109 protein-coding genes (2 of these 109 cut by a window edge) are annotated in these 114891 nt (G+C 49.0%); 65 read left to right on the forward strand and 44 right to left on the reverse strand.

Annotated features, from left to right (window positions below; all coding sequences use genetic code 11):
• Both pepN and E1H14_RS03290 read left to right on the forward strand, forming a co-directional pair.
• Positions 1 to 627, forward strand: partial view of an aminopeptidase N gene (gene pepN / locus E1H14_RS03285; protein WP_149390030.1) — the end only. Its footprint begins 1983 nt before the window's first position; the window shows 627 of its 2610 coding nt (coding positions 1984–2610); its start codon lies off the left edge, out of view; its stop codon occupies positions 625 to 627.
• Between the two features lie 114 nt (positions 628 to 741).
• On the forward strand, positions 742 to 1128 hold the full coding sequence (locus tag E1H14_RS03290) for a hypothetical protein (protein WP_149390031.1): 387 nt from the start codon (positions 742 to 744) through the stop codon (positions 1126 to 1128).
• 59 nt (positions 1129 to 1187) lie between these two features.
• Here the strand turns inward: E1H14_RS03290 and E1H14_RS03295 are convergent, their stop codons facing one another.
• Positions 1188 to 2309, reverse strand: a complete 1122-nt coding sequence (locus E1H14_RS03295; protein WP_149390032.1) for a sensor domain-containing diguanylate cyclase — start codon at positions 2307 to 2309, stop codon at positions 1188 to 1190.
• 123 nt (positions 2310 to 2432) lie between these two features.
• Between E1H14_RS03295 and E1H14_RS03300 the strand changes: the two genes are divergently transcribed.
• On the forward strand, positions 2433 to 3323 hold the full coding sequence (locus E1H14_RS03300; RefSeq protein WP_149390033.1) for a TIGR01777 family oxidoreductase: 891 nt from the start codon (positions 2433 to 2435) through the stop codon (positions 3321 to 3323).
• Here the strand turns inward: E1H14_RS03300 and E1H14_RS03305 are convergent.
• Entirely contained in the window at positions 3313 to 5070 is a 1758-nt protein-coding gene (locus E1H14_RS03305) for a BatD family protein (protein ID WP_149390034.1), read from the reverse strand. The two genes, E1H14_RS03300 and E1H14_RS03305, sit on opposite strands and share 11 nt — an antisense overlap.
• A 90-nt stretch (positions 5071 to 5160) precedes the next feature.
• Here E1H14_RS03305 and E1H14_RS03310 point away from each other — a divergent pair, with 90 nt between their 5' ends.
• The 28 genes from E1H14_RS03310 to E1H14_RS03445 all read left to right on the forward strand — a co-directional run bounded on the left by E1H14_RS03310 (position 5161) and on the right by E1H14_RS03445 (position 30794).
• Positions 5161 to 5877 carry a hypothetical protein gene (locus E1H14_RS03310; protein WP_149390035.1) on the forward strand — a complete coding sequence of 239 codons (717 nt, stop codon included), beginning with the start codon at positions 5161 to 5163 and terminating at the stop codon, positions 5875 to 5877.
• 448 nt (positions 5878 to 6325) lie between these two features.
• Positions 6326 to 7507, forward strand: coding sequence for a nucleotide sugar dehydrogenase (locus E1H14_RS03315; RefSeq protein ID WP_149390036.1), 1182 nt, complete (start codon positions 6326 to 6328; stop codon positions 7505 to 7507).
• A 9-nt stretch (positions 7508 to 7516) separates the two neighbouring features.
• Positions 7517 to 7639: a hypothetical protein gene (locus E1H14_RS13330; RefSeq protein ID WP_268814350.1), complete on the forward strand. Its 123-nt coding sequence runs from the start codon at positions 7517 to 7519 to the stop codon at positions 7637 to 7639.
• 24 nt (positions 7640 to 7663) lie between these two features.
• Positions 7664 to 7909: a DUF4160 domain-containing protein gene (locus E1H14_RS03320; RefSeq protein ID WP_149390242.1), complete on the forward strand. Its 246-nt coding sequence runs from the start codon at positions 7664 to 7666 to the stop codon at positions 7907 to 7909.
• A gap of 5 nt (positions 7910 to 7914) precedes the next feature.
• A complete protein-coding gene (locus E1H14_RS03325) occupies positions 7915 to 8169 on the forward strand; it encodes a DUF2442 domain-containing protein (protein WP_149390037.1) in 255 nt (84 codons plus the stop codon).
• Between the two features lie 62 nt (positions 8170 to 8231).
• Positions 8232 to 8531 carry a nucleotidyltransferase domain-containing protein gene (locus tag E1H14_RS03330; protein WP_149390038.1) on the forward strand — a complete coding sequence of 100 codons (300 nt, stop codon included), beginning with the start codon at positions 8232 to 8234 and terminating at the stop codon, positions 8529 to 8531.
• Positions 8528 to 8935: a nucleotidyltransferase substrate binding protein gene (locus E1H14_RS03335; protein ID WP_149390039.1), complete on the forward strand. Its 408-nt coding sequence runs from the start codon at positions 8528 to 8530 to the stop codon at positions 8933 to 8935. Before E1H14_RS03330 ends, E1H14_RS03335 begins: the two co-directional genes overlap by 4 nt.
• Before the next feature lie 172 nt (positions 8936 to 9107).
• Positions 9108 to 10172, forward strand: coding sequence for an NAD-dependent epimerase (locus E1H14_RS03340; protein ID WP_149390040.1), 1065 nt, complete (start codon positions 9108 to 9110; stop codon positions 10170 to 10172).
• Entirely contained in the window at positions 10165 to 10605 is a 441-nt protein-coding gene (locus E1H14_RS03345; protein ID WP_149390041.1) for a 6TM ABC transporter family protein, read from the forward strand. Before E1H14_RS03340 ends, E1H14_RS03345 begins: the two co-directional genes overlap by 8 nt.
• Positions 10606 to 10813: 208 nt before the next feature.
• Positions 10814 to 12061 carry an oligosaccharide flippase family protein gene (locus E1H14_RS03350; protein ID WP_149390042.1) on the forward strand — a complete coding sequence of 416 codons (1248 nt, stop codon included), beginning with the start codon at positions 10814 to 10816 and terminating at the stop codon, positions 12059 to 12061.
• 5 nt (positions 12062 to 12066) lie between these two features.
• The gene (locus tag E1H14_RS03355) at positions 12067 to 13551 is read left to right on the forward strand and encodes an asparagine synthetase B family protein (protein WP_149390043.1); all 1485 of its coding nucleotides are present in this window, start codon (positions 12067 to 12069) and stop codon (positions 13549 to 13551) included.
• 16 nt (positions 13552 to 13567) lie between these two features.
• Positions 13568 to 14668 (forward strand): glycosyltransferase, encoded by a 1101-nt coding sequence (locus E1H14_RS03360; protein ID WP_160142010.1) that lies wholly within the window; start codon positions 13568 to 13570, stop codon positions 14666 to 14668.
• Positions 14658 to 15518 carry a glycosyltransferase family 2 protein gene (locus tag E1H14_RS03365; RefSeq protein WP_149390045.1) on the forward strand — a complete coding sequence of 287 codons (861 nt, stop codon included), beginning with the start codon at positions 14658 to 14660 and terminating at the stop codon, positions 15516 to 15518. Before E1H14_RS03360 ends, E1H14_RS03365 begins: the two co-directional genes overlap by 11 nt.
• Positions 15515 to 16612: a hypothetical protein gene (locus E1H14_RS03370; RefSeq protein WP_149390046.1), complete on the forward strand. Its 1098-nt coding sequence runs from the start codon at positions 15515 to 15517 to the stop codon at positions 16610 to 16612. The genes E1H14_RS03365 and E1H14_RS03370 overlap by 4 nt, the downstream gene beginning before the upstream one ends.
• 934 nt (positions 16613 to 17546) lie before the next feature.
• The gene (locus E1H14_RS03375) at positions 17547 to 18674 is read left to right on the forward strand and encodes a glycosyltransferase family 4 protein (protein WP_149390047.1); all 1128 of its coding nucleotides are present in this window, start codon (positions 17547 to 17549) and stop codon (positions 18672 to 18674) included.
• A 42-nt stretch (positions 18675 to 18716) separates the two neighbouring features.
• Entirely contained in the window at positions 18717 to 19724 is a 1008-nt protein-coding gene (gene galE / locus E1H14_RS03380) for a UDP-glucose 4-epimerase GalE (protein WP_149390048.1), read from the forward strand.
• Between the two features lie 70 nt (positions 19725 to 19794).
• Positions 19795 to 20394, forward strand: coding sequence for a sugar transferase (locus E1H14_RS03385; protein WP_149390049.1), 600 nt, complete (start codon positions 19795 to 19797; stop codon positions 20392 to 20394).
• Positions 20391 to 21008, forward strand: coding sequence for an acetyltransferase (locus E1H14_RS03390; RefSeq protein WP_149390050.1), 618 nt, complete (start codon positions 20391 to 20393; stop codon positions 21006 to 21008). The genes E1H14_RS03385 and E1H14_RS03390 overlap by 4 nt, the downstream gene beginning before the upstream one ends.
• 516 nt (positions 21009 to 21524) lie before the next feature.
• Positions 21525 to 22076 (forward strand): type II toxin-antitoxin system MqsA family antitoxin, encoded by a 552-nt coding sequence (locus E1H14_RS03400; protein WP_149390052.1) that lies wholly within the window; start codon positions 21525 to 21527, stop codon positions 22074 to 22076.
• Positions 22073 to 22573, forward strand: coding sequence for a preprotein translocase subunit SecB (locus E1H14_RS03405; RefSeq protein ID WP_149390053.1), 501 nt, complete (start codon positions 22073 to 22075; stop codon positions 22571 to 22573). Before E1H14_RS03400 ends, E1H14_RS03405 begins: the two co-directional genes overlap by 4 nt.
• Positions 22574 to 22598: 25 nt before the next feature.
• Positions 22599 to 23759, forward strand: coding sequence for a DegT/DnrJ/EryC1/StrS family aminotransferase (locus E1H14_RS03410; RefSeq protein WP_149390054.1), 1161 nt, complete (start codon positions 22599 to 22601; stop codon positions 23757 to 23759).
• Between the two features lie 224 nt (positions 23760 to 23983).
• Positions 23984 to 25255: an AAA family ATPase gene (locus E1H14_RS03415; protein ID WP_149390055.1), complete on the forward strand. Its 1272-nt coding sequence runs from the start codon at positions 23984 to 23986 to the stop codon at positions 25253 to 25255.
• 184 nt (positions 25256 to 25439) lie between these two features.
• Entirely contained in the window at positions 25440 to 25823 is a 384-nt protein-coding gene (locus tag E1H14_RS13430) for an RloB family protein (protein WP_407670231.1), read from the forward strand.
• 42 nt (positions 25824 to 25865) lie between these two features.
• Positions 25866 to 27287 carry an MBL fold metallo-hydrolase RNA specificity domain-containing protein gene (locus E1H14_RS03425; protein WP_149390056.1) on the forward strand — a complete coding sequence of 474 codons (1422 nt, stop codon included), beginning with the start codon at positions 25866 to 25868 and terminating at the stop codon, positions 27285 to 27287.
• Positions 27288 to 27376: 89 nt separating this feature from the next.
• Positions 27377 to 27793, forward strand: a complete 417-nt coding sequence (locus tag E1H14_RS03430) for a hypothetical protein (RefSeq protein ID WP_200834019.1) — start codon at positions 27377 to 27379, stop codon at positions 27791 to 27793.
• A complete protein-coding gene (locus tag E1H14_RS03435; RefSeq protein ID WP_160142011.1) occupies positions 27783 to 28214 on the forward strand; it encodes a helix-turn-helix domain-containing protein in 432 nt (143 codons plus the stop codon). Before E1H14_RS03430 ends, E1H14_RS03435 begins: the two co-directional genes overlap by 11 nt.
• Positions 28214 to 28663, forward strand: a complete 450-nt coding sequence (locus E1H14_RS03440; RefSeq protein ID WP_149390058.1) for a hypothetical protein — start codon at positions 28214 to 28216, stop codon at positions 28661 to 28663. The genes E1H14_RS03435 and E1H14_RS03440 overlap by 1 nt, the downstream gene beginning before the upstream one ends.
• Before the next feature lie 190 nt (positions 28664 to 28853).
• The gene (locus tag E1H14_RS03445; protein WP_149390059.1) at positions 28854 to 30794 is read left to right on the forward strand and encodes a polysaccharide biosynthesis protein; all 1941 of its coding nucleotides are present in this window, start codon (positions 28854 to 28856) and stop codon (positions 30792 to 30794) included.
• Here the strand turns inward: E1H14_RS03445 and E1H14_RS03450 are convergent.
• From E1H14_RS03450 to E1H14_RS03475, 6 genes are all read right to left on the reverse strand, one after another.
• On the reverse strand, positions 30786 to 31502 hold the full coding sequence (locus E1H14_RS03450) for a tyrosine-protein phosphatase (protein WP_149390060.1): 717 nt from the start codon (positions 31500 to 31502) through the stop codon (positions 30786 to 30788). The genes E1H14_RS03445 and E1H14_RS03450 overlap by 9 nt on opposite strands.
• A gap of 127 nt (positions 31503 to 31629) precedes the next feature.
• Positions 31630 to 33891: a GumC family protein gene (locus tag E1H14_RS03455; protein ID WP_200834020.1), complete on the reverse strand. Its 2262-nt coding sequence runs from the start codon at positions 33889 to 33891 to the stop codon at positions 31630 to 31632.
• The gene (locus tag E1H14_RS03460; RefSeq protein WP_149390061.1) at positions 33892 to 34455 is read right to left on the reverse strand and encodes a polysaccharide biosynthesis/export family protein; all 564 of its coding nucleotides are present in this window, start codon (positions 34453 to 34455) and stop codon (positions 33892 to 33894) included. It lies immediately after the preceding gene.
• A gap of 126 nt (positions 34456 to 34581) precedes the next feature.
• Positions 34582 to 35730 (reverse strand): outer membrane beta-barrel protein, encoded by a 1149-nt coding sequence (locus E1H14_RS03465; RefSeq protein WP_235017372.1) that lies wholly within the window; start codon positions 35728 to 35730, stop codon positions 34582 to 34584.
• A 68-nt stretch (positions 35731 to 35798) separates the two neighbouring features.
• On the reverse strand, positions 35799 to 36266 hold the full coding sequence (locus E1H14_RS03470; protein WP_149390063.1) for a hypothetical protein: 468 nt from the start codon (positions 36264 to 36266) through the stop codon (positions 35799 to 35801).
• A gap of 163 nt (positions 36267 to 36429) precedes the next feature.
• On the reverse strand, positions 36430 to 37830 hold the full coding sequence (locus tag E1H14_RS03475; protein WP_149390064.1) for an O-antigen ligase family protein: 1401 nt from the start codon (positions 37828 to 37830) through the stop codon (positions 36430 to 36432).
• 155 nt (positions 37831 to 37985) lie between these two features.
• Here E1H14_RS03475 and E1H14_RS03480 point away from each other — a divergent pair, with 155 nt between their 5' ends.
• From E1H14_RS03480 to E1H14_RS03490, 3 genes are read left to right on the forward strand one after another with little or no spacing between them, the layout of a single operon-like run.
• On the forward strand, positions 37986 to 42788 hold the full coding sequence (locus E1H14_RS03480; RefSeq protein WP_149390065.1) for an NAD-glutamate dehydrogenase: 4803 nt from the start codon (positions 37986 to 37988) through the stop codon (positions 42786 to 42788).
• Positions 42789 to 42829: 41 nt separating this feature from the next.
• Positions 42830 to 43072: a DUF2835 domain-containing protein gene (locus E1H14_RS03485; RefSeq protein ID WP_149390066.1), complete on the forward strand. Its 243-nt coding sequence runs from the start codon at positions 42830 to 42832 to the stop codon at positions 43070 to 43072.
• 51 nt (positions 43073 to 43123) lie between these two features.
• Positions 43124 to 44155, forward strand: coding sequence for a quinone-dependent dihydroorotate dehydrogenase (locus E1H14_RS03490; protein ID WP_149390067.1), 1032 nt, complete (start codon positions 43124 to 43126; stop codon positions 44153 to 44155).
• A gap of 102 nt (positions 44156 to 44257) precedes the next feature.
• Here the strand turns inward: E1H14_RS03490 and rmf are convergent, their stop codons facing one another.
• A complete protein-coding gene (rmf, locus tag E1H14_RS03495) occupies positions 44258 to 44464 on the reverse strand; it encodes a ribosome modulation factor (protein ID WP_149390068.1) in 207 nt (68 codons plus the stop codon).
• A gap of 291 nt (positions 44465 to 44755) precedes the next feature.
• Here rmf and rlmKL point away from each other — a divergent pair, with 291 nt between their 5' ends.
• Positions 44756 to 46936: a bifunctional 23S rRNA (guanine(2069)-N(7))-methyltransferase RlmK/23S rRNA (guanine(2445)-N(2))-methyltransferase RlmL gene (rlmKL, locus tag E1H14_RS03500; RefSeq protein WP_149390069.1), complete on the forward strand. Its 2181-nt coding sequence runs from the start codon at positions 44756 to 44758 to the stop codon at positions 46934 to 46936.
• Positions 46937 to 47032: 96 nt separating this feature from the next.
• Here rlmKL and gltA read toward each other — a convergent pair whose 3' ends face one another.
• On the reverse strand, positions 47033 to 48316 hold the full coding sequence (gene gltA, locus E1H14_RS03505; protein ID WP_149390070.1) for a citrate synthase: 1284 nt from the start codon (positions 48314 to 48316) through the stop codon (positions 47033 to 47035).
• A gap of 445 nt (positions 48317 to 48761) precedes the next feature.
• Between gltA and sdhC the strand changes: the two genes are divergently transcribed.
• The 10 genes from sdhC (at position 48762) to alkB (ending at position 60793) form a co-directional block, all read left to right on the forward strand.
• A complete protein-coding gene (gene sdhC / locus E1H14_RS03510) occupies positions 48762 to 49139 on the forward strand; it encodes a succinate dehydrogenase, cytochrome b556 subunit (RefSeq protein WP_149390071.1) in 378 nt (125 codons plus the stop codon).
• On the forward strand, positions 49133 to 49480 hold the full coding sequence (gene sdhD, locus E1H14_RS03515; RefSeq protein WP_149390072.1) for a succinate dehydrogenase, hydrophobic membrane anchor protein: 348 nt from the start codon (positions 49133 to 49135) through the stop codon (positions 49478 to 49480). The genes sdhC and sdhD overlap by 7 nt, the downstream gene beginning before the upstream one ends.
• 3 nt (positions 49481 to 49483) lie before the next feature.
• Positions 49484 to 51256, forward strand: coding sequence for a succinate dehydrogenase flavoprotein subunit (gene sdhA / locus E1H14_RS03520; protein WP_149390073.1), 1773 nt, complete (start codon positions 49484 to 49486; stop codon positions 51254 to 51256).
• A 12-nt stretch (positions 51257 to 51268) separates the two neighbouring features.
• Entirely contained in the window at positions 51269 to 51973 is a 705-nt protein-coding gene (locus tag E1H14_RS03525) for a succinate dehydrogenase iron-sulfur subunit (RefSeq protein WP_149390074.1), read from the forward strand.
• Between the two features lie 356 nt (positions 51974 to 52329).
• Positions 52330 to 55161: a 2-oxoglutarate dehydrogenase E1 component gene (locus E1H14_RS03530; protein ID WP_149390075.1), complete on the forward strand. Its 2832-nt coding sequence runs from the start codon at positions 52330 to 52332 to the stop codon at positions 55159 to 55161.
• A gap of 49 nt (positions 55162 to 55210) precedes the next feature.
• The gene (odhB, locus tag E1H14_RS03535) at positions 55211 to 56425 is read left to right on the forward strand and encodes a 2-oxoglutarate dehydrogenase complex dihydrolipoyllysine-residue succinyltransferase (RefSeq protein ID WP_149390076.1); all 1215 of its coding nucleotides are present in this window, start codon (positions 55211 to 55213) and stop codon (positions 56423 to 56425) included.
• 38 nt (positions 56426 to 56463) lie between these two features.
• Positions 56464 to 57900, forward strand: coding sequence for a dihydrolipoyl dehydrogenase (gene lpdA / locus E1H14_RS03540; RefSeq protein ID WP_149390077.1), 1437 nt, complete (start codon positions 56464 to 56466; stop codon positions 57898 to 57900).
• A 127-nt stretch (positions 57901 to 58027) separates the two neighbouring features.
• Positions 58028 to 59194: an ADP-forming succinate--CoA ligase subunit beta gene (sucC, locus tag E1H14_RS03545; RefSeq protein WP_149390078.1), complete on the forward strand. Its 1167-nt coding sequence runs from the start codon at positions 58028 to 58030 to the stop codon at positions 59192 to 59194.
• Positions 59195 to 59196: 2 nt separating this feature from the next.
• The gene (gene sucD, locus E1H14_RS03550) at positions 59197 to 60078 is read left to right on the forward strand and encodes a succinate--CoA ligase subunit alpha (RefSeq protein ID WP_149390079.1); all 882 of its coding nucleotides are present in this window, start codon (positions 59197 to 59199) and stop codon (positions 60076 to 60078) included.
• A gap of 49 nt (positions 60079 to 60127) precedes the next feature.
• Positions 60128 to 60793 (forward strand): DNA oxidative demethylase AlkB, encoded by a 666-nt coding sequence (gene alkB, locus E1H14_RS03555; protein ID WP_149390080.1) that lies wholly within the window; start codon positions 60128 to 60130, stop codon positions 60791 to 60793.
• Between the two features lie 34 nt (positions 60794 to 60827).
• Here the strand turns inward: alkB and E1H14_RS03560 are convergent, their stop codons facing one another.
• Positions 60828 to 61100, reverse strand: coding sequence for a hypothetical protein (locus E1H14_RS03560; protein WP_149390081.1), 273 nt, complete (start codon positions 61098 to 61100; stop codon positions 60828 to 60830).
• 161 nt (positions 61101 to 61261) lie between these two features.
• Positions 61262 to 63073: a flagellar brake protein gene (locus E1H14_RS03565; RefSeq protein ID WP_149390082.1), complete on the reverse strand. Its 1812-nt coding sequence runs from the start codon at positions 63071 to 63073 to the stop codon at positions 61262 to 61264.
• Positions 63074 to 63356: 283 nt separating this feature from the next.
• Here E1H14_RS03565 and E1H14_RS03570 point away from each other — a divergent pair, with 283 nt between their 5' ends.
• On the forward strand, positions 63357 to 65135 hold the full coding sequence (locus E1H14_RS03570) for a putative bifunctional diguanylate cyclase/phosphodiesterase (RefSeq protein WP_149390083.1): 1779 nt from the start codon (positions 63357 to 63359) through the stop codon (positions 65133 to 65135).
• 63 nt (positions 65136 to 65198) lie between these two features.
• On the opposite strand, the gene E1H14_RS03575 is transcribed toward E1H14_RS03570, so the two are convergent.
• Entirely contained in the window at positions 65199 to 66476 is a 1278-nt protein-coding gene (locus E1H14_RS03575; protein ID WP_149390084.1) for a nucleotide sugar dehydrogenase, read from the reverse strand.
• Positions 66477 to 66520: 44 nt separating this feature from the next.
• Positions 66521 to 68152, reverse strand: a complete 1632-nt coding sequence (gene pgi / locus E1H14_RS03580; RefSeq protein ID WP_149390085.1) for a glucose-6-phosphate isomerase — start codon at positions 68150 to 68152, stop codon at positions 66521 to 66523.
• 262 nt (positions 68153 to 68414) lie between these two features.
• On the opposite strand from pgi, the gene E1H14_RS03585 reads away from it, so the two are divergent.
• Together E1H14_RS03585 and E1H14_RS03590 are read left to right on the forward strand one after the other, a co-directional pair.
• Complete coding sequence (locus E1H14_RS03585; protein ID WP_149390086.1) at positions 68415 to 69227, forward strand: undecaprenyl-diphosphate phosphatase; 813 nt, start codon at positions 68415 to 68417, stop codon at positions 69225 to 69227.
• A 60-nt stretch (positions 69228 to 69287) separates the two neighbouring features.
• Positions 69288 to 69842 (forward strand): methylated-DNA--[protein]-cysteine S-methyltransferase, encoded by a 555-nt coding sequence (locus E1H14_RS03590; protein WP_235017373.1) that lies wholly within the window; start codon positions 69288 to 69290, stop codon positions 69840 to 69842.
• Here E1H14_RS03590 and E1H14_RS03595 read toward each other — a convergent pair.
• Positions 69817 to 70305 carry a YaiI/YqxD family protein gene (locus tag E1H14_RS03595; protein WP_149390088.1) on the reverse strand — a complete coding sequence of 163 codons (489 nt, stop codon included), beginning with the start codon at positions 70303 to 70305 and terminating at the stop codon, positions 69817 to 69819. The genes E1H14_RS03590 and E1H14_RS03595 overlap by 26 nt on opposite strands.
• 208 nt (positions 70306 to 70513) lie before the next feature.
• Between E1H14_RS03595 and E1H14_RS03600 the strand changes: the two genes are divergently transcribed.
• The 4 genes from E1H14_RS03600 to thiI all read left to right on the forward strand — a co-directional run bounded on the left by E1H14_RS03600 (position 70514) and on the right by thiI (position 74882).
• Positions 70514 to 70852 (forward strand): zinc ribbon domain-containing protein YjdM, encoded by a 339-nt coding sequence (locus E1H14_RS03600; RefSeq protein WP_149390089.1) that lies wholly within the window; start codon positions 70514 to 70516, stop codon positions 70850 to 70852.
• A 158-nt stretch (positions 70853 to 71010) separates the two neighbouring features.
• Entirely contained in the window at positions 71011 to 72279 is a 1269-nt protein-coding gene (locus E1H14_RS03605; RefSeq protein ID WP_149390090.1) for a DEAD/DEAH box helicase, read from the forward strand.
• A 65-nt stretch (positions 72280 to 72344) separates the two neighbouring features.
• On the forward strand, positions 72345 to 73289 hold the full coding sequence (locus E1H14_RS03610) for an alpha/beta hydrolase (RefSeq protein ID WP_149390091.1): 945 nt from the start codon (positions 72345 to 72347) through the stop codon (positions 73287 to 73289).
• Between the two features lie 105 nt (positions 73290 to 73394).
• On the forward strand, positions 73395 to 74882 hold the full coding sequence (thiI, locus tag E1H14_RS03615) for a tRNA uracil 4-sulfurtransferase ThiI (RefSeq protein WP_149390092.1): 1488 nt from the start codon (positions 73395 to 73397) through the stop codon (positions 74880 to 74882).
• A gap of 21 nt (positions 74883 to 74903) precedes the next feature.
• On the opposite strand, the gene E1H14_RS03620 is transcribed toward thiI, so the two are convergent.
• Positions 74904 to 75860, reverse strand: coding sequence for a YbgA family protein (locus E1H14_RS03620; protein ID WP_149390093.1), 957 nt, complete (start codon positions 75858 to 75860; stop codon positions 74904 to 74906).
• Positions 75861 to 75944: 84 nt separating this feature from the next.
• Here E1H14_RS03620 and E1H14_RS03625 point away from each other — a divergent pair, with 84 nt between their 5' ends.
• A complete protein-coding gene (locus tag E1H14_RS03625) occupies positions 75945 to 76466 on the forward strand; it encodes a DNA-deoxyinosine glycosylase (RefSeq protein ID WP_149390094.1) in 522 nt (173 codons plus the stop codon).
• The gene (locus tag E1H14_RS03630; protein WP_149390095.1) at positions 76459 to 77310 is read left to right on the forward strand and encodes an SDR family NAD(P)-dependent oxidoreductase; all 852 of its coding nucleotides are present in this window, start codon (positions 76459 to 76461) and stop codon (positions 77308 to 77310) included. Before E1H14_RS03625 ends, E1H14_RS03630 begins: the two co-directional genes overlap by 8 nt.
• Before the next feature lie 26 nt (positions 77311 to 77336).
• Here E1H14_RS03630 and E1H14_RS03635 read toward each other — a convergent pair whose 3' ends face one another.
• A complete protein-coding gene (locus E1H14_RS03635) occupies positions 77337 to 78584 on the reverse strand; it encodes an MFS transporter (RefSeq protein WP_235017374.1) in 1248 nt (415 codons plus the stop codon).
• Positions 78585 to 78674: 90 nt separating this feature from the next.
• On the opposite strand from E1H14_RS03635, the gene E1H14_RS03640 reads away from it, so the two are divergent.
• The 3 genes from E1H14_RS03640 (at position 78675) to E1H14_RS03650 (ending at position 82443) form a co-directional block, all read left to right on the forward strand.
• Positions 78675 to 79160: a low molecular weight protein-tyrosine-phosphatase gene (locus E1H14_RS03640; RefSeq protein WP_149390096.1), complete on the forward strand. Its 486-nt coding sequence runs from the start codon at positions 78675 to 78677 to the stop codon at positions 79158 to 79160.
• 108 nt (positions 79161 to 79268) lie between these two features.
• Positions 79269 to 80756 (forward strand): malate dehydrogenase (quinone), encoded by a 1488-nt coding sequence (gene mqo, locus E1H14_RS03645; protein ID WP_149390097.1) that lies wholly within the window; start codon positions 79269 to 79271, stop codon positions 80754 to 80756.
• 127 nt (positions 80757 to 80883) lie between these two features.
• The gene (locus tag E1H14_RS03650; RefSeq protein WP_149390098.1) at positions 80884 to 82443 is read left to right on the forward strand and encodes a methyl-accepting chemotaxis protein; all 1560 of its coding nucleotides are present in this window, start codon (positions 80884 to 80886) and stop codon (positions 82441 to 82443) included.
• Between the two features lie 55 nt (positions 82444 to 82498).
• Here the strand turns inward: E1H14_RS03650 and E1H14_RS03655 are convergent, their stop codons facing one another.
• Together E1H14_RS03655 and E1H14_RS13145 are read right to left on the reverse strand one after the other, a co-directional pair.
• On the reverse strand, positions 82499 to 84727 hold the full coding sequence (locus E1H14_RS03655) for a heavy metal translocating P-type ATPase (RefSeq protein WP_200834021.1): 2229 nt from the start codon (positions 84725 to 84727) through the stop codon (positions 82499 to 82501).
• Between the two features lie 38 nt (positions 84728 to 84765).
• Positions 84766 to 84963, reverse strand: coding sequence for a cation transporter (locus E1H14_RS13145; protein ID WP_200834022.1), 198 nt, complete (start codon positions 84961 to 84963; stop codon positions 84766 to 84768).
• A 102-nt stretch (positions 84964 to 85065) separates the two neighbouring features.
• On the opposite strand from E1H14_RS13145, the gene mtgA reads away from it, so the two are divergent.
• The gene (gene mtgA / locus E1H14_RS03660; protein ID WP_200834023.1) at positions 85066 to 85764 is read left to right on the forward strand and encodes a monofunctional biosynthetic peptidoglycan transglycosylase; all 699 of its coding nucleotides are present in this window, start codon (positions 85066 to 85068) and stop codon (positions 85762 to 85764) included.
• A 44-nt stretch (positions 85765 to 85808) separates the two neighbouring features.
• Here the strand turns inward: mtgA and E1H14_RS03665 are convergent, their stop codons facing one another.
• Genes E1H14_RS03665 through arsC form a run of 5 tightly spaced genes read right to left on the reverse strand, consistent with a single transcriptional unit; the run spans position 85809 to position 88535 of the window.
• Positions 85809 to 86216: a hypothetical protein gene (locus E1H14_RS03665; RefSeq protein ID WP_149390099.1), complete on the reverse strand. Its 408-nt coding sequence runs from the start codon at positions 86214 to 86216 to the stop codon at positions 85809 to 85811.
• 15 nt (positions 86217 to 86231) lie between these two features.
• A complete protein-coding gene (locus E1H14_RS03670) occupies positions 86232 to 87206 on the reverse strand; it encodes a nucleoid-associated protein (protein ID WP_149390100.1) in 975 nt (324 codons plus the stop codon).
• Positions 87206 to 87574: a DUF2069 domain-containing protein gene (locus E1H14_RS03675; RefSeq protein WP_149390101.1), complete on the reverse strand. Its 369-nt coding sequence runs from the start codon at positions 87572 to 87574 to the stop codon at positions 87206 to 87208. Before E1H14_RS03675 ends, E1H14_RS03670 begins: the two co-directional genes overlap by 1 nt.
• Positions 87571 to 88176: an NAD(P)H:quinone oxidoreductase gene (gene wrbA / locus E1H14_RS03680; protein WP_149390102.1), complete on the reverse strand. Its 606-nt coding sequence runs from the start codon at positions 88174 to 88176 to the stop codon at positions 87571 to 87573. Before wrbA ends, E1H14_RS03675 begins: the two co-directional genes overlap by 4 nt.
• Positions 88173 to 88535: an arsenate reductase (glutaredoxin) gene (gene arsC, locus E1H14_RS03685; RefSeq protein ID WP_149390103.1), complete on the reverse strand. Its 363-nt coding sequence runs from the start codon at positions 88533 to 88535 to the stop codon at positions 88173 to 88175. The genes wrbA and arsC overlap by 4 nt, the downstream gene beginning before the upstream one ends.
• A gap of 88 nt (positions 88536 to 88623) precedes the next feature.
• On the opposite strand from arsC, the gene E1H14_RS03690 reads away from it, so the two are divergent.
• A complete protein-coding gene (locus tag E1H14_RS03690) occupies positions 88624 to 89862 on the forward strand; it encodes a YihY family inner membrane protein (RefSeq protein ID WP_235017375.1) in 1239 nt (412 codons plus the stop codon).
• Positions 89859 to 90482 carry a transglycosylase SLT domain-containing protein gene (locus E1H14_RS03695; protein WP_149390104.1) on the forward strand — a complete coding sequence of 208 codons (624 nt, stop codon included), beginning with the start codon at positions 89859 to 89861 and terminating at the stop codon, positions 90480 to 90482. The genes E1H14_RS03690 and E1H14_RS03695 overlap by 4 nt, the downstream gene beginning before the upstream one ends.
• A 44-nt stretch (positions 90483 to 90526) precedes the next feature.
• Here the strand turns inward: E1H14_RS03695 and xthA are convergent, their stop codons facing one another.
• Positions 90527 to 91342, reverse strand: a complete 816-nt coding sequence (gene xthA / locus E1H14_RS03700) for an exodeoxyribonuclease III (RefSeq protein ID WP_149390105.1) — start codon at positions 91340 to 91342, stop codon at positions 90527 to 90529.
• A 180-nt stretch (positions 91343 to 91522) separates the two neighbouring features.
• On the opposite strand from xthA, the gene gorA reads away from it, so the two are divergent.
• Positions 91523 to 92887 carry a glutathione-disulfide reductase gene (gene gorA / locus E1H14_RS03705; protein ID WP_149390106.1) on the forward strand — a complete coding sequence of 455 codons (1365 nt, stop codon included), beginning with the start codon at positions 91523 to 91525 and terminating at the stop codon, positions 92885 to 92887.
• Positions 92888 to 92921: 34 nt separating this feature from the next.
• Here gorA and E1H14_RS03710 read toward each other — a convergent pair whose 3' ends face one another.
• A complete protein-coding gene (locus tag E1H14_RS03710; protein ID WP_149390107.1) occupies positions 92922 to 94109 on the reverse strand; it encodes a cation diffusion facilitator family transporter in 1188 nt (395 codons plus the stop codon).
• A gap of 491 nt (positions 94110 to 94600) precedes the next feature.
• Here E1H14_RS03710 and E1H14_RS03715 point away from each other — a divergent pair, with 491 nt between their 5' ends.
• Positions 94601 to 95488: a bile acid:sodium symporter family protein gene (locus E1H14_RS03715; RefSeq protein WP_149390108.1), complete on the forward strand. Its 888-nt coding sequence runs from the start codon at positions 94601 to 94603 to the stop codon at positions 95486 to 95488.
• Between the two features lie 52 nt (positions 95489 to 95540).
• Here E1H14_RS03715 and queE read toward each other — a convergent pair whose 3' ends face one another.
• The 14 genes from queE to ccoN all read right to left on the reverse strand — a co-directional run bounded on the left by queE (position 95541) and on the right by ccoN (position 108957).
• Positions 95541 to 96173: a 7-carboxy-7-deazaguanine synthase gene (gene queE, locus E1H14_RS03720; protein ID WP_149390109.1), complete on the reverse strand. Its 633-nt coding sequence runs from the start codon at positions 96171 to 96173 to the stop codon at positions 95541 to 95543.
• Positions 96174 to 96265: 92 nt separating this feature from the next.
• Complete coding sequence (locus E1H14_RS03725; RefSeq protein WP_149390110.1) at positions 96266 to 97177, reverse strand: recombination-associated protein RdgC; 912 nt, start codon at positions 97175 to 97177, stop codon at positions 96266 to 96268.
• A 6-nt stretch (positions 97178 to 97183) separates the two neighbouring features.
• Positions 97184 to 97726: an adenine phosphoribosyltransferase gene (locus tag E1H14_RS03730; RefSeq protein WP_149390111.1), complete on the reverse strand. Its 543-nt coding sequence runs from the start codon at positions 97724 to 97726 to the stop codon at positions 97184 to 97186.
• A 52-nt stretch (positions 97727 to 97778) separates the two neighbouring features.
• Complete coding sequence (fnr, locus tag E1H14_RS03735) at positions 97779 to 98546, reverse strand: fumarate/nitrate reduction transcriptional regulator Fnr (protein WP_149390112.1); 768 nt, start codon at positions 98544 to 98546, stop codon at positions 97779 to 97781.
• 135 nt (positions 98547 to 98681) lie between these two features.
• Positions 98682 to 100073 (reverse strand): oxygen-independent coproporphyrinogen III oxidase, encoded by a 1392-nt coding sequence (gene hemN / locus E1H14_RS03740; RefSeq protein WP_235017376.1) that lies wholly within the window; start codon positions 100071 to 100073, stop codon positions 98682 to 98684.
• A 71-nt stretch (positions 100074 to 100144) separates the two neighbouring features.
• Positions 100145 to 100819: a sulfite exporter TauE/SafE family protein gene (locus E1H14_RS03745; protein WP_149390114.1), complete on the reverse strand. Its 675-nt coding sequence runs from the start codon at positions 100817 to 100819 to the stop codon at positions 100145 to 100147.
• On the reverse strand, positions 100812 to 101057 hold the full coding sequence (gene ccoS, locus E1H14_RS03750) for a cbb3-type cytochrome oxidase assembly protein CcoS (RefSeq protein WP_149390115.1): 246 nt from the start codon (positions 101055 to 101057) through the stop codon (positions 100812 to 100814). The genes E1H14_RS03745 and ccoS overlap by 8 nt, the downstream gene beginning before the upstream one ends.
• Entirely contained in the window at positions 101057 to 103552 is a 2496-nt protein-coding gene (locus E1H14_RS03755) for a heavy metal translocating P-type ATPase (protein ID WP_149390116.1), read from the reverse strand. Before E1H14_RS03755 ends, ccoS begins: the two co-directional genes overlap by 1 nt.
• A gap of 23 nt (positions 103553 to 103575) precedes the next feature.
• Positions 103576 to 104091 (reverse strand): FixH family protein, encoded by a 516-nt coding sequence (locus tag E1H14_RS03760; protein ID WP_149390117.1) that lies wholly within the window; start codon positions 104089 to 104091, stop codon positions 103576 to 103578.
• A gap of 122 nt (positions 104092 to 104213) precedes the next feature.
• Positions 104214 to 105638, reverse strand: a complete 1425-nt coding sequence (gene ccoG, locus E1H14_RS03765; RefSeq protein WP_149390118.1) for a cytochrome c oxidase accessory protein CcoG — start codon at positions 105636 to 105638, stop codon at positions 104214 to 104216.
• 154 nt (positions 105639 to 105792) lie between these two features.
• Positions 105793 to 106683, reverse strand: coding sequence for a cytochrome-c oxidase, cbb3-type subunit III (ccoP, locus tag E1H14_RS03770; RefSeq protein WP_149390119.1), 891 nt, complete (start codon positions 106681 to 106683; stop codon positions 105793 to 105795).
• Complete coding sequence (locus E1H14_RS03775; RefSeq protein ID WP_149390120.1) at positions 106680 to 106874, reverse strand: cbb3-type cytochrome oxidase subunit 3; 195 nt, start codon at positions 106872 to 106874, stop codon at positions 106680 to 106682. The genes ccoP and E1H14_RS03775 overlap by 4 nt, the downstream gene beginning before the upstream one ends.
• A 6-nt stretch (positions 106875 to 106880) precedes the next feature.
• Entirely contained in the window at positions 106881 to 107498 is a 618-nt protein-coding gene (ccoO, locus tag E1H14_RS03780) for a cytochrome-c oxidase, cbb3-type subunit II (RefSeq protein WP_456093775.1), read from the reverse strand.
• A gap of 22 nt (positions 107499 to 107520) precedes the next feature.
• Positions 107521 to 108957 carry a cytochrome-c oxidase, cbb3-type subunit I gene (gene ccoN, locus E1H14_RS03785; RefSeq protein ID WP_149390121.1) on the reverse strand — a complete coding sequence of 479 codons (1437 nt, stop codon included), beginning with the start codon at positions 108955 to 108957 and terminating at the stop codon, positions 107521 to 107523.
• A gap of 426 nt (positions 108958 to 109383) precedes the next feature.
• Between ccoN and rlmM the strand changes: the two genes are divergently transcribed.
• The gene (gene rlmM / locus E1H14_RS03790) at positions 109384 to 110475 is read left to right on the forward strand and encodes a 23S rRNA (cytidine(2498)-2'-O)-methyltransferase RlmM (RefSeq protein ID WP_149390122.1); all 1092 of its coding nucleotides are present in this window, start codon (positions 109384 to 109386) and stop codon (positions 110473 to 110475) included.
• Positions 110476 to 110548: 73 nt separating this feature from the next.
• Here the strand turns inward: rlmM and E1H14_RS03795 are convergent, their stop codons facing one another.
• Positions 110549 to 110833, reverse strand: a complete 285-nt coding sequence (locus tag E1H14_RS03795) for an antibiotic biosynthesis monooxygenase family protein (RefSeq protein WP_149390123.1) — start codon at positions 110831 to 110833, stop codon at positions 110549 to 110551.
• Positions 110834 to 111001: 168 nt separating this feature from the next.
• On the opposite strand from E1H14_RS03795, the gene tusA reads away from it, so the two are divergent.
• Positions 111002 to 111244: a sulfurtransferase TusA gene (gene tusA, locus E1H14_RS03800; protein WP_149390124.1), complete on the forward strand. Its 243-nt coding sequence runs from the start codon at positions 111002 to 111004 to the stop codon at positions 111242 to 111244.
• The gene (locus E1H14_RS03805) at positions 111213 to 111821 is read left to right on the forward strand and encodes a ProQ/FINO family protein (RefSeq protein WP_235017377.1); all 609 of its coding nucleotides are present in this window, start codon (positions 111213 to 111215) and stop codon (positions 111819 to 111821) included. The genes tusA and E1H14_RS03805 overlap by 32 nt, the downstream gene beginning before the upstream one ends.
• A gap of 30 nt (positions 111822 to 111851) precedes the next feature.
• Here E1H14_RS03805 and E1H14_RS03810 read toward each other — a convergent pair whose 3' ends face one another.
• The 3 genes from E1H14_RS03810 to E1H14_RS03820 form a co-directional block, all read right to left on the reverse strand.
• A complete protein-coding gene (locus tag E1H14_RS03810) occupies positions 111852 to 112868 on the reverse strand; it encodes a DUF3080 family protein (protein ID WP_160142013.1) in 1017 nt (338 codons plus the stop codon).
• A gap of 58 nt (positions 112869 to 112926) precedes the next feature.
• Complete coding sequence (locus E1H14_RS03815) at positions 112927 to 114297, reverse strand: MATE family efflux transporter (protein WP_149390126.1); 1371 nt, start codon at positions 114295 to 114297, stop codon at positions 112927 to 112929.
• A gap of 122 nt (positions 114298 to 114419) precedes the next feature.
• Positions 114420 to 114891, reverse strand: partial view of a PHA/PHB synthase family protein gene (locus tag E1H14_RS03820; protein WP_149390127.1) — the 3' end only. 1265 nt of this gene lie beyond the right edge of the window; only the last 472 of its 1737 coding nucleotides appear in the window; its start codon lies beyond the right edge, outside the window — the gene reads right to left on this strand; its stop codon occupies positions 114420 to 114422.

The following is a 114891-nucleotide window of genomic DNA, read 5'->3' on the forward strand; positions in this document are numbered from 1 at the left end:
GACTCCGAAGCGGCATATCAACCTACACGTGAAGAGATTGCACGGCGCAGCCTGAAAAATACCTGCTTGGGCTATTTGATGACGCTGGATAACGCGGCCTATTTAGCCTTGGCAGAATCTCAGTTCAATGCCGCCGATAATATGACGGAGCAGCAAGCGGCTCTGATGGCCGTTGCGCACTCGAACTTTAGTGATTCGGCAGCCGCCCTGTTAGATGAGTTTTTCCATCAATGGCAGCATGAGTCGCTGGTGATGAATCAGTGGCTAGGCATCCAAGCGTCTGATCCTAAGCCGGGCGCCTTGGCGCGTGTCGAACTCTTGCGTCAGCACCCGATCTACGATGCCCGCAATCCGAACAAACTGCGTGCGGTCATCGGCACCTTCTGCCAACAGAACCCAGTCAACTTCCATGCGTTGGATGGCCAGGGCTATGCTTTTCTGGCGGATCGTATTCTGGAGTTGGATCGTCAGAACCCTCAGATCGCTTCACGTTTATTGACACCCCTAACACGCTGGCGCAAATATGATGCTCAGCGACAGCAGCTGATGCAGGCACAGTTACAGCGTATTCTTCAGGAACCCAACCTATCAGGAGATGTCTACGAGGTGGCGAGTAAGAGTGTGTAAGTGAGTACCTGGAGACTGTGAGTTAGTCAAAGGTTGTAGCTCACAGACTCGATCCCTTTCCCGGGCTTCGATATACTCCATGTATAATTAATAACGATATTTGGGATGAACAGAATGGAAAGATTTCTCCAAGCCGATGATAAGTTTGATATCCAGCAGAATTTTCGTCGTGCACTGAAATGTAATGAACAGCTGACAACAGCCAAAGATGCGGTGAAGGATGCTAAAGCCAGCCGTGTCTGGATTGTCGCTCTGGTCATCATGGTGTTTGCGATGGGTTCAGACTTCTTCCTGGGTGCCTCAGCCGCCCTTTTCGCCCACTATTTTTACCGCATTATCCGTGCCTGGTACGCCGCCAGTCGTGCGGAAGAGTTATTGGAAGACAACGAGCGCTGGTTTGCGAGCAAGGGTTTAAAGCTGGAAGGTAAAGTACTCTACGCCAGCCAAGACACACAGTTACAGCAGCCATTAGATCCCTTTAACGATCAGGACTATCGTTAAGTTTAAGTGGCTTGAATTTAAGTGTCCTAAGTTTAAGGGGCCATCAAGGTGGTAAGTGGTTAACCGATCACCTGCAACCTTGGTGGCAAAGCTTGGAAATGGGTCTGATTACGACCCTGGTGCTTGCTCACATACAATGCCTGATCGGCATTCTGCAATAAAGTTTCAATCAACTCTGATAATTCAAACTCGTCCACTCTACGAGCTTCGCAAAGCGTGAAACCAAAAGAGGCTGTAATGCGCAGAGGATGGTTCTGATGAGTATGGAAGGGCTCAGACTCAATGCGCTGGCGAAGGCCTTCGACCACTCGTAACGCTTCCTCAAAGCCACATCCCGGCAATAGGATGGCAAACTCCTCACCGCCAAAACGTGCCAGCGTATCGGTACTGCGCAATGAATCCTGTAGCAAGCGTGCAACCGCGCGTAGAATCTTATCGCCGGTCAGGTGCCCATGCTGATCATTGACCTGTTTAAAATGATCTATGTCCACCAAAACACAGATCAAGTTTTCATCTGTGCGTTGGCAACGCTTAATCTCGCGTATCAACTGGGTGTTAAATGCACGTCGATTCAACACCCGTGTCAGCGCATCGGTATTCGAGTGTTTATGCAAAATCTCGCGGCTAATACATTGCTCCAGTGCTAAGGACACCACAGCCGCTAAATGTGAAATATAGTCATAGCGTAATACCTGGGTGTAACGCTCCGGTTCACGACTCCCGAGCGCCAAACAGCCGATTAAGCACTCCTCTCGCATAAGAGGCAAGAGTGCGCAGGAGGCAATATCGGTTTGGTTGGGAAAACAAAATTGGCTGAAATAACCATCCGGCTCACCACAAAAAAGCGCTTGATTGGGAAAGAGGCGAGGCAGCCATAAGGGTTGTTTGAGCAGTTGCAAAGCACGGGTAGCTTGATAGTTTGGACAGCTGTCTAGACACTCCTGCGCCATCTCCTCAGGGTCCAGCAAAATGAGATTTACGGCACAGAGTTGAAACTGATCGCGAAACTCAGAGGTCAGGTATTCCACCAGCTTAGCTAAACTCGTGCAGGAGAGAATGCGCAGTTGCGCATTAAAGAGCGCTTGTAATAACTGCTCATTATCAGCCGCCTTGTGCTGCATAATATTGAGCAAGCGGTGAAGATGGCGGTTTTCCTCACGCAATCGCTTAATTTCACTCATTGGCAGTCCTTTCCAGCCCAGCACATAAAAAGCGGAAGAAGTTAGGCAAAGCGAATCAGAATAAATCTGCAGAATTCATCTGAACGTACTAGTGTATATAAAAAAACCTAGGGAGAGAATCCGATGCAAGTACTGATCAGTGGTGGTACAGGCTTCATAGGAAAAAGGCTACAAGCTGCACTGTTGGCGCGTGGTGATCAAGTGGTTATTTGGAGCCGAACGTCGCAGAAAAACGCCCCAGGCGTGCAGTATGTCACAGATCTGGCACAAATCGATCAAACTAATCAAAGCATCGATGCTGTGGTCAACCTGGCCGGTGCCCCCATTGTCGATAAACGCTGGTCGGATGCGCGTAAAGCTTTGCTGCGCGACAGTCGTATCCAAACCACACGGCAACTGGTGCAGTGGATGGCTGCGTCAGCAACGCGTCCGAGTGTCTTGGTCAGTGGCTCAGCGATTGGCTACTACGGTAGCCAAGGTGATGAGGTCTTAGATGAAAAAGCCAGTGTTGCACCAGGTTTCACGCATCAACTCTGTGCCGATTGGGAAAGAGAGGCTGAAGCGGCCACAGAATTAGGTATCAGGGTTTGCCAGATACGCACGGGTGTGGTGCTTGGCCCGAAAGGGGGCGCACTGGCGAAAATGTTGCCGCCTTTTCGTTTGGGTTTAGGGGGGGCGATCGGGACAGGTCAGCAATGGATGTCCTGGATACATCTGGAAGATGAAGTGGCGGCCATCCTCTGGTTAATTGATCACCCTGAGTTATCGGGTGCCTTTAACCTGACCGCACCGAACCCCGCCCGCAATGCTGAGTTTGCGAAAGCGCTTGGGCGCAGTTTAAAACTTCCTGCCTGTTTACCCATGCCGGCTTGGGTGATGAAACTCATGCTTGGAGAAGCCAGCGAACTCCTATTAGAAGGGCAGAGAGTTGTGCCGCAAAAACTGCTAGATGCTGGCTTTCGCTTTCGTTACCCCGAGCTGGATCAGGCCTTAAACGCAGCGGTTAACGGCTAAGCGCCAATTGGCGGCGTTTGCGTAGAGTTTGGATTGCTTGTAACAGTAAATCTCCCTGCCAAACGCCCTCATGCGGATGTAGTAAGTGATGCTCCAAATCGAGAATCAAAAAGTTCAAGGTTTGGTTGCGTGCCACCTCATAAATGGCATCCAGGCCTTGAATGGCATGATCGGGCCAAAAACTGCGTGACCAACTCACCAAAGCGCTACGTGCGGCCTGCATATCATTACGCTCACAACTGGCCGCCAGGATTTGAAAGGCGAGGGCTTCATCCGCAATCTGTGCTGGCGACTGTGTTGATGAGTGTGTCGATGAGTGTGGCGCTGAAGGTTTTTCGGCACTCATCGGCTTGGCATTAGGCGCCTGTTGCAGAGCCATTGCCTCTGCCCACTCCACCGCAGAGGCGTTCGGATGATCTGGTTTTTCCGGTTTCGGCACGGATCTGAAAGCCAACCTCCAACCTCTGCGTTGCAAAGCCCAGGAACCGAAGGCCAACAGTAATAAAGCTGCGCCACCCAGAAGGCTGATCCAAGCAAGAGGCCAAGGCGTGTTCGCCTCGATCGTGCTGACAGGAGCGGCCATGAGTGGCTCGGGTAGGGCGATTTCCAACTCAGAATGGGGGGTGCTTAACACCCGCCCTTGCTCTGCTTGCGTGTCCCACCAATACAGATCCACACCCGGATGCTCATACAGCCCAGAAGCCTGAGGTTCGATCAACCACAGCTCCTGTAACCAGGTCGTGACACCTTGTGCCGAAGTGTGTTCTTCAAGATCACGGCTCAGTAAGCGGTAATGCGAATAGTGCGCGGCATCCAGTAACTGCTCGGGCAAACGCTCAGAAGTCAGCCCCTGGGCGATTAAATGCAAGTGCCGGATGAGGCGTGGTTGACTCTCATCCTCTAGGCTGCGGGTTTGATCACTTAGTAGCAGATCATTTGCTGGAAGCCAAAAACCTTGGCTGGAAACGTGTGCTTCCGGCATGACTTCAAGGACTAGATTATCCGCCAACAACTCCAGCTGATCAGCATTCTGAGGGCCTGGAATCCGCACGCCAGGCGCTTCAACCCCAACAAACCCAACCTCATCAGGGAATAAAGCATAGGTCAGCTCGGTCACATAAAAAGCTTGGCGATTGATATCGATTAACGCTTGTCGCGGCTCGCCCAGCGTGCGCACCTGGCCAAATTCCAGGTAAGGTGGAATAAATTCGGTTGATTCCGGTAAAGGGTCGCGGTGATAAATGGAAAAGGTTAAAAGTGCCTGAGCATTGCGATACACCTTCATCTTATCAAGCGAAGTCATCACGAAAGAATCGGCATCCGCCAGAATGGAGCGTGGTACTTCATTATCCAACACCCGCACACTCAAACTATTCGTGGTTTGGCCTAAGTATTCAATCGGCGCGAGTGTGATTAGCCCTGCTTGGCGTGGTTGCAGTTTAAATTGCCAGCGTGTTTGTACGGAGCGGCCCTGAGTCGTGTGGCGTGTCAGCAAAGAGCGTTGCGGCGAGCTGATGAGAAAGCTGTCTTGCCAAGAAGACAAATCCGGTGGCTCCGACAAACTGCCGGGCGCTAAAAAAGAGGCGACCAATCGATCATTCACGCCTAAACGAGAGGTGTCGAGATTCAGTTGCAAGCTACTGTGTAATTCAGCTTGAGCGGGCATGAAAAAGCCCGCACTCAGGCCCGAGCCAAGGCTCAAAGCTAATGAGAAAAAGGCCCAGCGCAGCGGGTTGAACCTGGCCATCTTCAGACTCCAACAGTCATTCAGAAGAGAAAAACCGATTATCCGCAAACTCAACCTAGGCTGCAATTGACATTTCCAATGTGCAATCAAATGCGTAGAATCCAAAAACTGATTGATGCACAGGAATGCGCGGTGAAAAAAGTCTTGTCGTTCAGCCTTATCTTAATTGCCAGTTTAGTCTTGATATTAGGCGTGCGCTTTTGGATGGCCGCGATTCAAGCCTATAAAGCCGATCTTTTTTTGGAACACTGGTCTGAGCAGGGTACACCACCGGGTCCTCAGGCTTGGCAAGCTGCACGCCAGGCAGCAGAATCCGCGATAAGTTGGTATCCGGTGGTGAATGGTGTGCATCAAGCACGTTTAGCCAGAGTCCATGAATGGCGCTATTTTGATCGTCCCTTTAATGATCCCGATGCTCAAGAGAGTCGGCGCCATGCTTTAAAGTATTACCGCCTTGCAACAGAATCACGCCCGCTTTGGCCGTACTATTGGGGCCAGCTAGCCTTAATGAAGTTGCACCTTCTGGAAGCGGATGATGAGTTTGAAACCGCTTACCAACAAGCCTATAACAGCGCGCCCTGGCAGGCGCTGCACTTATTTGAACTCAGCCAAATGGGCTGGGAGTTCTGGGATCTTCTTAGTGGCACACAAAAAACACAAGTATTGCAGGTGACCAAACAAGCCTTAGAAGCCGATCCTCGCAACCAGCGACGCATTCGCAAGCTGCTAGAAGACACCGAGCGTTTATCGCTGTTTTGTCTTTACTACACCACACAGGTTGCAGATGCAGACCGCCTCTGTTCTTGACTCATATCGAGTATTTCTAACTGTTTAATACTCTTACTCTATAACCCATCTCCACTATAACGGAGTCATTATTTGCTTCGTTTTAACCCACTAAAGACGCATAGTTTTTAGTGGGTTATCTATTTAAATACCCTTAATTCACTATTGCTTTATACCCTGTCTCTCATTAAAAATGAGATTAAATTTAAAGGGTTAAATTAATTTCTTTGGCTTAATTTAAAGAAAATAATCAATACCGAATTGTATATATATAATAGTGATTACCTGTCATTCATTATTATTTATATATGCTTCATCTACCCATTTTAGGCGTTGAGGAAAGCCATGTATCTCAGGGCGGTAGCGTGTCTGAAGCCTCTCGAACCGTGATAGACAAACCCAGAAACCTAGCAAAAAGTGTCACGGTCGAATACTCTTCTCATGACATTTTTAATAGATTGGACAAAGTATGAACATAGCCGTTGCCGGTACAGGATACGTAGGCCTCTCCCTTTCGGTTTTGCTGGCTCAGCACCATAGCGTCACCGCCGTTGATATCGTGCCAGAGAAGGTGGATCTGATTAATCAGAAGCGTTCGCCGATTGTGGATGCCGAGATTGAAGCCTTTTTAGCAGAAAAACCGCTGCAGCTCAGCGCAACTCTTGACGCCACCCACGCATATCGCGGTGCTGAAATTGTGATCATCGCCACACCAACCGATTACGATACAGATACCAACACCTTCAACACCCAATCTGTTGAAGCCGTGATTCAAAGTGTTTTGAGCGTCAACCCGCAGGCGCTCATGGTGATTAAATCCACCATCCCCGTGGGCTACACGGAATCCGTAAAAGCTAAATTCAAAACCGATAATATTCTCTTCTCACCCGAATTTTTACGAGAAGGCCAAGCGCTTTACGACAACCTCTATCCATCACGCATTATCGTTGGCGAAAAATCTGCACGGGCTGAAGCCTTTGCCCAACTGCTGATCGAAGGTGCGATGAAACCCGCCGCTGAGATCCCAGTGCTCTTCACTCACGCCACGGAAGCTGAAGCGGTCAAGCTTTTCTCCAACACCTACCTAGCCTTGCGTGTCGCCTACTTCAATGAACTCGATACCTACTGCGAAAGCCATGGTCTGAGTACACAACAGGTCATCGAAGGGGTGGGTTTAGATCCGCGTATTGGCAATCACTACAACAACCCCAGCTTTGGTTATGGTGGTTACTGCCTCCCTAAAGACACCAAGCAGCTGTTGGCGAACTACCAAAATGTGCCACAAAACCTGATTCAGGCCATCGTAGACGCCAACACCACACGCAAAGATTTTATCGCCGACCAAATCATCAAGCGCAAGCCGCAAACAGTCGGTATTTATCGCCTGGTGATGAAGCAAGGCTCCGATAACTTCCGTGCCAGCGCCATTCAGGGCGTGATGAAACGCATTAAAGCTAAAGGCATAGAGGTGGTGATCTATGAACCGGTGCTGAGTGAACAGGGCACAACCGAGTTTTTCAAATCGCCGGTGATCACCGATCTTGATCAATTTAAAGCACAAGCCGATGTCATTATTGCCAATCGCTTGGTGGCCGAGATTGAGGATGTGCAAACCAAAGTCTATACTCGCGATTTATTTGGAAAAGATTAAACGCATCTCATGCGCCTAACCCCAAAACAACAACAGATCATCGTTACCACCCTGCGCCGTTACTTTGGCCAGAGCAGCCGTATTCTGCTGTTTGGCTCACGTGTGGATGACAACGCCCAAAGCACAATGTAGGAACGATCGAGCTTCTTGACCCGTATGGTCGATAAGGAAATTGTTTTTTACGATACCCAAAAGCATAATCTGCCACACATCCACGTTGAGTATACTGAACATACAGCGGTTATCGGCATCGAAGAAGGTGAACTACTCGAAGGAAGTTTGCCAAGCAAAAAAATGAAGCTGGTACAGGCATGGTTGGAAATACACAGGGAAGAGGTCATGGCGGATTGGTCGCTAGCAGTGCGCGGTTTGCCTATTGAGAAAATTGATCCATTGAGGTGATCAAGATGTTGAAAGTCACGCAAGTCAGTCCATTAGCGAATGGAAAAGTCTATGTTGTGTTCAATGATGGCCAGAAGGGTGAAGTTGACATCAGCCCCTTCATGCAGAGCCCTTTCTTCCTTCAGCTCAAAGACGAAGCATACTTCTCAAAAGTCAGCCTTTTTTTCGGCGGCATTGGCTGGCCTGATGGTCAAGATCTGGGGCCAGACACGCTGGCGGCGGCATTACGGCCAAATACCAAGATCGAAAAAGCCAGTTAGCAAAGGAGTTCTACTCTGACTCCAATTTCCTCACACGCAAAAAAGGTAGCCTAGTCTGACCCATGCGCCTAACTCCACACGCCATACACGCCATCAAATCCGCCGTTAGCGCCATCTTCGGCGCAGATGCTGAAGTCAAACTGTTCGGCTCGCGCACGGATGACAACGCCAAGGGTGGTGATATTGACTTGCTGGTAAAGGTGGCACATACCGTCGAACACCCCGCTTGGGATGTGGCTCGGTTGCAAGCTCGTATCATCAGGCAACTGGGTGAGCGCAAAATCGACGTGGTTTTTGATACGCCCGATACACCCAAAGCGGCCATTCACCGGATCGCCGAAGAAACAGGAATAACCTTGTGAACACTCAGCAAGACATTCGCTGGCATCAGCGTTACCAACAGTACTGCAACGCCTTCACACTGCTTGAACAGGCTATCCGCATCCAGCAGCCCAGCGTGGTCGAGCGTGCCGGCATCATCCAGTTTTTTGAAATGGCATTTGAACTCGCCTGGAAGCTGCTGAAGGACTACCAGCAAGCAGAAGGTTTCGAGGTAAACAGCCCGCGCTCAGCCCTCAAACAGGCATTTCAGAACGGCCTTGTCGAAGATGGCCACCGCTGGATACAAGCGCTTGAAGACCGCAACCTGACCACGCATACCTACAACGAAGCAACCGCCATCGTGGTCGAGCAGAAAATCCGCGATGAAGACTATCCACTGCTGGTTAAATTGCGTGATCGGTTCGCAGGTATGATCAACTCATGAGCCTGGCGTAAGAAACAGGCCTCAAAGCCCATATCGACCGTGTAGGGATCGAGATTTACGCAAGAACCAACAGATGAAACTCCTCATCACCGGTGCCGCCGCTTTTATTGGCATGTACGAGATAAGCATCTGCACGATATAGCCCATTTTATTTAGAAAAGATTAAATTATTATGCCGACACTGAATCTCAAAACTGACCCGTTAAAAATACTGGTCACAGGTGCTGCCGGGTTTATCGGCTTTCATCTGATCAAAGCCCTGCAAGCATTCGATCATCAGATTGTTGGGATTGATAACCTCAATGATTATTACGATCCACAGCTCAAGCTGGAGCGCTTAAAAGTCCTTGGGCTAGAACTTGGTTCAGAGGGCCAAGCCCTCAACACGCAGGCGCGGTTAGCGTGTGGAAACCTGAGTTTCATCAAACTTGATCTGGCGGATCGTGCTGGCATCGCACAGCTGTTTGAGCAAGAAAAATTTGATCTTGTCGTAAACCTCGGCGCGCAAGCCGGGGTGCGTTACTCCATCCAAAACCCACACGCCTATGTCGACTCTAACCTAGTGGGTTTTGTGAATATTCTCGAAGGCTGCCGACAAACGCAGGTGAAGCATTTGGTATATGCCAGCTCCAGCTCTGTGTATGGGATGAACTCCAAGCAGCCGTTCAGTACAGAAGATCGAGTGGATTATCCCATCAGCCTCTACGCCGCCACAAAAAAATCCAACGAGTTAATGGCCCATACCTACAGCCACCTCTATGGATTGCCAACCACCGGCTTAAGATTCTTTACCGTGTATGGCCCCTATGGGCGACCGGATATGGCCTATTTCTCCTTCACCCAAAAAATACTCAAGGGTGAATCGATCGATGTCTTTAACAACGGCATTATGCAGCGCGATTTCACCTATATCGACGATATTATCGAAGGGGTGATGCGCGTGATGGAGCGCATACCGGCAGCACAAGAAAGTGAACTGACCCAAGCCCACGCCCCCTACAAAATCTACAACATCGGCAATAACCAACCCGTCACCCTGCGCCGCTTTATCACCGCCATTGAAACCGCCTGTGGCCAAAAAGCACAAGAAAACCTACTACCGATGCAACCAGGCGATGTCCCCATCACCTATGCCGATGTAGATGATTTAATTGTGGATACGGGATTTAAACCCAGCACCTCGATTGAAGAGGGGATAGGGAAATTTATGGAGTGGTATAAGAGATATTATGTTTAAACTGATTAAAGAGCTATTTAGCCTTCTAACACCCAATCAACGATCTCGATTTTACACGCTTCAAACTCTAGTCATATTAATGGCGATTACAGAAATCGCCGGGGTGGCTTCTATTGTGCCGTTTATGGCCCTAGTAGGCGATATGAGCCTCCTGCAACAAGACACGCTAATTGCGCAAGTCTATAATGCCAGCGGCATCAGCACCGAAGCACAATTTGTGTTTTTGCTGGGTGTCGGCGTATTGGTGATGTTGTTTTTATCCGCGCTCATTTCCATGTTCACCACCTGGCGACTCGCGATGTTTGCTGCCAAGTGGGCACAGAAATCGCCGATCGCCTGTATAGCCATTACCTCAAGCAGTGCTGGTTATTCCATGCGTTCGGCAGTAGCGCTCAGCTCACCAAACAATTTGCCAATGAATCGATTCGTGTGACCAATTCAATTTTGCACCCGCTTATGCATATGAGCGCTCGCATTGACTTGGCACTACTTGTGAGCATGGCCATTTTTATCTATGACCCGATGGTCGCGATTGTCGGCTTGGAGTTGTTTGCGTTGGTGTATTTGTTGTCAGTACTTTTGAAGATGTGTGCTTCATATTTTTCGGTCTCAATTTGTAATAGACATCAGGTAGATATTTTGTGTTAAAAAAAATCAAAACACTTACCAATACAGAAAACAAAAGACGCCTGATTAGTAATTTTTTCTCTCTTTCAGTGTTGCGTGGATTTCAATTTCTAATCCCGCTGATTACGTTGCCTTATTTGATCAGAACCATTGGCATTGAAAACTTTGGTTTAGTCAACTTTGCTTTATCGCTTGGCCTATACTTTGGCGCAATTATACAATTCGGTTTTGGTGTGACAGCAACTCGTGAAATTGCTCGAAACCGTGATAAAAAAGCAAAGTTAGAACAGATTTATTCCGCAACGCTATCAGCATCTATCTTATTGGCCGGGGTAGCTGCAGTTTTGTTTACTCTTATCGTTATTTCGTTTGAAAAATTTAGCAGCAATTTAGATTTATACCTCTTTACCTTAGCGTTTGTCGTTTTTCAAAGTCTATTTCCTGTGTGGTTTTTTCAGGGAATGGAAAAAATGAAATACATCACATTTTTAACGCTGGGTAGCAGTGGTTTATTTTTAATTAGCCTATTTGTTTTTATAAAACAAGAGAGTGATTTTGTCTTAGTGCCACTGTTGCAGGCTTTTTTAGCATTGCTGATCTTTATATTAGCGATAGTGCTGGTCAAAAAAGAATTTAAAGTTAATTTTAAAATGCCTAAATTGCAAGAGGTTAAATCAATATATCAAAGTGGACACCACGCATTTGTCAGCCAGCTTGCGCCAAACCTCTACAACAATTCAACAGTATTTTTGCTGGGGCTATTTACTAATAATACCCTTGTCGGGCTTTATACCGCCGCCACAAAGGTGATTGATGCCGTGATCTCGTTTGCCTATATTATATCCAACACCTTTTTGCCTTACCTTTCTCGTAACTTACAAAAACATAAGGTATTTCAAAAAATTATGTTGGTATCAGGCCTGTTTTTGACCGTCACTACCTTTGTTGCGGCGGAGTGGATTACAACATTTTTATTTAGCGCAGATAACCTCGAAATCGCTACCTATATCCAATGGTTGGCCATTTGCATATTCCTGATATTCATTATCATGACCTACGGTACGAATTATTTAATGCTTGTCGGGAAAGAAAAAATTGTTAAAAACATTGCGCTCTATACCTCGTTGATTTTTTTTGGAGTTGCTCTGCTTATTATTCCATTTTGGGGGATTTGGGGAGGGATTTTTACCTTAGTTGGTGCACGATTTATAATGGCCATTTTCCAGTTTGGCTTTTACCACAAATACAAACATCTAGGGTAAACCGCATGATCACACACCTCACCCCCAACCAACAAGGCTTGGTGCTTGAGTCCGATTTAGCGGGCGAGTTTCCGCTGTATCTTTATTGGCCGCAAAATCAATCGACCTTGTTGTATTCCACCTCGATTACCAAGTTATTAAACGATGCGCGTGTGCCGAAGCCATTAAAGATAAGCACGGAAGGCTTGTCGTTTTTATTGCAAAGCGGGGTGGTGCCACCGCCGAAAACCGCTTATCAGGATATTTACATTCTCGGCATTGGTGATAAGGCCAAGGTGTCCACGCTCAATGGTAAAATCGACATTCAGTTTAGCCACGAATTTCCGTTTTTAAATGCTAACCGTTTGCATGCGGATGAAATGCATCCGGATGAAGACTTGATTTTACAAATGCTGGCCGAAGCCACCATCAGCCGCATTGATGAAACTAAGCCGAGTTTTCTATTCCACAGCGCAGGCAAAGACAGCAACAGTATCGCGTTGGCGTTAGCGGAAGCCGGTTGGCAGGATAAGGTCACCTTGATTACCCATAAATCCAAAGGCCAGGCGGATGAAAGTGAAATCAGCGCCAACATCGCCAAACAACTGGGTTTTAAACATCAAATATTGCACGAAGTCGATCAACTGCAATTCAAACACAAACACGCCATCAACGACTATTTTGTTAATGCGCCTTTCCCTTGCACCGACAATGTCACTTTAGCCTATCCACTCTATGCCCACCAACTGCCCGAACTCAAAGGCGCGAATATTATTGATGGGATGGGGAATGATGTTTTCATTGGTCACATTCCAAGTCGCGCAGAATACAATCGTCAGCAATTATCAAAATATTTAAAACATAGCCGAGTCTTATCAAAATATTTCCCATCAGAAAGTTTGTTTCATGTTGCAGGGCGCACACGCGCAGAATGGACAGGTTTATCTGGGTTATCCTTTTCAGATGCCATGAAAATTTTACCAGATGCTTTTGATGTGTCGGATTTTTGGTTTAAAAAAGACACCAATCAGGATTATTTGGATTTTAGACCCTCGATTCGCGGAACAATTATTGACCAAGAAATTTTTACGCGAAAAGCCAGAAATTTTGCCGATTCGATCAATGCAAATATGGTTTTACCTTGGGCGAATCAACAAGTTGCCGAATACTTCGCCAAAATGCCAGAACAACACCTATTCGACCGCAAAACCCTAAAAAACAAACTCATCCTCCGCAAAATCCTCAAAGAACGAATCTGCCTCGATTCCGATGCGCTTGGTAAATATGGGTTTACGTATGATTTAAATACAGTTGTATTAGAAAATATAGATTTTATGTGCCGTGAGATTAAATCATGTATTTTTTGGGATGGAAAAAAAATTGCGAATATGTGCCTTAATTGGGTTGTTCTTTTTAGGAAACGAGAGAGGCGCTGGCAGCATACGTTATGGTTTTTTTATAGACTATATTTGATAAGCCATTTTTTAAACAACAGTAAATATGTTAACTAAAAAAGTTTCTATTTTCATGCCTGATTTTAATCCAGGTGGTGCAGAGCACGTTATGGTGACTTTAGGTAATCATCTAGTCGTAAATAATTATTTGGTCGAATTTATCGTTACAAGGCATGAAGGGCCTTTAATTGAAAGACTTAATGATAGTATAAGGGTGGTTTCACTTGATTGTAGTCTTTCAAATTCTATCTTTCCTTTAATTAGTTATTTAAGAAAATCTAGGCGTGATGTTTTAATCAGTACTCTTAAAGAGTGTAATTTGTACTCTATAATCGGGCGTTATTTTACCAAAAATGAATTTAAGCTTGTTATAAGAGAGGCAAATACACCAAGTGCTGAATATTTTTATGAAAAGACTTTAAAAGATAAAATTAAGAACTATTTTGTGCGAAGGCTTTATAAAAAATCAGATCAAGTTATAGCACTCTCACATCTTATGAAGCAGGAATTGGTTAGCCAAATAGGTGTATCTGAAAAAAAAATTAGTGTGGTTGGGAACCCTGTTGATATTGATAATATTTATAGGTTGTCAAGTGAGCCGCTGTCAGATCGTGAAAAAGCTTTTTTTGATTTATATGACTCTAAGTTAATTCTGTCTGTCGGTAGATTTTCTAAAGTAAAGAATTTTAAGTTTGGGATAGATTTATTAAATCTTTTAAAAAAAAATGGTTTGCACTATGGATACGTTATAGTTGGTGATGGAATTGAAAAAGCAAATTTAGTAGAAAAAGTAGAGGCATCTGGATTATCGGAGCAGGTTCTATTTGTAGGTTATCAAAAAAATCCATTTAAATATCTATCCCGAGGAAATGTCTTTTTAATGCCTTCACTTTATGAAGGATTGCCAAATGTTTTACTTCAGGCAATATCTTTGAAGCTAAAGGTACTTGTTTCGGATAGCCCGGGAGCAGGTCCATTACTAACTAGAGATTCTAAAGCAGGTTTAGTTTATTCATATAATGACTTATCTGATGCGGTAACTAAATTTATTGAAATTGAAGAAGAAAGTTTTGATATGAATTTTTCTTTTGAATATATTAAGAGTAATTTCTCGCAAGAAAAAATATTAGGTGTTTATTTAGATTTGATTGAGGATTTAATTGATGAAGGTTAGCATAGGTATACCTGTATACAATGCGGCTGAGTTCTTAGAAGATGCTATTGAGTCAATTATTGCGCAAACATTCACTGATTGGGAATTAATAATCATAGATGATGGTTCTACAGACAACTCATTAGCAATAGCGAAAAAATATGAATCGGATAAAGTTCGTGTTTATTCTGATGGTTTAAATAAGAAGCTTCCAGCACGCTTAAATGAAATTATTAGATTATCGAAATATGACATTATTGCGAGAATGGATGCAGATGATTTAATTTTGCCAGATAAATTTGAAAAACAATACAACGTTCTTATTCAAAATCCTGATATTGATTTGGTTTCAACAGGCATTATTGCAATTGATTCTAATAATAATGTTATAGGTACAAGATCTACACCTAATTCATATTGTCCATCATTGTTAGATGTAGTGGCAGGTCGCGCTGGTATTATTCATGCCAGTATTATGGTAAGAAAAGAATGGTTTGAACGTAATCCATATAATGAAGCAATTATACAAGCTGAAGATTTTCAGTTATGGATTGATGCTAAATTAAAAAATGATTTAAAAGTTTACTTTATCGAAGAGCCGCTTTACTGTTATCGAGAAGATCAAAATGTCAGTCTTGCTAAGATGTTGAGAGGCTACTATCAACAACGTCAATGCATTGCAGATTTATATGAAAGAGGTTTATTGCCTTTTTTCTATTCAGTGAAAGAGCGTTTTAAATTATTTATAAAATCTCTTTTAGTTAGGATGTTTTTTTTATTTAATAAGCAAAATATTTTATTAAAGAAACGTTCACAAGAAAGTTCTGAGAATAGTTATTATCAATCTGTAGTGGATATTATAACTAAATGAAATTTATTTTATGGTTTTTAGCTATTTCTGCATCGCAATTTTATGTTTTTAAAAGCGGGGTACCGCAACCTTCACATTTATTGCTGATATTAATTTTTTCATATTTTTTATTTGCTGATCAGCGGAATATATATTCAATCTTTTCATATAAGTATGTTAAGCCCGTAATTTTGTTCTTTCTATATGCTTTATTTGTTAATATATTTTTCGCCGTAATAAATTTTCACATTTCGTTTATTTTTTCAATTTTATATTTTTTGTTTGGTTTGTTAACTTTGGTTTTTGTATTGTTTTCTTTGGCTAAGAACGAATCTAATTTTAAACCAATCATATTTTCCTTGTATGCCGGTTTGGCTTTGCTTTTTAGTTTAACTTTACTTGAGATAGGACGCTTTGATTTTTTTCCAAGATTTAATGCATTTTTTAATGATCCTAATCAGATGGCTTTTTGGGCATTATGCGTAGCGGCTTCTTTTTTTCTATTATCTAGCGTTTATAAGATTAAGATTATTTATGTTGCAAGCGCATCTATTATGCTCGTATTTATCATTTTATCTTCTGCTTCTCGATCAGCTTTAGTTGGCCTGCTTCCTATGCTGTTAGGTTTGATTATTTTAAATAAAGATTACTTTGGATCGGTGTCGACTAAACTTTTTGGAATGATTTTGGGCTTATTTTTTACATCTTATTTTATATATACAATCAGTGGGCTGGAGCAGACCCAGTACTTGATGGATCGCTTTGTAACCACAGATACTGATCAGCAACTTTCTGATAGGGGTTATGATCGTTTTGCAGATTATTATCAATATCTTTTTTTTGGTGCCGGGCAAGGTGCTGATTTTCGTTTCAATTCAACCCATGAAATCCATTCAACATGGGCTGGAATATTTTTTTATTATGGTTTGATTGGTTTTTATATTTTCTTGCATTTTATACTGAAAATTTTCTTTAAGCTTTCTTTTGCTGAAAAGTTTATTTACCTTTCACCATTAATTTATGGCTTTTCAACTTTTGGTGCTAGATCTCCTATTTTCTGGGTTTTTATTGCAATTGCCATTTTTGTTGTTTACAAGAGAGTTAAACCTTTATGATTATACATAATATTCAAATTCTTCGTGGAATTGCAGCCGTTTTTGTTGTTTTTTTCATGCAGTCGAGTTATCAATTGATAATTCACATTCGATATTTTTTTTATGATTTTTAAAGGTGTTGGTTCTTTTGGTGTTGACCTTTTCTTCGTTATTTCTAGTTTTATAATGATGTATATTCACATTAATAAACCACAAACAATAAAATCTTTTGTCTCTTCAAGGGTTGTTCGAATTATTCCACTTTATTGGTTATTGACTTTTCTTTTCTTTATTGTGTTGCTGTTAAGAAATGAATATGATTTATTTTATTTACTCACCTCACTTTTCTTTATTCCACATTTTTTTCCTATGATTATCCTGTTGTTTATCTTGGCTGGACACTAGAGTATGAGGTTTTATTTTATACAATATTTGCTTTATCACTTTTTTTCAAAATGAAAGATATAGATTTTATTTTTTAATTTTAATTTTATTATTTTTTTCTTTTTTTATTTCAGCTACATTCTTAGAGTTTATTTTTGGTATGCTCATAGCTTATATATATAAAAATTTCTCATTAAAAAATTATTTGTCCATTTTTATGTTTATAATCGGTGTTTTATTTCTATATTTATCTCACGTCATACAGTTTATTGAAGAGCTTCCAAGGTTTTTAAAGTGGGGCTTGCCATCTTTTTTAATTGTTTTGTCATGTCTTAATTTGTATCAATTTAGGAATAGATTTTTTAATTTACTTGGCAATGCATCTTATAGTATTTATCTAATTCAAGTTTTTTCTTTGCCGATTATTTTTAAATTTTATTTTATTTTTAATAATGCAGATGTTTTCATTATATCATCTGTTACTTTCACAGTAATCTTGGGGGTTCTTTTATACTTTTTTTTCGAAAGGCCCATTACTAATTTATTAAAAAACTATATAAAATAATTTATTATGAAAATCGTGATCATCGGCACTGTTGCCAGTTCAATTCTAGGTTTTCGTGGCCCTATAATTCAAAAATTGTTGTCTGATGGGCATCAGGTTTTTGCGTTTGCAATTGACTATACGTCTGACCAAAAAAAACAACTTACTGACTGGGGTGGTGTGCCGGTTGATTACCAATTGTCGCGCTCTGGTTTAAATCCGTTTGCGGATTTAAAGATGATGTTTGCGTTAAAAAAGCAGTTGATGTCTATTCAGCCCGATATTGTTTTTTCTTATTTTGTTAAGCCAGTTATTTATGGCACTCTTGCTGCTAAATGGGCGAGGGTGCCCAAGCGTATTGCCATGCTTGAAGGTTTGGGTTTTGCCTTTACTGAACAACCAGAGGGCAAAGCGTTTAAAACCAAGCTGATTCAACAGATTCAATTACTGCTTTATCGGATTGCCTTTCCCGCTTCGACAGACTTAGTTTTTTTGAACCCTGATGATCGTGATGAGTTGTTGGTTAAACACCGGCTAAAAGCCAATGATGTCGCGGTCTTAGGCGGTATTGGATTAAGTTTGGAAGATTATCCCTATCAAAAACCTATGTTAGATAAGGTACGGTTTTTGTTTATTGGTCGTTTGTTGAAAGAGAAAGGTATCTTTGATTTTTTAGCGGCGGCAGATCTTGTTAAGCAGACCTATCTTGATGCTGAGTTTGTGGTGTTGGGCAGTACCGATACCACCAGCCCGAATGCCTTGTCTGATGCGCAATTGCAGGGTTATATAAAGCGTGACGTGATTGTTTATCCTGGTCAGGTGAGTAATGTGGCTGAATGGATAGCGGCCAGTTCCGTTTTTGTTTTGCCTTCTTATCGAGAAGGTGTGCCTCGTTCTAGTCAAGAAGCGATGGCGATTGGTCGCCCCATTTTAACGACTGATGTACCAGGTTGTCGGGAAACGGTGGTTGAGGGTGATAATGGTTTTTTTGTCCCGGCGTTTGATGTTGATGCCTTAGCTAAAAAAATGATTTGGTTTATTGAAAACCCCGATCAAATTGAACCGATGGGCTTGGCTTCACGCAAAATGGCGGAAGAGAAATTTGATGTGCATAAAGTCAATGCACGGATGTTAGAGATTATGGGACTTGGGTAGTTTGTGCTTTACGATGGCAAATGAGATTGAAAAGGGCACGAAATGATTTTAGTAACCGGTGGTGCTGGCTATATTGGGTCGCATACGTGTTTGGAGTTGTTGGCGGCGGGGTTTGATTTGATGGTATTGGACAATTTGTCTAATTCATCATTGGAATCGCTTAAGCGTGCAGAGCAGATTGCTGGGAAGCCGATCAAGTTTATCGAGGGCGATATTCGTGACCGTGAGCTGTTGCGGTCGGTGTTTCCACGGTTTGATATTGAGGCGGTGATTCATTTTGCTGGGCTCAAGGCAGTGGGTGAATCGGTAGCGATACCTTTGCGCTATTACGATAACAATGTGTCGGGATCGGTGGCTTTGTTTGAGGTAATGGCGGAGTTTAATTGCAAGCGCATGGTGTTTAGCTCATCGGCGACGGTCTATGGCGATCCGGCGAGTGTGCCGATTAAAGAGGATTTTCCGTTATCAACCACCAATCCCTATGGCGCATCGAAATTGATGGTGGAAAATATTTTGCGCGATGTCTATGCCAGTGACCAGGCCTGGTCGATTGGTTTGTTGCGTTATTTTAATCCGGTGGGTGCGCATGAATCGGGTTTGATTGGTGAAGATCCGAATGGCATTCCAAATAACCTGATGCCGTTTGTATCGCAAGTGGCGGTGGGATTGCGCGAGAAGTTATCGGTATTTGGCGGCGATTACGCGACGGTCGATGGTACGGGCGTGCGCGATTATATTCATGTGGTGGATTTGGCTAAAGGGCATGTTGCGGCCTTGCGGAAGCTCATGCAATCACCAGGCCTGCTAACCCTGAATTTAGGCACGGGGCACGGCTATTCGGTGTTGGAAATGGTGCGCGCCTTTGAACAAGCTTCGGGCAAAGCTGTGCCCTATGAGATTGTGGCGCGCAGGCCGGGTGATGTGGCGCAATGTTATGCCGACCCGGATTATGCGTTTGAGGTGTTGGGCTGGAAAGCGCAATTGGGTATTGATCGGATGTGTGAAGATGCTTGGCGCTGGCAGTCTAATAACCCGCAGGGGTATCGCTAACCTGTGATTGAAACAAAAGGATTAAATAGACATATCCACCCACCTAATTCTGATGCGGATTCATCCTCTCATGTTTAAACGTTTTTTCGATATTATCGCTTCAACTATTGGCTTGTTGCTGCTTGCGCCTGTAATCGTTTGGGTCGCTTTTCAGATCCGCCGCAAGCTGGGTTCGCCAGTTCTCTTCCGCCAAGTGCGCCCCGGTAAAGATGGCAAGCCTTTTGAAATGATTAAATTCCGCACCATGCGTGACGCCATAGATAAGGACGGCAACCCGCTGCCGGATTCCGAACGCATGACCCCTTTTGGTGCTTTCTTACGCTCCTCCAGTCTGGATGAACTGCCGGAGCTTTGGAATGTACTCAAAGGCGACATGAGCCTTGTGGGCCCTCGACCTTTGCTCATGGAGTATTTACCGCTTTACTCTAATGAACAATATCGCCGCCATGATGTTCGCCCAGGGGTAACGGGTTGGGCACAGGTGAATGGCCGTAATGCCATCTCTTGGGACGAGAAGTTTAAGCTGGATGTCTGGTATGTAGATCATCGCTCTTTCTGGCTGGATCTTAAGATTATCTATCTAACGATTAAGAAAGTTCTGGTTAGAGAGGGTATTTCGGCTGAGGGTGAAGCAACCATGGCAAAATTTACGGGAAGCGAGCGTTCATGAAGCGTTTAGCTATTTTAGGGGCCAGTGGCCATGGAAAGGTGGTTGCCGATATCGCTGAGTGTTGCGGCTGGAATGAAGTCGTTTTCTTCGATGACGCCTGGCCTAATGTCTCCGCTAATGGCCATTGGGCGGTAGCGGGCAATAGCCAAACGTTGGTCGAGTGCGTGGATACTTTCACCGGAGTGATTATTGCGATCGGCAATAATGCCATTCGAGCTGAAAAGCTGTGCTGGCTGTCTGAAATAGGGGCTCCTGTGGTGACTTTAGTGCATCCTTCTGCGGTTATCAGTCAATACGCTAACCTGGGTACAGGCACAGTCGTGATGCCGGGTGTGGTAGTGAATGTTTCATCGCAGATAGGTGATGGTGTAATTCTCAACACGGGTTGTAGCATTGACCACGACTGCAGCGTGGGTGACTGTTCTCATATTAGCCCCGGTGTGCGTTTGGCCGGGGGTGTCCGGATAGGTGCGCAAAGCTGGATTGGCATTGGAACTTCCGTGAAACAGTTGGTCAAGATTGGCCAGGGGGTGACCGTGGGTGCCGGTGCTGCGGTCGTCACTGATCTGCCCGATAGCGTAACAGCGGTGGGTGTGCCAGCTAAGGTGATTTGAATCGCTCACCATTCCTTCAGATGTGGTGTGGCCGACCTGCTGTAGTGGATAAGGAACTCTACTTGCTTGGATTACCATAATGGTAAATAATCAAACAAACGTGAGCGCTTATGCTGGGGTGCCGCCATTAGAAGGAATCACCCGCACTATTGCAGGCGGTCCATTGTATGAGCCTGCCCATGTTTTGGCTCTGTTACACCAAGGTGAGTCACATACACGTGCTTGGACGCGCAAGTGTATAAATGATCTACAGAGGTATGCTTTAGACGGAGATGATGTAGCTGTACTGTTGAAAGAGGCGCTGCAGCATGGACGTTACAGAAACTCTGAATGGTGTCAGCAGCGGCCGACTGGCCCTTGGGCGGCTTGTGATGCGTACATATTAACTAAGATGGAATGGATACCTCATGCGTACAAAGAGTTACCGGTTGAGTACTATATCAAATTTGCGATCGCTAAAAGCGGTACTGTAATACTGTTGGTATCCTGTCATTTGCCGGAAGATCGAGGTTAGTCATGATCAAATCAGCTCTATGCCCAATTTGCGGTGAGGGTTTATTAGCTCCGCAGGTCGAGATGGTTCCAGTGGAATACCGTGGCGTTATCAGGCAGATCGAAAGTCATCTATCCATATGTGATTGTTGTGGGTCCGAACAAGTTGGACCTGCAGAGTTACGTGCAAACAAGCGCTTGATGGTTGCCTTCAAGAAAGAGGTAGATGGTCTGCTTACGGGGGCGCAAGTGCGCTTGCTTCGAGAGCGTCTTGGAATTAATCAGGGTGAAGCCGCAAGAGTTTTTGGCGGTGGCCCGGTTGCTTTCTCAAAGTACGAAAGTGACGATGTGAGTCAGTCTGAGGCCATGGATAAGCTGCTGCGTATAGCGGATGCCTTGCCAGAGGCTTTTGCTATTCTTGCTGCCGAAGCAGGCGTGGCACCTGCCAAGCCTGGGGTGTTGTGGCAGATGCTTTCTGTTCCAGCGAGGGGTAGCGATGTTACATGCCTCAAGCAAAGACCCAGGTTGCATGTTGTGTCGTCTTCTAACCATGAGGTGGTAAGGGAATACGCATGACCATCTCACACACCCTTCAAAAAGCTATTGATAGCCTGAGGCTGCAGGACGTATATCTTCGGGATAGCTTTGCTCATTGCCATGATGAGTTTGATCCTAAATATTTGGGTGAACAGGAAGCGTTGAATGTTCAGCAGATGCACGTAGTAAGGCAAACCGTGATTGCCGACCTTGAAGGTAATGGGAAGCTGGTGCGTGTGTTTGTGCGTTTTGGTGTGCGTTGGGTCAACCCGATTGCAGAGCGATCTATGGATGAGCAGGGCTCGCCAAGCGTAGTGGCGAATATTGAGGCGGAGTTCATCGCTGAATATGCACTTGAACAAGAGATATCCCAAACGTGTATTGATGATTTCGCCACTCAAAATGCCAGTCTTCATGTTTGGCCATACTGGCGTGAGTTTCTCGCGTCGCAATGTGAGCGTATGCGCCTGCCGCGCATCGTGCTGCCTGCCTGGCAACTGCCTCATCACCGTCGGGAAGAAAGTTCCGGGTGCTAACTCTTCATTTTTCTTTGGGTAAATCATGCTAAACAGTCCTTTCTCTCCCTGGCCCTCTTTCACCGAGGAAGAGGCTAATGCTGTGCGCGATGTTTTGCTTTCCAACAAAGTCAATTATTGGACTGGACAGGAAGGGCGACAGTTTGAACGTGAGTTTGCCGAGTATGTCGGCACTGAGTATGCCATTGCGCTTGCCAACGGCACGGTGGCGTTGGATCTAGCGTTGAATGCGCTGGGTGTGGGAGCTGGGGATGAGGTGATTGTGACCTCGCGTACCTTCTTGGCATCGGTTTCCAGTATTGTGAATGCCGGTGCCGTGCCGGTGTTTGCCGATGTGGATGCCGACAACCAGAACATTACCGCTGCTTCCATAGCGGCGGTGATTACACCGCGTACCCGAGCCGTTGTTTGCGTGCACCTTGCCGGTTGGCCCTGTGATATGGACCCGATTATGGCACTGGCACAAGCGCATGATCTGTTTGTCATTGAGGATTGTGCGCAGGCTCATGGTGCACGTTATAAAGGGCGGGCGGTGGGTTCCATCGGCCATGTTGGCTGCTGGTCATTTTGTCAGGATAAGATTATGACGACTGGCGGTGAGGGGGGGATGGTCACCACTCAGGATAAGCAGCTCTGGTCAAAGATGTGGTCTTTTAAGGATCATGGTAAAGCTTGGGAGGCCGTTTATGAACGTGAGCATCCGCCGGGGTTTCGTTGGTTACATGAATCTTTCGGTACCAATTGGCGCATAACGGAGATGCAAGCGGTGATAGGCCGGATTCAGCTGAAGCATATGCCGCAATGGCACGCAACGCGTTTAAGCTATGCGCAACAAATTTGGAACACGGCCAAGGATCTATCGGGTTTACGTGTGCCCGAGTTGCCCGCTGACATCGAACATGCGGCCTATAAGTGTTATCTGTTTGTAGAGGGCTGTGCACAAGAGCGCGACCAGATTATGCAACAGATCAACGAGCGTGGCGTACCCTGCTTCTCGGGTTCCTGCTCAGAGGTGTATCTTGAAAAGGCTTTCGATGGCACGGGTTGGCGACCTGGAAAGCCTCTGCCGGTCGCGCATGAACTGGGCGACACGAGTCTGATGTTTTTAGTCCACCCAACTTTGACACAGGCTGAAATCGATAAAACCTGTGAAGTACTGAAGCAGGTGATGTCAGCTCGGGGTTGAACCTTGGAAGTTAAATACGTGACCTACCCACTCCATGGAAGGAGTACGCATGAAAAATTCATTTGTTGAAACGTAAGAGAACTCGCGCTTTGTTTTTCAGGCTTAATAAATCTAACTTTCTGGCAAAAATTGTCAAAAACCAAGTTTAAATTAGCCATTAGCTAATTTTTCATGCTATTTTCATCTACGCACGCACAATAAACTACGTTCAAAGGTGAAAACTGATGCTAATCGAGGTGTCTGTAACTAACTATCGCTCGATCCACACTACGCAAACATTTAGTCTGATGAAGAGTAGTGGTGATGAGTTGGTCGACTCCAACAGTTTTGTGATCGATGCGCCCAGTCGGTTCGAGTTACTGCGTTCATCTGCAATTTATGGTCCGAATGCCAGTGGAAAGTCTAATTTTTTACTGGCTTTGCGAACGTTACAACGAATCGTCTTAGAGTCATCTACAGCTCGTCAGCACGGTGATCCCTTGCCGGTAGTGCCTTTTCGGTTATGTCCTAAAAGTCGCCTCCAACCCAGCGAGTTCGAAGTCACTTTTTTAGTAGAGAATGTACGTTACCAGTACGGTTTTTCTGCTACAGCGTCTCGTATTCACGATGAGTGGTTGCTGGCATACCCCAAGGGACGTGCCCAGCGTTGGTTTAACCGTTCATGGAATGATGACAAGCAGTGCCACGAGTGGGAGTTAGGCAGTAATTTACTAGGTGAAAAACAACTTTGGCAAAAATCGACGCGCGATAATGCGTTGTTTTTGTCAACCGCTGTACAACTCAATAGTAAACAGTTAAAACCTTTATTTGACTGGTTTAAATCTACTTTACGCATGGCCGGAATCGGTGGCTGGGGGCCTGAATTCAGCGCGTCTCTGTGTGAGAAGGAAGATAAGCCACGTGTGATGGGTTTTCTGCATGCTGCAGACCTGCAAATTGATGATGTCTTGGTTGAAGCTCAAGCTTTTGATGTTAACCAGCTGCCTGAGGATATTCCTGAATCTCTACGTGTAGTCATTGCCGATGAATTGAAAGATAAACATCGCTTTGAGATCAAAACAGTACACAAAGACAGTGAAGGAAAGCCTGTGATCTTCAATTTCGATGATGAATCAGAGGGTACGCAAAAGCTATTTTCCTTTGCAGGCCCTTGGTTGGATGCGCTCAAAAACGGTTATGTTCTGTTTATTGATGAACTCCACGATAATCTTCATCCGTTATTGGTACGCTATTTAGTCGAGTTATTCCATAACAGCGAAACAAATCCCAAAAATGCTCAGCTGATCTTTACCACACATGAAACGTCGATTTTGAATCAGGATGTTTTCCGTCGAGATCAAATTTGGTTTTGTGAGAAAAACGCTGCACAGTCCTCTCAAATCTACCCTCTGACAGACTTCAGTCCAAGAAAGAGCCGCGAAAATCTGGAACTTGCTTACCTATCTGGACGTTATGGCGCACTGCCGTTCATCAAGAAGATGAAAAGCAAAAGTTAAGGATATGACATGGGCACGGATAACCTGTTTCACAAACAAAGAAAACCGAAAAGTGCTAAACAGTTGCGGCGTGGCCAGCCTAAACGTGCAGCTTATGAAAAAATTCTGATTGTCTGTGAGGGTGAAAAAACAGAGCCTCACTATTTTATGGGTGCGCGAAATTATTATGGGTTGAGCACTGTGAATGTTGAGGTGCGTGGTGATAGTGGAGCAGATCCATCGAGCGTTGAGTGCATTGGCCTCGGCATCACCTCAAGACACCTTCTTTGCAATACCTTCAGTTCCCAGTTTTGAATACTGGATACTCTTACATTTCGAGTACACCACTCAACCCTTTACGGCAACACCTAAAGCTAGTGTCGGTCAACAGGTTCTCCGTAACTTGAAAGTTTACATGCCACATTATGAAAAGGGACTGAAAACAGTGTTTCAAGAGCTTATCGATCAGATTGATTTTGCGATTAATAACGCTAGGCGTGCGTTGGAGGAAAGCGAGAGAACCGGTTCGGATAATCCCAGTACCTACGTTCATGAGCTAGTGTGTTGCTTGCGTGATTTAAAAAAGTGAGTTTGATACCGCTGAAAAATTAGATAATTTAAGGAGAACAGGATGTTATCTTTAATCTCACATGGTGGAAGTGAAGGGGTGACAGGCTCATGCCATGAGTTGGTGTATGCGCCGGGTAAATCATTTTTAGTGGATTGCGGTTTATTTCAGGGTGCGGAACAGTCATCGCATGGTGATACGGCCAATGCCAAAGTATTGAACATTGATTTTGATCTCAGCCAGGTGCAAGCCTTGCTCGTCACTCATGCGCATATCGACCATATCGGGCGCATTCCTTATCTGCTAATGGCGGGTTTTACCGGGCCGATTATCTGTACAGACGCCACGGCGAAGCTTTTGCCGCTGATGCTCGAAGATGCGGTGCGTTTGGGGGTAACACAGGATCGACGCTTGATTACGCTGCTGATCGATAAGATTAAAAGCCTGATGGTGCCGCTGCCCTTTGGTGTGTGGCATCGGCTGGATGAGCAGGTCAAGCTCAAGTTTAAACGAGCCGGGCACATTCTCGGCTCAGCTTATATCGAGGTGGATCTTGCGCAGCCTCAGCCGTATCAGCAAGGTGGGCAAATCGGCCAGGTGAAGCGGGTGATCTTTTCAGGGGATCTGGGTGCGCCCTATTCACCGCTATTGCCCAACCTCAAACCTGCCTATGCCTGTGATCTTTTGGTGTTAGAGAGCACCTATGGCAATCGCTTGCATCAAGGTCGACGTTTTCGCACGCAAGCTTTAAAAGCGGTAATTGAACATTGTGTGCGGGATCGCGGTGTGGTGTTGATTCCGGCGTTCAGCCTTGGACGCACTCAGGCGCTTTTGTATGAGTTTGAGCAGATTATCCATCAGCATGGTGGTGATTGGGAAAATATCGAGGTGCTGGTGGATTCGCCGATGGCGAATGAAGTGACGCGTATTTATCGTGAACTCAAACCCCTGTGGGATGCGGAGGCGCAGCGTAAATTAGCCCAAGGCCGTCATCCTTTAGCCTTTGAGCAGTTGACGACGATTAGTGATACTCAAAGCCATCAGCAGGTGGTGGAGTATTTGCAACGTACGGCACGGCCAACGATTGTGATTGCGGCAAGCGGAATGTGTACCGGCGGCAGGATTGTCGCTTATCTTAAGGCTCTGCTGGGCGATCCGCGCACGGATATTATTTTTTGTGGTTATCAAAGCCCAGGCACCAATGGTTGGGCGATCCAGCGTTATGGCAATAAACAGCGTTATCCCCAAGGGTACGTGGAGTTAGATGGGCAGCGTTACCCGATCAATGCTCAGGTACACCATCTCAGCGGTTATTCCGCGCATGCGGATCAGCAAGATCTCATCAATTTTGTTAAGCGCATGCGTCGCCCTCCAAAGTTTGTGCGCTTGGTACATGGTGATACACAAGCGAAAAGCGTGTTAGCCAATAAACTCCGCGAAACCTTACCCGGCCTTCAGGTTGGGTATGATGGTGACTTCCTTTGAACGAATGAGATGTCTGGTCATCTGGTAACTGAATTAAAGACAGAACTTTTTGCCTTGCGTGCTAATATATATATTAACAAGGTGCTCTTGTGAATGATAACATCAAGGATGAGGTAGAAGGTAAGAGGTACCGAGTTGTTCATTGTGTCGGTGCGCTAGAAAGTTTTTTCGAAGCTTTGCGCCATGTCGAGGCTCGAAAGCTTCAGACCTTTAAGCGTGGAATGGCTCAGCAAATACAGCGTCTTGCAGACGGTCATAGAGTGAGTCGTGAGAACTTTCCAAAAGAGGGTGAGCTGCCAAAAAAACGTAACGGTAAGTCTGCAGGTTACTTTTTTGCATTTAAACGAATGCCTATAAGAGGCTACTGTTGGCAGTCAGAATGCCATCCTGATACATGGTTTATAAGTCATTATGTATTTAAGGACTATCAAAAGTTAAAAGCTAAAGATGTGGACAGAGTCGCCCACAATTGGATACGTATTGAGGTGGACGGAGATGAGCGCTAAAGATTTGTTTTTTAAGACTGGATATGAGTTTAATCGAGCTGATGCGCGAGCCTATGCACGTGAAGAGCTTATTTACAATGTCACCGAAGATTTGTTGGTACAGATGGAAGATTTGTCCGTAAGTAAAGTAGAGCTTGCGCGGCGGTTGGGTAAGTCGCGTGCCTATATCAGTCAGATGCTTAAAGGTTCCCGTAACATGACTTTGGCATCTTTATCAGACATTTGCTTTGCTTTGGGTCTTGAACCTAGGATTGAGCTGCATTCTGAGGCTTCATCTGTCGATCACATTAAGCCAGTTCACTCATTTGCTACCACGAACTGGAAAACAGATGAAAAGGAGTGTACGCCTGCACATGCGATTGTTCTCGGAAAGAATGTGATTGATCGGCGCAACCCTGCTCAATGGGAAAAGGTGGCTTGATGACTTCATTAGATCAAGCGATTAACGCGTTAGCTATCCGTGAAGTTAGATTAAGAAACAGTAGTCTGAGCCTTGCGGATGACATTGAGCTTTTGGAGTTGCAGAGCCTAAATCTTGAAGTGCAGGCATTTCATGGCGTGGGTAAAATCAAGGAGATTCGCTTACAGGAGGATGGTCAGAACTGGTGGGAGTACAATTTTTTCTATGCAGCCGGTGTGCGCTTAGTACAGCCAGAGATTGAAAGCTCACCTGTGGTTGAAATTCAAGCAACTCTAAATGCGCTTTACCGCTCCTCAGTAGAGTTGGAGCGTTTCGCTCTCGATGCATTTTCAGAAGAGCATGTCGGTTATCATGTTTGGCCTTATTGGCGTGAATATGTCCAATCCACCTGTGCACGCTTAGGAATTACACCGATTCGTGTAGGGTTATATCGTGTAAACCAGAAGTAGAGATTGTTCAGTAGTTTTTATTGATTTTTCCTTTCGCGTTATTTATCTCCATGAAAAACAAAGCCTTTTTGTTACTCTCTCTTACTGATTAATTATAAGAGTAGATTGTGAGAAGGCCCTTTAGCCTATAGGTTTATTACTGCGCCCTATAGGTGAATTTTCAACGGATGATCTCTCGGCAGTACATATTATGAGCATACCCGCCTTTCTCTTAAATTTACCACGCGTACACAAACGCTGGATTTCCGTATGTGCGGATGTGGTGATTCTTTTGGGTGCGGCAAGTTTAGCTGTCTCGATTCGGATGGGAGATTGGTTCTGGCCTTTAGGGGATTATATCTGGGCTGTGTTATTACTGCCTGTGCTCGCCATTCCTGTGTTTATCACCCAGGGTTTATATCGAGCGGTAATCCGTTATATTGGTATTAAATTTGCTAATACAGTTTTCTTTTCTGTTGCAGCGGTCTTTACGCTCTGGACCGCTGCTATTTTTATGCTCGATCTTGCCTACCCACGTTCTGCTATAGTGATTACTTGGTTGCTGGCCTTGCTGATGATTGCGGTGACGCGCTTTTTTGCACGCCGTTTATTATTTATGCATAACACGTCCCGAGCGATTAAATCGCAACGTAAAAAAGTGGTGATTTTTGGTGCAGGTTCAGCGGGTCGTCAATTGTTTCAAGCCATTATGAAGATTCCTGAAGTTTATGTTGTGGGTTTTGTCGATGATGATAAGGATCTTCAAGGGCAGATTATTTCGGCGGCACGTGTTTTCTCACGTGAGCAATTCTCAGATCTCTTAGCTAAGTATAATGTCACGGATGTTTATCTAGCGATTCCTTCGATCGGCATTAGTAAACGTCGTGAAATTGTGGATTGGTTAGAGCCTTATCCTGTGCGTGTCTCAACTATTCCGGGCGTAGATGAAATCATCTCAGGTAAGGTGTCCTTTAGTGATATTCGTGAAGTGGATATTGCGGATTTATTAGGCCGTGATCCGGTCGCTCCACGAGAAGAGCTACTCAACCGCTGTGTGTTGAATCAAGTGGTGATGGTCACGGGTGCAGGCGGATCGATTGGGTCGGAACTTTGCCGTCAAATCATCAAACACAAACCCAGTACTTTAATTTTGTTTGAGTTATCTGAGTTTGCGCTCTACAGCATAGAGTTTGAACTGCGCCAAGCGATTTTGGCCGGTGAAAGTGATGTGCAGCTTATCCCTATTTTGGGCAGTGTGCAGGATGCAGAGCATCTGCAGTCGGTGATGCAGCGCTACGGTGTAGAAACCATTTATCATGCGGCCGCTTATAAGCATGTGCCTTTGGTTGAATACAACATGGTTGCCGGTTTAAAAAACAATGTGTTTGGCACTTTGAATACAGCCGAGGCAGCGATCCGTTGTGGTGTGAAGAACTTTGTTTTGATTTCAACGGATAAAGCGGTTCGTCCTACAAATACTATGGGAGCGAGTAAACGCCTGGCAGAAATGGTTTTGCAGGCGTTAAGTGAACGTGAGTTGAAAAAGGGGAACGCTATCCGCTTTGCGATGGTGCGTTTTGGCAATGTATTAGGATCTTCCGGTTCCGTCATTCCCTTGTTTCGCAAACAGATCAAAGCGGGTGGCCCTATTACGGTCACGCATCCTGAGATTACGCGCTATTTTATGACCATCCCTGAAGCGGCTGAGTTGGTGATTCAAGCAGGCTCAATGGGATCGAGTGGTGACGTATTTGTTTTGGATATGGGTGAGCCCGTTAAAATTGTTGATTTAGCGCGCAAAATGATCCAGCTGGCGGGTTGTGAAGTGCGTGATGAAAAGAATCCTAATGGAGACATCGAGATTGTTTTTACAGGGTTGCGCCCCGGTGAGAAAACCTACGAGGAGCTGCTAATCGGCGGGGTTGTGAAGCAAACGGATCACCCTATGATTATGTGTGCCAGTGAAGAGATGTTGAGCTGGCCTATGCTCCAAGAAGTCTTATCACGTTTACAGCAAGCAATGGACAACCTAGACCATCCACAATTACGCAACTTGTTAAATGAAGTGGTGAGTGGATACAGAGCAGAGTCTGCAATCGTCGATCTGCTGAAGCCTGCTAGCGTTAACCTCTCTCGATTAAAATTAGCCTGAGATCATTTTTCGTGGGTTCTCTTCAACCAGGCGTTGGAAATAGGCGGCAGAGGTGAGGGCCTCTGTCGTTTCACGTGCCACGCTGAGTTTAGGCGGACGATGCTCTAGGTTATGTGCGTCACTGGCCAAGATATGAATTCTCTCCTCTTGAAGTAGCTTTATCGCGAGCGCTTCAACCTTCTCGCCAAATTTTCCTGCTATTGAGCCGGCGGTCACCTGCAGTAAGCAGCCTTGATCAATAAAAGGCTTTAAGCGGCTGATGCATTGTAGGATGCCCTTATTGCGTTCGGGATGAGCGATCATCGGCACGACCCCCTGCTTGAGTAGCCACAAGGTGAGTTTGTCACTGCCAAGTGGAACGCCGGAGTGGGGTAGTTCAAGAAGCAATACGGGCTTGCCTTGCCATTGCCCGACAAAAGGCAGTTCGCCGGCTTTTATCCAAAGCATGATCTCAGGTGAAATGCGGACTTCGGCTGCTGCATCCACTTTTAAGGGAATGCAGGCTTGTGCTAAGGCTTGGCGAAAATCATAGAGCGTGGATTCTATAATCACTTGAGTGTTGTCGTAACGCCCGGGGTGGATGTGGGGGGTACAGACTAGGGTATGAATGCCATCTTCTACCGCTACACGCGCTAGAGCAAGAGCGGTTTCCATATCGGGTGCGCCGTCATCTATGCCGGGTAAAAGATGGTTGTGTAGATCAATCATTGTGATCTCCCTGAATGAGTAAAGCCCTGTTCATCGAGATGAGCAGGGCTTTTTTGTGATCGACTGAGATCAAATCAGAGAGTATTTCAGTCGATCCGATCCGCATAAAAATTTGGATTACAGGCCTTCAAGCCTTAGATCCCTGGCTGTAGCCATAGTAATCATAATAACCACCATAGCTATAGCCTTGTTTCTTGGCTTTTTTGATATCTACTTGGTTCAGTACCACGCCACTGATCGGTGCACGATTCTGTAACAGCTGGCCGACACCATTCACAGCCAGAGGCCGCGCGGTGGATTCTGCCTTCACCACATAAATGACACTATGCGCCATCTTGGCGATGACAAGCGCATCACTCACTGCCTGCACCGGAGGCGAGTCGATCACGATGCGATCATACTGGTTGCTTAACACCTTCAAGGCGTTCGCAAAGCGTTCGTGTGAAAGGAGCTCCAGCGGATTGGGTGGCACAACGCCTGCAGGCATAATGAAGATACCATCTACTTCTTGAATCGTGTCTTCCAGTCGGGCTGTGCCGGAGATTAAGTTGGCTAAACCGGGTGTGCCGACCGGAAAATCGAAGCTTTTGGCCATGGTAGGGCGACGCATATCGGCTTCGATGAGCAGCACCTTTTCCATCTGTCCCATCGCATAGGCCAGGTTAGCGGCTACGGTACTCTTGCCTTCGCCCGGAATCGAGGAGGTGACGACGTAAGATTTATGCTCAGTATTGATATCTGAGAGTAACAGACTGGTTCGAATGGTGCGGATGGACTCGGCAAAGGCTTTATTTTTGCTTTCCGCAAACATATGTGCCATGGCTTTTCGATCCTGTTTGCCCATGAGTGGCAGGATGCCCAAGACAGGCAGATTCAGTTTGTTTTCAATCTCTTCAATGCCCTTAAAGGTATTGTTTAGAATATTGAGCAGCAGCACCAGGCCGACACCGAGCATACCGGCCAAAACACCGACTACGGCAATGATCAGCGCTTTTTTCGGTTTAATCGGACCGCCAGGTACAACGGCGCGATCAACGATTCGGGCATTGGCGGTTTCCAGATCCGTAGTGGCCGCGGTTTCTTTAAGGCGTGTCATGAAGGTGTCGTGCAGGGCACGATTGGTATCTACTTCACGCTGTAGTTCACGTAACTGAAACTCTTTGCGTGAAATATCTTGGATCTGTTCTTTATTTTCCTGAACGGAGCGTTGCAGCGCACGTTCGTTGGCGAGTGCGAGTTGGTAATTACGCTCGATACTGGCAACAATCTGCTCAACCTGTGCCTGCAGGCTGGCACGAGCTGCAGTTAAATCACTTTGTGCCGCTTCCATCACTGGATGTCTAGGCCCATAACGGCCTGAAAGCTCTTCTACTCGGGCACGAGCGCGGGCTTCTTCGGTTTTGAAGCTTTGGATCAGTGGGTTGCTCAACACCGCTGGAACGGAAGCGATACGCTCCCAGCCTTGTGAGCTTAAGCCCTGCACTTGGCGGAACTCGCTTTCTGCTTCCGCACGGCGACGGCGTGCATCCACCATACGATCACTGGTGGAACTGAGCTCTGAGGCTGTGACTGTAAGAATGCCCCCGACGTCAACGATGCCTTCTTGATCACGGAAGGCTTGGAGCTTGGCTTCAGCGCTTTGTAGGTTGCTGCGCAGCTCGGTCAGGCGCGTATTCATCCAGTTGGTGGCAGAGAGTGACATCTCCATGCTGGCATCTAATTGGCCTTCGATAAAACCTTCCGCAATCGCATTCGCAATTTGTGCGGCGGTAAATCGATCCGCTATGTCCACGTGAATGCGGACAAGCTGACTGCGTCCTACCTGCTCAACAGAGATGCGTGTCATTAAGCTGCGTGTGGCGCGATCTATTTTATCCTCTTCCGATAGACTGATTGGAGTATCGTCCTCTGCAACCATTGAAGCGAGATTACCGCTCAGAAGTTGTGTAATCTCTAAACGATTGATTAAGCCTTTTATATCGATGAGCGGAGGTGGGGCTTGCTCTGGATCAAACTCATAATGATTGTGCAGATTCAGACGGCGCACAACACGTTCGGCTAAACCGCGTGACTTCAGCAATTCAAATTGCGTTTGCAGGTATTCGTTACCTGAGCCTTCGATACCATACACCTGTTCGATGGAGACGATATTCGCACCCTGACGTTCAATCAGTAGGGTTGCGGTGGCTCGGAAAATGGGTGTTATAGAATAAACAACAAGCGTTGCCAAAATCATGGCAATCGAGACTAGTGTTAGGATGCTCCATTTGCGTCGCCATACGGTGGCAAACAAAGCACCGAGATCGATCTCTTCTGCTTTTTGGTTCAGCCAATTATTCTGCGGTGACTGCTGAGCATGGGTAGGAAGGTTAGGCTGTGCATCCATCATTTAAAAAAAGCCCTGATCAATTTGAATAATATCCCCAGGGTTGATCTGGGTGTCCATGTTGGCCGAAACCGGACGGCGTTCTGTGTCACCATCCCGAATGACGCTCATGCGCCTTTGTGATGCGCGCTCGGTGAGTCCACCTGCCATGGCGACGGCTTGACGCAGTGTCATGCCCGGTTGATAGGGATAACCCCCTGCGTTACGCACTTCGCCGGTAATAAAGAATTCGCGGTATTCCAGAACGCTGACGCTGACATTGGGGTTGACAAGAAAATCCCCCTCCAAGCCAGCGCGCAGCTGAGCTTCGAGTTCTGAAGCCGTCATGTTCAGAGCACGTACCTCACCTAGAAAAGGGTAGGAAAATGCGCCTGCATCGTTGAGCCGGACACGTTCGAGTGATAAGTCCGGTTCGCCAAAGACGCTGATCTTAATCACATCGCCGGAGGAAAGTCGGTATTGGCTACTCTGTGTGTTGGCCTGTGCGAAAGTGGAAAAAAAGCAGATAAAAACAAAGGCAACCCAGGTTAAGTGCTGTAACAGGGCTTTAGTTTTTTTGTAGGGCATTGCGAATACATCTCCTGAGATCAAATGCCTTGAATACTAAGGGTCAAGCTCTGAACCTTGGGTGAATCGGATTGCTTGTCAGGCGTTGTAAAGCCTGACAAGCAATCAACCTAAGCGATCCAATACTTAGAGTGCGACATTGAGCTGGAGTTTATAGATATTGCGATCATAGCTTTCACTGGCTAATGAGGAGCTTTTATCGGTGTATTGGTAACCTAAGGTGATATCCATCCAACGACGCAGATCATAGGTCACGCCGAACCCTGCACTTTTGATGGTATCGCTGCGATTGATGCTGTCGTAGTCTTTATCGGTATGGCTCAAATCGACCTTAGTGCTGATAAAGCTGCTCCAGTTATGCGTCCAATCCAGACTGGTGCGGGTGGTTTTAATGCTGTCGGCACCATCGTCACCCTCATCGATTCCACGATTTAAGCCCAGATTAAAGGTGCTGTATGTCAAAGGTTGCCAAATCGCATTGACTTCCCAGCTGGAAGAGCTCTTGTCGGCTTTGCTGGAATCTTTGAAATCTTTTTTCACACGACCGATTTTGGCGGTACCGGTGGTGAAAGCGGTAGCCTCCCAGCGCACACCTGCCAGGTAGGTCATGTTATGGCTGTCTAGGGCGCTGTTGGAGCGATAGTCGAACTCTGCGCGGCGCACTTCAGTCAAGAGCTGAGTTTTCGGTGCAACACGGTAGTAAAAAATACCTTTGATGCTATCGGTATTCCGCTCTTTATCAAAATTGACGTTATTGTCGGTACGCTTACGCGCATGATCGGCACCGAATTCAAGGTTCATACGGGCGCTTGGGGCGCCAAATACATAGCCTGCCCCCAGGTTATGATTACTGAAGCGATCATTGACACCTGGCACATTGGTGTCGGCGACATCTTCAGTTTTGGCAAAATCGTAATAAGCATTGAGGCGATTGCGAACATCAAACTCCCAATCGGCTGATGCCGCAACGAAGTGATCCGTATTGTTCAGGCTGGATTTTGAGTGGAAATAATCGTGTACAAAACTATAGCTTAAAATGTACCGGCTTTTATTGCTTTCAGCGCTCAGTGAAATACCGGGTTCGATTTGGGAAATCGAAGAGGATTCCGCATCGTTGTTAGCGCGAAAGTTATCATCGTAACTGTGTGTGAGTGTCAGCGTCGGTGTGGCCGCGAAGGGGCCAAGGTTGAAACTCGCAGGTTCGAGTGCCCAAGCAGAGTTGGCTGCCGCAATCGATACCGCCAGTAGGATGGCGCGTTTCATTTTAGTCTTCATCATCATTTCATCCGTGTTTTCTCACACGCACTCTCTTTGGAGTGCTGTGTGAGCAGGGTTGATTACTATTAGTTTGGGCTTGCCGGTGTAGGCGTGCTGCTGCCACCGCCTGACGGCGCTGAACGTGTTGGTGCGGCAGCGGCTAAGGCACCCGCTGCAGGGGCGGCACTCACGGCAGACTCTTGACCTGCTGCCGGTGTTTGCGCAGCTAAAACGGTTTCGGAAATGGCGCCGGCTAAGCTCGGGGCTGCGTTGATGGCTGTGGCCGTGATTTCAGCGGACATCTCTGGGTGGCTTTTCACCGCAGCGGCGACGATCGCCGCAACAAGAGCTTCGTTTTCACCTGCGGCCAGAATCATCGATTCAAGCACCGCCAGAATGGCTTCAGCATCTTCAGCGGCAAGCACTAACTCCATCTGTTCTTGGGTGAGGGTGATGCCTTCAGCTTGCAGGGCATCCAGCAAGGCTTGGTCCGCCAGTGCGGTACCGCTTGCCAGTAGACTACTCAGAGCTAAGGCTAGGAGTGTTTTGCGCATGGTTAAATCCTCGGTCTGTTTGGTTTTCGTTCTATCTAGGAAGAGTGTCCCTGAGATAGGGTAAAAGGCCTAAATCACTACCACACAGATCCAGGCACAGAATACACAGAGTTGTATATTCCCAGAGTTTCTGCATCTCAGAAATTGTTAGTTGTGAATAATACTATCGAGAGAAAGAGGGGGCTTGGCTGCGTGTTTTGGAGGATTTGTTTAGGTTGAGATACGCCGCTTGATAGGCCATCGCACAGGCGAGAGTAAATAGTGCCGCATTCGCGGGAATTTGCAGATTAAAGTCGGTCGTTGAGTGAATCAGAATCGCTAGGATAGCCATCGCACTGCCAAATCCCAAACCGCTGGTATAGGTGCTTTGGCGTTGTATTAGAGCTTTAAGCGCACAGAAAAGTGCGAGAAGTACAAACAGCGCTAAAGGCAGGCTGCCGATCGCACCGTATTCCAGCCAAAATTGAAAGTAGTCGTTGTGGGCATGATCAAAATGGCTGCCAAAACCGGGTCCACTGGGGCCGATAAAGACATCTTCAAAACTACCGGCACCATAACCCTGCCAGGGGTTGGCTTGGATGATGGGATAGATGCGCTCATTGGCTAGCGCGCGTAGATCATTAATATTGAGGACGATCTGTCCGGCTTCTTGGCTAATACTGACTTCGGTGTTGGCGAGGCGGTTTTTTAAGCGCTCAAAACCAAAAAACTGGCTGATGATTAAAATGTCGATCAGGATAATGCTGATTAAAATCAATGAGTTCCTGCCACGGTTTTCCGGCGTGAACAGAATAAACAGGCTGCCCATAATCACTAAACTGGTGAAAAAGGCGGTGTTGCCCATGCGCGAGTGGGTCATCACGAGGCCGATGACCATGACGATCAGCGCTAGACGTAAACGCGCTTTAGGGCCGAGCAGTAGCTCCAATAGGTTGCGCCAACTGAATGGACGGCCATCACGCAGGGCGAGCATTAGCCCTATGCCTAAGCTCAAAACCATCGCTAGATAACCGGCTAGATGATTACGGTTGACGAAACTGCCGGAAGCGCTGCTCCGACTTTTTTCCTGTCCCCAGGGTAGCCAATCTACCCCTGAAAGTACGGTGATGGAGCCATAAAAAGCCTGAAGTGTGCCACTGATGAGGATCACACTCAGTAAGAGGGTTAAGCGCTTACGTGTGTTAAACACTTGTACAGTCAGAACAAAGAGCAGTGTATAGCTGAGGCCTAGAAAGAGTTGATGAACGCTGCGCCCGAGGTGAAGTGTTGGATTGAGATAGAGCTGCACGAGTCCCCAGAGCTGGGTGAGGAGCAAGCAGCTTAGCATGCTGATTAATATCCAGCGCCCGGATGAGCGGCGTGTGAATCGTGTCCGCTCGGAGTTCAATAGCGTGAATGCACCCCAGGCTAAGGCCAAAGCGCTGATCAGGATCATGAAGAGTGCCATAGACCAAGGCCGGTTGCTGCCTAAAGGAATGGGTAACCAAAGAATGAGAGCCAGAAGTCCAACGACGACCAGACGTTCGCTCAGTGAGCTGGGCGGGTGCGCGGCACGAGAGGGCATGCTGGAATTCCTTTTGCGAGTCTGGGCCTGAGCTTGCGATTCGAGCTGTTTACTCTAGGCTTTAGGTAGCTTCGTGAATTGTCGCATTATGCGTAAAGCCACCGTCTGCTGCAATTCAACTTTATGCGCCGACTTATTAAGGATGGTCATGGATTATGTTGAGTCATCTGGAACTAAAACTAGCCCTAAAAACGCAACTCATCACCCATATTCAAGAGCTGTTTGAACCTGAGCGTGCTGAAGTCTTGACGGCTTTTGTTGAGCACTTTTTCCGGCACTTTCCAGAAAGAGATCTGAAACTTTGGCGTTCGGATGATCTCTTGGGTGCGATATTGGACCTTTGGTCTTTTTTTGAGGATTCGGATGATCGTGCGCCTCAGGTCCGTGTCTTTAACCCGAGCTTTGAGCAAGATGGCTGGCAGTCGTTGCATAGTGTGGTGTTTGTGCGTTCAACCGATATGCCGTTTTTGGTGGATTCATTACGCATCGCGTTGAATCACTTAGATCTTTCGATCCACTCGATTCATAACATGCAATTGCCAATCCGAAGGCAGGGCGCTAAGGCGGTTATTGAGGCGCTTGAGCCGTTAGAGGCCTCTTTAGAGTCACTGATTTTTATTGAAGTGGATCGCCATACTGAGCATTTGCGCCTGACACGTATTCAGCAAGAGTTGGTTAAAGTGTTAGAGGAGGTGCGTGATGCCGTGAAGGATTTTGCGGCGATGCGTGTTGCGTTGCTAGAGCAGTCTGAAGCCTTTGCGACCTATGCCGAGCGCTTCCCCGATCATGACTTCTCTGAAGTTCAGGCTTTTATTACCTGGTTAGAACGCCATTTTACCTTTTTAGGCTATGAGGTATTGGATCGGGTGCCGAAGGATCAGGGCTTGGGTTTGCAGCCTGTCCCCGATACAGGCCTTGGCCTGTTAAGTGCGTGTGATGCCAGTTGTCGGCGTGCGCTGTTAGATGAAGTCGTTGAGCTGCATGAATGGGTGCACTTTACCAAAGCGAATGATCGCTCCCGTGTCCATCGCCCAGCTTATCCTGATGTCATCAGTTTTAAGCGATTGGATGATCAGGGTGAGATTATAGGTGAGGTGCGATTTTTGGGGCTTTACACCTCCAGTGTGTATTTTCAATCTGCTTATGATATTCCCATCGTGCGTGACAAGATCCAGCGGGTGATGCAGGCCTCGAATTTGATGCCACAGGGCCATGATTGGAAAACACTCAATCAAATTTTACAAACCTTTCCCCGTGATGATCTGTTTCAGATCTCCGCGCAGGCTTTAGCCGAGGTCGCGATCAGTATTTTAGAGATACGTGAGCGCCGGCAGATCCGTGTGTTTATTCGGAGGGATACGCTTGGGCATTATTTTTCGGTGTTAGTCTATGTGCCGCGTGATATTTATAGCACTGAGTTTCGGATTGCCGTAGAAACTCTGCTCAAGCAAGCCTTGGCCTGTGATCAAGCTGAGTTCACCACCTATTTCTCTGAATCGGTGTTGGCACGTACGCAGTTCATTCTCCGCTCTTCGCAAAGGCAAGCCTTGACCTATGAGTATGATGTCGAAGAGATTGAACAGCAGATCCGTAATGCGGCGCGAAGCTGGGATGAGGATTTCCATCACGCTTTGATTGAGGCTTTGGGCGAAGAGCAAGGCTTGCAGCGTTTTAATGAGTTTTCTAGAGGCTTTCCGGCCAGTTACCGATCCCATTTTTCGCCGCGTACAGCGGTGGTTGATCTTCAGCATATGTGGCCCCTGTCTGCTGCTAATCCGATTGCGTTGAGTTTTTATCGTGCCTTTGATCGTGATGAGGGCACGCTGAATTTTAAACTCTTTCATTTGCAGGATTCTTTGCCCTTATCGGATGTGATCCCGATTTTGGAAAATCTCGGATTGCGGGTGATGGATGAGCATCCATATGAGATTGAGGCCGGTGGGCGAACCCTTTGGATACATGATTTTAACCTTTGTTATGGCGGCCAATATGACTTGCCTAGACAGACCCTGCAATCGAATTTTGAAGAAGCTTTTTTGCAGATCTGGTCGGGTCATACGCTGAGTGATGATTTTAATAAGTTGGTATTGGGTGCGGGTTTGACCTGGACGCAGGTTCGCATTCTGCGTGCCTATGCCGCCTACATGAAGCAGATACGCTTTCCGATCAGCACGGAAGCCGTGAGTGCTGCTTTAAATCAACATGCGGGCATTACGCATGATTTGGTGCAGCTGTTTTATGCCCGCTTTGAGCCGGGGCAGGGGCAGCAGGAAGCACAAGAGGTGATAGAGGCACGTATCTTGAGTGCTCTGGAGGAGGTGTCGAGTTTAAACGAAGATCAAGTCATTCGTCAGTATGTGTTGCTGATTAAGGCAACGGTGCGGACGACCTATTTCCAATCTGCCGGACAAGGCCCTAAGCCCTATTTGGCATTTAAACTGCTGCCGGCAGAAATTCCCAATCTACCTGAACCGCGTCCTTTATATGAGATTTTTGTGTTTTCGCCTCAAGTGGAAGGGGTGCATCTGCGTGGTGGCAAGGTTGCACGCGGTGGCTTGCGCTGGTCCGATCGTAAGGAGGATTACCGCACTGAGGTCTTGGGATTGGTGAAGGCTCAGCAGGTGAAAAATGCGGTGATTGTCCCGGTTGGCGCTAAGGGTGGTTTTATTGCCAAGCGCCTGCATCCGCAAATGACGCGGGATCAATGGTTGGAGGAGGGGATTGCCAGTTATCGTTTATTCATCAGCGCACTGCTGGATCTGACGGATAATTTGCTGGAGGGGCAGGTGGTGCCACCTGCCGATCTGGTGCGCCATGATGAAGACGATACCTATCTGGTGGTGGCGGCGGATAAGGGTACGGCGACTTTTTCCGACATCGCTAACGAGATCGCACAAGCCTACGGTTTTTGGCTAGGGGATGCCTTTGCTTCGGGAGGAAGCCAGGGCTACGACCATAAAAAGATGGGGATTACAGCGCGCGGTGCTTGGGTGTCAGTGGAGCGTCATTTCCGTGAAATGGGTCACAATACGCGTACACAGCCCTTCCGCGTGATCGGCATTGGTGATATGTCGGGTGATGTTTTTGGCAATGGCATGTTGTTATCGCAGCAGATTCAATTGGTTGCAGCTTTTAATCACCAGCATATTTTTATAGATCCGAATCCCGATCCAGCCAGCAGTTTTGCGGAACGTCAGCGTTTGTTCCAGCTGCCGCGTTCGGGTTGGAATGATTACGATAAGAACCTGATCTCTGCTGGGGGCGGTGTGTTTGATCGCGCTGCGAAATCTATCCCCTTAAGCGCTGAAGTTAAACACTTGACCGGCTTGACGGTGAATCGGATTACACCGAATGAGTTGATTTCCGCACTCTTACAGGCGCCGGTGGATCTGTTATGGAATGGTGGGATCGGCACCTATATTAAAGCCAGTAGTGAGCAGCATACGGATGTGGGTGATAAGGCGAATGACGCTCTGCGTGTCGATGCCTCCTCTTTGCGCTGTAAAGTGATCGGTGAGGGGGGCAATTTAGGCATGACGCAAAAAGGGCGTATGGAGTATGCGCGTTTAGGCGGACGTTTGAATACGGATTTCATTGACAACGCAGGTGGTGTCGATTGCTCCGACCATGAGGTCAATATCAAAATTATGCTGAACGAGATGCTGGCAGCGGGGGATATCACACTCAAACAGCGTAATACTCTGTTACAAGAGATGACGGACGAGGTGGCGGCCTTGGTGTTGCGCAATAATTATCGTCAGGTTCAGGCTTTGACCTTGGCACAGCGGCGCTCACTCATCGCCATGGCCGAATATCAGCGCTTTATTAACAAGCTGGAAGCGCAGGGTAAGCTCAAGCGTTCCTTAGAGTTTATTCCGAATGATGAGCAGCTGGAGGCGCAGCGCTTAGCTGGGTTGGGTTTGTCACGTCCTGAGCTTTCGGTCTTAGTTTCTTACAGTAAGGCTGATTTAAAAGAGCGTTTACTGGCCACGGATCTGCCGCTTGATCCCTATGTGGCAAGAGAGCGTGTCACGGCATTTCCCGCGCAGCTGCAAGCACGTTATCCACAGGCGATGGCACAGCATCGATTGAGCCGTGAAATTGTCGCAACACAGGTGGCCAATCAGATCGTCAATCTGATGGGGATTAACTTTGTTGATCGCCTGACAACTTCGACGGGTGCGGATGTGGAGCGCGTGACGCGTGCCTATATTCTGGTGCGTGATGTGTTTGATGTGCTGAGTGTCTGGCAAGAGATTGAATATCTCGACTATCAAGTGGATGCCAATATCCAGCTGGAGATGATGGAGCGCTTGCAGTATCTGGTGCGTCATGCAACACGCTGGTTTATTCGCAATCGTCGAGGTGAACTTGATTGTGAGCAGGAGCAGCAGCGTTTTTATCAGCCGTTAAAACAGATGGGGCAGGAGTTAGGTGAGCTGCTCTGTGGTGAACCGCGTCAGGAATGGGAAGCGGTGTATGAGCGCTACCGCGAGGCTCAGGTGCCGGAGGCCCTAGCAAAATTGATGGCCGGTGTGAGTTATCTCTTCCCGGCCTTGGGTGTGATCGAGGTTGCCTTGGAGAATGAGGTGAGCTTGAGGCGGGCGGCGGAAGCTTTTTATGCGATCGGAGAGCGCTTAGAGCTACACTGGTTTGCTCAACAGTTGAATCGTTTGGAGGTGGATACCTACTGGCAGGCCTTGGCCAGAGATGCCTTCCGCGATGATCTGGATTGGCAGCAGCGCGCCTTGATGACCACGCTGCTACGTTACCCTGAAGAGCAGCCGATACAGCATCAAATTGATCAATGGGTGGCTCAGAATCAGCCGTTGCTGGAACGTTGGGATCGTGTATTGGTGGATCTAAAAAATGCTAAAAATCAAGATTATGCAATGTATACTGTCGCCGTGCGCGAGCTGTTTGATTTAGCGCGAACCTGTATCTATACGCAAAATTAAAGGTGCCGAGAGCACCTTTCGTTGTGACGCGGAGGGTGCTTATGCAGCATCTGATTATTGATTTGTTCATCCCCCGAGAAGAGTTTCTGAAATACTACAAGGGCATCGCCTCGCAGGTGAACTGCCGAGCGCGAGATGGTCGTGTTGTGAGCTTGCCGGTCAAAAATCTGCTGCCGTTTCTCACGCATAGCGGGGTGCGTGGCAGCTTTGTCATCTACTTTGAGCGGGGCGGGAAGTTGGTGAGCATCAATCGCCTTGCTCAGGCTGCGCCTGTCAATTCATAGGTGCATGCGGGTATAATGGCAAACTAGTTAATCACGAATATCGAGACACCCATGTTATATTCGCTTGCACGATCCATGATGTTCAGAATGGATGCTGAAAAATCCCATGACCTAGCTTTAGGTGGGATGAATCTTGTTGCCAATCTGGGGTTGCACCATCTAGCCGGTGCGCGTCAGCGAGATTTGCCTGTTGAAGTGATGGGCATACGCTTTCCCAACCCGGTAGGCTTAGCGGCGGGGCTGGATAAAAATGCCAGTGCCGTGGATGGATTATCCGCGATGGGCTTTGGATTTATCGAGGTGGGAACCGTGACGCCTCGGCCACAAGAGGGGAACCCAAAGCCTCGCTTGTTCCGCATTCCCGAGCACTCGGCCATCATCAACCGCATGGGTTTTAATAATGCGGGTGTGGATCAGCTGTTGAAGAATCTGGATAACAGCCGCTATAAGGGCATTCTAGGGATCAACATCGGTAAGAATAAAGACACCTCTAACGCTCAGGCGAACGAGGATTATCTGTATTGCTTGCGTAAGGTGTATACCCGTGCCAGTTATGTCACGGTGAATATCTCTTCTCCGAATACACCCGGCTTGCGGACTCTGCAGTTTGGGGACTCTTTGAATAGCCTTCTGGATGCGATGAAGTCGGAGCAGGCCCAATTGACGCATCTGCACGGTCGTTATGTGCCGATTGCTGTCAAGATTGCACCAGATATGAGTGAAGAAGAGTTTGAGCTGGTCGCGGGTTCCTTAAAAACCTATGAAATGGATGCGGTGATTGCGACCAACACCACGCTATCGCGTGAAGGGGTAGAGGACTCACCTCTGGCTGCTGAAGCAGGAGGCTTGAGTGGCGCACCGGTGCGCAATAAGTCGACTGGAGCGATTCTACAGCTGTCTAAACATCTGAAAGGTGCTTTGCCGATTATAGGTGTGGGGGGAATTACCGAAGGCTTTGATGCGGCGGAAAAGATCGAAGCAGGCGCGAGTCTAGTTCAGATCTATACCGGTTTTATCTATTCAGGCCCGAAGCTGGTGCAAGATGCCGTGCAAGCCATCTCTAAGCTGGATAAGTTTCGCTAAGGCGTTAGGTGGTTAAGAGCGAACGGGTTTGAGGGGTGATTCTTGAGTCCGTGGCAACTGCTGAGAGCGGCCACGGACAGCATCCAATTAGAGATTAGAGAATCAGCCTAGGGCTGGGTTTACCTGAATCGCAGAAACGCCGGACATACCATTCCAGTGTGCTTCGCGTCCTTCACGCCAACCGCTCATCCAGCAACTTCGCAGATCCGTCGTCTGGACTGGACACTCTTCGCGCGACTTGCCCGTTAGGCCGGCATTAAATCCGCGATTAAAAAGAGTTGTGCTGCGGTCTCGTTTCTGTTTTCTCATGATAACGCCTCTCATACTTCTATTTATCATAGCGCAGGCCTCTAGAGTGCTCTGCGAGTGGCCGTGAGGAAAAACATCTAACCCTCACACTCTATTGATAACTGAAAACTCAGCGGAAAGCGATTTAATTAAACTATAATTTTTTAGTCATACGATAGTCACCTTTAGCCAGCAGATGCAGCATTGTGAATGATTTCAAATGCTTAGAAGAGAGTTGCGAAAAAGGGGCTAGGTATGAAAAATTTTCACCTATTGGCATGTTAAGTCTCTAGCGTGCGCGGCGAGGAAAGTATGGCGGAAAGTCAGCGTTATGAATTTGCACAGCATTGGTTTGTGACCTGTCCAAAAGGGTTGGAATTTCTATTGGCAGACGAGCTCAGTGCGTTCGGTGCACAGCAGGTGAAGCAGACGGTCGCGGGTGTCTCTTGCCAGGGTGATTTGAGTTTGGGCTATCGTATCTGTCTAGAGTCGCGGCTCGGCAGTCGTGTGCTCATGCCCTTACTCGACGCGCCTGTGCATACGGCAGAAGAGTTGTATGCGGCAGTGCAGAGCATCGCCTGGATTGATTATCTTCGCCCCTCGGGTAGCTTAAGTGTTGATTTTAATGGCCAAACGGCGGCGATCAACAATACCCATTTTGGTGCCTTAAAGGTTAAGGATGCGATTGTTGATCAGCTGCGTGATTTAACCGGGCAGCGTCCTTCGGTGGAGCGTCAGAACCCGGAGTTAAGAATTAATGTGCATCTGGCTAAGGGGCGGGGTGTGATTGCTCTGGATATGTCGGGCGAGAGCTTGCATCGACGGGGTTATCGTTTAAAGGCGGGTGCGGCGCCGATCAAGGAAAATTTAGCGGCGGCGGTGCTCTTGCGTGCCGGTTGGCCGGCACAGTCTGAGCAGTTGGAGTGCTTGGTCGATCCCATGTGCGGTTCAGGGACGCTCTTGATCGAAGCGGCGATGATGGCGGCGGACATAGCGCCAGGTTTGTTACGACAGCAATTTGGTTTTAGCCGTTGGATTCAGCATGATCGGACTTTATGGCAGTCGATTCTTGCTGAGGCTAAAGCGCGTGCGGAAGCTGGAAAAGCGGCGTTCCGCTGGCGTTTATGGGGATCGGATCAAGATGCTGAAGTGCTCAAGCGGGCGCGTGAAAATGCGCAGCGTGCGGGGGTTGCGCAGTGGATCGATTGGCAAGAGATACCGCTGGCACAGTTGAAAAATCCCGGTGCCAGTGGCAAGGGCTTGTTGATTACGAATCCCCCTTATGGGGAGCGATTGGGTGATACGCAGCACTTAATGTTTCTCTATCGTCAACTTGGGCATCTGCTAAAACAGGAGTTTGCGGGCTGGCAGGCTGGAGTGCTGACCTCCAATCCCGACCTGTGCAAGGTGATGGGGCTGAAATCACACAAGTCTTATGCCCTGTATAACGGTGCTTTGGAAAGCCGCTTGTTTTTGTTTGATGTGTTTGCTGAGCGTGTTCAAGATGCAGAGACCGCTTCTGAGGTGAAGACGCCTGTGGTTTTGAGCGAGACGGTGCAGATGTTGGTCAACCGTTTGCAGAAGAATCGCAAGAACTTGTCACGCTGGTTGAAAAAGTCGGAAATTGAGTGTTACCGCCTGTATGATGCCGATATTCCTGAGTATGCGGTGGCGATTGATGTCTATGCAGATCAGGTGATTGTGCAGGAGTACCAAGCTCCGGCGCACATCGATCAGATTAAAGCCTTTAGTCGGTTATCGGATGTGGTGTTGGCAGTTTCTGAGGTGTTGGGCATTCCCACCGATGAAGTGGTCTTAAAGCGGCGTAAACGCCAGCAGGGCACGGATCAATATGAGCGCCAGGATCACACTGAAAACTTCCGCACCGTGCAGGAGCATGGCTGTCGTTTACAGGTGAACTTGCAAGACTATTTGGATACAGGCCTGTTTCTTGACCACCGCCCGGTTCGGTTGAAGATTCAGCAGCTGGCGCAGGGCAAAGAGGTGTTGAATCTCTTCTGCTACACCGCTTCAGCCAGTGTGCATGCCGCGCGTGGCGGGGCATTGAGCACGACGAGTGTAGATATGTCGGCCACCTATCTGGATTGGGCAAAGCGTAATTTTCAGTTGAATCAATTCGATCTGAAAGCGCACAAGTTTATCCGTGAAGATTGCTTGAAATGGTTAAAACGACAGACTGCGGCCAGTTATGATTTGATTTTTATGGACCCGCCAACCTTCTCGAATTCTAAACGTATGGAGGGGGTGTTAGATGTGCAGAGAGATCATGTCGAGTTGATCGAAGATGCGATGCGCTTATTACGAAAGGACGGTTTGTTGATTTTCTCAAACAACAATCGACGCTTTAAAATGGATTATGATGCCTTGGCAAAATTTGAGATTCGGGATATCACCCCGAGTACACTTGATCCCGATTTTAAACGTAATCCGCGTATCCATTCATGCTTTGAAATTCGCTATCGAGGCAATTGATTTATATTCATCCCCTGAGGATTTATGGCTTCAGGGGATTTTAAACAGAAAAAACCCAGCGCAATGGCTGGGTTTTTTTGCTCCGTCAATCAGTGATTAACGATCAGCGGGATAATCGCGCTGTGTGTAACCGGTATAAAGCTGGCGTGGACGACCGATGCGGTTCGGACTGGAGTGGAATTCATTCCAGTGCGAGATCCAACCGATGGTGCGCGACAGAGCAAAGATCACTGTAAACATATTGGTTGGAATACCAATCGCTTTCAGGATGATACCGGAATAGAAGTCGACGTTTGGATAAAGCTGGCGCTTAACAAAGTATTCGTCTTCCAAAGCGATCTGTTCCAAACGCTTCGCGATCTTCAGCAGAGGATCGTTCTCGATACCCAGTTCAGCCAGAACTTCATCACAGGTTTTCTTCATAACTTTGGCGCGTGGGTCAAAGTTACGATAAACACGATGACCGAAGCCCATCAGACGGAAAGAATCTTCTGGATCCTTGGCGCGCGCGATAAACTCAGGAATGTTCGACTCGTCACCAATCTCTTCAAGCATAGTCAGAACGGCTTCGTTGGCACCACCGTGAGCCGGTCCCCACAGGGCGGCAATGCCCGCAGCGATACAGGCAAATGGGTTAGCGCCTGAAGAGCCCGCAAGACGCACAGTTGAAGTGGACGCGTTCTGCTCATGATCGGCATGCAGAGTAAAGATGCGATCCATCGCGCGTGCCAGAACAGGGCTGACTTCGTAATCGGAGCAAGGCGTCGCGAACATCATACGCAGGAAGTTATCGGCGTAGCTACGATCATTACGTGGATACATGAACGGCTGGCCGATCGAGTACTTGTAGCACATAGCCGCCAGAGTAGGCATCTTAGCAATCAGGCGGTAAGCGCAGACTTCACGGTGATGCGCGTTGTTGATATCCAGAGAGTCGTGATAGAACGCAGACAGCGCACCGACTACACCGCACATGATGGCCATGGGGTGTGCGTCACGACGGAAGCCTTTGAAGAATTGGCTTAACTGCTCATGCACCATCGTGTGGTTGCTGATGGTGTTGTGGAAAGCTTTGTTTTGCTCAGGAGTAGGCAGTTCACCGTTAAGCAGCAGATAGCAAACTTCGAGGTAGTCTGATTTTTCGGCAAGCTGTTCAATCGGATAACCACGGTGCAGCAGGATGCCCTGGTCGCCGTCTATATAGGTTATCTGTGATTCACAGGCCGCAGTAGACACGAAGCCGGGATCATAGGTGAAAAGACCCTTGCCGGTCAGAGGGCGAACATCAATGACATCAGGACCCTCTGTACCAGAGTAGACAGGCAGTTCAATTGTGTCGTCCAGCCCATCGACCGTCAAACGTGCTTTCTTGTCAGCCATAGTTGGCTCCTATCATTCGGTTTAATTACAACGACTTGTATCCAGTCGCTTGATTCAACTGTTAAGTGTTGACCTGATAAAGGACCTGCCAACTATAGAGTTTGTCACGCGATTGTCAATTCAACATAAAGGCGAATAGTGCATTGCAGCATAAAAAATAATTGATGGGGTGAGTGATCTGTTTTGTCGACAAAACACTAAAAGCCGACTGTGCACGGGCCAGAAGTAAACTCAGGCGGAATCGGCCTTATACCATTGTTGTACATGACTTGTGTCGCGTTGTATTCAATAGGGTAAGTGACTATACTCCGTGCCCTGAGTTGACATTGTACTTGTGTGCAATGGCACAACTGTGCAATGCCAGTTCGGTTCTCCGAGCGACTGCTTCTGAGCACTTCCTAGCAACCAAGTTCCGCACAGGGACTCAAAAGTGTGAAATAGAGCCGTGAACAAAAAACGACCTGTAAATCTAGACCTTCAAACCATTAAATTGCCCTTACCGGCAGTTACTTCCATTATCCACCGCGTAACGGGTGTAGCGTTGTTTTTCGGCGCGATCTTTGTGGTGTACGTATTTGGACTGTCTTTGCAGTCTCAGGCCGGTTTTGATGCCGCGTCTGATCTGTTGAGTAACAGCTTCCTGGCAAAACTCATTATGTGGGGTTTTGTATCGGCACTGCTTTATCATTTTGTTGCGGGTATCAAACACCTGATCATGGATCTGGGCCACTGCGAAGAGCTGGAAAGCGGTAAGCTTGCAGCCAAAGTGACTCTGATTGTGGCGGGCGTTCTGGTTCTTCTGGCAGGAGTATGGATATGGTAACCAGCATTACTAACTTTGGCCGTAGCGGTCTGTATGACTGGATGATGCAGCGTGTGACTGCTGTAGTTCTGATGGCATACACCGTCTTTATTATCGGCTATCTGCTGTTCTCCTCTGATCTGACTTATGCTCAGTGGAGTGCGCTCTTCGAAAATACCTTCATGCGTCTGTTCACACTGTTGGCAATCTTGTCTATGGCAGCGCATGCCTGGATCGGTCTGTGGTCGGTTTCTACTGACTATATCAAACCAACCGGCATACGTTTTGTGTTTCAGTCCGTTTGTGGCCTGCTCGCGTTTGTCTACGTTGTGTGGGGCATTCAGATTCTGTGGGGTTTGTAAGCGATGTCTAAATTGCGTACGTTAACGTTTGACGCGATCGTAGTAGGTGGCGGTGGTGCTGGCATGCGTGCCGCATTGCAGTTGGCTCAGTCAGGCTTAAAAACGGCTTGTGTGACTAAAGTCTTCCCAACCCGCTCACACACAGTATCCGCTCAAGGCGGTATCACTTGTGCGATTGCCAGTGCGGATCCGAATGATGATTGGCGTTGGCACATGTATGACACCGTCAAGGGTTCCGATTATATCGGCGACCAGGATGCGATTGAGTATATGTGCTCAGTTGGTCCGCAGGCGGTGTTTGAGCTGGATCACATGGGGCTGCCTTTCTCACGTACCGAAACGGGTCGTATTTATCAGCGCCCATTCGGTGGTCAGTCGAAAGGCCCCGATAATCCCACTCAGGCTGCGCGTACTTGTGCGGCGGCTGACCGTACCGGTCATGCGCTTCTGCACACTCTGTACCAGGCGAACATGAAAGCGGGTACCACCTTCTTAAATGAGTGGTACGCGGTGGATCTGGTCAAGAACGCAGACGGTGCGGTGGTGGGTTCTATTGCAATCTGCATCGAAACCGGCGAAACCGTCTACATCAAAGCTAAAGCAACCGTTCTGGCAACAGGTGGTGCGGGCCGTATCTACGCTTCAACGACTAACGCTCTGATCAATACCGGTGACGGTATGGGTATGGCGCTGCGCGTTGGCGTACCTGCTCAGGATATGGAGATGTGGCAGTTCCACCCAACCGGTATTGCCGGTGCTGGGGTTCTGGTCACAGAAGGTTGTCGCGGTGAAGGTGGATACCTGATCAATAAAGACGGCGAGCGCTTTATGGAGCGTTATGCGCCAAACGCGAAAGACCTGGCCGGTCGTGACGTTGTTGCGCGTTCTATGATTCTGGAGATCCTCGAAGGTCGCGGTTGCGGTCCAGAGGGTGACCATGTATTGCTGAAGCTGGATCATCTGGGTGAAGAGGTATTGCACTCTCGTCTGCCGGGTATCTGTGAGCTGGCGAAAACATTTGCGGCCACCGATCCGGTGAAAGAGCCGATCCCTGTGGTTCCAACCTGTCATTATATGATGGGTGGTTTGGCAACCAACATTGGTGGTCAGGTGATTGCACCAGACGCTGAAGGCAATGATCACATTGTTCAGGGTCTGTTTGCGTGCGGTGAAGTGGCTTGTGTATCGGTACACGGTGCTAACCGTTTGGGCGGCAACTCTCTGCTTGACCTGGTGGTCTTTGGTCGTGCGGCGGGTATGCAGATCGAACAGCAGATGCGTGACGGTTACGAAGTTAAAGATGCGACCGATGCCGACATCGATGCGGCGATGGCACGTCTGAACCGTCTGAACAACTCCACTAGCGGTGAGAAAGTGGCCGATGTACGTAAAGAACTGCAGAGCACGATGCAGCTTTACTTCGGTGTATTCCGTGATGGTGTGAGTATGGAGAAGGGTCTGAAGCTGTTGGGTGAGATCCGTAAGAAGGTCGAAAACCTGCACCTGGAAGACAAGTCTTTAGCATTCAACACCTCACGTATCGAAGCTCTGGAGTTGGAAAACCTGCTTGAAGTAGCGGAAGCGACTGCGGTTGCGGCTGTTGAGCGTAAAGAGTCGCGCGGTGCGCATGCCCGTAATGACTTCACTGAGCGTGATGACGAAAACTGGCTGTGCCATTCGGTCTATTTCCCAGCTGATAAGCGTATAGGTAAGCGTGCGGTGAATTTTGCACCGAAAACGATGGATCCGTTCCCGCCGAAAGTCAGAAGTTACTAAGGGGTTGCTACGATGCTGGTAAGTGTATATCGCTATAACCCTGAAACAGACGATGCACCTTACATGCAGGATGTCCATATCGACATTCCTGGTGGTAAAGACATCATGGTGCTGGATCTGCTTCAGTTATTGAAAGAAAAAGATACAACCATGACCTTCCGTCGCTCATGCCGCGAAGGTGTGTGTGGATCAGATGGTATGAACATGAACGGCAAAAATGGCCTGGCATGTATCACTCCTCTGTCTGCGGTGGTTGAAAAGGACAAGCTGGTTCTGCGTCCTCTGCCAGGTCTGCCTGTGGTGCGTGATCTGGTTGTAGATATGTCACAGTTCTACAAACAGTACGAAAAGATCAAGCCTTACCTGATGAACGATACACCGGCTCCGGCAATCGAGCGTCTGCAGTCTCCAGAAGACCGTGCAGAGCTGGATGGTCTGTATGAGTGTATTCTGTGTGCTTGCTGTTCAACGGCTTGCCCATCTTTCTGGTGGAATCCAGATAAGTTCATCGGTCCTTCTGGTTTGCTGCAGGCGTACCGTTTCTTGGCCGATACGCGTGATACGGCAACTGAACAGCGTTTGGCTGAGTTGGATGATCCGTTCAGCGTTTTCCGTTGCCACGGTATCATGAACTGCGTCAATGTTTGTCCAAAAGGTCTGAATCCAACTAAAGCGATTGGTAAGATCCGTAACATGCTGATTCAGCGTGCGACCTGATCATTACCTAGCGAGATAAAAACGGCGCTTCGGCGCCGTTTTTTTTAAGCCTAAGGTCTATTTTTTGGCTTAGTCGGATATAACCTTATGCTATTTAGTTTTGCTACAAAAAATCATGTACCCATAAGGTCTATGTTACGTGGCGGCTTATTTTCTGTAGAATTTCTACTGCAAGAGCTGTGTTAAGATTCGTTCAAAAGTCGTAGAATATTCGGGCCTTGTCGGGGCTGAATGAATCGCGACCGGGCGATATAACCAGAAATCGGTAATCAGCAAAGGGGTGGCGCGCTCTCTGGTGGCGAGGAGGTGGTGCAGCCTTGCCGGACAGCTTCCCCATGACTCAGGGTGATATAATAATGCAAGACAGCATGATGGAGCTGATGTGGAAGAATGCACATCTGTACGGTGGCAATCTTTCATACATAGAACAACTATACGAAACTTACCTGATGGACCCAAACGCTGTTCCGGTAGAATGGCGTGAAGAGTTCGATCATCTGCCTAAGGTAAGCGATAACCTCACACAGGATATTCCACACTCTCCGATCCGTGATCATTTCCTTGTTCTGGCTAAGACTCAGCGTCGTGCTCTGCCGGCTGCTATTAGCAGTGTCAGCTCTGAGCATGAGAAAAAGCAGGTGCGCGTCCTGCGCATGATCAATGCCTACCGTGTTCGTGGTCATCAGGTTGCCCATATCGATCCTTTGAATCTGCTGCAGCGCGAGCCAGTGCCAGATCTGGATCCTCGTTTCCATGAGCTGTCTGAAGCTGATTTTGACACCAGCTTCCAGTTAGGTTCCCTGTTCTTCGGTCCTGAAGAAGCTCCTCTGCGCGATATTCTTGCTGATCTGAAAAAGACCTACTGCTCTTCTGTAGGTGCTGAGTATATGCACATTGTTGATACTCAGGAAAAGCGTTGGATTCAGTCCCGTATGGAGCCTGTACGTTGTGATCCGGTGCTGGCGCCGGAAGCACGTAAACATATACTCGAGCGTTTGACGGCAGCGGAAGGCTTAGAGAAATATCTGGGTGCTCGTTATGCCGGTGCGAAGCGCTTTGGTGTTGAAGGGGGTGAGTCACTGATCCCTTGTTTAGATGAGCTGATTCAGCGTGCTGGTAAAGATGGCGCTAAAGAAGTTGTGATCGGTATGGCGCACCGTGGACGTTTGAACGTTCTGGTCAATATTTTCGGTAAAAACCCTGCGGATCTGTTTGGTGAGTTCGAAGGCAAGCGTGTCATCGAAACTTCCGGTGACGTGAAGTACCACCAGGGCTTCTCTTCTAACGTCATGACTCCAGGCGGTGAAGTCCATCTGGCGATGGCGTTTAACCCGTCTCACTTGGAGATCGTTTCTCCTGTGGTTGAGGGCTCTGTGCGTGCGCGTCAGGATCGTCGTGATGATGAGGTGGGTGCGTCGGTTATTCCAGTTTCCATCCACGGTGACGCTGCTTTTGCGGGTCAGGGCGTGGTTATGGAAACCTTCCAGATGTCCCAAACCCGTGCTTACAAAACGGGGGGTACTATCCACATCGTCATCAATAACCAGGTAGGTTTTACCACGTCTAAGAAAGAAGACGCGCGTTCAACTGAATACTGTACTGATGTTGCGAAAATGGTTCAGGCACCGATCTTCCATGTAAACGGTGATGATCCTGAAGCCGTCCGTTTTGTCACTCAGCTGGCTCTGGAATTCCGTAACGAATTTAAGAAAGACGTGGTCATCGATCTGGTTTGCTACCGTCGTCGTGGTCATAACGAAGCGGATGAGCCATCTGGAACTCAGCCTTTGATGTACAAGCAGATCAAAGTGCAGAAAACCACGCGTGAACTCTACGCACAGCAACTGATTGATGCCGGTGTGATCTCTGCTGAAGAAAGCAAAGAGATGGAGCAAAGCTATCGTAAAGCGCTGGAAAACGGTGAGCACGTGGCTAATGCTCTGGTCATGGAGCCGAACAAAGAACTCTTTGTGGATTGGAAACCTTACTTAGGCCATGCCTGGTCGTTTGAAGCCGACACGCGTGTTGATATCAAACTGCTGCAAGAGCTGGGTAACAAAATGTGCCAGTTCCCAGAAGGGTTTGCGATTCAGCGTCAGGTTGAAAAGATCTATGAAGATCGTCGTCGTATGGCGGCAGGTGCTATGGAAATTAACTGGGGCTTCGCTGAAACCCTGGCCTATGCCACCATGCTGGCAGAAGGTTTCCCTGTGCGTATCACCGGTCAGGACGTAGGTCGTGGTACCTTCTCACACCGTCATGCCGTGGTGCACAATCAAAAAGATGCCAGCACCTATGTACCTCTGAAACACCTGGCAGATGATCAGCCAGATTTCACTATCTATGACTCTTATTTGTCTGAAGAAGCGGTTCTGGCCTTCGAATACGGTTACGCGACCACGATGCCTAACTCTTTAGTGATCTGGGAAGCTCAGTTTGGTGACTTTGCTAACGGTGCTCAGGTGGTGATCGATCAGTTCATCACGTCTGGTGAGCACAAGTGGGGTCGTCTCTGTGGTTTGACTATGCTGTTGCCGCATGGCTTCGAAGGTCAGGGTCCTGAGCATTCTTCTGCGCGTCTGGAGCGTTTCTTACAGCTTTGTGCTGAGCACAATATTCAGGTCTGCGTACCGACGACTCCATCACAAATTTTCCACCTCTTGCGTCGTCAGATCACACGTCCGCTGCGCAAGCCATTGGTGGTGATGTCTCCAAAATCACTGCTGCGTCATAAGCAGGCCATTTCGACCCTCGAAGATCTGGCTGAAGGCACGTTCCTGCCGGTGATTGCTGAGACCGATAAACTGGATCCGAAAAAAGTTAAACGCCTAGTGATGTGTAGCGGTAAGGTCTACTACGATCTGTATAACCGTCGTGCAGAGCTGGAAAAAGATGATGTTGCCATTGTTCGTATTGAGCAGCTGTACCCCTTCCCTGAGGAAGCGCTGGCCAATGCGATTGCTGAATACACCAACCTGGAATCGGTTGTTTGGTGTCAGGAAGAGCCAATGAACCAGGGTGCTTGGTATTGCAGTCAGCACCACATGCGCCATGTATTGCAGCGTCATAACCCTGCATTGCATCTGGAAGGTGTGGGTCGTCCGCATGCCGCTGCCCCAGCGGTGGGTTACATCTCTGCGCACGTTGAGCAGCAAGAACAGCTGGTCAATGAGGCGATTAACGGTTAATAAACAGTTCGCAAGCGAACGCTAGAGCAGCATATAAAAAGGAAAGAACATGAGCATCGAAATCAAAGCACCCACGTTTCCTGAGTCTGTAGCGGACGGTACCGTTGCAACCTGGCACAAACAGCCAGGTGAAGCTTGTGCCGCCGATGAGCTGATTGTCGATATCGAAACCGACAAAGTGGTTTTGGAAGTGGTTGCGCCGGCTGATGGTGTCATCAAAGAGATCCTGAAGGGCGAAGGTGATACCGTTCTGAGCGAAGAAGTTTTGGCGGTATTTGAAGCAGGCGCTGCAGCGTCTGCGGCGCCTGCACAGGCCGCAGCACCTGCTGCGAGCGCGGATGTCGCCACGGATGCGGAGAAGATCGGTCCTGCGGCACGCAAGCTGATCGATGAGCACAATCTGGATGCTTCTCAGATTCCTGGAACCGGCAAAAACGGTGGAATCACTAAAGAAGACGTACAGAACTTCATCAACAACCGTGGCGCGGCACCTGCGGCGGCTCCAGCGGCTGCTGCTAAACCAGCGGCTGTGGCGGCACCGCTGAACATCCCAGCGGGTCAGCGCATCGAGAAGCGTGTACCTATGACGCGTCTGCGTGCAACCATCGCTAAGCGTTTGGTAGAAGCACAGCAGAATGCTGCAATGTTAACGACTTATAACGAAGTTAACATGAAGCCAGTTATGGATCTGCGTTCTAAGTACAAAGATCTGTTTGAGAAAACGCACAATGGTACGCGTCTGGGCTTTATGTCTTTCTTCGTGAAAGCCGCTACCGAAGCGCTGAAGCGTTTCCCAGCAGTGAATGCGTCTATCGATGGTAACGATATGGTTTATCATGGTTACCAGGATATCGGTGTTGCCGTATCGACTGATCGTGGTTTGATGGTACCCGTTTTACGTGATACCGACAGCATGAGTTTGGCAGATGTGGAAGCTACGATTGCTGACTTTGGTAAGCGTGGCCGTGATGGCAAGCTGGGTATGGAAGATATGCAGGGCGGTACCTTCACGATCACTAACGGTGGTGTGTTCGGTTCCCTGATGTCCACTCCGATTCTGAACCCACCACAGACGGCTATTCTGGGTATGCACAAAATCCAGGAGCGTCCTATGGCGGTAAACGGCCAGGTTGTGATCCTGCCGATGATGTATTTGGCGCTGTCTTACGATCACCGTATGATTGATGGTAAAGAAGCTGTGCAGTTCCTGGTGGCAATCAAAGATCTGCTGGAAGATCCTGCACGTCTGCTGTTGGATGTCTAAGCCGGTCCACTGTCCATTAATTAAAACAGGATAAATGAATGTCTGAGAAATTTGATGTAATCGTCATTGGTGCGGGCCCAGGTGGATATGTTGCGGCGATTCGTGCTGCACAGATGGGTCTGAAAACCGCCTGTGTTGAAAAATGGGTCGATGACAAGGGTGCTCCTGTTCTCGGTGGTACCTGTCTGAACGTGGGCTGTATTCCTTCAAAAGCTTTGTTGGAAACCACGCACAAGATGCATGAAGCTCAGCATGGCTTTGCGGCTCAGGGTATCGTTGCTGAAAACGTGCGTATCGACACCAAGCAAATGGTGGCACGTAAAGATCAGATCGTTAAGAACTTGACCGGTGGTATCGCGGGTTTATTCAAGGCGAATGGCGTCACCCTGTTGCAGGGTAAAGGCAAACTGCTGGCAAACAAGCAGGTTGAAGTGACGGCAAATGATGGCGCGGTGTCTGTGCATGCGGCTGAGAATGTCATTTTGGCAGCAGGCTCTGTACCGGTCGAAATTCCACCGGCTCCACTGACCCAGGGTTTGATCTTGGACAATGCCGGTGCTCTGGATATCGATGAAGTGCCTGCGCGCTTGGGTATCATCGGTGCCGGTGTGATCGGTTTGGAAATGGGCTCTATTTGGGCGCGTTGCGGATCTCAGGTCACTGTTCTGGAAGCCATGGACTCTTTCTTGTCTGTGACGGACGTCGATGTGTCGAAAGAAGCTTACAAGCTGCTGACTAAACAGGGCTTGGATATCAAACTGGGCGCACGTTGCACCGGTACTGAAATCAACGGTAACGAAGTCACCGTTAAGTACACGGATGCTAACGGTGAGCAGTCACTGGTTGTCGATAAGCTGATTGTTGCTGTAGGTCGTCGTCCATTAACTCAGGATCTGATTGCTCAGGATTCCGGTGTTAAGCTGGATGAGCGTGGTTTCATCTTCGTTGATGAGCAGTGCCGTACCGATGCACCGGGCGTTTATGCGATTGGTGACATCGTTCGCGGGCCGATGCTGGCACACAAGGCTTCAGAAGAGGGCATCATGGTTGTCGATATCATCGTCGGCCACAAAGCTCAGCTGAACTACGACTGTGTTCCCAATATTATTTACACTTTCCCAGAACTGGCTTGGGTCGGTAAAACCGAGCAGGAACTGAAAAACGAAGGTGTGGCGATCAAAGTTGGTAAATTCCCGTTTGCGGCTTCTGGCCGTGCTATGGCGGCGAATGCGACCGAAGGATTTGTCAAAATCATCGCTGATGAAAAGACAGATCGAATTCTGGGTGTTCATATGGTCGGTGGCATTGCCTCCGAGCTGATCGCTCAGGCTGTTATTGCAATGGAATTCTGCGCAACTGCTGAGGACTTGCAGATGACAGTATTCGCTCACCCAACCGTGAGCGAAGCGGTACACGAGGCCGCACTCGCAGTGGATAATCACGCCATCCACATTGCGAATCGCAAAAAACGCTAACCTGAAGGGTTGCTATGAATGATCGGGCCACAAGCCCGATCCTTCGTTTACTGCAGTTAAAAAGAGTGCAGCATCGGCAACTCAGCCGTTCTGCGCATGTATAATCGATAATTCAACGGATTAGAACATGAACCTTCACGAGTACCAAGGCAAACAACTGTTTGCTCAATATGGTCTGCCGGTTTCCAAGGGTTTCGCGGTAGATACTCCAGATGAAGCTGCAGCTGCAGCAGAAAAAATCGGTGGTGATAAGTGGGTTGTTAAAGCCCAGGTTCACGCTGGTGGTCGTGGTAAAGCGGGTGGCGTTAAGCTGGTAGATTCTCCAGCTGAAGCGAAAGCGTTTGCTGAAAAGTGGTTGGGCCAGCGTCTGGTAACTTATCAGACAGATGCGAATGGTCAGCCTGTTTCTAAAATTTTGGTTGAAACCTGCACGGATATCGCTAACGAGCTGTATCTGGGTGCGGTTGTTGACCGTTCTTCACGCCGTATCGTTTTCATGGCCTCTACAGAAGGGGGTGTTGAAATCGAGAAGGTAGCTCACGAAACACCTGAGAAAATCCTGAAAGCAACCATCGATCCTTTGACCGGTGCGCAGCCTTACCAGGGTCGTGAGCTGGCCTTCCAGTTAGGCCTGCAGGGTGATCAAATCAAACAGTTCGTCCATATCTTCATGGGTCTGGCGAAAATGTTTGAAGAAAAAGATCTGGCGCTGTTGGAAATCAACCCGCTGGTCATCACCGATGCCGGCAATCTGCACTGCCTGGATGCTAAAGTTGTGATCGACAGCAACGCTGTTTACCGTCACAAAGATCTGCAGGCGATGCACGATCCTTCGCAGGATGATGAGCGTGAAGCTCACGCAGCTCAGTGGGAACTGAACTACGTGGCGCTGGAAGGCAACATCGGCTGCATGGTGAACGGTGCGGGTCTGGCGATGGGTACCATGGACATCGTTAAACTGCACGGTGGTCAGCCAGCTAACTTCTTGGACGTTGGCGGCGGTGCGACTAAAGAGCGCGTAACAGAAGCCTTCAAAATCATTCTGTCTGACAGCACTGTCAGCGCAGTATTGGTCAACATCTTCGGCGGTATCGTACGTTGTGACCTGATTGCAGATGGTATCATTGGTGCGGTGAAAGAAGTGGGTGTTAACGTTCCTGTCGTGGTACGTCTGGAAGGTAACAACGCTGAACTGGGCGCACAGCGTCTGGCTGAGTCCGGTCTCGATATCATTGCGGCGACTAGTTTGACTGACGCTGCGCAGCAGGTTGTTAAAGCCGCGGAGGGTAAATAATCATGTCCGTTCTGATTAATAAAGACACTAAAGTCATCTGTCAGGGTTTCACTGGCGGTCAGGGTACCTTCCATTCAGAGCAGGCGATTGCATACGGCACCAAAATGGTTGGCGGTGTAACTCCAGGCAAAGGCGGTACTGAGCATTTGGGTCTGCCTGTGTTCAACACCGTTAAAGAAGCTGTAGAAGCAACAGGTGCTGAAGCATCTGTTATCTACGTTCCGGCTGCCTTCTGTAAGGATTCTATCCTGGAAGCGGCTAACGGCGGTATCAAGCTGATCGTTTGTATTACTGAAGGCATCCCAACTCTGGATATGCTGCAGTGCAAAGTGAAGTGTGATGAGCTGGGCGTGCGTTTGATCGGTCCTAACTGCCCAGGCGTGATCACACCGGGCGAGTGCAAAATCGGTATCATGCCAGGCCACATTCACCTGCCAGGTAAAGTCGGTATCGTTTCACGTTCCGGTACTCTGACGTATGAAGCGGTTAAGCAGACGACAGATGCTGGTTTCGGTCAGTCTACTTGCGTTGGTATCGGTGGTGACCCAATCCCAGGTTCTAACTTCATCGATATCCTGAAATTGTTCCAGGAAGACCCACAGACTGAAGCGATTGTCATGATCGGTGAAATCGGCGGTTCTGCTGAAGAAGAAGCGGCTGCTTACATCAAAGCAAACGTGACTAAGCCTGTTGTATCTTACATCGCGGGTGTTACGGCTCCTGCAGGTAAGCGTATGGGCCACGCCGGTGCGATCATCTCCGGTGGCAAGGGCACCGCTGATGAGAAGTTTGCAGCCCTGGAAGACGCGGGTGTGAAAACCGTGCGTTCACTGGCTGATATCGGTAAGGCTTTGGCCGAAGTAACCGGTTGGGCAATGAAGTAATCGCCTAAGCGCTTAGATTAAAAAGGCTCCTGTGGGAGCCTTTTTCTTTATGACTAGTGGTGGGCATGTGCAAGACTTATTTTCTGATCCTATTGAAGCGCGCTTGATCGAGCAGAAGAGTGCAGGGACTTGGCTGTTAAAGTCTTGGCTGGCGAAGGACAGAGCCTCTATTTCTGTTCAGCTTCAGGCTATTCTACAAGTGTCACCCTTGCGTCGGTTTAAAACCCCTAACGGTTATAGCATGTCTGTGGGGTCGAGTAATTGTGGTGCTTGGGGTTGGATAAGTGACCAGAAGGGGTATCGTTATTCGGCAGTAGATCCATTGACTCAGAGGCCTTGGCCGGCGATGCCGGAGGCTTGGCAGCATTTGGCAACAGAAGCGGCTGAGCTTGTAGGTTTCCAACATTTTATACCGGACTCATGCTTGATTAACTGCTATGAGGTGGGGGATAAGATGGGCCTTCATCAAGATAAAGACGAAGAGATATTTGAGCATCCGATTGTGTCTGTTTCTTTAGGATTACCCATTATTTTCATGCTGGGTGGTTTAACACGTTCGCAGGCTTACCAAAAAATACTTTTGGAAGATTCAGATGTATTGATTTGGGGAGGCGTGGATAGGTTGAAGTACCATGGAGTACAAAGCTTACGTAAAGGTCTGCACCCTATCTTCGGTAGTAAGCGGTATAACCTTACTTTTCGTAAAGCTAAATAGCCAGGAAAAGCCGGTAAAGAAAGCGTATCAGAGCTTAGTTTTTAAAATTTGTTTCTAACAAATCATCCAAAGAATCTAAGCCTGTATCAAAGATCAGGTCGGATAGGCTGAGTGCTTCTGGAGTGGAGCTTGATTTCAGAGTCTGTGAATCTGAGTGAGGAGACGGAGTCTCTTGTGCTGTAAAGTTTAAGTCTATCAACTCACCTCCAGAATCTTTCCAGAAAGAAAGTGCAGGTGCTTCATGCAGACCATCCACTCTGAGACTTTCAAGGAAGAGTGGATCGATATAACTATTGTGAGTGGTCATTTTGAAGTCCCTCAATTTAAGGGTGTATCTTAAGTGTGGTTAAATAAGCACACACTTTCTGGATTTAATTAAAGTAGATCTATGAATAAGCAGCAATCGTATTTTAGTGATTGCTGCTTGTAGATAATCATAAATATATAGTTGTAATTTTATATATTTATTTAGATGCTTTTTAAAGGTGCGCGTAAAACGTCAAAAGCGATATTGAATTTCTTAGGGTTAGCGTATCCTAAAATCTCTAAGTTTGTGTTCTGGATATTAAAATCCTGATGCGGTGTAACGGATTCATTTTCCAGGCAGTAGACACGTCTAAGATCACGTGCTTGTCCCTGGTCATCATGGCGCATCACCATAGCCAAAGTCTTGTCGCTCAATGTGACTAGACTACCTTGCGGATATTTACCGAGATGGCGCCACAGGAATTTGAGACTGGCTTTATCATACAGTGCAGCCTGTTTGAGCAGGTTTTGCATCCCAGCGATTGGATCATAGATGAGATCGCCCTGATGTTCGGTATGGCTGTAGCGATCAAAAGCGTTAATGCAGGCACAAAGTTTACCGACTTGCGATAAGCTATCGCCGTTTAATCCATCAGGCCAACCCGATCCATCTAAAAGTTCGTTGCTTTCACGCACAATGCGTAGAGCTTCAGGCGTCATATCGGGTGAGGCTTTGAGTTTGCGCATTAAGCTGGCATGTGCTGCCTTGAGCGCTTTGTGTTCAGCATCCTGCTTCAAGCCTGTTTGATAACGTAAGCCGCCAGGAAGGAGGCTGTAAGCAAGATCATGACAGAAGCCACCTAGAACCATGCCGGTTAGTGTAGGTGTTTGGGCTTGATCAGGATAACGTGACGCTACGATGTCTAATAACAGAAGTGCAACACTGACGCTGTGATCAAACAATGGACTCAGAGGATTGCGACGATAACGTTGCATTAGCAAGGCTTGTCGATCCTGCTGCCAGGCTTTGACAAGTTGATGGCTAGCATCGAGTGCCTGGTCTATGGGTAGGGGTTGTCCGGCTCTGAATTTAATGACAAGTTGTTTAATGGCGATGATAGCAGAGTCGTAGGCGCGTTCCGGTTGAATGGGGGCACTCTGATCGCGCTTGTTCAACTTAGACAGGACGCTTTTTTGCTCTGTCTCGGGTAGGCTCGGTTCAGTGCGCTGAATCTCAGAAATTACTTGTTTACGTTTAGGGATGAATAAAGCGGAGGTATTTTCAACAAAACCTTTGCGCGTAAACTGGATGAAATCACGTTGTAACTCGTTGACCAATAGGTTGATATGCTGGCGTTGTTGAGGCGTTAATTCCCCGAAACGACAACCTAAAAAAGTGGTCTGCGTAGAAGGATGATAGTCAATTCTGAGTACGTTTAAAGCCAAATCATGGCTTTCACCATTGGGTAGGCACAGTGTAATTCTGAGATCTGATGCACGTAAGCTATCGACCAGTGTTAGATCTTCATTAAATTCAAGACGGCAGCCTTCCTGTGAGAGATCTCTTAACCGACCTGAATGACGTTGCTCTTTATCTGAGTTGAGGTGTGTAATGATGTTAAGAAGTGGGCGTACAGGGACACGAAAAGTAGAACGTCTTTGCAGATAGCTGATTTCTTCAGGGAATTTTGCCCAATAACGCAGTTCGCCATTGGCTTTTTGCTCTGGAATGAGTTCAATATCGTGGCAGGTTACTTGGCAGCCATTGTGACGTGTCATCAGCGTGACTTTCTGATTGGCGAGCAAGTGGCGTCTATTTTCTGGCATGGGTGGATCAAATCGAATCCAACCATCTTCTTGACTGACATACTTAATATAAGCCGTCAAAGCGTGCTCTGTGTCTTTGGGTAAAAGCGTTACAGCAGAAACGCGCTCAGAAACTGTCTTGAGCATCGATTCGATCTCTGACGGATTATGAATGCGCTCACCTTCTGATGGCTCAGAAAATTGCAAAACGGATGCTTGGTTTTTCACAACTTTACCCTCTACGACTTTTAAACAAGTCTAGCAAAGAGAGAGATAAATAAAATATATAATTTCTGCTTTTTCCTTTTCACTATTTACTATTATATAGTCATTAAGCGTGCAGAAATTTTATTTATATTTTTTAATGAGATGGCTTTTTTTATAAACATGTGTTTGATTTTGATTTGATTATTTCAGATTTTATCAAACACTATGTATATACTAATTAGTAGTTAATAGTTATATCATTCTGTGGTATGTTCTAGAGATAGACAAACTAGGAAGTTTTTTCATGACAAATGAGTCTAAGCAGATTTATGCAGCAGATATTCTGATAGTGGATGATCTCCCAGAGAACGTAGAAGAGTTGATCCACTTTCTTGAAGAGGAAGGTTATCGCTGCTTACAGGGGCTTACGGATTCGCGCCAAGTCTTCGATCGTGTCAGTGTGCGGCGGCCGGATCTGATTTTACTGGATGTGCGGATGCCTTACCTCAGTGGTATCGAGGTACTCAAACAACTTAATCAACTAGCGGGTGCTTTACCGGCTATTATCCTCTTAACGGCTCATCTTGATGATTCAACACGTTATGAGGCTCTGCGCTTAGGGGCGCGTGATTTTTTAACCAAACCCTTTGATCAGCTGGAAGTCGCGCAGCGCATACAGAATATTTTGCATTTGCAATTACTCATAAATGAGCAACGCGAACGTGCTGAGTCACTTGAGGCCTTAGTGCGTAAGCGCACGCTTGAGCTGTCATCTCAATCACGTATGGAACCCCTTACGGGTTTGCCTAATCGAAGTGCTCTCTTAGAAGCACTCGACTTCAATCATAAGAATCGAGACGATATTACGATTTATTTTATCGCCCTTGAGGGTTTGGATGAAATTGCGCGCGTGCAGGGTTTTGCTGTTGCGGATCAACTTGTGCGTGCTTTGGTGATACGTTTAGATGAAATGCTGGAGGTTGGGATTTCATCCCTGTGTCAACATTCTTTGTTAGGCATTTGGAATAGCACTGAGTGGGTGTTGATTTGTCAATCTGTGCTGGATGCACCGACACGAGGGGTGTTGGCGCAAAAAGTGTTAGAGGCGTTTGAGGCGCCTTTTTACATTGATCAGATGCGGCTGCATCTTTCGGCCCGAGTAGGTATCAGTTTTGATCATCAAGAATTAGCGCCGGAGCAATTGGTTCGCATGGCTGCTTTGGCGCTGCCCGTGCGTGATGGCCAGTGGCAAGAATACAACGACACAATTGATCAATCCTTAAAACGTCGTTCGGGCATGCGTACCGCTTTACGTGGTGCTTTACAGCGGGGTGAGCTATTCCTGGTGTATCAGCCAAAAGTTGATATTAAGACGAATCGGATTGTGGGTGCGGAAGCATTATTGCGTTGGGAAAACTCGATCTATGGCAAGGTGTCCCCGGTTGAGTTTATTCCGCTGGCCGAGGCGAGTGGTGAGATTCTATCGATCGGCCGTTGGGTCATTCTTGAAGCACTCGTGGCGCTGAAAAGATGGAGAGCTTTGCACCAGGTGGATGATGATTTCTCTCTAGCGGTCAATGTTTCTCCTCTACAATTGATGCAAGCGGACTTTGCTCAAACTCTGTTGGATATGGTCTCGGACAGTGGGGTGCCGCCTTGCTGTTTAGAGCTGGAGGTCACAGAATCAGGTCTAATGCAAGATATGGAGTTGGCTCTTAAGCAGTTAAGAAGATTGATTCAGTATGGTTTCAAAGTAGGGATCGATGACTTTGGTACGGGTTATTCATCCTTAGCTTATTTAAAAACCTTACCGATTTCTGTGCTGAAAATAGACCGTGCTTTTATTCATGAATTACAAAGCAGTATTCAAGATCAAAAGCTTACGGGTACGGTGATTGATATGGCGCGTCATTTTGGCTTTTCAACGGTGGCGGAAGGGGTTGAGCAGTCGGAGCAGTTGGATTGGTTATCCAGCATGGGTTGTGACCTCGTTCAAGGATACATGTTTGCTCCACCCTTGAAAGAAAATGAGCTGTTAAAGTTGATTGATAGCGGTGTAGAGCACTTAATCAACAAGTTTTAGAGATTCGATAGACGACCGTTTTAGGGGCTGTCTATCGAGTTGCGATCTGGATGTGCAAGTTTTTTAACGCCCCATCCCATAATACGTAAAGCCTAAATCGCGCAAGAGCGTTTTTTCAAGGATATTTCGACCGTCAATAATGACCGGTTGTTTCATGAGTTTGAGCATTTTTGCGTAATCGGGTGACCAGTATTCATTCCACTCCGTTAGAATGAGTAAGGCGTCAGCCTCTTGGAGTGCGTCTAACGCTTTTTCGTGATACACAATTTGCCCATTGGCCGGAAATTCCTGGCTAAAGTTCAGAATGGCTTGAGGGTCATGAGCATGCACTTCGCATCCTTGTGCCAGCAAAGTTTTGACGACGTTTAAGCTAGGCGCGTTCTGAATGCTGGCGGTATTAGGCTTAAAAGATAGACCCCAGACAGCAATTTTTTTACCCGCGACGTCTGTCTTGTAATGCTGCCATAATTTACGAAAAGGGCGTGTCTTCTGCTTCTCATTTTCTTCTATTAGAGTGTTGAGAATGATGGAGTTGCGATTGGTCTTAAGGAGTTCGGCCATGCTTTCAATTGTTTTAGAAAAGTATGAGCCGCCAAAGCCGCATCCGGGTGACAGGTAGTGCTTGCCGATACGTGGATCACTGCCGAGGCCTGCCAAAATAGTATCGATATCAATATCCAGTTGATCGGCCAGGTTTGCCAGTTCGTTGATATAGCCAAGGCGTAACGCTAGCATGCCGTTACTGGCAAATTTCATGAATTCGGCTTCGTGTGTTTTCACTGGCAAGAGTTGATTAAGATGTCTTGAAAAAGGCTTATACAAGGCTTGTATCAACTGAATGCCTTTGCTGGATTGGCAGCCGATGACGAGTGTGTCGGTTTGGGTGAAGCGCTCATAGGCGTTACCTTCGGATAAGTTGTCAGGAATATAAGCAATGACCTGGTCGCGTTTGATATCTAAGAGGGTGTTTAACTGATCCGTAGCGCCTAGGCCAAAAGTAGCGTAATTAATCACTAAAAGTGAAAAAGGGACTCGCTCTGCTGCGAGGCCGAGTAGCTGTTGAGCCAGTTCAAGTTTGTCCGGTGCCAGTGCAATAATTTGGATAGGACAGGCTAAGGCTTCATCCAGTTGGCCGCAGAGAAGCTGGCCTTGATCGTAGTGCTGTTTGACTTTGTGCAGCAATCCAGGCTCATTAAAGAGAACGTTATTTTGTTCAGACTGCTGGCTAAGCGAGCGTGGGATTTGGGCATCTGAGTTGATATGTATCTGATTCCCGTATTCGGCAAAGGCCGCCGCGGCGGTCCAGGCAATCAGTTCATTTCCCCATATCGCAATATGCATCACACGCTCCCGAGTTAGATCTAGTGGTTTTTTGAGGGTATTGGTTAGCGATTGATGTGTCTGATCAATCCTAGGGTGGAGCTATCTAATGCTTCGCAAGCTTGTTCCTGAGTGAGTGCTGGTAAAAGCCCGGTTGCGATGGTTTTACCTAGTTCAACACCCCATTGATCAAAAGGATTAATGTCCCAGATTACAGATTGTACAAAGACTTTGTGCTCGTACAATGCGATTAACATCCCAAATGTATAAGGGCTTAAACGCTGCATCAATAGGGTGGTACATGGCTGGTTGCCGCGATAGCGTTTATAAGCGGGTGCTTGATCCGCGTCTTTAATCACGGTGTCGCCTAGAGCAAGAATCTGTGATTGAGCTAGACAGTTCGACAAATTGAGCTGATGTTGGTGTTTCAGCTCTTCATGGCCAGGTGCTTCGTAGCGTTTCGCGCTGGTAATGAAGTCACACATTACCGGAACCGTGCCTTGGTGGAGAAGTTGATAAAAGGCGTGTTGTGCATTGGTGCCGATTTCTCCCCAGAGAATGGGGCAGGTGTGATAATTGACTTGGTCATTATGGCGTGTGGTGCTTTTACCGTTACTCTCCATTTCCAACTGTTCTAGATAGCTGGGGAGGTGGCTGAGTCGTCCATCATAAGGCAGGATGGCGTGTGCAGTAATATTGAGAAAGTTAATATTCCAGATCCCAACCAGAGCTAAAAGTACCGGAAGATTTTCGGTAAAAGGGGTGTCACGAAAGTGGCAGTCCATGACATGAGCGCCCGCAAGCATGTCACGAAAACCTTCCATGCCGATACGCAGTGCGATGGGTAGGCCTATCGTCGACCACATGGAATAACGTCCGCCTGTCCACTCCCAGAAATATAAGTGATTGGATTCTGGGATGCCCCAATCGACCATACGCTGGGGGCTGGCTGAAACGCCGATGAAATGACGTTTGATAATCAGGGATTCATCCATTTCAGCATGAACCTCTGCGCGCTTGAGCCATTCACGTGCTGTTTCAGCATTGGCTAGGGTGTCAATCGTCGTAAAGGATTTGGATGAAATCACAAAAAGCGTGCGTGTTGGATCCAGTTTCGAAAGTAAGCTGGAAAGATGGCTGCCATCCATCGAAGACACAAAGTGAATTTCAAGTTTTTCACTGGCCGGAGAGCTGAATTCACCGAGTGCTTTACAAGCCATAAAAGGGCCTAGGTCAGAACCGCCCACCCCAATATTCACTAAGGTGTTAATTGGGGTGCCCGTACACCCCAGCCACTGTTCAGAATGAATACACTCAACGAGCCGAGACATGCGATCAAGGTTCTCATGAACTTGCTGAATGACATCTGTTCCATCCAGCAGCAGGCTTTGATCAATCGGTGTTCTGAGGGCTGTGTGTAAAGCCGGGCGGTTCTCTGAAGTGTTGATTTTTTCGCCATTAAACAGTCGCTTAATCCAGCGTTTGAGTGCTTTTTCCTCAGCAAGTTGGCAAAGATGTTGGAGCGTCTCGGTGGAGAGGCGTTGCTTTGCAAAATCGACTAGAAGCTCATCCAGCTCAAAGCTAAGTTTTTGAAATCTATTAGGATCTTCTTGAAAAAGCTGGGCGATATGACGCTGTCCCATAAATTTGGCATGTTCATACAGGCGTGCACTAGCATCAGTTGCAAATACATTCATGGGATTTCAAGACTCCATTGTTTTCCATGTGCGTTTCGCATTGTAAGGAAAAAGAGAGTTTATTCCAGAAAATTTCGGTCAGAATTTGCGCTATTTTTGATTTTTATATGTGTTTTGTATTAATCACAATTGATCTGATGGGTTGATTAAAGAGGGCTGTAAAAACTTTATAGCCCGGTTATAAAATATTAATCATCTTCTAGCGCATTTAATCTTAAGGCGCTTGTACTTAATTTCTAGTTTAATATTTAAGTGGGCAATAATGAATTTTAGTGAATGGATTCAGACTTTGGTTTTGGCCATGATCCAAGGGCTTTCTGAGTTTTTACCTATCTCTAGCTCGGCACATTTGATTTTACCTGCACAACTCTTAGCCTGGCCGGATCAGGGTTTGGCGTTTGATGTAGGCGTTCATTTGGGTACGTTGGCGGCGGTTGTGATCTATTTCCGCCAAGATCTTTGGTGCATGTTTCATGCTTGGCTGGCCAGTTTGCGTGGACAGCAAAGTCCTGAAGGACGCTTGAGTTGGTGGGTCATTATTGGCACTTTACCTGCTGTGCTGGCGGGTGCTTTGTTTGTCAGTGCGATCGAGCATTGGGGACGGTCTATCCTGATTATAGCATCCACGACCTTGATTTTTGGCGCTTTGATGGGGTGGGCGGATTGGCGACGTCAGGAATACCGTTCTTTGCAGGATGTAGGTCTTAAAGATGCTTTGTGGATAGGTTTGGCACAAGCCATCTCATTAATTCCTGGAACCTCTCGTTCCGGTGTGACGATCAGTGCGGCACTGATGCTGGGCTTAGATCGAACATCGGCGGCACGTTTTTCATTTCTCCTATCGATCCCTGTGACTTTCGGAGCTTGTGTGATGATGGGGGCGCGTGTACAAAGCGGTGTGAGCATTTTGCCTTGGGAAATGTTGATTGTGGGGGCCCTGGTGGCTGGAATAAGTGCTTGGACTTGCATTCATTTGTTTTTGAAATGGATCGCACAGATAGGAATGATGCCTTTTGTCATCTATCGTTTAGGTTTGGGTTTAATTCTGCTGTGGATTTACTTCTTTTTTGCTTAGCAGAAATCAATGCAGTCAGCCGCTGACTCTATTCAAATCTCAATACATGGGCTCTGGCGAGTGTTAAAAAAATCAGTACACATTGAGTTTCAGTATGCTCCAAGTCCTTTGGGTGTTTTACTCTTGGCTCGAATTGAGATAGGTTTTTTAACGCTTTTGTTTGCGGATGAGCTCGACGAAGCACTCACTCTTCTGCGGCAACGTTTTCCAAGTCATGCTATTTCACTGAGCACTGACGACTGGTCCAGGATCTGGCAGGTGCTGGATGCTTACTGGCAAAATGCAGACAGTTTAACGCCAAGCGTTCTATCCGCTTTACCCCTGGCACCTCAAGGCAGTGAGTTTCAGCAAGCAGTGTGGTCGGCTTTACAGCAGATTCCTGTCGGTCAGACTGCAAGTTATCAGCAGATAGCACAATCGATTGCGCGACCCACCGCCAGTCGTGCGGTGGCGGCCGCGTGTGCGGCCAACCCCCTTGCGCTCTTCATCCCTTGCCATCGTGTCATTCGCCAGACTGGGGCCTTGTCTGGATATCGTTGGGGGGTGTCACGTAAACGGGCGCTCTTGGCACATGAAGCGGGTCAGTCGCTTAGCAGTTTGCAGGCGGAGGAGTAAGCGTGCGGGCTGAGCGCTTTTGTGCTTGGGTAATCCAGCGATCCAGTTGATCGGCAAAACGTTTACGATCGGCAGGTTGTAAGCTGGCGGGGCCTCCGCTGTGCATACCACTGGCTCTTAGCGTTTCAAGAAAATCACGCATATTCAGGCGGGCTCGGATGGTCTCGTGAGTCAAAGCCTCACCGCGTGGGGTTAAGACTTGAGCACCCTTGTTTAAGGCGTCGTTTGCCAGAGGCAGGTCGGAGGTGATAACCAGGTCATCGGCTTGAGCGCGACGTACAATTTCCTTATCGGCCTCATCGGCACCGCTGTGCACCTGAATCATATTGATCCAAGGGATGTGTGGGGTACGCAAAAACTGATTGGCGATGAGTGTCAGTGGGATCTGCGTGCGCTCTGCGGCGCGAAATAAAATCTCTCTGACGACTACGGGACAGGCATCAGCATCGACCCAAATGGTCATTCCTTACTTACCTTTCTTGGAATAAAAAAGCAGTCTACTGGGCCCTTGGCTAGGCGGCAAGTCTGGTCTGGAGGCGGTGAGAGCGGATTTTTGGTATGCTAGAGGCCCCATTGCCTTCATATAGGGGCTGTGCATAAGCGCGGCATAAGAGCAGTAATCGCTCTCTATGACGGGGGTGAACAACTTTATTAAGCCTTAAGGAATCCACATGTCACCATTGCCCCCTTGTCCAGCCTGTCAGTCAGAATATACCTACGAAGATGGCGCCTTGCTTGTCTGCCCAGAGTGTGGCCATGAGTGGTCGGCGCAAGAGTGGGTGTCGGAGGATGAGGGCTTAAATATCAAAGATGCCAATGGGAACCCTTTGCAAGATGGGGATACGGTCACGGTGATTAAGGACCTAAAAGTGAAGGGCTCCTCCTTAGTCGTGAAAGTTGGAACGCGGGTCAAGAATATCCGCCTCGTTTCAGGGGATCATGATATCGACTGTAAAATCGATGGTATCGGTCCGATGAAATTAAAATCTGAGTTTGTTAAAAAAGCCTGATCTGGCAGAGATTGGCTCTGAGCGCGGCCACCGAGTCAGTCTCAGAGCCAGCCTCTGAGCGCTCGTGATTTAGCGTGCTCCCTCTCCGTGAATCCGGTAAGCTTCGTTCTCATTCTGTTGCTCGTCAGCAGAGACCTTAAGTATTTAGAGATGACTGCATGAGTTTTGCTTCCCTGGGCTTGTCGGCCCCCTTGTTAAGTGCCGTTGCCGAGCAAGGGTATGATCAGCCTTCGCCGATTCAACAACAGGCGATCCCTTTGGTTTTGTCCGGCCAGGATTTGATGGCGGCGGCCCAGACAGGTACTGGAAAAACGGCCGGTTTTACCCTGCCTTTATTAGAGCGTTTGATGCAGGGTGAACCAGTAAAGCCCAATCAAGTCCGCGCCTTAGTCTTGACGCCGACACGTGAGCTGGCGGCTCAGGTGGCTGAAAGTGTAGCGATTTATGGACGCCACTTGCCGTTAAAGTCGGCAGTGGTGTTTGGCGGCGTTAAAATTAATCCGCAGATGATGCAGTTGCGTCGGGGGGCCGATATTTTGGTGGCAACCCCTGGGCGGTTACTGGATTTGCATAAGCAAAATGCGGTGCGTTTTAATCAGTTAGAAATGCTGGTGTTGGATGAAGCGGATCGTATGCTGGACATGGGGTTTATCCATGATATCCGCCGCATTCTTGCGCTCTTGCCGATGAAGCGTCAAACCCTGATGTTTTCTGCGACCTTTTCAGATCCGATCCGAGCCCTGGCGAAAACGCTTCTGCATCAGCCGCAAGAAATCTCTGTGACACCTGCCAATGCAACGGCCAACACGGTGGAGCAGTCGATCTATGTGGTTGATAAGAAACGCAAAGCCGAAGTGTTGATTCACCTGATTAAAACTCAGCAGTGGCATCAGGTGTTGGTTTTTACCAAGACCAAGCATGGTGCGAATAAGCTGACACAACAGTTGCAAGCTCAGCAAATTCCCGCTGCGGCCATTCATGGCAATAAAAGCCAAGGTGCGCGGACTCGGGCCTTGGCAGAGTTTAAGGCGGGTGAGTTGCAGGTTCTGGTGGCCACGGATATTGCTGCACGTGGATTGGATATTGATCAGTTGCCCCAGGTCGTCAATTTTGAACTGCCTAATGTCGCGGAAGACTATGTGCACCGTATCGGTCGGACCGGGCGCGCAGGCGCGCAGGGTAAGGCTATCTCTCTGGTGTGTGCCGAAGAGGCAGATCTGTTGCGCGGTATTGAGCGTTTAACGCGGCAAACCTTTGAACGGCAAGAGTTGATGGAATTTATTCCAATCGATCTTTTGCCTGAGGTGAAACCTTCCGCTCGACGTAAATCGCCTTCGGGGGCGCGTCGTCGTAAACCTGCGAGTGGCCATCGTGATGGTCAGCGTTCAGGGGAAGTGGCACGCGGTCATCGCCCAGTGCGATCTTGATCGCAAGATCTGATCTGTTCTAAGGTGCGTAACTCTGCCTGATTCATTTATATCAGGCAGAGATCATGTCTTTCAAACGACTGCGCTGGATCTACATCTTATTGGCTTTGTTCGGATTGCAGGGCTGTGCACACTCTTCACATACTTCAAAATCTCGTGATCTGAGCACAATGGAGCCGAAGCTCCTGTTGCCTTCTGAGCATTTTGCCGCTGAGCATTGGCAGCAATCCTCCTTAATTTACACACCATCTGATTGGCCGGAAGCATTAAGTGCGGAAGTGATTCATCCCAATCCCAGGATTGCGGGCTTACCGGTTATGTTGCTGGTGCATGGTGGTGGCTGGCAGCGACGATCCGCCGAAGATATGCGGCCTTTGGCACGTTATTGGGCGCAAAGGGGATTTATTACGGTCAATATCGCGTATCGTTTTGCCCCTGAACATCGCTTTCCAGCACAGTTGCAAGATGTGCAGCAAGCGATGCACTGGATTCATCAGCAAGCAGATGTTTGGCAAGCCGATCCGGAGCGTATTTTAGCCATGGGTTTTTCATCCGGCGCTCATCTGGTGGCGCTGATGGCCTTGGTGGCGGATCAAGGCGGAGCATTGGATCAACCCTATGGGGGACCGCAAACACGCCCCTATTTGGTGGTGGCCGGTGGGATTCCGAGCGATCTGCGTAAATGGGATGAGGGCCGTTTAGTCGAAGATTTTCTCGGAGGCAAGCGTAGACAAGTGCCTGAGGCCTATCATCTTGCTTCCCCACAAGTGCATGTGCATGCCGAAGCCCCGCCCTTTTTTCTGTTTCATGGTCGTATGGATCGTTTGGTGCCGCCGGATCATGCGGAAGATTTTTACCAAGCCTTGGCGCAGGCGGGTGTGGAGGCTGAGCTTTTCTGGCAACCCTGGCGTGGCCATGTGACCAGTTTTTTATGGCGCGACAGTGCAATGCAAGGTTTATCACGCTTTTTGGCTGACCAGGGTGTGAGGCCGTTAGAAAAAATTTATTAGCCAAAGAGATCCAGATCGCGCCTATCTGCGTAGCGATTTCTCTTTTGCTGCTCATTTCCTGTACAATGCGGGGCTTTTAAACTCAAGGCCCCGCGTATCCCCGCTATGAAATACCTGATTCGTTTTTTCCCTGAAATGACGGTAAAAAGCCGTTCCGTGCGTCAGCAGCAGATCAAACAGCTCAAAAAGAATATTCGCTTAATCGTCAAAGGATTATGTGAAGAAGCCCGTATAGGAGGCTGCTGGGATCTGTTGGAGGTCGAGTTGCCTGCGCAACTTTCTGAGGAAAAACAGCAAGCTATTAGTGATGCTTTAGCTTCGACTCCGGGCATTCATCATTTTATGCAAGCGCAAGAGTTTGAGTTGCCGGATCGTCAGACGCTGTGCCAGCGCGTACTGGAAAGTGTTGGCCAGCGTTTACAAGGAAAAACCTTTGCCGTGCGTGTTCAGCGTGCGGGTGTGCATGAATTTACCTCCTTGGACTTAGAGCGTGAGATCGGGGCGTTTTTGCTCAAGCATGCAGGCCCAAGTCGGGTGCAGTTGAAAGAACCTGAAGAAACGGTCATGTTGCAGGTGCATCACCAGCGAGTATTCATTGTGGGCGCGCGTCGTGAGGGGATCGGCGGTTATCCGCTGGGTACCCAAGAGCAGGTGGCCACGCTTATGTCGGGTGGTTTTGATTCTTGTGTGGCGGCCTATCAAATGTTGCAGCGTGGGGTCTGTACACACTTTATCTTCTTCCGTTTAGGCGGCGTAGCGCATGAGCAGGGGGTGAAAGAGGTGGCGCATCATCTCTGGCAGCGTTACGGCTCTAGCCATCGCGTCAAGTTTGTTACCGTACCTTTTGAAGCGGTGGTCGAGCAGATTCTGACTCAGGTCGATAACGCCCAGATGGGCGTGGTGTTAAAGCGTGCGATGTTGCACTGTGCCGATCAGCTCGCTCGACGCTTACGCATCGGTGCGCTGGTCACAGGTGAGGCGATCGCTCAGGTGTCCAGTCAAACCCTAACGAATCTGCAGGTGATTGATCGCTGTATCGATCGCTTGGTTTTGCGTCCGCTGATCACAACACATAAACAAACTATTATTGATCAAGCATTTGCCATAGGTGTCGCAGAGATGTCGGCACGGATTCCAGAATACTGCGGAGTGATCAGTCAGCGTCCGACCATTCGTGCACGCCTAGAAGAGGTGGAAGCGGAAGAGGCTAAAATAGACCCTGCATGTTTAGAGGCTGCTGTGCGTGGTGCGGTGATTCAGAAGATTGACCAAGTTTTGCTGGCACCGGATCTGCCTGAGTTCGCTTCTAACTCAGCTGCAGAATCTACAGATAAACGAGCGATTGTGGTCTTAGATGTTCGAGCCCCTGCAGACGTCGAAGCGAATCCTCTACCTGCAATACGTTATCCTGTTGAATGTCTGCCTTTTTATAAACTGCACTCTGAGTTTGCGCAGTTAGACGCTGAGTTTGAATATTGGCTCTATTGTGATCAGGGTGTCATGAGTGGCCTGCAGGTGCAGAACCTACAGGCCGCAGGCTTTCAGAATTTAAAAGTCTTGCCTGCGGCGGAATTAACTTCGCTGCGCACTTAACTCACTGCGTACGCAAGCGCATCAATACCCATAGTGCAGGCGCAGCTCTTCAGGATGAGGATTTAAGTACACCTGATCCTGCACATAGGGCTCATCAAATTCATTCAAATAATGGCGAATCAGCGTGATGGGTACCAATAGGGGTAAGAGTCCGTCACGGTATTTATGAATCGCTTCGGTGAGCTCTTGTGTTTGTTTAGGGGTGAGCTTATCGGAAAAAAAGCCTTGAAGATGCTGCAGAACATTGGTGTGATTTTTGCGCGTAGCCGGTTGGCTCAAGGCCTCCATAAACAGATGAATATAGGCCTTGGCATCGGCTTCTAGGTCTTCACTGAAATTCGCGATCATCTTACCCAGACGACGATAGTGCGCCTGATGGTGCGCTAAAAGTAAGAATTTATAGCGGGTATGAAACTGCACTAAGGCTTTGCGGGTTAGGCCTTGAGCGATCAGTGATTTCCAATCATGATAAGCAAACACTCGGGTGATAAAGTTTTCGCGCAAGCCTAGATCATGTAGGCGTCCATCCTCTTCTATCGGCAACAGCGGTTGTTGCTGCATCAGTATTTGTGTGTAGATACCCACTCCGGCTTTGCGGCTGTAACCACTTTGACCGTCATAAAGTTTGACCCTTTCCATACCACAACTCGGTGATTTAGCGCAGACAATATAACCACTGAGAAAGTCCAGTTGCTGGCTTTTTCCGAGTGCATATTCACGCATCGCATCGGTGACATCAAAACTATTATCGGTGGCTGTTAGGCGAATCTCACCTTGATGATCGACCAGGCGGATGGTTTTGCGCGGTGTGCCCATACCGATCGCCATTTCCGGGCAGACGGGTACATAGTGAAAAACGCGTGACAGTTCATCACGGCAGTAGTTTGAAGTTTTGTGGCCCGCGTCAAAGCGAACCTTCTCCCCGAGCAAGCAGGCGCTGATACCAATCTGAATCTGTTGAGGGTCAAACTGAGTCATGCTAAGTCCTTCTTTTTGATGCCATCTGAGGGTAATGTACCTAGCCTAGCATAAGGTCGAGCGAGAAGGGATGGATAGAAACTGATGGCACAGGTGCAAAGTTTTGCGCCTTGGGTGGATGAGGCGTCTAGGGTGTTGATTTTGGGCAGTATGCCGGGTGTCGCCTCTTTGCAAGCTCAGGCGTATTATGCGCATCCTCGCAATGTTTTTTGGCCGATACTGGCCGATTTGTTGGGGTTTGAAGCACAGGCTCCCTATGCTGAACGCCTACAGCAGTTACGCGCGCAAGGGGTTGGACTCTGGGATGTTTTACAAAGTTGTGAGCGCCCAGGCAGTCTTGACAGTGCCATACGTCAATCCACACGCCTGTATAATGATTTGGCGGGGCTCTTAGTGTCTTATCCCAATATCCAGGCCGTTTTCTGTAATGGCACGCGTGCTTATCAAGAATATCAGCGTTACTGCAAGCTAGTTCCTCAATGTCGAATCGAGCAGGCGATCCGTTTGCCCTCGACCAGTCCGGCGCATGCTAGCTTGAGTTTTGCCGCCAAAAAACAGGCTTGGCAGCCACTGCTTTCTGCATTAAAGAGAGGTTCACTTGAGTAAAAGCAAAACATTATTGATCACCGGTTGTTCAAGTGGCATAGGTGAGGCCGCCGCCCAGCAGATGCGTGCACGTGGTTATCAAGTGTTCACAACCGCGCGTCAGCCTGAGGATGTGGCGCGTTTACAAGCTCAAGGCTTTGCGGCCCATTTGTTGGATTTAGATGACTCTGCTTCGATCGAAGCGGCTTTAGACTGGTTATGGTCGCAGACACAAGGGGAACTCTACGGACTGTTTAATAATGCGGCCTATGGCCAACCGGGTGCGGTTGAGGATTTAAGTCGAGAGGTGCTCAGAGCGCAGTTTGAAACCAATCTCTTTGGTACGCATGAACTGACTACTCGGGTGCTACCCGTGATGCGCCGTCAGGGCTATGGGCGTATTGTGCAAAACAGCTCGGTGTTAGGGCTGGTGGCGATGAAGTATCGTGGTGCCTACAATGCTTCAAAATTTGCTTTAGAGGGTTTAACAGATACCCTGCGTCTGGAGTTGGACGGCTCGGGTGTGTTTGTATCCCTAATTGAACCGGGACCGATTGTCAGTCGTTTTCGGGATAATGCGTATGCCAAATTAAAAGCCAATATTGTCACTCAGGGCTCCGCTCATGAGGCAGTGTATGCGGCCGTGGAAAAGCGTTTGGCCAACCAAGATCCAGCGCAGCAGGCACCTTTTACACTGGGGCCTGAGGCGGTCGTGAAGGCTTTAATTCATGCCTTAGAAGCGCCGTGCCCGAAGGTGCGTTATGCCGTGACGACACCTACTTATCTTTTAGGTGGCCTTAAACGCTTGCTCAGCAGTCGTGCTCTGGATCGTGTATTGCTTAAAATCGCAGAAAGAGAAAGTTAGACCAGTGGCCAGGGTGTGCTGCTTTCTCACGCTTGAGGATGTGTGGGATCCTTCTGTAATAGAGGTTTGAGCGTCAGCAAGCCGAGGAGGGCGCCCGGCAAAAGGAGCCAGCTGATATAGCTCTGTAGGCTTGGATAGAGCTGAGTGCTCAGACTGATGGAGAATACGGTCATTAAAAAGCCGATGCTGTTCATCAAAGCCAGTGCACTGCCCACCTCTTCACGTGGGCAGGTGATGGCGGCCAAGGCTGAGTAATGCGGAGAGTCCGCGATGACACTAAATCCCCAAATCAAGAGTACGAGCAGACCTAACAGCCAGCCAGCATCACTCACCCAAGGCCAGATTAGGCAGCAACTTGCGGAGAGGGCCAGCATCCACCAAGCGACGCGAGCGCTGCCAAACTCACGGCTTAATCTGCCCCCGAGCACACAGCCCAAAGCTCCTATGGCGATGATCAGAAACGCCAGCCAAGAGAGCCCGCTCGAGACTAGATCGGAATTGAGAAACAACTGACCCAGAAAAATGGGGGTAAGTGTCCAAAAGGCATACAACTCCCAGCAGTGGCCAAAATAGGCAAGAGCGGCGGCGCGAAAAGGTTTCAGTTTAAAGGTTTTAAATCCGGGCAAGCCGGATCTGCGTAATGCGGCTTTAGGCAGGTGTTCACCTTCACCCAAACAGGCAATTAGCCAAGCGGCGATCACCGCGAGCATTGATGCGCTCAGTAAAACCCAGCTCCAGGGCAGGGCGTGTCCTAGTCCTTGCAGTAAATGAGGCGAAGCCGTTCCCAGTGTGAGCATGGCCACCAGCCAACTCAGGGCCTGCCCGGTTTTGTGCGGGGTCCAACTGACGACCAACTTCATGCCCAAGGGATAGATCCCAGCCAGGGCTAAACCCGTTAAAAAGCGCAAAAATAAAGCTAGAGCAAAACTGTCGCCAGCGAAAATAAACAGGAGGTTACACAGCGCGCCGACTAAGGCGCTGCAGGCAAAGATACGGCTGGCACGAAACCGATCCGCGAAGCCACTTAAGGCGATCGCGAGCGTACCGCAAATAAAACCTAACTGGACACTCGCGGTGAGGCTGCCCAGCATACCAAGGCTCAGTTGCCATTCTTGCTGAAGCGCATGAGCCACCCCGTTGGGCGTAAACCAGAGTGACGTTCCCAGCAGTTGACAGAAGACGATGACAAAAAGAGGGTGTTGTTTCAGGCCATCACCTGACCTGAGCCGAGACAAGCAAGACATAAATGCCAAACCTTTGTTATTGTTATGCATTTCAGGACACTAGCACTCTGCTTGCAGGCTGTCGAGTCTGCATGGGGAGTGTTTGCTCTAGGATTTTTAACGACTTAAGTAGGAAAAAACATGTCACAAACCACGGCTTCAGTGTTATTTGTCTGCTTAGGCAATATCTGTCGTTCCCCAACAGCACAGGGTGTATTTGAAACACTCCTAGCGAAAAGTCCTTTGGCGCATCAAGTTAGAGTCGACTCAGCAGGCACAGCCGCTTGGCATCAGGGTAAGGCTCCTGATCCACGCAGTCGAGCGGTGGCTTTGAGTCGTGGTTATGACTTAGAACACTTGCGCGCACGCCAAGTCAGAGAAGAGGATTTTTCCCAGTTTGATTTTATTTTAGCGATGGATGGCGACAATTTACGTGATCTGCAGCAGATGGCACCTGAATCTTTCCAAGGCGAGTTAAGATTGTTTTTGGACTACGCCTATCCAAATCAGCGACGTCATGTTCCCGACCCTTACTACACGGATGGGGATAGCGGTTTTCATGAAGTGGTCGATTTAATTGAGGCTGCGAGTCAGGGCTTATTAACCCATCTGATGCAGTTTAAATAAAGAGGTTATAAGCGGGCAGATTGTCGACATATTCCACTATAGATGAATTGCGACCGGCCCCTCCATCTTTATAATTCTGACTTTCATTTTGTTATGGTGAGGATCGACATGACCGCAAGAACGGCAGACGTGTTGCTAGTAGGGGCAGGTGCCATGAGCTCCACCCTGGGGATGCTGCTTAAACAGCTGGATCCCACTCTGAAAATCATCATGGTTGAGCGCTTGGATCATGTTGCTCAAGAAAGTACCGATGGCTGGAACAATGCCGGTACCGGACACGCTGCTTATTGTGAACTCAACTATACCCCGCAAAAGCCGGATGGCAGTATCGATACGACCAAGGCCTTTGCGATCAACTCGGCATTTGAGCTGAGTTTGCAGTTTTGGTCTTATCTGGTTGAGCAGAAAGCCCTGCCTGAGCCGACAAACTTCATCAACACCGCCCCGCATTGTAGCTTTGTTTGGGGTGAGAAGAATGTTGCATTCCTGCGTAAGCGTCATGAATTGCTGAGCGCGCATCCAATGTTTGCGGATATGCAATACAGTGAAGACCCCGAGGTGATCCGTGGTTGGATGCCGCTGGTGATGCAGAATCGTAAAGCCGGTGAAGCGGTTGCCGCAACACGGGTAAGCTATGGTTCGGATGTTAACTTCGGTGATTTGAGCCGCTTGATGGTCGAGCATCTCGGGCACCAGCCTGATTTTGATCTTTTGGTCAGCCACAATGTCACTGCCCTGAAAAAGCAACCAGATGGTCGTTGGTTGGTCGAAGTCAAAAATAAAGCCGATCAGCATGTGACCCCGATCACTGCAGACTTTGTCTTCCTCGGAGCCGGTGGTGGCGCTTTGCCGCTCTTGCAGAAATCTGGCATTGAAGAGGGTAAGGGCTACGGTGGTTTCCCGGTCAGTGGTCAGTGGTTGGTCTGCACCAAGCCTGAAATCGTCGAAGAGCATGCCGCTAAGGTTTACGGCAAAGCGGCGATTGGCGCACCTCCTATGTCGGTTCCGCATCTTGATACTCGTATTATGAACGGTAAGAAATCTTTGCTGTTCGGACCTTTTGCGGGCTTTACCACCAAATTCCTGAAAAACGGCTCCTACATGGACTTAATCAAGTCTGTGAACCTGGGGAATATCGGGCCGATGTTGTCGGTGGGTGCCAATAATATGGATTTAACCCGCTACTTGATTTCAGAATCCTTACAGTCACATGAATCTCGTGTGAAAGCCTTACGTGCTTATTTCCCCGATGCGCGCGAAGAGGATTGGGAGCTGTCGATTGCGGGGCAGCGTGTTCAGATCATCAAAAAGAACCCACAAGGGGGCGGCAAGTTAGAGTTTGGTACCGAGGTGATCATCTCTGCCGATGGAACTCTGTCCGCTCTGCTGGGTGCGTCACCTGGGGCGTCCACTGCTGTGCAGGCGATGCTGAGTATTATCGAACGCTGCTTTAAAGATCGTATGGAATCTGAAGCCTGGCAGGCTAAGATCAAAGAGATGATTCCCTCTTATGGTCAATCTTTGGTTGAGGATACCGAGTTGCTGAAAACCGTGCGTCAGCGCACCCTATCTGTATTGCAATTGCAGCAAGACTGATCCTTTAGTCTGCTTGCTCAAGGCCTTAGAGGAATGCTTCTCTAAGGCCTCTTCCTGTACATTCCCGCCTCTGCTTCTTACAATTAGCATTAATACTTACTTATTTTTCTGAATCGGGCCTCTGCGTATGAAAGCGTCTGCTCATCTCACCGGTGTTGAGCGCACTTTTGCTGAAGATCAACAGCTTATCTCTTCAACTGATAAACGTGGAATCATTCGTTATTGTAATGAAGAGTTTGTGCGTATCAGCGGCTATTCGCGTGAGGAGTTGCTTGGGCAGCCACATAACATCGTGCGTCACCCCGATATGCCAAAAGAAGCCTATGCTTCGATGTGGAGTTACATTCAATCTGGCCGTCCTTGGATGGGCATCGTAAAAAACCGTTGTAAAAATGGTGATCACTATTGGGTGGATGCCTACATCACCCCGATTTTCCAACAAGGCGAGGTGGTGGGTTATGAGTCGGTACGGCGTAAACCCAAGCGTGAAGATGTCGAGCGTGCAGAAAATCTCTATGCAAAAGTGCTTGCGGGTCAGTCTACTCGACAATGGCGTTTACCCACTGGGGTGCTTTGGAGTGGTGCAGGCCTGTTTTTGGCGGCAGGTTTAGCAGCACCTCTCAGCCTAGGCCTCGCTTTGCCCGGTTGGCTATGGGCGCTATTGGGAGCCGGAATCGGCAGTGGCATGATGGGACTCTTTTATCGTCAGCGCATGAGTGCGCTGGCCGAGCTCATGCCACACGCCTTTATGGATGCTTTAGCGATGAAGGTGTACACCGATGAAGCGGGTTCATTTGGCAAGATGAAGATGGCGATCATCAGTGATGCGGCGCATCTCAACACGGTGATTACTCGCTTGGAACACGCGGCGCAAGATGTGGCGATTCAAGCTTCCGAGGCACATGTTTTGTCTGTGCAGTCCTCTCAAGGCGTTAAGGATCAGCAGGTGGAAACTGAACAGGTAGCCGCCGCCATGCATCAGATGAGCGCAACGATTAATGAAGTTTCCGGGCATGTGCAGGAGACGGCTTCACGTACGGATTCGGTGGATAAATTAGCTAAACAGGGAAGTCAGATCGCACATGACACACTCGCGGCGATTCAACAATTGCAGCAGCGAGTAAATATGATTGCGATCGCAGTCGCTGAATTGTCAGAAGAATCACGCACCATTGCTGGAACGACGGCTCTGATTGAACAGATTGCGGAACAGACCAATCTTTTGGCTCTGAATGCGGCGATTGAATCAGCGCGTGCCGGTGAACATGGTCGAGGTTTTGCAGTGGTTGCCGATGAAGTGCGTCAGTTGGCGTTACGTACCCGCGATTCTACGCAGCAAATTCACAGTATTGTCAACAATCTTCAGGCCAAGGCTGAACGTGCTTTAGAGGTTGCCAGTGTGGGCGAACAGGAAGCTGAGCGTGGTGCCCATGAAGTGGAGAAAACGGAAGAGATGCTGCGTGAAATCGCTGATTCCATTTCACGCATTGCCGGTATGACAGTGCAGATGGCGGCAGCCATTGAAGAGCAGGCGAGTGTTTCGGATGGCGTGAATCATCAGGTCAGCAATATTAACCAACTCGCCAGCAGCAGTCTGGAAAAAGGGATGGCGTCTTCAGAGCGCTCCAAGCAATTGGAGGTCACGGCTGAGCATCTGTATGAACTGGTGGAGCGCTTCCGCCGTTAAGTCCAGCACTGGGCAAAACCTTTGGGCGGAGCGCATGACACCGAATGGGTGGGTGTTAAGCGGTTTTTTGCAAGGGAATACGGCGCAGGCGATTGGCATTGGTCACGACGGTGACGGAAGACATCGCCATCGCCGCGGCGGCAAATGCAGGGTTCATCAGCCATCCGGTCAAAGGAAAGAGCACCCCTGCGGCCAAAGGAATGCCTAAGGAGTTGTAGATAAACGCCCCGAATAGATTCTGGTAGATGTTGCGCAGTGTCAGACGTGAAATCTGCATAGCATCTGCGACACCTTGTAAAGAACCCCGCATCAGGGTGATGTCGGCACTTTCCATCGCAATATCGGTTCCCGTACCCAAGGCAAAACCGACATGTGCTTGTGCCAGTGCCGGCGCATCGTTGATACCATCTCCGACCATTCCCACTTTGACTCCCTGTGTTTGCAGTGCCCGAATCTGCTCTGCTTTTTGATCGGGTAGAACACCGGCAATGACTTCATCGATCCCAACTTGACGTGCGACGGCACGCGCACTGCGCTCACTATCTCCGGTTAACATCAGGACACGTAATCCAGCTTGCTGTAAGCGCTGAATAGCGGCAGCACTGTCGGCTTTAATCGGGTCCTGTATGCCCAAGAGTGCAACCAGATGGTGTTCAATACCAAGCATTACCAGCGTCAGTCCTTGGTCGGAGAGCTGATTAATCTGCTGGCGAGCAGCTGGGCTGATCTGCACGCCTTGCTGCTGCATTAAAGCCTCGTTGCCTAAGCTCCAGGTCTGGCCATGAATCTCATCGATCAGACCTTTACCGGCTAGAATCTTGGGCGTGCCGACTTCAACGAGGTGTAGTTGTCGCGCTTGTGCTTCTTCTACTATGGCTTGAGCTAAAGGATGCTCCGAGGCCTTTTCTAAACTGGCAATCTGAGTCAGTAGCTGATCTTCACTCAGCTCAGCCGCAGGCAAGCGGATAAAGTGAGTGAGTCGCGGTTTACCTTCCGTGATCGTGCCGGTTTTATCTAACACCAGGACATTAAGTTGTGTGGCTTCTTGCAGGGCATCGCCTTTGCGAATTAACACACCGCGGCTGGCGGCGCGCCCTATACCCACCATAATTGACATAGGGGTTGCTAAACCCAGTGCGCAAGGGCAAGCGATCACCAAGACGGTCATCGCCGCGATAAAGGCATAGGCAGAGGAGGGTTCTGGGCCGATCCACCACCAGATCAGGTAGGTGATCAACGCAATCATCACTACACTGGGTACAAAGACTCGGCTGATTTGATCCGCGAGGCGACCGATGGCCGGTTTATCGCTTTGCGCGCGCCGCACCTGCTCAATGATTTTGGCCAGCGCCGTTTCTTCACCCACTTTGCGCACACGTAGTTTGATGCTCGCTTGTCCATTGACGGTACCGGCACTGAGCCAATCGCCTTTGCTTTTGTGCACGGGTAAAGGTTCACCGGTCAGCATGGATTCATCCACGAGCGTTTCACCCTCAAAGACTTCTCCATCTACAGGAATACGTTCACCGGGTTTGACGCGTAAAAGATCGGAAGGTTGGATCGAGGCGAGTCGCATACTTTTTTCTTCGCCATTCGGCAGAATCAGAGTGGCGCTATCCGGTTGTAACTGGAGTAGGGCACGGATAGCCTGTGAAGCTTGTCCACGCGCACGCGTCTCGAGTACATGCCCAAGGTTCACTAAACCAATAATAAACGCCGCTGCTTCATAATAAACATGACGCCCTTCGGGTGGCAGCAGATCAGGCCAGAGTAAAATTAACGTAGAGTAGAGCCAGGCACTGCCTGTCCCTAGGGCGATCAGGCTATCCATCGTGGCGTGTTTTTGTTTGAGTGCGCGCCAAGCACCTTGAAAAAAATGTCCACCGGAGTAGATCATCATTATCAAGGTAGCCAGGCCAATCCCTAACCAGAGCAGACGAGCCTCTTCCGGCATCGGCAGGTGTCCCGTCAGCATAAAGAGCATTTGTGGTGCGCCGAGGAGTAAGGCAACCCAGGTACGGCGCACACTCAAACGCAGCGCAGCCGCTTCTTCTGCCAGTTGCTCGGCTTCACCATAGTTAGCATCTAAAGGCGTGGCGGCAAAACCCGCGGCCTCTATTGCGGCGAGTAAATCCTCGGTGCGGGCGTGGCCTTCAATATCGGCACTGCGATCGGCCAGATTGACCCGTGCTTGGGTGACGCCTGAGACTTGACTGAGCGCTTCTTCCACGCGACTGACACAGGCGGCACAGCGCATGCCACGTAAAGCGATTCGGGTACTCATGCATCACTCCTTAGGGGATCAGATTTTGGCTTATAACCTCAGACAGCCATCGCCTCAAAGCCGGCTTCAGCAATCCAGGTGATAATCTCTTCTGCGGTGTGTGGGGTTTCCACACTGAGCTGGGTTTGAGTCAGTTCAATGACCGCGACATCACTCTGTTGCTCCAATGCTTTACGCACGGCACTGACACAGCCGCCACAGGTTAAGCCCTCTAGTTGAAATGACAATTGCGCCATCTTGATCTCCTTCGCCGGTAGAATAGGTTTTTAATATCATTAGTGTACACTGATTTAAATCGAATACCTCTAGTGGGTTTTGTCTTAGTTAGGGTTAGGTTTTTGAAAAAGTTTTTGCGTGGATTACTGCTCACACCTCTGATCTTATTCGGACTTTTTTTAGGTTGGGTCTGGCTATTAGGGCAGATACCTGTGCCCAGCAGTGCGTTCATGCTGCAACACAATGTGCGCGCTTTTTTTTCTGAAGAGATCGACTATGTGCGTTATCGTTGGGTGCCTTTGCAGGAGATCCCCCCGGCTTTGCGCTTAGCGGTGATTGCATCAGAAGATCAAAACTTTCCGGATCATTTTGGTATCGATATCGAGGCGACGCGTGCAGCGATTCAAGCCTATCGAGAAGGGCGTAGCTCCGGTGGCGGTAGTACGATTACTCAACAGGTGGCCAAGAATCTGTTTCTTTGGGGGGATCGCAGTCGGCTGCGTAAGGTACTGGAGTGGGGCTTGGCGATTCTGCTGGAGTGGATGTGGAGTAAGGAGCGGATTCTGGAGGTGTATCTGAATATCGCTCAGATGGGTAAGCAAGAGTATGGTGTCGGCGCGGCGGCCGATTATCTGTTGCAGAAACCCGTTGCCAGTATTACCGCTCAGGAAGCGGCGTTAATCGCGGCAGTTTTGCCTTCGCCGGCACGTTTTGATCTGCGACAGCCCAGTGCCTATATGCGTAGCCGTCAGGCATTCATCCTGCGTCAGATGAATGCCTTAGGCGGAGAGCGTTATTTACAGCGGCTGAGTGCACCTTAAAGCTTGAGCGCTGTACGCAGCGATCATTTCTTTGAGTTGAGAGGTTAGGGGTTAGGATAACGCAGGCGGATGATCTGCTGTCCTGAACCGCTGCTGACACGAAAGCGCGCGGCTTGGATATCACCATTTTCCAGACGTTTGCCCCGAATCTGGTACTCACCTTGAGGCAGCTCCAGAATCAACCAAGGACCCTCGGCCACACCGCGCACTAAAACAGCCCCCGAGGTGTTGCTGATTTCAAATTCAATTTCAGAAATGTAAGCGCGATCACTGTCAAAAAACTCGACACGAGTATTGTGCATCGGCGCTTCCTGACGCGATTCCAAGCCAATGCCGCCCGTCCAGTAGGGTAGGTTTTCAGCCTGAGCGGGTAGGCCGAAACCGAGTAAAAGACTGAGCATTAAGCCGGAGAAGCGAGGTAAAGACCGATGTTGACGCGAGCAAATGTTCATAGTTCACCTCTAAAATTAGACCTGCAATTTTTTTAACTGTTGTAGTAAGCCTTTCGGTAATTCGCGAATAATTAACACCTCCTGACTGGGATCAAACTCGATGCCTTTACCCAGCGAACTGCTGGCAAAACTTAGCGAGAGATCTTGACTGCGGCCGGTCAGCCGCAAATATTGGCGTAATGCTTTACGATCAGGGTGTAGGTGATTCTGGCTTTGGCTGTCTTGCTGCTGAATGAATTGCACGATGCCGGGGTCAACCTCTTCGGCCAGTTCTGGATAGGCCACGGCTTCCCCGCTGCGTTCGCGTTCCACACAAAATCCAACCACCTCTTCGCGCAGTTTTTCGCCCTCCTCGACCGGAAGCGTTTCACAATAATCATCGACCCAGGTTAGAAACTTTTCGGTTTCGGCGCGTTTATCCAAGGTTTCGGCAAAGCCAATCCATTCTTGAATCAGATTTTTTAATCCGCGTTCACTGCGCCCAAAACTTAACGTGAGATAGGGTAGATCACCCCGTTCGAAGCGTTGGAGATCCAGGCAGATTAAGAATCCGGTATCGCCTAAATCGAGATAATCCGTTGCTTGCAGATCCAGGCTTTGATTTAGATTTAATCCCGCGCTGGTGCGTAGATGCAGAAGGTACAAACGTTCGCCGCTTTCCAGAGTTTCCAGCAGATAGCAGAGATAGCCGATAAAGGTTTCCTCGCTCTGATCCAGCTTCAATACCAGTTGCTGGCTGAGGAGTTGAGTCAGGCGCAGGAAGGGGATCTCGCCTTGGCGCCACTGCTGCAAACTGGCGCGCGCAGCCATTGCATCTGCATTCAAGCCACCCAATTGGCGTCCGCTGCGGCTGGCTTGGATACGTTTAAACTCACTCAGCATGGACAGTGCATAGTCGGGATCTGAGGCTTGCTCACGCAGCCTTAACTCAGCGCCCTGTTGTAAAGAGGTCTTGCTTAGTTGATGGAAGACCCAATCCGCCACCGCCATTAGCTTAGACCTCTATCCAGCTGACTCTGCCAACGCGCAAACATCATGGCACTGGTGAACAACAGCATCAGCAGTCCTGATTCGATCAGGCCCAGCCAGCGTGTCAGGGGCATCAGGCTGGCCAGTACGGCGCCTAAAAAATAAAAGAGTAATAGGAAACAGAGCCAGGCATGGCCTCGTGCATCCCCTTTAATCACGACACGTAAAAAGCCGAGTAGGGGTAAAAGGTGTACCAACCAGATCACCCAGGGGTGTTCGCTTTTGGCAGGTGCCAGCCACAGATACCAAAGAGTAAAAAGAAGGAGCAGGGCGGCGTAGGTCACTTGAGTGATACGTAGGCTGAGTTTAGCTTTTTGAGCGAGGGTCATGATCTACTCCGAGATAAAATCAGGGCCAGTTCACCTAAGCGGCGACCCTGGGCTTGGCAGAGGGCAATTTCGTCAGCATCTAGGGTGCGTTGGCTGTTTGCGCCGGCAAGATGCGAAGCACCATAAGGCGTGCCGCCGCTTGTCGTGGTCAATAATTCCTGAGCCGAATAGGGGAGGCCTGAAATCAGCATGCCATGATGCAATAAGGGCAGCATCATACTGAGAAGCGTGCTCTCTTGACCACCATGTAAGCTCGAGGTGGAGGTAAATACACCGGCAGGTTTACCAATTAAGGCACCGGATAACCACAGGCTGCTGGTGGAGTCGAGAAAATACTTCATCGCACTTGCCATATTACCAAAACGCGTAGGGCTGCCCAGAGCTAGACCGGCACAATCACGTAGATCTTCCAGTGTGCAATAGGGCGCACCCTGCTCAGGGATGCTCGGTGCTATGGCCTCACACTCGGCTGAGACACGCGGGACGGTACGTAAACGTGCGGTGATGCCGGCTTGTTCGGCACCGCGAGCGATCTGTTTGGCCATCTGTTGTGTCGCACCCTGATGACTGTAATACAGCACCAATAGGTAAGGGGGATTCATGACGTCTGCTCCAAGAGTTCTAGAAGCGCTTCCGGTGGACGACCGATACGCGCCTGTTGATCTTTGACCAAAATCGGGCGCTCCAGCAGTTTGGGGTATTGAGCTAAGGCGTGCAGAACGGTCTCATCATCGAGTGGACCCTGATCTAAACCTGCTTGCACAAACTCCACTTCTTTACGACGTAAAACTTCGCTTGGAGCCATGCCTAAAGCCCGCATCAATTGGCGTAGGGTGTTGAGATCGGGTGGGGTTTTCAGGTATTCACAGATCTCAGGTTCAATGCCATGCTCACGTAACAACTCCAGTGCTTGGCGCGACTTAGAACAGCGTGGGTTGTGATAGAGCAGATACTGGGACATGAGGTGCCTCCGGGTCGAGTGGTTTGTGTTTAGCGGCCCGCTATTGTATATCTCAGACTAGGCCAGACCAACCAATAGGAAAAAACCTGTGAAACTGCCTGAATTAGAACCCAAAGTTCTTTTCTTGTTTATTCGAGATCTTGTCCGTCAATTTATCGCTAACCAAGGCATCCTCAACGCTTCAGCATTGACTTATACCACTCTGTTTGCCGTGGTGCCCTTAGTCACGGTGTCTTATGCCATGCTGGCGGCGATACCGAATTTTCAAGGAGTGGGTGAAACAGTACAGGCTTGGGTGTTGGAAAATTTTGTGCCCGCAACCGGTGAAGTGGTGCATACCTATTTACAAGACTTCACCGCTCAGGCACGGCGTTTGACGGCGATCGGGGTACTCTTTTTGATCATCACCTCGATTATGATGATGAAAAATATTGAAGCTGCGCTGAATCGCATTTGGCGTGTTCAAGAGCCCAGGCGTGGGATCTCCAGTTTCTTACTCTATTGGGCGGTACTCAGTTTAGGGCCTTTACTGGTGGGGTTGGGGTTAGTGGTGACCTCCTATATCACCGCGTTACCGGCCTTTACCAGTGCCTCGGAAGTGGTCGGCCCTGGGCGCTTGTTTGCCTCTTTGCCCATCTTGTTTTCTGCGATCGCGTTTATGCTGCTGTATGCAGCGGTGCCCAATTGTCGTGTGCCGCTTGCGGCGGCGGCCATCGGCGGGATCGCAGCCGCACTGATGTTTGAGCTGGCTAAACGTAGCTTTGCGTTTTTTGTCACCCAGTTTCCATCTTATGAACTGATCTATGGCGCTTTTGCTGCGGTGCCTATGTTTCTGGCGTGGATCTTTATCAGCTGGGTGATTATCCTTTTGGGCGCTGAGTTAAGTCGTGCCTTGGCGGTCTACAGCTTTAAACAGCGCCTCCGAGATGAGCCGCCTCTGGTGACCCTCTTATCGGTGCTGAACCAACTTTGGCAAGCGCAAAGACAAGGACGCGCTTGCTCGGACTTAGACATTATTAAAGCCCAGCCGGGTCTGAATCAGTCGCGTTGGGATGCCTATCAACAGCCCCTTTTACAAGCCAAAATTATGCAGCGTAATGCGCAAGGGCGTTATCTGCTGGCGCGTGATTTGAATGATTTTACGCTGCTGGATTTAGTGCGTGCTTTGCCTTGGCCGATGCCGCAAAGCTATCCCACTTTAGCGGATGCACCGCCCTGGTTGTTGGCCAGTATCCAACATCTAGAGTCTATCCAATCCTATGCCGAAGACGCGATGCAGCAGCCATTGGTCAGTTTGTTTAAACGTGAGGAGTTTCAGGCCGCATGAAGTGTTCGATTCTCATCCAGTGGGTGTTCTACCTGCTGTTCTTCGGGTTGATCAGTGGCTGTGCCAGTCGTCCGCCTTCGGCCAGTGCGCAAACGAATATTTGTGATGTGATTGCCCATGAGCCGAATTGGTATCGAGCCGCTAAGGCCTCTGAGCAGCGCTGGGGGACTTCGGTGGCGATTCAAAAAGCCTTTGTGCAGCAGGAGTCGGCATTTGTGCACAATGCACGTCCGCCACGTCCTTATTTTTTGGGCTTTGTGCCTTTGCCACGTCAATCCTCAGCTTATGGTTATGCGCAGGCACAGGATGGAACCTGGAAAGATTATCAGCAAGCCACCGGACGACGTTTTGCTAGCCGCACCAATATGGACGATGCTCTGGATTTTATTGGTTGGTACAACGCAGAATCCCAGCGCCGGAATGGAGTGTCTTTGCAAGATGCATATCATCTTTATTTGAATTATCACGAAGGGCATGGTGGGTTTCGACGTCGCACCTACGAAGCCAAACCCTGGCTGATGCAAGTGGCACGTCGAGTTGAGCAGCAAGCCGCTCGTTATGAGCAGCAGCTCCCCAACTGTCGTTTACCTTCACGCTGGTGTGTCTGGCCTTATTGTTAAATCCAGTGTGGCCTGATTCCAGCGAGGGATTGGGTCAAACCTGCTCAGAAATCGAAGCTTGACCAAACCGGCGCATGATCGGAGGGTTTCTCCATGCCACGCACCGCATAGTCGATATCACTGGCGGTGCAGCACTGGCTTAAGCAGGCTGTGGCCAGAATGGTATCGATACGCAGGCCACGTTTGGGTTCATCTTCAAACCCCTTACTGCGGTAATCAAACCAGCTAAAACGATCATTGCGCTCAGGATGAATCACTCGATAGGTGTCCTGTAACCCCCAAGCTTTTAAGCGTTCCATCCATTCACGCTCTTCCGGTTGGAAGCTGGTTTTTCCGGTCTTCAGCCAGCGTTTACGGTTCGCTTCACCGATACCAATATCTGTGTCTTCGGGTGAGATATTAAAATCGCCCATCACCGCAAGTGGCTGATCGGGCTGGTAGCGGGTTTCCAGCAGGTTTTGCAGATCAGCATAGAATTTACGCTTAGCGGGAAACTTGATGGCATGATCAATGCTTTCTCCCTGCGGAAAGTAACCGTTAATCAAGGTATAAGTTTGGCCCTTAGGACTGACAAACTCACCCAGAATCAGGCGGCGTTGAGCGCTTTCATCTTCACCGGGGAAGCCTTTTTCAATCGAAAGCGCCGGAGTTTTGGACAGGATGCAGACACCATAGTGGGTTTTTTGTCCAAAAAAGTAGGCGTGATAACCCAGAGCCTCAATCTCTGCGACCGGGAACTCGGCATCTGTGACTTTGGTTTCTTGTATACCAATCAGATCAGGTTGATGGGTGTCGATCAGTGCTTGTAACTGATGCAGACGCATACGGATACTGTTGGTATTAAATGAAACCAATTTCATGCCGAGGAACCCTGTGTAAGCTAAAAAGACAAAGACTTTATTCTATTGAGTAGAGTCCGGCTAGGTAAACCTTAAGTTTGATAAACTCTGGCTATTTCGAGCTTTGTTGCCATTGATTGGCATTTTGCAGCCAATCTAGCCTATTCTAGGCAAATCATTAAGTTGAATTAGAGGATGCTAATGAGCGCATTTGATTTTGATCTGTTTGTAATCGGAGCCGGCTCCGGTGGAGTGCGTGCTGGGCGTATGGCCGCCGCCATGGGAGTTAAGGTTGCGGTCGCAGAGGAGCGTTATTTGGGCGGCACCTGTGTCAACGTCGGCTGTGTGCCGAAAAAACTGTATGTGTATGCGTCGGAGTTCGCGCAGGCCTTTGCTGAAGCTCCCGGTTATGGCTTGCAGGCGACAGAGGTCGAGTTTGATTGGCCGCGCTTGCGTGACAATAAAAAAGCTGAGATCAGCCGTTTGAACGGCATCTATCGTAATCTCTTGGTGAATTCCGGTTGTACGCTGATTGAAGGTCGAGCACGTTTGCTGGATGCGCATCGCGTGCAGGTCGGTGAGCAGATCTATTCAGCAGAACGTATTCTTTTAGCCCCTGGCGGTTGGCCGAATATCCCAGATCTTCCCGGCAAAGAGTGGATTACCAGCTCAAATGAGGTATTTGATCTGGAGGTCTTTCCAAAACGGGTACTGGTGGTCGGTGGTGGCTATATCGCGGTGGAGTTCGCCGGTATTTTTGCAGGGCTGGGTGCTCAAACACAGCTGGTCTACCGTGGTGATCTTTTCCTACGGGGGTTTGATCAGGAAGTGCGTGAGTTTGCCGCTCAAGAAGTGGCCAAAAAAGGCGTGAAGCTGGCCTTTAATCAGGATGTGAAAGCAATTCAGCGTTTAAGTTCGGGGGCTTTGCAAGTAGACATGGCTGACGGTCAAAGTCAGGAAGTGGATCTGGTGTTTTACGCGACCGGACGCCGTCCGAAGACCGATAATTTAGGCTTAGAAGCGGCAGGGGTGAAAACCAACGCTCAGGGTGCGATTGAAGTTAATGAAAACTTCCAGACCTCGGTCGATTCGATCTATGCGATCGGTGATGTCATCAATCGCGTGCAACTGACCCCTGTGGCTTTGGCAGAGGGAATGGCGCTGGTGCGTGCGCTCTATGCTCAGGGTTCGGGACAGGTGGATTATGAGTTGATCCCGACGGCGGTCTTCTGTCAGCCCAATATTGCGACGGTTGGACTCACCGAGGAACAGGCACGTGCAACCTATCCACGTTTACAGGTATTCCGCTCAGAGTTTCGTGCGATGAAGCACACCCTGACCGGCAGTCAGGAGCGCACTCTGATGAAGTTGTTGGTGGATGCCGAGAGTGATCGGGTCGTGGGTGCCCACATGGTCGGTGCTGATGCCGGTGAGATTATTCAGGGGATCGCGGTCGCCATGAAAGCGGGCGCGACTAAGGCTCATTTTGATGCCACGATCGGGATACATCCGACCGCGGCTGAAGAGTTTGTGACGCTGCGTGAGCCGACCCGCACCTACGGCTGATCGAATGGCGCGCTCATCTCGCATCACCCACTGCTTAATCGGGCAGTGGGTGATGGCCTTGAGCCGGTAACCAGCAGCTGATCCGACCAAACCAGTTCAGCCCCTTTAACTCTTCATGTAATCCCTTCTCCAGAACCTGTGCGGCAAGCGATTGCTGACTTAAGAGTGGCCAGATCTCTGCATTAAACTGTATATCCAGATCAATGCGACGCGGTGAGTAGTAGATCATCAATTCATAGTCAGGCAGCTCACCCAACATACGACTCAGCACGGCATCGAGGTGTTGTGTGATTTCCGGGCGTGCCGGGAAAGAAGGCTGGTCGAGCGCAGGCATCTCTTGATCATCATAGGTATCTATGTGGTAGATGATATGGCTAATCTCATCAAAACGTTCACGCAGGCGACGGCTTGTGGCATCACCAATAAAGTGAGCTTCTGAAGCACTCAAGTGCTCAGCGACCTGCAGATGCATCTCTAAGAGTGTCTGGCCGCCCATAGAGCGACTTTTAAAGTTATGGACATCGAGTACACCATCGACGGATAAAGCGGTTTCGGTGAGTTCATGCACGCGCTCAGGCGGTAAGCCGGTATCGACCAGCTCCGACAGACTGCGCAATAAAAGATCCAGGCCGATTTTACCGATTAACAGAGCAACCAGTACGGCAGCTAAGGCGTCTAACCACCAGATACCCAGCATAGCACCGGCAATTGCGATTAAGACGACAATCGAAGATAAGGAGTCGCTGCGATGATGCCAGGCATTGGCAATAATCAGATTCGAGTTGATCTCTTTACCCACTTTTAGGGTGTAAAAAAATAACCCTTCATTAGCGATAATGGATAGTGCGGCGACAGCAAGTGCTAGCGCGCCGGGTGGGGGTGGGATCTCGCCGGAAAAGAGGAGTTTTAAGCTGTCATAGGCCATTAAGCCGGCCACGGCCATTAAGATGATGGCCAGCACCAGCGTGCCGAGCGTTTCAAAGCGTCCATGGCCCCAAGGATGGTTATCATCGGCTTGTTTGTGTGAAATGCCGAGGAGAAAAACCACCATAAAATCGGTGACCACATCCGACAGTGAGTGAAACCCATCGGCCACTAAGGCCGCCGATCCCGCTAAATAGCCGACGATAATTTTCAGTAGACTCAGCAGGGAGTTGACCAGCGCACCGATGATGCTGACCTTCTGTCCAGCTCGGCGTCGTGTATCTAAAACTTCCTGCATGCCAGGTACCTCATCATGTTAAAGCGAAAGTGTAGCGATTTGTCTCACTCGCCTCCAGTCTTGACAGCGAGGCCTCTTCGGTGAGGTCATCATCCCTTGATGAGATTTGTGGGTAACCTGCTGTTTTTGGGGTTGACACTTACACAGGCTTCAGATCTAGGGAGGGTCGCCTGCGAAGACATCGGAAAAAATGGAATTCGTGCTAAAAAAGCCAATTGACATATATAACTAGCTAATAAATAAGGGATTTTTTAACTGGTTAAAAAATAACCAATCTGTGTTCAGGCGTGATTTCATGGGCGATGCTGAGGGTTATGTGCGCACTTTTCACAGACTTATCCACAGATCCTGTGGGTAGGCGGGGGCAGGCCTGATGACACCTAGATTTCGGCCCTGTGAAGAGTTGATGACAGAGGCGAAAACATTTTTGCAACGCACAAGCCGCTTCTGAGATACTGCTTTTATCCGTTTTATTTTTCTAAGGTTGGTACATGTCTTCTGCACTCATCGGGCAGGTATTTTTACCCCTGTCTCTGTTTATCATCATGTTCAGTGTCGGTATCGCACTCAAGCTGGATGACTTTAAACAGGTGTTTCGTCAGCCCTTACCCATAGGCTTAGGGTTGGTCTTGCAGCTTTTACTCCTGCCGCTGCTCGGATGGTTGGTGGTTTGGCTGTTTGCGTTACCGCCTGTGCTCGCCCTGGGTTTGTTAATACTGACACTGGCACCGGGAGGCGCTACATCGAATGCGATCTCATTATTGGCACGCGGTGATGCCGCACTCTCCGTGTCCTTGACCGCCATCACCAGCTTGATTACGCCTTTTAGCATTCCCTTGATCACGGCTTGGTGGCTGAGTCTCTGGTTGGGGCAATCCGAAGCCTTGGTCTTTCCTGTTATGCAGGCCATTCTGCAGATGCTCTTGATCGCGCTCTTACCAGTGGTCTTAGGCGTCCTGATGCACCAACGCTGGCCTGGCTTCAGTCAGCGTTTACAGGCACCGATGCGCCGTCTTGCCTTTTTATTAATGCTCAGCACCGTGCTTTTATTGGTGTGGACACAACGCGTGCGTTTGGAGACGCTCTTGGCTGAGATGTTCTGGCCTGTGGTGCTGCTGGTGCTCTTAGCCATGCTGTGTGGTTATGGAATGGCGCGTTTAGTGGGCTTAAATGATGGCCAGCAAATCACTTTGTTGATTGAGACAGGGCTGCAGAATGCCGGTACCGCCTTGGTGGTGACCGGCACCCTGCTACAGAATCCACAGATGTCAGCCGTGGTGTTGCTCTATGGGGTGTTGATGCAGGTTCCAGCCCTTTTGCTGATTGGCTGGCGCAATCGGCAGGGCTTAAGAAGTTTATACGTTTGGGCGGCGCGTTAATGCGGTGTGTTAATCAAGCGCTTGTATAAAAAGAGAGGCAAGCAGGCTTGCCTCAATCGATCCCCAGGATCTTGTGGGTTTGTAAGCTGAGCTTCCATTGTGGATGGGTTAAGCAGTAGTCCAGGCAGGCTTGCAAATGGGCCTGTCGTTCAGGCGAATCCATGGGTTGTAGATAAAAATGCTTAAAAGACCAGTGTTGGCATTGCTCAGGTTGGATTTCAACCTGAGGATAGACCAGTTTTAACTCATCCCCTTGCTGAATGATCACATCTGAATCTGCCTTGGGGCTGACACAGATCCAATCTAGGCCTTTAGGCAAGGGGCGGGTACCGTTGGTTTCAATCGCGATTTCGACCCCCTGTGCATGCAAAGCATCCACGAGTGCTTGATCGAGCTGTAAGGCCGGTTCGCCTCCGGTGCAGATGACATAAGGGGAGACGCCTGAGTTGGATGGCCATAAGCTCAGCAGATGTGCGACCAGTGCCTCCGGGCTGGCAAACTTACCTCCATTCTGACCATCGGTGCCGATGAAGTCGGTATCACAAAACCGGCAAACCGAGCTGGCGCGATCTTGTTCACGCCCAGACCAGAGATTGCAGCCGCTAAAGCGGCAGAAGATGGCCGGTCGACCACTCTGAGCCCCTTCACCTTGTAAGCTGTAAAACACTTCTTTGACGCTGTACACAATGACCTCGGATATTAAAGCTTATCGGCATTAGGCTGAAAAGAGAGCCGCACTTACGTTCTCTGCGGCTTGCGTTCTCTGTGCAGCGATCCTTACAGGCTCACTTCACCCCCGAAACACTCGATCAGCTGGGGTAAGAGGCGTTTAAATTCTAGGCTCATCTGTACTAATTGGGTTTCGGCATCCGCTTGTTCATCATCGGAGCGCTCTTGATCCTGCTGCTCGGCATACTGATCCGTCAACTTGAAGCGATGTAAGCTGAGGTCGGCATGGAGCAGAAAGCGTAGCTGTTCTTGCCAGACCAGTGCCAAACGCGTGGCTTGCATCCCCTGTTGTAGGTGCGCTTGGATCTCTTCACGCATCAGTTCTTGGCCTTTGATGCGAATGATGCCGGCTTCTTCGCCGGTATCACGCAACTCACATTCATCTTCCAGTTCAAAGCCTGGCGCTTGGCTGTTCAGGTCTAGTAACCATTGTGTCATCACACTGGCCGGTGCTTGATTCACGGCGAGCGGGCGAACCAGTAGGCTCCCGAGTGCTTCACGCAGGGCATTGAGCAGGCGTTCTGCGACTTTAAAGCTGCCTGCATCGATCAGGATCCAACCTTCTTGGGCCAGGAGAAGCGCGCGTGTCACTTTACGACGGCTGAAGGCACGTGGCAGAAACTCCAGCATCACTTCATCTTTAATTTGCTCACGTTCTTTGCGATAGACTTTGCGGGCCTCGGAATCTTCGATGACGGCTACGCGTTGTTCGACTTCGTCACGCAAGGCTGCAGCGGGTACCACCTTATCTTCTTCTAGGAAGCTGATCAGTTGAGCGCCTTGTTTGGCGAACACACACTCTTCGCTGAAGCTGACGGGTGCTATCCAGCCATGACGGTGTTGTTCATGGCGTGAGCAGGGGACAAAAGGGTGCTGAGCAAGAGCCGCGTCGAGTGTTTCTTCATTCCAGGTGTCTGGGGCTTGCCAGCGATAGATCAGAGCATTACGGAAGGGTTTCATACGCGCTTATAACCCCTCGTACGCGAGGAGCGCATGCACAGGGATGCCGCTGTCTTGAATCCGTTGTGAACCCTCAAGATCGGGTAGGTCAATTAAGGCGGCGACCTCTTCCACTTCCGCCCCCAATTCATGGATCAAAGAAATCGCGGCCAGTAGAGTGCCGCCCGTGGCAATCAAATCATCAAAAATAACGACACGATTGCCGGGTTCCAATGCATCGGTTTGCATTTCGATAGCGGCTTTACCGTATTCCAGCTGATACTCTCGTGACAGGGTTGTGCCCGGCAGTTTACCTTTTTTTCGGATCAGGACCAGGGGTAGGTTGAGTTGATAGGCCACCACTGAACCGAGCAGAAAACCGCGCGCGTCAACGCTGGCAATATGGGTAATCCCGGTTCGCATATAACGTTGAATAAAGGCATCACATACCATGCGCATGGCACGTGGATCTTTGAATACGGGGGTGACATCACGGAAGATGACGCCCGCCTCAGGCCAGTCAGGAATCGCGCGCACCACTGATTTAATATAAAACTCATCGTAAGACATGACAGACTCCATCAGGCAGGGCCGAAATTTTAAGCGGTATAGAATCGCTGAGTTACAGCGAAGTGTTAGGGCAGCGTTGGGTATCTTGGCACTCACCCGAGAGTGCAAAGAGCTGATCATAATCGACGAGGCTGATCTCTTTACCTTCCACACGAATCAGATCCTGGCTTTGAAAGCGTGTCAGTACACGGCTCACGGTTTCAACGGCTAAACCAAGATAGTTACCGATTTCATTGCGTGACATGCTCAGGCGGAAGCAGTTAGCTGAATAACCACGCTCACGAAAACGCTCAGACAGTTTCATCAAAAAAGTCGCTAAACGCTGTTCGGCATTTTTCTTTGAAAGTAAAAGCATCATCTGTTGGTCGTTACCAATCTCTTTGCTCATGGTACGCATAATCTGGCGCCTAAGTTCAGGCAGATGACCGGCCAGATCGTCTAGGCGCTCATAGGGGATTTCACAGACGGTCGTGGTTTCGAGAACACGTGCTGAAACCGGATAACTTTCGGTATCCATGCCGCTTAAACCCACCAACTCGCCGGGAAAATAAAAACCGGTGATCTGTTCATCGCCCTCGTTACTGACACTGAAGCATTTCACTGAGCCAGCACGTATGGCGTAGAGGCTACGGAAGGACTCTCCCTGGTTAAACAGATACTCACCCTTTTTCAGAGGCCGACTCTTATCGATAATCTTATCGAGTCGATCCATGTCGGTCAGATTCAATGAGACGGGAAGACACAAAGAGCTTAGGCTGCAGGTGCCACAATGTGCCTGACGCAAAGTGTGGAGCTTAGCGGAGGTCGGCTTCTCATCCATTCTCAAATCCTTAATGACAGTCATAAGCGTAAGCAAATCGCTGGCATTATGTAACATTTAGCCGAGAGGGTGAAGGCGAGGGCGTGGAATTTGTCACCCACCTGCGCGAATCAGGTCAAGGTGGGTGACAGACGACTAGATGATACGGGAAAAACCGCTGACGGCATTGCGCACCGGGATGTAAGCATCAAAGGTCATACAGATACGACGGATAAGCAAGCGTCCGGCAGGCGTGACCTGAAGTTTACGCCCTTGAAAACGCAGCAAACCATCTTCGGCCAGTTGCGCGAGCTCTGCCTGCTCGGCAGCGAAGTACTGATCAAAATCTATCTGGAACGCTTGCTCGATAGGGGCGGGGTCCAACTCAAAATGACAAATTAATTGCTTAATGATACGACTGCGTAAACGATCGTCTTCGTGTAGCAGAACACCACGATGGATGGCGTGTGCCTGGTCAGCGACGGCAGCCGTGTAAGCGCTAAGGTCGGTCAAATTTTGATAATAGACCGAGCCGATTTGGCTGATCGCTGAAACGCCCATCGCCACCAGATCACACTCGGCATGTGTAGTGTAACCCTGGAAGTTACGATGCAGTGCGCCGCTCTCTTGTGCGCGCGTCAGGCTGTCATCCGGCTTGGCAAAATGATCCATCCCTATGTAGACATAACCTGCTTCTTGCAGGCGTTGAATGCTGTGCTGCAGGATGTTCAGTTTAGTTGAGGCAGAGGGAAGATCCTCTTGACGAATATGTTTTTGTGAACGAAAACGATCCGGCAGATGGGCATAGTTAAACACCGAGAGGCGATCTGGATTCATCGCGATCACCTGCTCCAGAGTTTGCGCAAATCCCGCTTCCGTTTGATGCGGTAAACCGTAGATCAAATCCATATTGATCGAGCGAAAGCCGAGGCGGCGAGCCTCATCCAGAACGGCTTGTGTTTGCGCTAACGGCTGAAGACGATTAACCGCGGCTTGTACTTTAGGATCGAGGTCCTGTACGCCTAAGCTGACACGGTTAAAGCCAATTTCGCGTAAAACTCTGAGTGTATCAACGCCCACTTCTCGAGGGTCCAGCTCAATCGAATAGTCCCCCTGATCATCATCACGCAGCTTAAAATGACGACGCAGTTGGCCCATCAACTCAATCATCTGTTCATCACTGATAAAAGTCGGCGTGCCGCCACCCCAATGCAGCTGATCCACACATCGATCTTGAGCATACCATTGTGAGAGTTGTGCCATCTCTTGATAGAGAGTGTCGAGGTAGGGTTGTGCACGATCACGATTGCGTGTGATCACCTTGTTACAGGCACAGTAATAACAAACGTGTGCACAAAAAGGGATATGAACATAGAGCGACAAAGGGGTGTCGACTTGTGCACTGGCTTGCGCACGTTGAATCAGCTCCTCGGCTTTTAGATTCGGATCAAACTGAACAGCCGTCGGGTAGGAGGTATAACGTGGACCGGAGAGATCATAACGCTGAATCAGAGCGGGGTCCCATTCGATATGGATAGGTTCGGTCACAAGAGTTTCCTTTGTCAAAGCTTGAAGGTGGTCAGTATAACCTGGGGTCACCGAGTCCATCTTGATACGGATCAACTCAGTGCTTGCAACCAGCCTTGCCAGGGTAGGGTCAAGAGGCCCAACAGGATTAAGGTGGTTCCGGCTAATTGCTGGGTCAGACGTTTCTTCAAAAGCTGCTGCATCTGTTGCGCTAGGACACCGGTAATCAGCATGGCCGGTAAGGTGCCCAGGCCAAAGCCGAGCATCAGCAGTGCACTTTTTTCAGGACTACCGGCTGCGGCTGACCAGAGTAGAGTGCTGTAGACTAAACCACAGGGTAACCAGCCCCAGACAGCGCCCAAGGCTAAGGCTTGTAGAGGATTGCGTGCCGGCATTAAGCGGCTGGCCAAAGGGCGTAAATAACGCCAGACATAGCCTCCGAGTGATTCGAGTCGAGTCAGCCCGGTCCACCAGCGGCTAACATATAGCCCCATACTCACCAGTAAAAGGCCGGCTAGACTACGCAGAAGTAACCCACCTTCAGCGCTGATCAAGGCCGCACCCAAAGAGCCCATCAAGATTCCGGCCAGCCCATAGCTGCTGATGCGACCTAGATTATAGGCCAGTAAAAAAAGACCGGGATGAAAGCTTTGTGTTGGGGTTTTTAAGCCGAGACTGGCGGCGATGCCACCGCACATGCCAAGACAGTGGGTGCTGCCAAGTAGACCAATCAAGAGCGCAGTCGAGAAGGCGAGGGTTTCAGGCATCGCGTGCAGGCTTGTTGTCTTGCTCGGCCACTTTTTCTAAGGCCTGTGCGGTCGCCTTTTCTTCAGCAGAGAGGCGCGCATCTTCAGGAATGAGCTCTTCGTCATCATCATATAGAATGCTGTGTGCCGGGGCGTCGAGATCATCAAACTGTCCGGTTTTCACGCTCCAGAAGAAGGCCCAGAAGGCGATACCGGTCAGGATCAACGCGATAGGAATTAAAAGGATCACAATTTCCATTAGGTACCTGCCTTAGCGGGGGTGGTCAGAGAGGAGGAGCGCACAACGGCGGCTTTGGGTGGACGGCGCGTGAGGCGTAGAGCATTCCCCACCACCACCAGGGAACTGGCGGTCATGCCTATCGATGCAATATAGGGCGGAATCATACCCATAGATGCCGCCGGCAGGGCAATCACGTTATAAGCCAAAGAAAGGCCAAGGTTCTCTTTGATGATGCGTTCGGTTTTGCGTGACAAGAGAATACCGTCTACCAGGGTTTTCAGATGGTTATTGATTAGGACCGCATCGGCGTTGGTTTTGGCCAGATCGGTTGCTGCCCCCATGGAAACAGAGGTTTGAGCACCGACCAGAACGGGAATGTCATTGATGCCATCACCCACCATGATGACACGTGCACCTTGCGACTGTAGTTGTGAAATATGCTCTAATTTCTGTTCTGGACTCATACCGGAGTAGACTTCTGTGATGCCGAGTTTTTCGGCTGTACGTGCCACGGCGGGCGAGGTGTCGCCGGACACCATCTGTACTTTTAACCCCATCTTTTGCAACGCAGAAAGGGTTTCATAGGCCTCACGGCGGATCTGGTCATCGAGTGCAAACCAGCCGAGCGCCGAGGTTTCATTCGCCAGCAGGATCCACTGTCTTTCTTGATCGGGCATGTCAGGCAGGGCGCCCTGGTATAATGCTTGGCAGTATTCGGGTTTACCGATACGGTAACGCTGTCCATCTACCTGGCCTTGAATACCCTGTCCGAGGGTCATTTCAACTTGATCGGCAGACACTTCCCACCAGGGTTTAAAAGCACGTGCTATCGGGTGTTCTGATTGAGCCTCTAGCGCGGCCGCAATGCGCAACAGCTCGTTGCGACTGAGTTCAGCAAGCGGATGAGTTTCTTGCAGAGCCAGGCGCCCCTCAGTCAGGGTTCCGGTTTTATCGAAGAGAATATGTGTGGCTTTACTGAAGGATTCCAAAACATGGCCACGGGTGATCAAAAGACCGGCTTGGCGTAGGGTGCCGGTGGCGGCTGTTAGGGCGGTGGGTGTGGCTAAAGATAGGGCGCAAGGGCAGGTGACGACCAAGACCGCTAGCGTCACCCAGAAAGCACTGGCCGGTTCAATAAAATACCAAGCTGTATAGACCGCAATTGCCACGATCAGAGTGGCACCGACAAAATAGCTGGCAACCTTGTCCGCGATCTGAGCAATGCGTGGCTTTTCGGTTTGAGCACGATCCAATAGGCGCACGATGGAAGAGAGGCGGCTTTTTTCACCCACCGTGGTGACTTCGACTTCCAATAAGCTTTCGACATTAATCGTCCCGCCGACCACCTTATCGCCACGGCGTTTGCTCAGCGGCATGTATTCACCGGTGAGCGCGGATTCATCGACCGAACTTACACCTTGGCGAATAATGCCATCGGCAGGAATCGTATGCCCGGGCTTAATCAATATGCGATCTCCAGGGCGCAGATCGGTGGCGGGAACTAACTCTTCAGTGCCGCCCGCTAAGATACGGGTTGCACTCGTGGGTAAAAGATCCATCAAAGCATTACCCGCAGAGCCGGTACGTTGGCGGGCCTTCATCTCCATAAAGCGACCGATGAGTAAGAAAAAGGTGAACATGGTGACCGATTCAAAATAGATCTCACCCGTATCAAAGGCGGTTGCCCAGACACTCGCGACATAACCGCCCCAGATGGCGATGGAGACGGGAATATCCATGGTCAGGTGTCGAGCTTTAATGTCACGCAAGGCGTTGCGTAAAAAGGGGAGTGCGGCGTAAAGAATGACCGGTGTGGAAACCACTAAACTCGCCCAGCGCATGAGTAAAACGTATTTATCTTCCATGCCACCGGACATATCGGCCGCATAAAGAGCTCCGGCAAACATCATGGCCTGCATCGAACCAATACCGGCGATGCCTAAACGAATGACCGAGCGTTTATGCTCTTGTTGTAACAGTTGTTCTTCTTTATCGGGATGATAGGGATGGGCTTTGTAGCCAACTTGAATAATTTCGGCTAACAGATGGCTGAGTTTAACTTCATCCGGTTTCCATAAGAGATGGGCACGGTGGTTGCTCAGATTCACACTGAAACGCACCACACCGGCTTGGCGTGAAAGATGATTTTCTAACAGCCAGATACACGCAGCACAGCTGATCCCTTCAATCACCAACATGGCATCATAGGTATCGCTTTCCATGCCACTCACAAAGGTTTTTTGTACATCTGGGCGATCGTACAGAGCTAATTCCTGTGTCAGCTCCTGGAGCTGGAGTAGATCGCCGGTTTCGGAGCGGACATCATCACCGCGGTGACGATAAAAATTATCCAACCCCCCAGACACTATGGTCTCCGCCACAGCTTGGCAGCCTGGGCAACACATGGAACGCTTTTCACCCTGGATAAGTGTGGTGAAATCACTGCCTTTGGGAACAGGAGAACCACAGTGGAAACATGCTAGGGAGGAATCAACGTTCGATGAATTACGCATTCAGAGGGGCCTGTGTCTCAACTTTAAGGAATAAACGAAATGATCTTGTTCTCAAAAGGTGGGTGGGCAACATAGGTGAGATGCCAATCACCGACCTCAGGGACAAGGATCAGCTCACTGCGCGTGGTTAAAGCGGATTTCAGACTGCCGTTAAAACTGTTGAGATCGGCAATCCGGTGCAGCGGAATCACATGGTCGCGCATGTGGTTGGCGCCCACTTTAATATGTAATTCAATCATGCGCAGTTCAGTCGGTAGGGTCCCTTTCATTTCCAGCAGGGCTTCTCCGGTGAGTTCATCCAGACGCAGTTCAGCACTTAATCCCAAACGCTCTGCGTTTTCCTCCTTGGTTTCATCTAACACATAACCACGGCCATCCCGCGCAAAGTCACGATCTAAAGGAGGATCGAGACGGTACTGGCCAATGGCGACGGCAAGCATAATAAAACCAACGGTCATCGCCGCGAGGATTGGGGTCAAAATGAACCAGAGCCAGGGTTGTTTGTACCAAGGGGGGATGCTTGCGGTTTCCTGTTGCATAATAACCTCAAAAAAAGGGCGGCATTCTTAAGCCGCCGATTATACCCAAATTTGCCTAACAGGCTCCAGTCAAGACCCGCCTGTTAGGGGGGTAAGATGGGCCTGTTAGGTTCTGGCCTAGGCTAACGTCGCGGGGCGGGGCCCATAAATCGACTTTCGGTGCTGGCGCGAATCTGCTCCGAATCCAGCGCTTCGACACTAAAAAGTATCGGAGAGTTCGCGGAAGTGAGTAAATTTGTGTCCAGTTGTACCCGAACAGGGTAATCCAGTAACTCACCTGAGCGCACGTTGACGACCGCTTCATTGATCAGGCGTAAACCTTCAATACCTGTAACATTAATACGATACTGACGATCAACCTGTTCTTTGTTGGCGATCTTTAGGGTGTAGACGTTTTGAATAATGCGGCCCTGTTCCAGTTGGGAATAAAGTTCACCGCGATCTCTCAGGGCATCAAACTCTAATGGGATGCGGTTAGACAGTACATATACAAAAGCAAAGATCATGATCATCATGGCGGCAAAATAACCGATCAGACGTGGGCGCATGATTTTGGTTTTGTTACCGCTGAGGGAGTGTTCGGTGGTGTAACGAACCAGCCCGCGTGGATAGCCCATCTTATCCATGATTTCATCACAGGCATCAATGCAGGCACCGCAGGCGACACACTCATATTGCAAACCATCGCGGATATCGATGCCAACCGGACAGACATGGACACAGGCATGGCAATCGATACAGTCACCTAAACCTTCGGCTTTATAGTCGGTATCTTTTTTGCGTTTGCCGCGTTTTTCACCCCGAGCTTCATCATAGGAGATAATCAAGGTGTCCTGATCAAACATGACGCTCTGGAAGCGAGCGTAGGGGCACATATAGATGCATACCTGTTCACGCAACCAACCGGCATTGCCGTAGGTCGCAACCGTGAAAAAGCCTAACCACCAGATCTCCCAGGGACCCAGATTAAAGCTCAACAGGTTGGGAATGAGTTCGCGAATCGGGGAGAAGTAACCGACAAAAGCAATGGCGGTGGCAGCGGCAATCAATATCCAAAGGCTGTGTTTAGCCGTTTTGCGTAGGATTTTTTCCGGGGTATTGGGCCCCTTATCTTGGCGCATACGCTGGTTACGATCCCCTTCTGTAATCCGTTCGGCCCAAATGTAGAACCAGGTCCAAACAAATTGTGGGCAGGAATAACCACACCAGAGGCGGCCAGCAAACACGGTCACGAAGAATAGCACAAAGGCCAGGATGATTAAGAGCCAGGACAGCAGCATAAAATCCTGTGGCCAGAAAGTCATGCCAAAGATATGGAATTGGCGGTTAGGTAGATCAAATAGGATGGCTTGACGACCCTCCCATTGTAGCCAAGAAAAAGCAAAAAACATAAAGAGCAGGACAAAGCCGGAAAGGCTGCGCAGATTCTTGAAAAAACCACGGTAATATTTAACGTAGATGTGTTCGCGCTTGGCGTAGAGATCGTAGGTTTGGACGCTCTCATTGCTTTTTTTCGGCGTAACATCTTTAACCGGTATCTGTTTCATAATGGGGCCTGCCGATCATTGGAAAACTATGTATTAGATAACTCTGATACATAGCATAACGAGCTAAAAAAAAGGGTGATATGACTTACATCATACCACCCTTCTTTTTTTTTGCTGAGTTTTGCGCAACTTAGTGCGCAAGACTCACCTCGGCTTAGTTGCTGAGGCTTTTTACGTAGGCTGTAATCAGATGAATCTGATCTTCAGACAGTAGGCCGTTGAACGCAGGCATCACACCAAAACGTCCATGACGCAGAGTCTGAGCGATCTGTTCGAAGCTGCCACCATAGAGCCAAATGCCATTGGTTAGGTTCGGTGCACCCAGAGCGTGCATGCCGGTACCATCAGGCATATGACAGGCGGCACAGAGCGCACCAAACTGCGGCTGTGCACGTGCAGCAGATTCGGCATCATGCTCGGCATTGCTCAGGCTCAAAACAAAATGAGCCATGTCACGAATGCCGTCTTCGCCCAATACGTCGCCCCAAGCAGGCATCGCACCATTACGGCCGTTGGTGATAGATGTTTTGATCGCCGCTTCATGACCACCGTACAGCCAATCATCGTCAGTCAGGTTCGGGAAACCGTAAGCTCCCACACCGCCTACACCATGGCAGACGGAGCAGTTGTTGGCGAACAAACGCTGACCGATACGCAGGCCTTCAGCATTTTCAGGCTGCAGCAGATCATCCACTGACAGCTCGGCGAAACGTGCAAACACCGGAGCATAGTTCTGCTCGGCATACGCCATTTCTTCTTCCCACTGACCCTGTGAAGTCCAGCCCAGCAGGCCCTTGAAGTTACCCAGGCCTGGGTAGAGCAACAAGTAAACCAGACCAAAGATGACCGTCGCAACGAACATTTTGAACCACCAGCTGGGTAGCGGGTTGTCCAACTCTTCGATGCCGTCAAAAGCATGACCCACGGTTTTGTCGGTGGTCTCGTTGTACTTCTGGCCCTTACGAGTTGCAAACAGCAACCAAGTACAGCCCAGAATTACCGCGAGGGTGATCACAGATATCCACGCGCTCCAGAAAGCACTCATTTTTCATCTCTCCCGTTATTGGCCTGTTTGGCTTCCGCTGCCGAATCCTTCTCTTCGTCATCCGCGAAGGGGAGGTGGGCAGCATCATTGAAGCGTTTTTTGTTTTGAGGCAGGAGCACCCAAACAAAGAGTCCAATGAAGGTGATCAACATGATCACCGGAATAAATGGGCCATATACATCGTAACTCACGATGAATTACCGCGTATTGTAGTTAGAGTGGGTCTGTCCTAAAGCCTGCAAATAGGCTACGACAGCATCGATCTCGTATTTACCCTGAACATCAGAACCGGCACTGGCGATCTGCTCATCGGTGTAAGGCACACCCAGAGTACGCAGTGTTTCCATCTTCTTACCGGTCAGTCGGCCGTCAAGCTGACGGTCAAACAGCCAAGGGTAAGATGGCATTTTTGATGCGGGTACTACATCACGTGGGTTATACAGGTGAGCGCGCTGCCAGTCGTCAGAGTAACGACCACCGACACGTGCCAGTTCTGGACCTGTACGCTTTGAGCCCCAAAGGAATGGATGTTCCCAAACGTGCTCATTCGCCGTGGAGAAGTGACCATAACGCTCAGTTTCCGCACGGAAAGGACGGATCATCTGAGTGTGACAGACGTTACAACCTTCACGAATGTAGATGTCACGACCTTCCAGCTCAAGCGCCGTGTAGGTACGTAACCCTTCAATTGGCTTAGTCGTGGAGTCTTTGAAGAACAGAGGAACAATCTCTGCAAGACCACCACCACTGATCACCAGGATGATCAGTACGGCCATCAAGCCGACGTTCTTTTCTATCGTTTCATGTTTAATCATTACACTAGGCTCCTCGTCCGGCTTATGCAGTCTGGGCAGAAGCTTCTGGCTCTGCTGCTTTTACGGAGCTGCCGCTACGCACGGTCTGCCATACGTTGTATGCCATGAACAGCATACCTGTCAGGAAGATAGCTCCACCCAAGGTGCGCACAAAGTAGCCGGGATGGCTGGCTTCCAGAGCTTCAACGAAGCTGTAAGTCAGTGTGCCGTCCTGGTTAACTGCACGCCACATCAGGCCCTGCAGAATGCCGTTGACCCACATGGAAACGATGTACAGAACGGTACCCACAGTTGCCATCCAGAAGTGCACATTGATCAAGCCGATGCTGTACATCTGTGCTTTACCAAACACTTTTGGAATCAGGTGGTAGACCGCACCGATAGAGATCATCGCCACCCAGCCCAAAGCGCCCGAGTGTACGTGACCCACGGTCCAGTCAGTGTAGTGAGACAGAGCGTTGACCGTCTTGATTGACATCATTGGGCCTTCGAAGGTGGACATGCCGTAGAAAGACAGAGACACCACCAGGAAGCGCAAGATTGGATCGGTACGCAGTTTGTGCCAAGCCCCAGACAAGGTCATCATACCGTTGATCATACCGCCCCAAGAAGGCGCCAGCAGGATCAAAGACATTACCATGGCCACCGACTGGGTCCAGTCAGGCAACGCGGTGTAATGCAAGTGGTGGCCACCCGCCCACATGTAGGTCGCAATCAGCGCCCAGAAGTGAACGATAGACAGACGGTAAGAGTAGATAGGACGATTAGCCTGCTTAGGAACGAAGTAGTACATCATGCCCAAGAAGCCTGCAGTCAGGAAGAATCCAACCGCGTTATGACCGTACCACCACTGCACCATCGCATCGATGGTACCTGCATAGGCTGAATAAGACTTCCACATAGAGACTGGCAGCGCTGCACTGTTCACAACGTGCAGGACAGCAATAACCATGATGAAAGCCATATAGAACCAGTTGGCAACATAGATATGAGCTGTTTTACGCTTGAATACGGTTCCGATGAACACGATCGCGTAAACCACCCAGACCACTGTAATCAGCAAGTCGATGGGCCACTCCAGTTCGGCATACTCTTTAGCAGAGGTAAAGCCTAATGGCAGTGTAATAGCCGCAAGCACGATGACCAGCTGCCAACCCCAGAAGGTAAAGGCGGCCAGACCATCAGAGATCAGGCGAGTTTGACAGGTGCGCTGTACAACGTAGTAAGACGTTGCAAACAGGGCACAGCCACCGAACGCAAAGATTACAGCGTTGGTGTGTAATGGACGCAAGCGTCCGAAGGAAAGCCAAGCGGTGTCGAAGTTCAATGCCGGCCAGACCAGCTGGGCTGCTATCAGTACGCCAACGGCCATACCGACAATACCCCAGACAACGGTCATGATGGCGAATTGACGCACCACCTTGTAGTTGTAGGTTGGGTGATCAGTTGCAATGCTCATATCAGGCTCTCATCAACAAGCTGTTAGTAGTAAGAAGAGTTCCACCGGCGATTATCAGTGAATTACCCTAGTATTTCAACGTGATGCCCGAAGTGGCTGCGGCAGTTTGTCGCAGCCAAGGGGCGCTAAATAAAAAACCTTGCTCTGGATTTTTGTATTATTTGATCCTCTAAGCATATGATAAACTTGTGTTTATCCTGAAGTGCTTTGTTGGTGGCGAATTTTACTTGATGGGCCTTTAGCACTTATGTCCAGCTCTTTATGCAACTTTGGGCGTAGAGATTGCGCCAGCTTTTTTTTATTTACTTGATGCAGATCAACCTCTTTCTGCGTACGCCTGCAACTTAGATGGGTTTTAGGCGTCTGTTTTGCCCATTTCATAGTATGAGTTGATTAATTAACAAGTTTTAATTTTGGATTAAAAACATGCCCTCTATCCAGATCGTCCTGCTGTATTGTCGCCCCGGCTTTGAACCTGAATGCGCCAGTGAATTTGCCCAGCGGTGTGCGGATTTGGATGTGGCAGGTTATCCACGTTTTCAACCGGATCAGGGGTATGTGGAATTCCATCTGTTTGAGGAGGCTCTGCCTGTCTTACAGCGTCTGGCCTTTCAAAAATTAATCTTTACTCGGCAGTGGTTTGCCGCTTTACCCCTATTGCAAGACCTGCCAGTGAAAGATCGCATCACTCCGCTTGCCGAGCAGGCGGTTTATTTGCCGCAAGCTTCGGAGTTGGTCGCGGAAACTCCAGATACGACAGAAGGGCGTGAGTTGAGCACTTTGGCGCGGAAATTGGGTTCGGCCTTGGCCAATCATCTACGGCAGCAGGGGGTGTTGCTGCCACGTCAACATACCTCGCCCTGGCGACTGCATCTTTTTGTGCTCTCAGGCCGTGAAATGTGGTTAGGGGTGAGCCCTTTGGCGAACAGTAGCGCCCAGGATCGCGGTATTTTGCGCTTAAAGTTCCCCGCGCAAGCTCCTAGTCGCTCGACGCTCAAGCTTGAAGAGGCTTGGCATCAGTTTATTCCACGTCAGGAGTGGGACGCGCGTGTAGGTGGCGGCAAGCGCGCCGCAGATTTAGGTGCGGCACCAGGAGGTTGGACTTGGCAGTTGGTTCAACAGGGTATGTTTGTGGATGCCGTGGATAACGGCCCTATGCAGGCTGAGTTGATGGAATCAGGACAAGTGGTGCATCGACGCGAAGATGCCTTTCTTTATCGTCCAGATAAGCCTTTGGATTGGATGGTGTGTGATGTGGTGGATAAGCCTATTAAAGTCACTGAACGCATGATCGATTGGGCCTTAGAGGGCTGGTGTCAGGAAATGATCTTTAATCTTAAACTGCCGATGAAACAACGTTTTAAAGAAGTTGAGTTGTGCTTGGATAGGTTGCGTCAAGCTTTGAAGGAGGAGGGTAAGCGTTTTCGTTTACAGGCTAAACATCTTTACCATGATCGTGAGGAGATCACTTGTCATTTGGATCTGCGTAAGCTGGACCCTTTAGATAAACAGAGGTGAGATCCACAAGCCGCTTGTCACAGCGCGAAGCCTAGCGGGACAAGCGGATCGGTCAGTGGTGACAGGTGAATCCTTAAATATGTTCAAAGATGGTAATTTTCTCTTCTTGCTCTAGCATCGGGGTGATTTGACTTAACAGCTCGCGTCTTTCTTCTGAGCTGTACCAGCGCTGCCAGTCTTGTAGCGTGCGAAAGGTTGCGATCACCAAACGATGGCGCGGGTTGATCACATCGCGTAGCGACTCCCCTGAAATAAAACCATTGACGCGCATCGAGCGCTGCAGAGTGTCACCAGCAATTCGCTCGTAATGCTCAATCAGTTCATCAGCGACTAAACGCTCGATCATGACACGGATCATTTTCTATTTTCCTTATGTTTCCGGATGGGATAATTTAATCATATCCTCTTCTGATTAAAGTGCCAGTGATCAGCAAGGATTGGAATTCAGGGAATCCCTGCTTTTGGGATTCCTCTGCTAAAAGATATTTGCGACAATATTCCCTGAAAGAATGAACGTGGATCTTCAATGGAAAAGCTAACAGCCGATGCACAATTAGATGCTTCGGGTCTTTTTTGCCCAGAACCTGTGATGTTGCTGCACAGTCGTATGCGTGAGCTGGCGTCAGGCCAAGTGTTGCAGGTGGTGGCGACAGATCCTTCAACCCAACGTGACATTCCAAAATTCTGTACCTTTTTAGGGCATGAACTTTTACAGCAGTCAGAGCAGAATCAAACCTATGAGTACTTCATCCGCAAGGGAGACTCCTGATCTGGCCTTACTGCGCCAAACCATGGAAAATCTTTTGGCTGAATGTGAAACACGCCTGAGTCAAGCTGAGGCGCGTTGGCAGACATCCTCTTCGCTGTCTAATGAGAGAAACAGAGTGAACGCATCCGCACCCGTTGAATCGAACGCCCAGAACACGCCTAAAGCGCGTTCAAAAAATCGAGCTGCTAATTTGGCAGCTCTGCAGTTGCTGCAAGACGCCTATCCGCAGGTGTTTGCGGCCCAGCCGGTGCGTGCTTTGAAAATCGGAATCCAAGAAGATCTGATTGCCGATGCGAAGGTCGCCAAAAACAAGATTAAACGTGCACTGGCCTCGTTTGTGCGTTCTCCAAACTATCTGCGCAGCTTGCAAGCGGGTGCCGCCCGTGTTGATCTGCAAGGTCAAGAAGTCGGAGAAGTCACGGCAGAAGAAGCTGAGCATGCTCGCCAACAGCTGCGTGAAATGCATAAGTTGCGTAAGCAGCGCCAGAAAGAGCAGGAACAAGAAGCGCTAAGACGTGAAAAAGAAGAACGCATGAATGCGAAACTGGATCAGTTGCTCACGCTGAACCGTCGTTAAACTTGCCGTCTTACCTTCTTCGTTTTCCTATTACCCTGTTGGGTCTTGTGCACCAGGCGCAAGACCACACTCGGTTAAAAGCCTTTGCCAAGTCTGTGTGTGGCGATCGCGTGCCCGAATGTAGGTTTGCCAAACGCCCTCTTCAGCATGCCGATCCAGTACCTGTTGTTGATAAGTTTGCATCGCTTCAGGCAGCGGCAGCAGTTCTAAAAGTTGTTGTTGTAAACTTAACCAGCGTTCACCGTCTCGATGGGTTTGGCTCAGGTAGGGCTGTACACCCGTTGCATAATAGTTTTGAAAAACGTTGCGTAGAATTTGTGCACGCGGGTTGGCCTGTTGATTAAAACAGATAGGTCGACGCTCGAGGCGAGCTTCGATGCCGGTACTGGCTTGATTCAGAGTGTAGGTGAGCAGTTGTATGCTTTTTAACCACTCACTACCAAAGCGATTGCGATGTAGTCCTTCGTACAGAGGGCTGAGCTGATAAAAGCTCTCTTCTTGCGGCCAGTCGGGCAGGGGGCGCGAAGTTAACTGAGCCACTTGGATTAAGGACACAAGATACCTCTCCATATCCGCCATCTGTCCTTGGCTGTCTAGAGCGCGTGCTGGACTCGCGCGCGAAAACTGCTGCTCCATCTCGGGACTGGCATAGAGACTGTTCCAGATCTGTTTGTCTAGTTGCTGTTGTTTGATCTGTTGAATGCGCTCAACTCTTTCTAAGGCACTGCTCCACTCAGGTGCTGTCGCCAAGCCTTCCCTAAGCTGTGTCTGGCAGTTATGCAGTTGGCGTAATAATTCAAGTTCATAGCTGAGCTGTTGTGCCGGTTGCATGACTCGGCCTAGCGAGCTGTTGCGTTCAGCAATAAGCGGTAATAAACCGGTGCAATGGCGAAGATCGAGGAGATCGACCAGACCTTCACGAACCTCTTGTAGAGAGTGAAGCCTGTCGCGTCGCGCCGGTAGGCTCGGATAAGGACTGGCTTCTTGTGGTTGAAAGGCGATGGGTTCTTCTAATGCGTTACTTAGGCGCTGGATATAATCTCGCATCAACTTTTCGGCAGAGTTGGGTTGGCAACCTGTTAAAAGAAGAGATAGGCATAAAAGACTAAGTAGAGAGCGCATGGCGAGAGACTCGATTTAACCGTGTCAGTAGCATTACGGCCCCCAGGCTTAAACCGATCAAGAGACCATACCAGAAGCCTGCTGCACTGAGTCGAGGGAGAAGAAGATCGGTCATGCCTAAAATATAGCCGATAGGAAGGCCGATCACCCAAAAGGCGATAAAGACAAGAAGTAAAGGTCGTGCTGTATCCTTGTACCCGCGTAATGCTCCGGCGGCGCTGACTTGCAAGGCATCGGAAAATTGAAAAAGCGCGGCAATCCCCAATAGCTGGCTGGCCAGCAGCAGAATCTCCATATCTGAAGTATACAGGCGTGCTATGGCTAAGGATTGTGTAAACATTAAGCTGGCCGTCATCAAAGCCGTCACAAGTGTAAGGTGAATGCCGGTGAAGGCCGAGAAACGTGCGGCGGCCAGCTCTCCCGCTCCGATCAGTTGACCCACACGAATGGTCATCGCCATTGCGATGCTCAATGGGATCATAAACACTAAACCGGTAAAGCTCAGTGTGACCTGATGAGACGCAATGATGAGTTCCCCTTGTGGCGCGATCAAAAGCGCGATCACACAAAACATACTCGCTTCAATTAACAACGCGACCCCAATCGGGAAGCCTAGGCGTACAAACTGCCAAAGTTTTTGTAGGTGAGGCTTTTGCCAGGCACACCACAGCTTGAGAGGTTGAAAAAGACGGCTGTGATGGATGTAGAGAATGCCAGTGAACAGCATAATCCACATAACAATCGCACTGGCCCAACCGCAGCCCACACCGCCAAGTTCTGGGAAACCGAATTTTCCAAAAATTAAAACGTAGTTCAGCGGGATATTACAGGCCAAACCTAAAAGCGCAATTTTCATCAAGGCGCGTGTTCGTCCATAACCCTCGCTAAAACCACGAATTACTTGCAGCAACAACAAAGCAGGAAATCCCCAAGAGATGGCTTTTAGATAGCCTAGTGTTTTTGCTTCCAGTCCAGGTTCCAGTGCGAGTAGTGTCAGTAAAGGTTGACTGTTATGCAGCAGAACTAGGGCAAAGAGTCCAAGAATGAACGCAATCCATAAGCCTTGATGGAAGGTGTCTACACTGCTTTGCGTATCTGCTTTGCCAACGGCCTGAGCCACTAATGGGGTGGTGGCCATTAGAATCCCGGCTAGCGCTAAAAACAGAGGCAACCAGAGGCTGCTACCTAAAGCAATGGCCGCCAAATCCTCGGTTCCGGCGCGTGCCGCCATTAGGGTATCTACAAAACCCATAGTGTTTTGTGCCAGCTGGGCAATCATGATCGGCCAGGCCAGGTGTAGAAGCTGTTTGGCTTCAGCGTGTTTGTGTTGCAGATAAAAACGGTAAGTGGACATCACAAGTCGAGCCTGATTGGGTGTCGATCAGACGCTGGCAAGAGGGCGTGATAGGACACAGCTAAAAATAAAAACGGGGCACAAAGCGCCCCGAATCTTAGCATAGCTGAGAGCTGAAGAGATCAGTCCAAACGCTGTTTCACGTAACTACCGGGTGCTGCCTCAATCACCTGATGGTTGCTATCACCATATTGTGCAGGTGCTGGGATCTTTTTACCTGAACGGCGTTTCACCCATTCAGACCAATGCGGCCACCAAGAGCCTTCTTGTTTCTCGGCGGTCTCTAACCAGTGATCCGCGCCCTGGCCCAGCTCTCCCTTCACCCAGTAATGGCGACGGTTCTTAGAAGCAGGGTTGATGACACCGGCAACATGGCCGCTGGCGCCCAAGACAAACTCCACAGGTGCTTTAATGATATCTGTTGCCGCAAAAGTGCTCTTCCAGGGTGCGATATGATCTTCAATCGTAGAGAGGAAGTAACAAGGTGTTTTGATCTTGCTCAGATCAATCGGCTCACCGCAAATGGTCAAAGCATTGGGTTCGACCAGTTTGTTTTCCAAATACATCTTGTTGATGTAGAAGGTATACATCTTC

Origin of the sequence: Nitrincola tapanii (genome assembly GCF_008368715.1) — a bacterium.
Lineage (GTDB): Bacteria > Pseudomonadota > Gammaproteobacteria > Pseudomonadales > Balneatricaceae > Nitrincola > Nitrincola tapanii.

Bases quoted from the DNA above. Each gene is read 5' to 3' on its own strand.
- E1H14_RS03290 (WP_149390031.1), top strand. From the start codon at position 742: ATGGAAAGATTTCTCCAAGCCGATGATAAGTTTGATATCCAGCAGAAT.
- E1H14_RS03295 (WP_149390032.1), bottom strand. From the start codon at position 2,309: ATGAGTGAAATTAAGCGATTGCGTGAGGAAAACCGCCATCTTCACCGC.
- E1H14_RS03300 (WP_149390033.1), top strand. From the start codon at position 2,433: ATGCAAGTACTGATCAGTGGTGGTACAGGCTTCATAGGAAAAAGGCTA.
- E1H14_RS03305 (WP_149390034.1), bottom strand. From the start codon at position 5,070: ATGGCCAGGTTCAACCCGCTGCGCTGGGCCTTTTTCTCATTAGCTTTG.
- E1H14_RS03310 (WP_149390035.1), top strand. From the start codon at position 5,161: ATGCGTAGAATCCAAAAACTGATTGATGCACAGGAATGCGCGGTGAAA.
- E1H14_RS03315 (WP_149390036.1), top strand. From the start codon at position 6,326: ATGAACATAGCCGTTGCCGGTACAGGATACGTAGGCCTCTCCCTTTCG.
- E1H14_RS13330 (WP_268814350.1), top strand. From the start codon at position 7,517: ATGCGCCTAACCCCAAAACAACAACAGATCATCGTTACCACCCTGCGC.
- E1H14_RS03320 (WP_149390242.1), top strand. From the start codon at position 7,664: ATGGTCGATAAGGAAATTGTTTTTTACGATACCCAAAAGCATAATCTG.
- E1H14_RS03325 (WP_149390037.1), top strand. From the start codon at position 7,915: ATGTTGAAAGTCACGCAAGTCAGTCCATTAGCGAATGGAAAAGTCTAT.
- E1H14_RS03330 (WP_149390038.1), top strand. From the start codon at position 8,232: ATGCGCCTAACTCCACACGCCATACACGCCATCAAATCCGCCGTTAGC.
- E1H14_RS03340 (WP_149390040.1), top strand. From the start codon at position 9,108: ATGCCGACACTGAATCTCAAAACTGACCCGTTAAAAATACTGGTCACA.
- E1H14_RS03345 (WP_149390041.1), top strand. From the start codon at position 10,165: ATGTTTAAACTGATTAAAGAGCTATTTAGCCTTCTAACACCCAATCAA.
- E1H14_RS03355 (WP_149390043.1), top strand. From the start codon at position 12,067: ATGATCACACACCTCACCCCCAACCAACAAGGCTTGGTGCTTGAGTCC.
- E1H14_RS03360 (WP_160142010.1), top strand. From the start codon at position 13,568: ATGCCTGATTTTAATCCAGGTGGTGCAGAGCACGTTATGGTGACTTTA.
- E1H14_RS03365 (WP_149390045.1), top strand. From the start codon at position 14,658: ATGAAGGTTAGCATAGGTATACCTGTATACAATGCGGCTGAGTTCTTA.
- E1H14_RS03370 (WP_149390046.1), top strand. From the start codon at position 15,515: ATGAAATTTATTTTATGGTTTTTAGCTATTTCTGCATCGCAATTTTAT.
- E1H14_RS03375 (WP_149390047.1), top strand. From the start codon at position 17,547: ATGAAAATCGTGATCATCGGCACTGTTGCCAGTTCAATTCTAGGTTTT.
- galE (WP_149390048.1), top strand. From the start codon at position 18,717: ATGATTTTAGTAACCGGTGGTGCTGGCTATATTGGGTCGCATACGTGT.
- E1H14_RS03385 (WP_149390049.1), top strand. From the start codon at position 19,795: ATGTTTAAACGTTTTTTCGATATTATCGCTTCAACTATTGGCTTGTTG.
- E1H14_RS03390 (WP_149390050.1), top strand. From the start codon at position 20,391: ATGAAGCGTTTAGCTATTTTAGGGGCCAGTGGCCATGGAAAGGTGGTT.
- E1H14_RS03400 (WP_149390052.1), top strand. From the start codon at position 21,525: ATGATCAAATCAGCTCTATGCCCAATTTGCGGTGAGGGTTTATTAGCT.
- E1H14_RS03405 (WP_149390053.1), top strand. From the start codon at position 22,073: ATGACCATCTCACACACCCTTCAAAAAGCTATTGATAGCCTGAGGCTG.
- E1H14_RS03410 (WP_149390054.1), top strand. From the start codon at position 22,599: ATGCTAAACAGTCCTTTCTCTCCCTGGCCCTCTTTCACCGAGGAAGAG.
- E1H14_RS03415 (WP_149390055.1), top strand. From the start codon at position 23,984: ATGCTAATCGAGGTGTCTGTAACTAACTATCGCTCGATCCACACTACG.
- E1H14_RS13430 (WP_407670231.1), top strand. From the start codon at position 25,440: ATGTTGAGGTGCGTGGTGATAGTGGAGCAGATCCATCGAGCGTTGAGT.
- E1H14_RS03425 (WP_149390056.1), top strand. From the start codon at position 25,866: ATGTTATCTTTAATCTCACATGGTGGAAGTGAAGGGGTGACAGGCTCA.
- E1H14_RS03435 (WP_160142011.1), top strand. From the start codon at position 27,783: ATGAGCGCTAAAGATTTGTTTTTTAAGACTGGATATGAGTTTAATCGA.
- E1H14_RS03440 (WP_149390058.1), top strand. From the start codon at position 28,214: ATGACTTCATTAGATCAAGCGATTAACGCGTTAGCTATCCGTGAAGTT.
- E1H14_RS03445 (WP_149390059.1), top strand. From the start codon at position 28,854: ATGAGCATACCCGCCTTTCTCTTAAATTTACCACGCGTACACAAACGC.
- E1H14_RS03450 (WP_149390060.1), bottom strand. From the start codon at position 31,502: ATGATTGATCTACACAACCATCTTTTACCCGGCATAGATGACGGCGCA.
- E1H14_RS03455 (WP_200834020.1), bottom strand. From the start codon at position 33,891: ATGATGGATGCACAGCCTAACCTTCCTACCCATGCTCAGCAGTCACCG.
- E1H14_RS03460 (WP_149390061.1), bottom strand. From the start codon at position 34,455: ATGCCCTACAAAAAAACTAAAGCCCTGTTACAGCACTTAACCTGGGTT.
- E1H14_RS03465 (WP_235017372.1), bottom strand. From the start codon at position 35,730: ATGAAGACTAAAATGAAACGCGCCATCCTACTGGCGGTATCGATTGCG.
- E1H14_RS03470 (WP_149390063.1), bottom strand. From the start codon at position 36,266: ATGCGCAAAACACTCCTAGCCTTAGCTCTGAGTAGTCTACTGGCAAGC.
- E1H14_RS03475 (WP_149390064.1), bottom strand. From the start codon at position 37,830: ATGCCCTCTCGTGCCGCGCACCCGCCCAGCTCACTGAGCGAACGTCTG.
- E1H14_RS03480 (WP_149390065.1), top strand. From the start codon at position 37,986: ATGTTGAGTCATCTGGAACTAAAACTAGCCCTAAAAACGCAACTCATC.
- E1H14_RS03485 (WP_149390066.1), top strand. From the start codon at position 42,830: ATGCAGCATCTGATTATTGATTTGTTCATCCCCCGAGAAGAGTTTCTG.
- E1H14_RS03490 (WP_149390067.1), top strand. From the start codon at position 43,124: ATGTTATATTCGCTTGCACGATCCATGATGTTCAGAATGGATGCTGAA.
- rmf (WP_149390068.1), bottom strand. From the start codon at position 44,464: ATGAGAAAACAGAAACGAGACCGCAGCACAACTCTTTTTAATCGCGGA.
- rlmKL (WP_149390069.1), top strand. From the start codon at position 44,756: ATGGCGGAAAGTCAGCGTTATGAATTTGCACAGCATTGGTTTGTGACC.
- gltA (WP_149390070.1), bottom strand. From the start codon at position 48,316: ATGGCTGACAAGAAAGCACGTTTGACGGTCGATGGGCTGGACGACACA.
- sdhD (WP_149390072.1), top strand. From the start codon at position 49,133: ATGGTAACCAGCATTACTAACTTTGGCCGTAGCGGTCTGTATGACTGG.
- sdhA (WP_149390073.1), top strand. From the start codon at position 49,484: ATGTCTAAATTGCGTACGTTAACGTTTGACGCGATCGTAGTAGGTGGC.
- E1H14_RS03525 (WP_149390074.1), top strand. From the start codon at position 51,269: ATGCTGGTAAGTGTATATCGCTATAACCCTGAAACAGACGATGCACCT.
- E1H14_RS03530 (WP_149390075.1), top strand. From the start codon at position 52,330: ATGCAAGACAGCATGATGGAGCTGATGTGGAAGAATGCACATCTGTAC.
- odhB (WP_149390076.1), top strand. From the start codon at position 55,211: ATGAGCATCGAAATCAAAGCACCCACGTTTCCTGAGTCTGTAGCGGAC.
- lpdA (WP_149390077.1), top strand. From the start codon at position 56,464: ATGTCTGAGAAATTTGATGTAATCGTCATTGGTGCGGGCCCAGGTGGA.
- sucC (WP_149390078.1), top strand. From the start codon at position 58,028: ATGAACCTTCACGAGTACCAAGGCAAACAACTGTTTGCTCAATATGGT.
- sucD (WP_149390079.1), top strand. From the start codon at position 59,197: ATGTCCGTTCTGATTAATAAAGACACTAAAGTCATCTGTCAGGGTTTC.
- alkB (WP_149390080.1), top strand. From the start codon at position 60,128: ATGACTAGTGGTGGGCATGTGCAAGACTTATTTTCTGATCCTATTGAA.
- E1H14_RS03560 (WP_149390081.1), bottom strand. From the start codon at position 61,100: ATGACCACTCACAATAGTTATATCGATCCACTCTTCCTTGAAAGTCTC.
- E1H14_RS03570 (WP_149390083.1), top strand. From the start codon at position 63,357: ATGACAAATGAGTCTAAGCAGATTTATGCAGCAGATATTCTGATAGTG.
- E1H14_RS03575 (WP_149390084.1), bottom strand. From the start codon at position 66,476: ATGCATATTGCGATATGGGGAAATGAACTGATTGCCTGGACCGCCGCG.
- pgi (WP_149390085.1), bottom strand. From the start codon at position 68,152: ATGAATGTATTTGCAACTGATGCTAGTGCACGCCTGTATGAACATGCC.
- E1H14_RS03585 (WP_149390086.1), top strand. From the start codon at position 68,415: ATGAATTTTAGTGAATGGATTCAGACTTTGGTTTTGGCCATGATCCAA.
- E1H14_RS03595 (WP_149390088.1), bottom strand. From the start codon at position 70,305: ATGACCATTTGGGTCGATGCTGATGCCTGTCCCGTAGTCGTCAGAGAG.
- E1H14_RS03600 (WP_149390089.1), top strand. From the start codon at position 70,514: ATGTCACCATTGCCCCCTTGTCCAGCCTGTCAGTCAGAATATACCTAC.
- E1H14_RS03605 (WP_149390090.1), top strand. From the start codon at position 71,011: ATGAGTTTTGCTTCCCTGGGCTTGTCGGCCCCCTTGTTAAGTGCCGTT.
- E1H14_RS03610 (WP_149390091.1), top strand. From the start codon at position 72,345: ATGTCTTTCAAACGACTGCGCTGGATCTACATCTTATTGGCTTTGTTC.
- thiI (WP_149390092.1), top strand. From the start codon at position 73,395: ATGAAATACCTGATTCGTTTTTTCCCTGAAATGACGGTAAAAAGCCGT.
- E1H14_RS03620 (WP_149390093.1), bottom strand. From the start codon at position 75,860: ATGACTCAGTTTGACCCTCAACAGATTCAGATTGGTATCAGCGCCTGC.
- E1H14_RS03625 (WP_149390094.1), top strand. From the start codon at position 75,945: ATGGCACAGGTGCAAAGTTTTGCGCCTTGGGTGGATGAGGCGTCTAGG.
- E1H14_RS03635 (WP_235017374.1), bottom strand. From the start codon at position 78,584: ATGCATAACAATAACAAAGGTTTGGCATTTATGTCTTGCTTGTCTCGG.
- E1H14_RS03640 (WP_149390096.1), top strand. From the start codon at position 78,675: ATGTCACAAACCACGGCTTCAGTGTTATTTGTCTGCTTAGGCAATATC.
- mqo (WP_149390097.1), top strand. From the start codon at position 79,269: ATGACCGCAAGAACGGCAGACGTGTTGCTAGTAGGGGCAGGTGCCATG.
- E1H14_RS03650 (WP_149390098.1), top strand. From the start codon at position 80,884: ATGAAAGCGTCTGCTCATCTCACCGGTGTTGAGCGCACTTTTGCTGAA.
- E1H14_RS03655 (WP_200834021.1), bottom strand. From the start codon at position 84,727: ATGAGTACCCGAATCGCTTTACGTGGCATGCGCTGTGCCGCCTGTGTC.
- E1H14_RS13145 (WP_200834022.1), bottom strand. From the start codon at position 84,963: ATGGCGCAATTGTCATTTCAACTAGAGGGCTTAACCTGTGGCGGCTGT.
- E1H14_RS03665 (WP_149390099.1), bottom strand. From the start codon at position 86,216: ATGAACATTTGCTCGCGTCAACATCGGTCTTTACCTCGCTTCTCCGGC.
- E1H14_RS03670 (WP_149390100.1), bottom strand. From the start codon at position 87,206: ATGGCGGTGGCGGATTGGGTCTTCCATCAACTAAGCAAGACCTCTTTA.
- E1H14_RS03675 (WP_149390101.1), bottom strand. From the start codon at position 87,574: ATGACCCTCGCTCAAAAAGCTAAACTCAGCCTACGTATCACTCAAGTG.
- wrbA (WP_149390102.1), bottom strand. From the start codon at position 88,176: ATGAATCCCCCTTACCTATTGGTGCTGTATTACAGTCATCAGGGTGCG.
- arsC (WP_149390103.1), bottom strand. From the start codon at position 88,535: ATGTCCCAGTATCTGCTCTATCACAACCCACGCTGTTCTAAGTCGCGC.
- E1H14_RS03695 (WP_149390104.1), top strand. From the start codon at position 89,859: ATGAAGTGTTCGATTCTCATCCAGTGGGTGTTCTACCTGCTGTTCTTC.
- xthA (WP_149390105.1), bottom strand. From the start codon at position 91,342: ATGAAATTGGTTTCATTTAATACCAACAGTATCCGTATGCGTCTGCAT.
- gorA (WP_149390106.1), top strand. From the start codon at position 91,523: ATGAGCGCATTTGATTTTGATCTGTTTGTAATCGGAGCCGGCTCCGGT.
- E1H14_RS03710 (WP_149390107.1), bottom strand. From the start codon at position 94,109: ATGCAGGAAGTTTTAGATACACGACGCCGAGCTGGACAGAAGGTCAGC.
- E1H14_RS03715 (WP_149390108.1), top strand. From the start codon at position 94,601: ATGTCTTCTGCACTCATCGGGCAGGTATTTTTACCCCTGTCTCTGTTT.
- E1H14_RS03725 (WP_149390110.1), bottom strand. From the start codon at position 97,177: ATGAAACCCTTCCGTAATGCTCTGATCTATCGCTGGCAAGCCCCAGAC.
- E1H14_RS03730 (WP_149390111.1), bottom strand. From the start codon at position 97,726: ATGTCTTACGATGAGTTTTATATTAAATCAGTGGTGCGCGCGATTCCT.
- fnr (WP_149390112.1), bottom strand. From the start codon at position 98,546: ATGGATGAGAAGCCGACCTCCGCTAAGCTCCACACTTTGCGTCAGGCA.
- E1H14_RS03745 (WP_149390114.1), bottom strand. From the start codon at position 100,819: ATGCCTGAAACCCTCGCCTTCTCGACTGCGCTCTTGATTGGTCTACTT.
- ccoS (WP_149390115.1), bottom strand. From the start codon at position 101,057: ATGGAAATTGTGATCCTTTTAATTCCTATCGCGTTGATCCTGACCGGT.
- E1H14_RS03755 (WP_149390116.1), bottom strand. From the start codon at position 103,552: ATGCGTAATTCATCGAACGTTGATTCCTCCCTAGCATGTTTCCACTGT.
- E1H14_RS03760 (WP_149390117.1), bottom strand. From the start codon at position 104,091: ATGCAACAGGAAACCGCAAGCATCCCCCCTTGGTACAAACAACCCTGG.
- ccoG (WP_149390118.1), bottom strand. From the start codon at position 105,638: ATGAAACAGATACCGGTTAAAGATGTTACGCCGAAAAAAAGCAATGAG.
- ccoP (WP_149390119.1), bottom strand. From the start codon at position 106,683: ATGAGTGCTTTCTGGAGCGCGTGGATATCTGTGATCACCCTCGCGGTA.
- ccoO (WP_456093775.1), bottom strand. From the start codon at position 107,498: ATGATTAAACATGAAACGATAGAAAAGAACGTCGGCTTGATGGCCGTA.
- ccoN (WP_149390121.1), bottom strand. From the start codon at position 108,957: ATGAGCATTGCAACTGATCACCCAACCTACAACTACAAGGTGGTGCGT.
- rlmM (WP_149390122.1), top strand. From the start codon at position 109,384: ATGCCCTCTATCCAGATCGTCCTGCTGTATTGTCGCCCCGGCTTTGAA.
- E1H14_RS03795 (WP_149390123.1), bottom strand. From the start codon at position 110,833: ATGATCCGTGTCATGATCGAGCGTTTAGTCGCTGATGAACTGATTGAG.
- tusA (WP_149390124.1), top strand. From the start codon at position 111,002: ATGGAAAAGCTAACAGCCGATGCACAATTAGATGCTTCGGGTCTTTTT.
- E1H14_RS03805 (WP_235017377.1), top strand. From the start codon at position 111,213: ATGAGTACTTCATCCGCAAGGGAGACTCCTGATCTGGCCTTACTGCGC.
- E1H14_RS03810 (WP_160142013.1), bottom strand. From the start codon at position 112,868: ATGCGAGATTATATCCAGCGCCTAAGTAACGCATTAGAAGAACCCATC.
- E1H14_RS03815 (WP_149390126.1), bottom strand. From the start codon at position 114,297: ATGTCCACTTACCGTTTTTATCTGCAACACAAACACGCTGAAGCCAAA.